Origin of the sequence: Pontibacter toksunensis (genome assembly GCF_042686245.1) — a bacterium.
GTDB lineage: Bacteria > Bacteroidota > Bacteroidia > Cytophagales > Hymenobacteraceae > Pontibacter > Pontibacter toksunensis.
This window is the reverse complement of record NZ_JBHUOX010000011.1, coordinates 115,344-200,968: the sequence shown is the minus strand read 5'-3', so window position 1 is coordinate 200,968 and position 85,625 is coordinate 115,344. Positions and strand designations below refer to the sequence as shown.

Genomic DNA, 85,625 nt, shown 5'->3' with positions numbered 1-85,625 from the left:
TGTCAGCAAGCCTGGACGACAATGCCGAAGCCTGCACCGCCATCGGCGGGGGCAACATCACCATCCACAAGCCCAGCAACAGGAGCTTTGCCAGGAAGGACGCTGTCGCTGCAGGAGCGGCTCCTGAGGGACATGTGCTGGCTGTCTACCCCACCTCCGTCTCTGACAGGGCAACGCTTCGCTTCTCATTGGAAAGCGCAGATGTGTACACCCTGGGTATCTATGACATCAAAGGAGCCCTCGTCAGAAGTATAGCCACTGGGTCTGCAGAGGCAGGCAGGCGCTATGAGCACCACATATCCGCAGAAGGCATGAGCAGGGGCCTTTACCTGGCCCGACTCATCACCGGGGGAAATGTGCAGACCGTCAAGTTTGTCGTGGACAGATGATGTCAAAAGAACACGTCGGAAAGGATTTTGGGAACAGGTACTGGTCAGCTCCTTTTACAAAAACAGTTGCTATTTTTGCAATGTGTAGATGAGTGCTTTGCTTCATACAAATTTAAAAGATGCTTGCAAAATGCCATTGTCTAGAAGTACCCTAGGTTATAGCTATAAACCAAGGTACTTCTAAAAGAAAAAGAAACTGCTGCTTTGACAGAAGGACTTTGAGGTGATTTTAATCGTAGCCCCTTTGGAGACCCCGATCAGGATACTTTCAATACCAGCAGTACATTCCCCTGGAATACTTTTTTCACTTCAATACGCTCAAAGCTATGAAAAGGAAAAGCACGCCTATGGAAGTTGTGAACCCCCACGCCGGCATCGAAGTGGGCAGTCGCTCGCACTTTGTGGCCGTGGGCTAGGTGTAGGCTTAGGGAAACTTTCAGCCTGATGATGATGCAACCGAGACAGAATTAAAACTATGGCAAAGAGTTCATAAAAAGAAAAATTGCGTATTCTCCCGTCAAAATGTACAGGATGACAGAGCAACCTTTATAAGCTCGGACGTAGCAAGCAAAGTAGCTGAAATAAAGAAAGAGGGTGGTAAAGACATTTGGCTTTATGGCGGGGCAAGTCTAATAAATACTTTCATTCAATTAGGTGTGATAGATATATACCGTCTTTCAGTTCATTCAACAGCATTGGGAAGTGGAAAGCCATTGTTTGGAGACTTAAAGAATCAAGTGAATTTACACTTGATTAAAACGAACACATTCAAATCAGGGGTTGTACAATTAATTTATCAACCGAAAAAATAAACAACAAAGTCCCAACAGCGCATATGGCTTAGGCGGATAAAGAAGTAAGTCCATGGTTTTCGGCTCCTGGTCAGGTTTCTCCCAGGCGGACAGGAATGTGCTTCGAGAACTGCCATAAACCCTATGCGGGAACGTTGGCAACAAAGCAAAGAAACCTCTCAGCCCGACATCGTTCATAATTTATTCATAAGAAACCGTCTGCAAATAAAAAATATAAGGTTATGACAATGATAAGCAAGAAGCAGCTGTCAGCAGAACAACGTGAAGAACTATTCAGCGCATTAAAAGGCCGTTTTGAAAAAAACATGGACAGGCATAAGAATCTTGAATGGACAAAAGTACAAGCAAAGCTGGGAGGAAATACCGAAAAGCTCTGGTCGCTCAATGAAATGGAAAGAACGGGTGGGGAGCCGGATGTTGTTGGTTTTGATGAAGAGACGGGGGAGTACATTTTTTATGATTGTTCAGCGGAAAGTCCGAAAGGCCGCAGGAGTGTTTGTTACGATACTAAGGCACTGGAGTCAAGGAAAGAACATAAACCAAAAGACAGTGCTATCGGTATGGCTTCCGAAATGGGCATAGCGGTATTAACAGAACAACAATACACGGAATTGCAAAAGCTTGGAAAGTTCGATTCTAAAACGTCAAGTTGGCTGCATACACCGTCTGACATCAGGGAGCTAGGAGGGGCAATTTTTGGCGACTGGCGTTACGGACATGTGTTTGTTTATCACAATGGGGCGGAATCTTACTATGCAGCCAGGGGTTTTCGCGGTTCACTAAGAGTTTGATTATAAACGGCAAAAGAAAAAAGAGGCAGAAAAGCCTGGATGCTGACAATATAAAATCACCAACACGACCTTGTGGTCTGATGATACACTTGAAATTCTTAATTAGCCTGAAGGGGGAGGAATCCTTTTAGTATACCGTAACTTGTCTACCGGTACCTTCTTTTCCACACCTTAAACCAGTTCCTGTTCCTGGGGTAACGGCGGTGGGAGGTCATGTTGTTGAACACCAGGGCCACCAACAGCAGGATAGCTACACCGGAAAGCACAGGGCTGAGCACGTACAGATAACCAAGGCTGCGGATTTTCTCTGAGCCGATGTTGGCAATCAGGGCCGTGGCCCCACCGGGAGGGTGCATGGTCTTGGTCACCTGCATCAGTACAATGGAGAGGGAAACAGACAGGGCTGCAGCCAACCATAGCTCATGGGGTGCCAGGCGGTGGACGGTAACGCCGACGAGGGCGCAGATGACATGGCCTCCAATCAGGTTCCTGGGCTGGGCTAAAGGGGAGTTGATAAGGCCGTAGATTAACACAGAGGAGGCCCCGAAAGAACCAATTAGGAACAGGGAATCAGCGGCGTCAAAATAGTTGCTGTTCAAAAGGCCTATCAGCCCTATCCCCAGAAAGGAACCGGCAAAAGTCCAGAAATGCTCTTTGTAGTCGATTAATGTCTCCTTATAGAAAACATAGCGCGCCATGCGCATCTGCCTTTTCAATCTTTTCTTCATTTGTTTGCCGTTTGGCGGTACTCATTTAAGTTACTTTAACCGTTCTGCAACAGGCAGGACGTATTGTTAATATGCTGCTGCCGCCACTGGCAATGCACAGCCACGACGACAGAAGCATGGCTGGGTTGTTCTTTGGTTGCAGCCTGCCACCCTTAAAACGGGCATTGTTCACAATCAAATCCATCTCGCCCAGGTCTCCAAGGGAATAGATAATCAGGCCTGCCAGTAAGCCCGCCACTGCCATCAACGGTATCACGTACAGCCCCTTGAACTGGGCCAGGAAATGCAGCAGGCCCTCCAGCACAAACCAGTATAACCCTGCTATCACGCCGCCTACTAGACCAATGGCCCCCACAGCAGAAAGATTTTACTGAACACAAAAGGATTGAACTGCAGGGGATAGTTCAGCTGGTTCCGAAGGGTTAACGCCAGTCTTCTTCTCTTAAAGTCCATCGGGCAAAGGTACTTGAATCAGTAAATAATTCCTCGTACAGGCTGCAGGAGCCACTGCCTGGCCCACTTGCGTGAGGAAAGTACGGGATAGCAAAAGTACCAAAGGACCGTCTTGTCTTCGGAACAAACACATTAATAAATAAGGGCTTATACAGGGTATAATTCAAAACAAAAATTTTATTCATAAGCAGCTTTCACCACAACAGGAGATATTCTTTAAATTTGGGGTTTTCTTGCTATCATATCGACTAAACAGAATCAGCATGCATTCTTTAGCAGGTGACACCATGCACGGGTCCATCTTCGTTTTTCTGAAGCGGTTCGTGGAGTACAGGCACAACTACAATACCTGGGTCAACATCCTGGAGGAGGTAGGGCTGGGCAACCGTGTGCCTTACCAGATGAACGAGGTGTACCCTATTAAGGAGCTGTTCACCATCATGTCAGCCGCTGCCCGTTCTCAGGGCCTGCCTGACGCCGTTTTCCAGGAGAATTTTGGGGAGTTCCTGGTGCCGGACCTGCTGCTGGTGTTCAAGCGCTTCATTGATCCCTCCTGGAAAACGCAGGAGATGCTGCTGCACGTCGGTTCGCACATGCACAGGGGCATAAAGAAGGAGAACGATGCCGCCAATCCGCCTCCGCTGCATGTCTCCAGAGTGGGCAGGAACATGCTCATCCTCGACTATCACTCCAGGCGCAGGATGGCGGGCTTCGCCATCGGCATCATCAAAGGGCTTGCCCAGTATTTTGACGAGAGAGAGAAGGTCAGCGTGCTTCCGGCCACAGAGCCTGATGCTGAGCGGGTGCAGATAAGGGTGCAGTTTCACTAGGGCCTGCCCCGCTGCAGGGCCGTTAGCTCTGGTTCAGCAGCACCGCCTCGCGTATCAGGCCCACGAAGTAACCCTCATCAATGTCCTGCAAAGAGCGCACTTTTATGTGTGGGTGCTTCCCGTTGCGGGTAACAAGACGGCGCTTCGGGTCAGAGAGCTCCTTGCCGCGGAAAAAGCCGAAGTGGATGCCGCCGCGCGAGGGGGCGAAGTAGCAGACGGGGCCACGGAAAAAGTAGCAGGCACTCTCCCAGCGAATGGTTTCCTGCAGGTGCGCGGCAGAGTCGGCCACGATGCGACGCACCTCTCTTGCCAACTCCTGCTTCTCAGGTGCCAGCGATGCTACATATTCATCTACCTGGCGGGAGGAAGTGCTGCGTCTCATGCGGGATTGCTTTTATGCAGTGCAATATTAGCATATGTTAATATTTATTCCAACTCACCCTCGCCATCCGCCTGCCACAGCGGAAGGGCAACGAAACGTTGGTTCTCAGTCAGGCGAAGATGAACATGCCATTCCCGGCGCAGCAGAGTTGCTGCCTCCTGAAACCGGAGAATGCCATAACAGCAGTCTTTTGTTGTACCTATGGCTTCATTAAGAAACAATAGACATATTCTGCCAAAAATTAGAACTTTATGTTGCAACATCAGTATACAGTTGCTGTACCTAAACGACACTGATGAACTACGCCCTGCTATTCTGCCTGCTGCTATCAGCACTGGTGAACTCCATAGAGAATAAGTCTGAGAAAGAAGTTCCGGAGAAAAGAAGCTAACAGACCATGCTGCTCTACATTGCAAAGAAACCGAGGCCAAGAAGGGAGAGAACCCTGCTGAAAGCGGCAGTGGAACTGCACCTCTTTGCCATCCTGCTGTTTTCGATAACCGCTGCCGCCCTTTTTTTCGCAGAGCCTTCGCCACCGGTGGACCTTATGCTCCGCCTGTCACTGGCTGCCTACGCGACAGCCTTCCTTTGCGTGGCAGCCGACAGGGCTACCAGGTAGCGGAGCCTGAGGTGCAGTCGCTTCAGAGGAGGACGTGCTTTGAGTTCAGTTGGGCGGTAAAAGCAGGCCTTTTCTCCCCGGAATAGCGATACAACCGTTGCGGCTGCATGCTGGAAGAACGAAACTAATTTGTAAGTTTACACTTCTTACTAACCAATCATCTCCCTGAGGGGCGGGTTTATCGGATGGCGCAAGGCTTGGATTCAGAACTTATCTTCAAGTGCTTTTTTGAGGGAGTTCTTTTCGCCCAGTTAGCCTACGTTGTTCTCCACCTGTGCGTGTCTAACAAGCGGCGAGACTACCTTTACTATCTCCTGTACGAGCGGCCATGCCTCGCTGCAGCTGTTCGACATGCGGGGCCGGTTGGTACACACTGGCAACGTAGAACTGCAGGCGGGACTGAACGAGCTGGCCCTGCCGCTCAAGTCCGTGAGAAACGGCATGTATATCTTCAAGCTAACCGGAAACGATATCAGCGGAACTGTGAAGGTGCTCAAAAACTAAACTGCTGAAAGGCAGCAAACAAAAAGTGCGAATCAGTTTACAAGCTTCCTTTTTTGCGTACACAGGGTAAGTTGTACACACAGGCGCACGACGGTATAAATTATGCTTCGGCACATCATGCTCCTGGAGTGAGAAGAGAGTTAATTCTCATTATCAAAGGACCTTCCTGCCCTGCATGACACTAAAGGTTTAGCCATTATCCTGGAACGGCTATCATCAAGCAGTTGTAACTGTAGTCATGCTTAACATAAAGCAGCTTACTGATCAAGAACAAGAAAGGTTCCTCGGGATGAGGAGCCTTTCTTGTTCTATAACGCCTGCTATCTTTCATCCTTGCTATTTTTGAACTATTACCCTACCGAATAGTTCATCAGCAACTGCTGTTCCTGAGGGTGAGAATACAGATAACAAAGGGCATCATATTGAACCAAGGCAGAAAAGTAGTTTAGATAATATCCTAAACATAGCGCTCCGCTAAGATGGCTGAGGCCTGAGGAGGCCTGGTCCTCCCGCAAGTCGCAGTGCCGGACAAGCTGCCAGGCAAGCCTTTGCCGTCGTTAAGTTCGGAATATTTTGTCAAACCGATTTTGCTTAAATTAAGTCTTTGGAAGCTTATTTTTAACATGGCCCATGTTTACCGCTGTCCGGCAGTAATGCAAAGTTGTACGTTTTGCTAACATCAAATAATGTATCTTTTGGAAATGATGCATGAAGACCTAACAAAGCTTTATTCTTTAACTAATAGTTTCTTTGCCACTAAAATCCAGTGTTATGAGCAAATCAATCGTTTATCTGGTTGCAATCCTTTTTGCGACAGGCTGCTCCCAAAATCTGAAGCAAGGGAAACTTGTCACCGTAACAGGCGAGATACCTGTTGAAGAAATGGGAATCACCTTGATCCACGAGCATGTACTGGTCGACTTTATTGGAGCTGACAGCACTGGAGCCCATCGTTGGGAAAAATCGGAGGTGATTGAAAAGGCGCTTCCTTTTTTAATGGAAGCCAAACAGAAAGGCGTGAACACATTTTTTGACTGCACCCCTGCCTATTTAGGCCGCGATCCTTTATTGCTTAGACAGCTCTCTGAAAAAACCGGAGTGAATATCGTTACCAACACAGGCTATTATGGTGTAGGAGACAATAAGTATGTTCCTGCACACGCTTTAGGCGAAACTGCTGAAGCTATTGCCAAAGTTTGGATCGGTGAATTCAACAATGGAATTGATGGTTCGGGTGTATACCCGGGCTTTATCAAAATATCAGTTGATTGGAAAGACACCTTGTCGCCGATGCATGTGAAAATTGTCAAGGCAGCAGCAATTACGCACAAGGCAACAGGACTGACCGTTGTTTCACATACTGGCACCGATGGCCCGGCATTTGCGCAATTGGAGATACTGAAAGGGGAGGGGGTTTCTCCTGAAGCCTTCGTGTGGACGCATGCGCAGCACGGTACTTTTGAAGGGTATATCAAAGCCGCAAAACAAGGTGCATGGATTTCGCTGGATAATGTGAATAAAGACAGTTCTGGTAAACCTGGTGGGATTGATTGGTGTGTAGAGCTTTTAACAAAATTGAAAAAGGAAAATGTGCTTCATAAAGCGTTGATATCCCATGATGCGGGGTGGTATGATCCAGAACAGGAAAACGGCGGAAACTATCGCGGTTATACTGATATATTCGAACATCTGATTCCGGCCTTGAAGAAAAGTGGGTTTAGTCAGGAGGATATCGATTTATTGCTCGTTAAAAATCCACAAATGGCCTATGCCGTGAATATCAGGGAAATTAACAAATGAAATCGCTGCGCTACATCGCTTATAAAACGTTTAGGGATTGGCTTGAAGTAAATGCTTCTGTCCCGCATAGGCGTTCGCGCTTTGCCTTGGTGTAGCGCTGTTTTAGGTGCTCCGGGTTTTGTCCAGGTTGTACTCCGGGCCGTATATAATGCGCAGGTAATCGCTGCCGCAGCACTTCAAGACCGGCTGTATCAGCCTGTCCCGGTAGGTTGGCACAAAGCCGAGCCAAGTAGGCACGAGGCAGGCCAACATTTCCTGCCTTAGCGCATTTAAGTATATATGAGCCAATTTTTGAAGCTCCTTCTTCTCGCATACCGGATGAAATTAGAACAGGTTCATGCAATGGTTCAATCATACAGCACTCGGAAGAGGCAATGAGACCAGCAAAGCCCCTGTCAGGTCGGCGGTTGCTCATATAAATTGAAACCCTTCACCTGTTTGAAGACGGCAGTGGCAGAATCGGGAGCGCCATAGCAGAAAAAGCTTTGTCGTAATCCGTAGGCTGAACCTTAAGGGGTAGACTCACAGCCCCATTAGCAACAGTACCTTCCATGCCTGTGCTACCTGATTATCTTCCAGCAGCTTTTTACCCAATACTTCCAGTTCCTTCCGCTGCTTTGCCGGGTCATGCCGGTACTTTGTGAGGATGTATGACACCAGCGGGTCTGACTGGAAAGCTGTTACTTCTTCATCTGTGGGCATTTTCTCTGTGTTGCCCAGGCGGCCTAAGTTGCTGCCGGTCAGGATGCTGCTGTTGCGGATAAAGTCGGGGATTTGGTCAACGCCCATTCCTTTGTTGCGGTTGGGCTTTGGTAGCTTAAAAATAGATTCCGGAATGGCATGAAGGTAATCGTCTCCACCCATGCGGGCCACGGCATTCAGTTTAACAGAATCAATTTTCCCGTTTTCTTCTAAAATGTTTTCGTTCACGTGCATCAGCAGGACCTCACAAAGCACCAGGTTGCCGGCGCCGCCTTCTGCACCAAGTTTTATCACATCGTTCACCCTGCACTCAAAAGCCACCGGCGCCTCCTGTACACGCGGCGGCTTTACCCGTTCGGATGCTGCGGGTGTCAATCCGGATTTAATAAATTCATTCACTCCCAGATCATACTCTGTGCTGGCCAGTGACATTTGCTCCACCAAGTCATAGTTGCCAATATTGATAACAACTTCTTTGGTGGCAAGCACATTCTCCAGGGTATGCTTGCTGCTGTTGTCGCGCATCCGGCTTAAAGGGGAAAAAACCAGAATAGGAGGTTTCGCGCTGAAAAGGTTAAAAAAACTGAAGGGGCTGAGGTTTACATTACCTGCTGTATCGGTGGTGCTGGCAAAGGCAATAGGTCGTGGTGCAACGGCTCCAGACATGAGGGCATAAAGTTCTGAGGCCTGTGCCTGCTGTGGATCAATGGTTTTAACTGACATAGCCCTAATGTACGCAAATTCAAAAATAAAAGAGAGTCTGCTTGTAGATGAGAAGAAGCTGAGGGAAATCCTCATAAAGGTACATCACATTGTTTCCTCCTGATAACCATTATGCCGCAGGTACAGTATTTCAACAGCATCAGTACATTTATTCCATTAGAGAATGCCTTTTACCTTTGCCCATCCTGCTGCTGTCTTACCATTTAAGTATTTACCAAAGAGGTGCACTTCTTTAACGGGATTGGTGATTGGGAGCATGGCACCTGATTTTGAGAAGTTCCTGAGCATGGAAGGCGGAAACAGCTACAGCCATACCTGGGGTGCTATTTTCTGGTTCTGCCTTCCTTTGGGTATTATGCTGTCTTTTGTATTTCACCTGGTCGTGCGGGACCCTTTGATAGATAATCTTCCTGGCTTTATGAGGAGAAGAGTAGCCAGGTTCAAGAAACTGGATTGGAAAGTGCATTTCACGGAGCACTACTTCATCATCATTACTTCTATCATCATCGGAGCTACTACACATATTATCTGGGATGGTTTTACCCATAAAAACGGACCGGGTGAAAACCAGCTTGCGCTGCTGGGAGAACATACCAGCTTGAGTGTCTTTTCGGTACCGCTCTTTTATTTCCTGAATTTGCTGAGCTCAGCGATAGGGGTGGTGGTGGTTTTGTATGCTATTATGAGGTTGCCAGCAGAGCCTGTTGTTGCAGAAAAATCAAAGAGGACAAAAGCATACTGGCCATTAGTAGTTTTCTTGATGCTGGCTATAGTTGGTATCAGGTTTTCTGCCGGCTTAAACCTTGAAGAAGTCATGGGTGTGAAAGGCGACTTCTGGAACCTCATTATAGCGATAGTTGCGGCTAGCCTTATCAGCCTGTTAATAGCGCCAATATTTTTAAAACTGCTTTTCTTTAACAGGGGATCATAAACCAAACCAAAGCAGGCACATTAGCCTTCATCTTACTTTGAAGACGCTCCCTATATTACCTGAGCGAAAAATCACTGTGCCTGCTGCCTGTTTATTACCCCCTGAGCCTATAAAGCTGGCAGTACCTTAGTTCTCACTTCTCCAAAACCTATCCGGATGCCGTTGTGCTCTCCGTATGCGCGCATGATAACAGTGTCATAATCATTGATAAACTGGCGTGTGGAATTGTCTGATAACTGCAGTGGTTGTGTGCCACGCCATGTCAGCTCTAGCATAGAACCATATGAGGACTTGTCGGGGCCGCTGATGGTGCCGGAGGCATACAGGTCGCCCACCTGAATGTTGCAGCCGTTGCTGCTCTGATGCGCCAGTTGCTGGTTTATGTTCCAGTAAAGGTATTTAGAGTTAGAGCGGCTGATGCTGTTCTCTATACCGTTTTCCGGCTGTAGCAGCACCTCCAGTTTTATATCAAAGTTGCGGCTGCCCAGTACCTCCAGGTAGGGCAGTGGCTTTGGGTTTTGCTCCGGTCCCTTCACGCGGAATGGCTCCAGTGCATCCAGCATCACGACCCACGGCGAGACAGAAGAGGCAAAGCTTTTAGCCAGGAAAGGCCCCAGCGGCACATACTCCCACATCTGTATATCCCGTGCCGACCAGTCGTTGAAAAGTACGAGCCCAAAAATATAATCCTCCGCCTCATAGGTAGTGATGGCTTCTCCAAGATGGCTTTCTTTACCTGTAATAAAGGCTACCTCCAGTTCAAAATCCAGCTGTTGGGTGGGACCAAAAGTAGGAGAGGGCGCATCAGGCGCTTTTGTCTGGCCCTTTGGCCTGTAAACATCCGTGCCAGACACCACAATAGAGGAGGCACGGCCATGGTAGCCAACGGGGAGGTGCTTCCAGTTTGGCAGCAGCGCATTCTCCGGGTCCCGGAACATGGAACCCACGTTGGTTGCATGCTCCATACTGCTGTAAAAGTCTGTGTAGTTTTGCACCCTTACCGGCATCAGCAGCTCAGCCTCATCCTGCCTTACCAGGCATTCTCTGATTAAATTGCTGTTGCCGCTGATTTCCGAGTTGTTGTTCTGGAGGAGTTCTGATACACGGTTGCGTACCGCCCGCCAAACAGGCTTCCCTAAGGCGATGAAGTCATTCAGGTAAGGGCGGTGAAATACGTTGGGGTCCATGTCAATCAGAACAAAGAAATCCTGCTGCCCCAGCACGCACAAATCCAGAATATACTCCCCGATGGCCACTCCCACACGCGGGTCCCGATCGGGAGTGGTGAAGATACCAAATGGAAGGTTCTGAATTGGGAAATTACTGTCAGGGGCTATTTCTATCCAGGAGTGTAGGTCCGGATCGTTGGCTTTGATCATCTTGTCCGTGCATCAGGGTTTCTGTAAATATAGCTTTTTTGCCCTGTAAGGAAAAGAGTAAACCGGAGCTGTTTCTATAAAAGCATCTTTATCGCCTCTTTTTAAGGAGCGGGAGTAAGTAGATGGGCGGTAATTTGTGAGCTTGTTAAATAAACTGGTTTCGGAGCTATTCTCCTGTCCTGTGCCGCCGGGTCAACCACCCCTCTGCCTCTCCTTGTCTTAGGAGGGAAGTCTGCAGCAGCCTAAAACTTGCTTCTTTATCGATTCTAATTAGCATCAGCTAAAAAGTACAGGTCCGAAAATAAAAGAGCGGGTGTGGTTTAACCACACCCGCTCTTCATATAAACTTCTAATAAAGTCTTACAATGTAAACTCTTATTAAACTGATAACGGCGTTACATTTACGGCTTCCACGGATTTTATCTCCGGGATAGCCCTCAGTACAGACTGCTCCACACCGGCTTTCAATGTCATGGTAGACATAGGGCAGGTACCGCATGCGCCCAGCAATTCCAGCTTTAATACCATATCCTCGGTTATCTCCAGCACTTTTACATTGCCGCCGTCAGCTTCGAGGTAAGGTCTGATCTGGTCGAGGGCACCCTCTACCCGGAGCATGAAATCTTGATCTACATTTGTGACTGCCATTATCTTAGCTTTTAATTTCTACAGGTTTCGTTTTGCCCAGTGTGGCGTTACGGACAGATACTTGTTGCGCCACAGCCTGTGCTACCTCCCTGAAAACACGGGAAGCCGGAGAATCGTTCTCTAAAACCACAGGAGTTCCGGAATCGCCGCTCTCACGAATGCTTTGCACAATTGGCACCTGGCCTAAGAGTGCCACTTCATATTTTTGAGCAAGGGCTTTGCCACCACCTTCTCCAAAGATATAATATTTATTCTCAGGGAGCTCAGCAGGCGTAAAGTAAGCCATATTCTCCACTACACCAAGCACCGGCACGTTTATCTGGGGCTGCCGGAACATCTGCAGGCCACGCACTGCATCAGCCAGCGCCACTTTTTGCGGCGTCGTTACGATAACAGCACCAGTTACAGGCAGCGCCTGCACCATAGTCAGATGAATATCAGAGGTGCCTGGAGGCAGGTCCAGCAGGAGGTAGTCCAACTCACCCCACTCCACATCAGAAATGAACTGGCGCAGGGCAGAACTGGCCATCGGGCCGCGCCAGACCACAGCACCGTCGGCTGGTGTCAGGAATCCGATGGACATCATCTTAACGCCATACTTCTCCACCGGCATAATATAGTTCTTACCATGGTCGCCCTGTACCATGCTCGGGCGCTGCTGCTCAACCCCAAACATGGTTGGGATAGACGGGCCGGAGATGTCAGCATCAATCAGACCTACCCTTGCGCCGGACTGGGCCAGGGCAAGGGCAAGGTTCGTGGTGACGGTTGATTTACCCACACCGCCTTTACCGGAGGCAATGGCAATAATGTTTTTCACACCTTTTAAAACTTCTGAAGTATCGCCACGGCCGGAGGTAACGCGTGAGGTCATGTTCACGGTTACGTCAGCCTCTTTGTCCACCATGGTATGGATGGCGGTAACGCAGGCATTCCGGATAAGGTCTTTCAGCGGACAGGCGGGAGTTGTCAGTATTACGGTGAAACTTACGCTCTTGCCGTCTACTTGCACGTTCTCTATCATGTTCAGCGTCACGAGGTCTTTGCCTAAATCAGGCTCCTCTACATAGCTGAGTGCTTTTAATATATCTTCTTTTGTAATAGCCATAGTATAAAGCATTGCATTTCGCCCCGCAAAGATACAAACGAAAAACCGCTAATCATAAGCGAAGGCCTTTAGAGTGCAACAAGCCACGCATCGTATTAGTTTTCCTTTGAATTTCAGTAAATTATGTTACCTGCTGATGCAACGGTTGAAGGCAAATTTGAATCTTCTGTTTGAACGCAACCCTTACAACCTTATGTAGCTATGGAAAAAGAAAACACAGAGGGATTTGGCAGCCTTTTCCTGCTATTCCTTGCTATTCTGGCCCTTACCTTCTGCTTAGAATTGGGAGGTGCTGAAAATAAGAAAGCGACCAAACCTGGAGAACAGGAAGAGCTAGTCGACGCACCGACTCTGCCTGCTACGGCTACACCCATCTCTGCTAAAGCTACTGCAAAGCAGCGGCTCATCATTTAGTTCAACTCCTTCTTCAGCTATAGCCTTTCGCCTTTAAGGTTTCTTTGCCGTAGTGGAAAGAAATGCAAAGCTATGGCAGATACTAAAATAGATTTACAACAGGGGGACATTACCAAAGTAGAAACGGACGCTATTGTGAATGCTGCCAACAGCAGCCTTTTAGGCGGTGGCGGTGTAGACGGCGCCATCCACAGAGCAGGCGGACCCGCTATTCTGGAAGAATGTAAGCAGATAAGAGCACGTCAGGGTGGTTGCCCCACCGGCGAAGCTGTTATAACGACAGGCGGGAACTTGCCTGCCAGGTATGTCATTCATACCGTTGGACCGATTTGGCATGGAGGCAGTAAAGATGAGCCGGCACTGCTGGCTAACTGCTACAAGAACAGTCTCCGGCTTGCCACGGAAAAGCAACTGCAAAGCATCGCCTTCCCCAACATCAGCACCGGCGTGTACGGTTACCCCAAAGACAAAGCCGCTCAGGTAGCAGTGCAGACGGTAAAAGATTACCTGCAGCAACACGATACCAGCCTGCAGCGGGTGGTGTTTGTGTGCTTTGATTCCGAAAACAAGAGGCTTTATGAGGAGATGTTGAAAGATTGAATTATGGATGTTTGAATATAGAGTTAAAACCATCAGTTCCTGAAGAAACCTATGGAGAAACAAATCGTCATTGCTGCGTCTTTTGACCAGCAACAGCCTGTTTAATATTTTACACCACTTGTATTTTCTTTACCCATTCAAATCAAGCTCCTTCTAAAGAACCATATCCATTTCTCTGTTTGCATGAAGTGAAAATGTTTCCAGTCTTTGGGTTGAGCGCCTTGTAAATGTTGCGGTGCTGAGCGTCAGCGAGGCAGCCGGAGCAGAGCGGAGGCAGCTTCAGTTACACAGCGCGATGCCCGAAGACGAGGCCTCTAGGCCTAGAGAGCACAGAGTCATTCTATGCAACTGTAGGTTTGATGTCACTGGATATGCTGAACCTACGGGAGTTTAGGCAGACTACCATTTGTTATTCAGAAACAGTTTTCAGAATTAGCGAAACTCTTATCTTTGTCTTCCGCTAATACCTTTGCCCATGTCCCTGATCCCGCAAACAACTGTTGACCAAGTTTTAGCCCAAGCTGATATTACGGAAGTGGTCGGTGACTTTGTGTCGCTGAAAAAGAAGGGGCAGAACATGTGGGCCTGCTGCCCTTTCCACCACGAGAAGTCTCCATCTTTTTCCGTATCTCCGGCGAAGGGCATTTACAAATGCTTCGGTTGTGGCAAGGCAGGCAACTCGGTGCAGTTCATTATGGATGTGGAGGGCACCAGTTTTCCGGAGGCCATTAAATACCTGGCGAAGAAGTACCACATTGAGGTGCCGGAGGACAACCCGAACCCGGAGTATGCGAAGGAGCAGAGCGAAAAAGACAGTCTTTTTATCGTCTCTGATTTCGCGAACAAGCACTTCCAGCAAAATCTTCATTCGCACGAGCAGGGCGGCATTGGTATGTCCTACCTGAAGCAGAGGGGTATGAGTGCTAATACCATCAAAAAGTTTGAACTAGGCTACAGCGTTGATGAGTGGACAGATTTAACGGACGCTGCGCTGAAGGCAGGGTATCAGCAGAAATACCTGGAGGCGACCGGCCTGACTATTGCAAAAGAAGACGGCAAGAAGTATGACCGTTTCCGGGGCCGTGTCATGTTTCCGATTCACAATGTGTCGGGGCGCGTGGTGGGTTTTGGTGCCCGCACGCTGAAGACGAACGACAAGAAAAGCCCGAAGTACCTTAACTCCCCGGAGTCTGATATATACCACAAGAGCAATGTGCTGTATGGCCTTTTCCAGGCGAAGCAGGCTATCCGGATGCAGGATATGTGCTACATGGTGGAGGGTTACCTTGATGTGCTGTCGCTGCACCAGGGTGGCATCGAGAATGTAGTGGCTTCGTCAGGTACCTCCCTCACTGAAGGCCAGATAAAGCTGATTGCCCGCTATACCGAAAACATCACAGTATTATACGATGGCGATGCGGCTGGTATTAAAGCTTCGCTGCGTGGTATTGACCTGATTCTTGAAAGCGGCCTGAACGTGGACGTGGTGACGTTCCCGGAAGGGGAGGACCCGGATTCTTATATCCAGAAAGTGGGCGACACGGCTTTTAAAGCCTATATAAAAGAGCACGCGCAGGATTTTATATCCTTCAAAACCAGCTTATATGCTGCCGAAGCCAAGGGCAGCCCGGTAAAAAAGGCTGAGGCTATACGCGAGATTGTAGCCTCCATCGCCAAGATTCCGGATTCCATTAAGCGTACTGTCTTCTTCCGCAGCTGCAGCCTTATCTTCGATATTGATGAGCAGGTGCTGATCTCGGAGTACAACAAAATGCAGCTGCAGGACCGCCAGCAACCAAAGCAGCAGGGTGGGCCTGAGCATTTTATGGCCCCTCCTGTTGCAGAGCCTGAGCCGGAAAAGCCGGTGTCGGATTTGGACGTGCTAAAGCGGTATGAGCGTGAAATTGTGCGCATGCTGCTTAACTATCCCGACCGCGTGCTGGAGGAAGGCCTGAACACCTGCCAGTATATGCTGGAGCAATTGGAGGATGTGGAGTTCCGGACACCACTTTACGCCCGCCTGATGGAGCTGATCAAAGAGAAGCTCTGCGAAGGGACCATGGCCACAGCAGAAGATTTTATCCATCACCCTGACCAGGAGATACGCACTGAAGCCACTAACCTGCTCTCTGATCCGCACGAGCTGAGCCATAACTGGGAAACGCACCAGATCTTTGTGCCTACTGAATTAGACCTGCTGCCCTATGGTGCCGAGCGCGCCGTGTTGCGCCTGAAGTGGCGCAATGTGGAGCTGATGATAAAAGGTGAAATGGAAAAGCTGCGCCTCGTCACCGACCCACAGGAGCAGATTCAGCAGCTCACTTTTATCCGCAACCTTAAAACCCTGCACTGCCAGTTGGGCGATATGCTGGGGATCGTGGTGAACAGATAACCTCTCCCCAGCCCTCTCCTTAGAACAGGAGAGAAAGCTTTACTTTCAATGGTCGCTCTCAAAAGACCTCGCAGCGTGCGCAGCTCCTGCGAGCGTCTGAACCAGAGGCTTTAGCTTAAAGCATGTTTCAGCAGCATAGATCTGTCTCTTCACTTCCTGAAAGAAAAGACCAAGGGAGGCTAGAGAACTATTACTTGAGCAACAGCTACATCGTACCAGACGCTCGCAGGAGCTGCGCACGCTGCGAGGTCTTCGCCCTTGCCTTTACTTCACAGCAGCTTCAACTAAATCCTTTACAAAACTGTTGTCTAAATAAAAAGGGGAAAGCCGTGTAAACTTTTTAATTTTGCAGGGCTTTAAAGGATTAACAGCCGGGGCTGCTACGCAGGCAGCGCAGGCACAACAGAATGATATGGAATCCAATACGAACAATGATAGCAGGCCATTAGACTCTATTGAGTCTGCTATAGAAGATATAAGGCAGGGCAAAGTGGTGATTGTGGTAGACGACGATGACCGCGAAAACGAAGGCGACTTTGTTTGTGCTGCCGAAAAAATTACGCCGGAGATCGTCAATTTTATGGCGACTCATGGCCGGGGACTTATTTGTGCGCCGCTCACAGAAGAACGTTGCGATGAGCTGGGGCTGGAACTGATGGTGGGCCGTAACACTGCCCTGCACGCCACACCGTTTACCGTGTCAGTGGATTTAATCGGACACGGCTGCACGACAGGTATTTCCGCCTCCGACCGCGCCAAAACCATTCAGGCACTGGTCGACCCGACTACAGATCCGCACTCGCTTGGTAAGCCGGGCCACATTTTTCCGCTAAAAGCGAAAAGAGAAGGTGTGCTGCGCCGTTCCGGCCACACCGAAGCAGCAGTAGACCTGGCACGTCTGGCCGGACTGGCACCGGCTGGCGTTCTGGTGGAAATCATGAACGAGGATGGCACAATGGCCCGTCTGCCTGACCTTTTCCGGGTGGCTGAGCGCTTTCACCTGAAGTTAGTTTCCATCAAAGACCTGATTAAGTACCGGCTGCAGAAAGAAAGCCTGATTGAGCGTGAAATAGCAGTGCAGATGCCCACGGACTATGGTGACTTTGATTTATACGCTTTCACACAACTCAGCACCGGTGCCAAGCACCTGGCGCTGGTCAAAGGCACCTGGGAAGATGGTGAGCCTATTCTGGTGCGGGTGCATTCTTCCTGCGTAACCGGCGATATCTTCGGCTCCTGCCGCTGCGACTGCGGGCCGCAACTGCACGAGGCCATGCGCATGATTGAGAAAGAAGGCAAAGGAGTAGTGGTCTATATGAACCAGGAGGGCCGTGGTATTGGCCTTATCAACAAGCTGAAAGCATATAAACTGCAGGAGCAGGGGCTGGATACGGTTGAGGCAAACCTGGAGCTTGGCTTTGGTATGGATGAGCGCGACTACGGCGTGGGAGCCCAGATTCTGCGTGACCTAGGTGTGACGAAGATGAGGCTAATCTCCAATAATCCGAAAAAGCGTTCTGGCCTGATGGGTTATGGGCTTGAGATTGTAGACCGTGTGCCGATTGAGATTTTCCCAAACGAGCATAACCAGCGCTACCTGACCACAAAAAGAGATAAGCTGGGCCACGAGATTCTAAAGAGCACCACGATAAAGCATCAAACCAATCCGAATCATAAATAGTCTGAATCCTGGGCAGAAAGCAAAAAGCTTCTGCTCAGGGTTTTTTCTTTAAAAGGTCCTGCTGATGGTCTTACTGCTGTCTGGCCATCAGCAGGTCAGCCTTTTGTCTGGGCCAGTTCCAGCAGCACATCGTAGTATGGGCGCCGCAGCATCTTGGATTTTAACCAGGCATAAAAGCTCATGGCTTGAATGTCGGTGTCTTCAAAAGATGAGAATTCCAGTGTGTTCTCCACGCTCTGCACAAACTCAGGGCGGTATACCTCCTCCGGAAAGTCAATCATGTGCTTGATAAGCTGCAGGTAGTGTTTCACATTTCTATAAGCAGGTTCCTGCAGAAGTGTTCTGTAGTTGCGCTCAAACGCCCGAATCCTGTTCAGTACCAAATCCTCGTTGCCTAGTTCATATTGTATAATAAGCTCGCCCAGGTTCTTCTTGAGCGTCCACTCACGTCCCATTTTGCCTTCGCACCACTTATCTGAATGGTTGATGTTCAGGAGCACTTTATTCGCTTTAGAAAAAGCACCCTGTGCAAAATAGTTAAAGCCTAACCCTAACTGGGCCGTTAGCAGGTCCTTTGTGCCGAGAATTGCTGTGTTTTTATAGAGCAGGTTTTCCATTAACTCAATGGCTTCCTGTATCCGGAACAGGAACACCAGGTTGGCAACCATCAGAAAGGTATAACGCGGGTAAAAAAGTGCATGATGGCTTTTTCCTTCCCCGCTGATGCTCTCGTGCAGCAGCCCCAGGTAGTGCATCGATTCACGAAACTTCTTATTACGGTACAGCACATGGGCAATCATGTACAGCAGGCTTGCCTTATAGTACTGGTGTGCCTTTTTGAAGCCACCATATTTCTGTTCGGCCTCGTGGTACTGGGCAATGATGTAGGGTTCAAAAGAAATAAAGTCTTTACGGGCCAATACGGCGCTGCGGGCAATGGAGAGCAGCTTGTAAAGGAGAGAAGGACGCTTGCTTACCGCCTCTGTGAGCCCGTATGCTTTCAGTACCTCCTGTATGATGTTGTTGAAATGGAGGTCGCTGCCCTGGCGGCGCACGGCCTGCAGGCGGTGCTTAATAATACTGCTGGCAATGTTTGCCCGTTCTTCCTCGTCGGCTGCCAGCTTGTTCTGGTTGCGTTTGCAGATTATCTCTTCCACGCTGTCAGCATACTCACTATCTGCTTTCTCAATCTGAAGATTGTACACCATGTTCAGCAAATCGAACTGCTCGTTCGTAATGGCCAGTTTCTCCGCCTTGCGCAGGTAAGTCCAGGATAATTTGTCTGCCCGCATATCGAACAAGTAGTGCGCCAGCGACAGCATTCCCATAATCGGAGAGGCGGCCGTAATATCCTGCTCTACGCGCTTGAGCAGTATAAAATTGGTAATGTGACGCATGAGCCGCTTGCGAAGGGCATAATACGCCACCGGATTCGGATCCTCCGGGTACAGGCGCTGTATTAGCTGCTCCGGCTTATAGTTTTTCTTCTGTTGCAGGAGCTGAAATAACTCTAAATCCTTCCGGTGTTTTTTCTTTTTTTCCCGCTGTATAAACACAGCCAGTTCCCGCTTATCGTCATCCGAGAGTGTGTCGAGGGTAATCTTCAGGTCATCCATATTTTGCGCAGCAGGCTGTTAAGCGTTGGGTACTACTCTTTAAGGTAAACCTTTGCTTTTATAAAGTCTGATTATAGACTTGTAAATAGCTGTAAATCATATAAATGTAATAATATAATATCATATATGAAAGTCTCATATTTCTTAAAACACGCTTTGCCTGCTCCTGGCCCCTATCTACCTTTATCACAAGAAATAACACAAAATCTTAAAACACAAACCTAACGTCCTACAGACATGAAAAAGCTATTACTAACCTTGAGTGCCATGTGTTCCTTTGTCCTCTGCCAGGCGCAGGATGTTCTGGTGAAGCGGAACGGCGACGAACTACAGGTGAAAGTGGAGGAAATTACACCGACACAAATTAAGTACAGGCGCTTCGATAACCTGCAGGGCCCTTTGATCTCTGTATCGAAAGCCGGCGTGTTCATGATTAAGTATGAAAACGGCACAAAAGAAGTGTTCAATGAGGCAGCAAGGTCTGATGCAGGTCTTCCGGCCTATTCGCCGGTGCAGGTGCCACAGGAACAGCAGGTCCTGAAACTGTCGGGGCCACGGCTAGGGTTTACTGTTCTGAGCCAGCGGTATGCCGATAACATCAAAGATGAGTTTCACACAGATGTAAATCCTTTCATGACGCAGTTTGGGTGGCAGTTCGAGACACGGATCTTCACATTAGACAGTGGCGTGTCCGGTCTGTTTGAATTTGTGCCACTCGTGGGAGGGCTGGAGCAGGGAAAATTTTTGCCTAGCCTGAGCGGATTGGTAGGAGTAAGGAGCGCAAAGGGGCTCGAGTTTGGGATTGGCCCGAACGTGTCGCTGAGCGGTGCAGGACTTGTAATGGCAGTTGGCACCAATTTCCAGAGCCAGGGCATAAATTTCCCGGTGAACTTTGCAGTGGCTCCGTCTAAAGACGGCGCCAGGTTCAGCCTGCTGTTCGGGTTTAACTCCCGCAAGTATTAGGTGTCTTATTCCTTCTGAGTTACCTCCCCACTTCCCTTCAAGTGCCGGATTTCACCAGGTTCTGCCGCTTTTTCCAGGCCATACATACCGGGGGGCAGTGACTCAGCATCATCAACAAACCAAACATAAAGCTCAACTATATGAAACGGAATTTAATTTTAATCCTACTCACACTTTTGCTTCAGAATGCCTTTGCACAGGATTATATAGTGAAGGTGAACGGAGAAGAGATACCGGCGCGGGTGCTGGAGATCACCCTTGAAGAGATTCTGTATCACCAGCCGGATTCCTCAGCAGAAGTAGTTCTGAGGCTGCCAAAGACAGAGGTGTTTATGGTACGGTTTGAGAATGGGGCGAAGGAAGTATTCTCTGAAAACCTGCAGGATAATAAAGTAGTGACAGCAGCGGCACTAACACCTGATCAACTTTACCTGTTAGGCAAGCGGGATGCCATACAACTCTACAAAGGAGAAGGCGTATTGTGGGGCTCCGCAGCCAGTGCGCTTATTTTTCCTTATGGCTTAGCAGGTTCTGCCGTTCTCGCTTTCACGCCACCCAACGTTCATCAGAACAGGGTGTCAGACAGGGAACTGCTCTCTTACCCAGACTATGTGAAGGGCTACAAAGACCAGGCAAAGAAGAGAAAAATAGGGAAAGCAGCGGCAGGCGCAGGTATTGGGACTTTGGTTGGCATTGCTGCAACTGTCGCTATAATTTTGAGCACCTGGCAATAAACTGAAGCTTTCTGTACAGCTGCCTGTTGATGATACCAGAACACCCTTGCTTTTTGCCTGAAGGTGGGGGTTTCTGGTATTATGGCTTGTCCCACAAATCCTTTGTTTCGGCACAATAAATACGCAGTTTGTATATTAAAATACTTAAAGAGACTGTGTTAGGTAACCTTTTCCGGGAATGAAGTATACTAAAGAAGGAGCACTTTCAGAATAAATCGCTTTCTGCGGTGTGTAAAACTTAAGAATACGTAGCCACATGAAGGAAAATCTGACCATGCTTGCGCAGGTGGTGTATGTGGTGATTGCTGTAATGGTTTTTTCACCCGATGTATTTGCGCAATACCGTACCGAAATTGATGTGCAGGAGTGGCCCGCCGGAAAGGTGGTGCTCACTTCAGGAGACACTATTTATGGCCCGCTAACCTATCACCGGACACAGGAAGTGGTGTACGTGCACAATGAGGAGGATGGCACAATCAGCGCCTTCTCGCCGGTGAACGTAGAGTACTTTGTTGCACAGGAGCACCCCAGCAACAGGCCTTATACTTTCCGGACACTGATGTGGGACTTAGGCCGCGACTACTCTGATTTTAAAAAACCCACCTTTTTTGAGCAACTGAACCAGGGGCCGCTTACCTTGGTGATGCGGGAAAGGTATGTGCGGCGCGATGTGCACTACGCCAGCAGGCTGGGCTACTACAACAACCCCTACTACTACCCGATGGGGAGCAATTACATAGACCAGATAGAAGAGCTATACTATGTACTGCTGCCGGATGGAGAGGTTGTAACGCTGCGCAACGTGCGAAGGGACCTGCACAAGCTCTTCGGGAAAAAATCAAAACAAGTGAAAAAGTTCGTAAAAAGCCGGAAACTGGATTACGACAAGCCCCACGAGATGGCCGCCATTATCAACTACTTCAATTCCCTGTAACAGTGCCTACAGGTCGCGGAGCCTGAGAATATAGTAGCTGAGCAGCCAGAAAACCGCGATGTAAACAACGGTCACAAGCGCTGCCAAACCCGGGGAGAGCAGTTCCGTGGGAGTGGTCACTTGGTCGAGCACTTCCTGTATGGGCCGTGGCGTCAGGCTTCCCATCACTTTCATTGGCAGGTATTTGTCGATTGCATCCGGTAAGCGTAACTGAATAAGCGGTTCAATGATGATGGAGTAGGCGATAAACCCCACGATGGCCAGGCCACTTTTCCTGATAAGAAAGGCAAACACCATTGCCAGCGACATGTAACCGGCTGTCTGGACAAAATAGTATAGGAGGGCATCCATCTGGCTGAAAACTGCCTCCATAGAAGGGTTGATGCTGTATAGCAGGCCGAAATAGAGCCCCAGAAGCAATAGAAAGAGAGCGCCTGCCGCTGCAAAACCCAGTATAACATACAGCTTGGCCGACACCAGGTCCGCCCGGGAGAGGCCATCAATCACCTGCTGTCGCAGTGTCCGGTAGGCATACTCATCTGTTACCAGCACAATAACAAGAATACTGAAAAGCAGGCTGAAGAAGCTGGCAATGTAGGTGAGGAGCTGCCAGAACGCAGGCAAGCGGTACATACTCTCCCCCAACTGCTGCCCGTTTACGGTAACATGGCTGCTGGCATACAGAAAAAGCGTGAGCAGAATAGCGTACCCAGCCAAAATCACCCACACCGTTCGGTAAGGCAGTATTTTATGCAGCTCTATGCGGAGTAAGTTCATTCGTTTATTTTTTTATGATTTCCAGGAACTGGGCTTCCAGGCTCTTGCGGCGCACCGTTAGCTGTGCCAGCACAATGCCCGCTTCAAACATAGCTTTGTTCAAATCCAAGCTCCCAAACCCGTCCTGCAGTGTCAGGCGCACATGGTCCCGCTCCTGCTGAAAAGATTCAACAAGAGGCAGTTGCCGCAGCACCTCCAGCAGGTGTGCCATGTCCGGCGCATTGATGATAACCTGGTCTTTGGCTGAGAGAATGGTATCGACAGGCCCTTTTGCCCGCAACACGCCGTCCTGCAGCACCGCCACATGGGTACACACCTTCTCCACCTCATCCAGCAGGTGGCTGGCCAGTATAATGGTTTTCCCTTCAGCGGCTATTTGCAGTATCAGCTCCCGAATCTCAGCAATTCCCTCCGGATCAAGGCCATTTGTCGGCTCGTCCAGTACCAGCACCTCGGGGTTGTTGAGAAGCGCCGAGGCAATGGCCAGGCGCTGTTTCATACCCAGGGAGAAACCTTTGAACGTGGTATGCTTCCGCTCTTCCAGCCCCACCAGGTGCAGTACAGGGTTTATTTTATTGTAGCCTACTCCTTTGATGCCGGCAACTATTTCCATGTTTTTCCGGGCGGTGAGGTAGGAGTAAAAGTTTGGCGTTTCGAGCAGGGCCCCCACCCGTTGCTTTGTGCCTCGGTTAATTCCTTGCCCAAACCATGCAAAGGTGCCCGATGTGGGTTGTATCACGTCCAGCACCATACCCAGGGACGTGGTTTTGCCGCTTCCGTTTGGCCCTAAGATGCCATAAATGCTTCCCTGCTCCACCTGGAGGGTGAGCCCCTTCACGGCCTGTATGGAGCCGAAGCGCTTGGAGAGGTTATCAATATCCAGTACAACTGTCACACGTAGTTCTTTATCATCTGTGCCTGTAGGTTTTGTTTGAAGTTAGGGAATGGTAAATGCAAATAAAAGTAAACGGGGAATTAACTAAACAGCCATCTGCTTACGTACTGCCTTAACCATGGCACAACACGACAACTTATACATAGGCACCTCCGGCTGGAGCTATCGCTGGCAAGGCATCCTTTATCCGGAAGATATTAAATCTGCAGAACGACTGGGCTATTATGCCACGCGCTTCAATACCACCGAACTAAACAGCAGCTTCTACCACTTCACCATGGCTAAAACTATCCAGAAGTGGCTAACTGAGACTCCCGCATCTTTTAAATTTGGAGCCAAAATGCACCAGGAGGTAACGCATAACCGCCGACTCATCGATACAGAAGAACCTGTGGAGAAATTCATGTCCCGTTTCCTGGCGATGGGAGAGCGCCTGGGGCCGGTGTTGGTACAACTGCCAGGCAGCCTGCATTTCGACTATGGGGTGGCGGCTGATTTCTTCACCATGCTGCGTGAAAAATATCCCCAGCCTGTGTTTGCACTGGAGGCGCGGCATAAGTCCTGGTTTACGGACGAGGCGCAGGAGCTGCTTCAGGACCATGCTGTTACCTGGGTGATTACGAGTGCCGGCAAGCGATTCCCCGGTTTCGAAGCCACCACCACAGACACTGTATACCTGCGCCTGCACGGTGAGGAGAAACTATACACCTCCGCCTATACCGACGAGCAACTGGAGCGCTATGCGTTCATGGTTCACGACTGGCTGCTGGATGGGAAGCAGGTGTGGGTGTACTTCAACAACACTATCCTGGGCAACGCAGTCTTAAATGCTGATCGGCTGCGGGAGCTAATAGAGAATATGACATAGATTCTTAGTCCCTTTGATTTGGAAACTATTTTATTAAAATATCCTGGCGCGAATCTTCAGATTCGTGACATAGGGTGAATGTTGAGTCTCTGACTCAACTGGGCCGGAGGCGCAGAAATAGAAGCTGTTAAAGAGGACGCTTGCACGCTATATGGCTTCTGAATACAGCTATCTTTATTGGATGGGAGAAATGCCTATAACAACAAAAGCCACCTGCTGTCTTTTAAAATATACGTTTCCTTTGCAGGGAGGTCAAGGAGCAGAAGAACAGGTGACATTGGCTTTCCTAAAATCAGTTGTTGGTAAAATTGCTCCACAACGGTCGGATTGTTTTCAGAACCACAAATTGAATGTATAACTGCGGATAATAACAAGATGAAACAAACTACAGACGGAATAATATTTGATTTGGACGGCACCCTTTGGGACTGCACCCCAGCCATCGCGGAAGCATGGAACGCCGCTATCGACCAGTTTGACTTTGTAGACAAGAAGCTGACAGCCGACGACATACGGAATGTTGCCGGGATGCCGCACGATGCCATCTATGATAAAATCTTTCCAGACCTGAGCGTGGAGCAGCGACGGGAATTGCAGAAGGTGAGTGACAAACTGCAGATGGAAAACCTGAAGGAGAAGGGTGGCGAGTTATACCCACAGTTAGAGGAAACGTTGGAGCAGCTTCAGGAAAAGCACAGGCTCTTTATCGTGAGCAACTGCCAGGTTGGCTATATTGATAATTTCCTGGAGTTTCATAAGTTGCAGCATTTCTTTACCGACCACGCCTGCTTCGGAGATAAAAACCAGCCCAAGGGAGAAAACATTAAAGATGTTATCCGGCGTAATAACTTAAAGTCTGCCGTTTATGTTGGCGACACAAAAGGCGATTACGAGGCAAGCGAGGTAGCGGAGGTGCCTTTTGTATTTGCAAAGTATGGCTTTGGCGAAGTAGCGGCCGATGTACAAACCATAGATACATTTGCAGACCTCAGGAAGCTGTTTTAGTTGAAGCTACGGCAGGCCAAATGATGGTTCACACGGATGATATCACTATGGCAGAGGATTCATATAAAAGAATAGAACTTGCCACTACTGCAACAGATGCCAATGTGCAGGCGCTGGCTTTTGCCTTTCCCGTTATGCTGGTGCTCCTGCTGCCTTATGTGCTGCTGTGGCCGGAGCAGTTTTCTTCTGAAGCTTTAAGAGAAGTTGCGAAAGTATACGGTGGACATATGTTGTTCCTGCCGTTCCTGATGATGCTCGTTTTTATACCCGGGGCGGTGGTGCACGAATTGCTGCATGGCCTTACCTGGGCTGCTTTTTGTAAAAATGGTGTCAGGTCGATTAAGTATGGCATACATTGGAAAGCCCTGTCGCCTTATTGCCACTGCGGGGAGGTGCTGCCCCTGAAGCCTTACATCCTGGGCGGCATGATGCCGGGAATGGTAATGGGAATTCTGCCTGCGTTGATAGGTATCTTTATCGGGAACCCATGGGTGTTCTTTTTTGGACTCTTTTTCACGCTGGCCGCTGCCGGCGACATGCTGGTGCTCTGGATGCTACGCCACTGCCATTCCACTGATTTAGTACAGGACCACCCCGATAAAATTGGCTGCTTTGTACTGCGCAAAGCCTAAGTTCTTTATATTTAGCAATGCAGCCAGCACAACACCACGTCTCCCTTTTTAACACGCTTATTTCCTTCTTAGCGAAAAAGGACATCAGCAGTCTATCGGAATCTGAGCTTGGCAAGGAGTATAATATACCACAGGCAGACCTTCTGATTTTGCTCGGCAACAGTAGTTTGTATGTGGCAGAGCAGGCGGCATTGGCATATCAGCAGGGACTGGCAAAGGAGCTGATGATAGGTGGCGGCATTGGTCATTCTACCGTATTTCTGGAAGAAAACATTAAGCGGCACCCGGAATATAAGGGTATAAGTACTGGAGGCAGGGCAGAGGCCGACATGTTGAAAGACATTTTTGTGAAGCACTGGCAGCTACAGGAAAGCAGTATCATCGTTGAGAACCAGTCCTCCAACTGCGGCAGCAATGCTTCGGAAGCTTACCAAGTGCTGGCGCGTTTACAAAAGCAACCCCAAACTATACTGCTCCTGCAAGACCCGGTGCTGCAGCGCAGAAGCCAGGCCTCTTTTGAGAAAGTATGGAAGGAAAGTAAGGGTGAGGCAGCTCAGTTTATCAGTTTCGCTGCATTTACTCCTACACTAAAAATGAAGGCGGAAAACTTTGCTTACACCAACGAAGCGCACAGCGAGTTCTGTGGGATAGACAGGCTGCTTTCTCTGGTGATGGGAGAAATACCTAGGCTACGCAACGACGAAAACGGTTATGGCCCCAGGGGGAAAGGCTTTATTACAGCAGTTAGGATACCCGCGAATGTAGAAACTGCATATGAGGAACTAGCTGCACACTATCCGGAATATGTTCGTGTATAAAGTAAAGGCACATGAATGGCCAGTCTAAAACGGAAAAGCTGGAAAGCAAAAGCCCGCTTCTGCTTAGCCTACTGATTCTGCCTTTAACGTTCGCATCCTTCTTTTTCCTGCCGCAGGTGCTGGGCAAAACTGCCGGCTATCTTGCCAGTTTCAGCATTTACTGGCTATACTGCCTCCTACATGGTATGCAACTAAAAGGTAATAACCTGGCGAAGCTGTACACATGGCCACCGCTTACCAGGCAGAACGTGCTACTCCTGCTCCTGTGCTTTGTCCCTGTTTTGGGTGCGTTCTCTGGCGCTTTCCTAACCTTTTACCATCATCTCAACCTCACCTTATATTTGATTCTTGCCGCTGCTGCTTTAGTCAATGGATTTGTGGAGGAGTTCTATTGGCGTGGAGCTTTCATCAGCCGTTACAAACAACATATGGGGCTGGCATTTGTATTCCCTGCTACTCTGTTTGGTCTATGGCACATTTCGGTGTATGCCGCGCACGGTGTTTCTTACCAGGGCGGCTTCCTGCCTTTGGTGGGCGGCCTCTGGGGCTATGTTGTCTATAAACAGCAGCGTGTATTGGCTCCGACCATCGCACACATACTCACCAACTTCTTTGCCTTCTCAGGCTTGCTGGTAGAGAACTGGGTCAGGTAAGTTCAAAGGGATTTACTATATTGGTTCATCCTGTCTTCCATTAGCCTTCAGGCGTTACACTTAAAGATGTCTGAAGGAGTTCTCTCTTTTCAGGGTGACAGGAATAAAAAAATGCTAGGCTTCTTAGGAGAAGGAGCGGGAATGTTAAACAGAAAAGCCAAATACGGAGCCAACATATGATAAATAGAAAATCTGTAGCGAAAGGCGTGGCACTGGCGGCCCTACTTTTAGGCTATACCTCTGCGTATACACAGAGTTACAAAAAGGTGCACAAACAGGCCATTGTAGTGGATACGCACAATGATGTGCTGATAAACATGCTGGAGGGATTAGACATTGCAGATAACCTGAAAGGCAAAACGCATTCTGATTTGGCCCGGTTTAAGGAAGGTGGCGTGGACGTCCAGGTTTTTTCAGTATGGAGCGACGAGACCTACGGAAAAGGGAAGGGCTTTGCGTATGCCAACAGGCAGATAGATACCCTGTACGCTGTGGCGGCCCGCAACCCGGACAAGATGATGATGGCCAAAACACCCGCTGATATAATGCAGGCGGTGCAGCAGCAGAAACTGGCGGCCATGATAGGCGTGGAGGGCGGACACATGATAGAAGATAACCTAAACTATCTCGACAGCCTCTACAGCCGCGGTGCCCGCTACATGACCCTTACCTGGAACAACTCTACTTCCTGGGCTACCTCCGCCATGGACGAAAGCAGCGGCAAAGTGCCGAACCACCAAAAAGGCCTGAATGACTTTGGCAGGCAGGTAGTACAGCGCATGAATGAACTAGGTATGTTGGTCGACCTGAGCCATGTGGGGGAACAGACGTTCTGGGATGTTATGGAAATGACCTCCAAACCAGTACTGGTGTCGCATAGCTGTGTGAAAGCTATCAGCCCGCATTTCAGGAATCTTACGGATGAGCAGATAAATGCAGTAGGAAAAAACGGTGGCGTTATAAACATCAACTTCGAAGCGAGCTTTGTAGACCCGGATTTTGCAAAGCGTCGGCAGGCTTTTATCAAGCGGCACCAGGCAGAGGTAGATTCTTTGATGCAGCTGAAGCGCTCCAACTTTGCCATCAACAGCTGGCTTGTAAAAAAATATCCGAAAGAGGCCGCTGCCATGCGCCCATCGTTATCGCTCTTAATCGACCACTTCGACCACATTGTCAAGCTGGTAGGGGTAGACCATGTAGGTCTTGGCTCTGACTTCGACGGCATTTCCTCTACACCGCAGCAGCTCAATGGGGTGCAGGATTTCCCGGTTATTACGAAAGAGCTACTGGCAAGAGGCTACAGCGAAGCCGATGTACAGAAAATATTAGGCGGTAACTTCCTGCGTTTGCTCCAGGCCAATACAGGCGCTTAAACCTGTAGAGCCTTCCTTTATACCTGAAAAACCTTTCTGTTTATCCATTTATACCCAATTGCATTAGATTATACCTTTTTTCTGTCTAAGCTGCCGTAGATTCAGCTTAAACAGCGACTCATAAACAGCCTTTTCCACTTTATCTGTCTTTGCTCTCTGGGCCGAGAGGCCGCGTCTTCGGGCATCGCGCTGGGAGTTTTTCTGCGCCAGGGCGCTGCCGCGGCAGCGGCACCTAAAAATCTCCAAAGGCGCTCAACCCAAAGACTGGAATCAGATTCACTTCGTGCCAACAAAAAAACAAAACTGGCTTTATGGAAGTAGCTTCAGGTGAAGGGGTATAATGTACTTGCTATTGAGTATCAACAGGGACAAGTCGGAAAATGGCGCCTGGTCTTTCAACAGCGATGTATACGTAGCCATCCGGGCTCATTTTTACATCACGCACGCGGCCAATATCTTTCAATAACCGTTCTTCACCTACAATCTGGTTGCCTTCTACTTTAGCTCTGCTCAGGAATTTGAAGCTCATCGAACCAGATAGTAAATCTCCTTCCCAGCCCTTATACCTGTTCCCGGTTACAAAGGCCATGCCCGAGGGGGCAATAGATGGCACCCAGTAATGGATCGGGTCCTTGATACCTTCTTTGCGTTGTTCGTTAGAGATAATGGAGCCGTTATAGTCGATGCCGTACGTTACCACAGGCCAACCATAGTTCGCGCCTTTCTCCAGAATGTTCACTTCGTCGCCGCCCTTTGGTCCGTGTTCGTGTGCCCACATTTCTTTTGTACTCGTGTTCAGCGCAAGGCCCTGCGGGTTTCGATTTCCATAGGTGTAAATAGAAGGAAGCGCTCCCTGTTTGTTTACAAATGGGTTGTCCTGTGGTATGGAGCCGTCTTCCTTGATGCGGTGTGTTTTACCGGCGTGGCGGCTCAGGTCCTGAGGGTTCTCAAAAGTGCCGCCCCTGTCGCCCATGGTAAAGTATAGGTTCCCGTCCGGACCAAACTCGATGCGGGAGCCATAGTGGTGCCGGGTTTTAGTCCAGGGTTGTCCCTCGAAAATTACTTTCTTGTTTTTCAGCGCGTTTCCATCCAGTTGGGCACGCATGATGGCTGTAGTCGATAAAGTTTCTCCGCCTTCTCTCTTAACAGCTGAGTAGGAGAGGAAAATGACGTTGTTGTTCCTGAAATCGGGGTGAAGCTCTACATCCAGTAAACCACCCTGTCCTTCTGCCAGCACCTCTGGTGCGCCCTCTATTTTCTGCAACTGACGGTCATTTGTGAGGCGGTATAGGGTGCCGGAGCGTTCTGTTACCAGCATATCGCCGTTGGGCAGGAACGCCATACCCCAGGGTACCTCAATGCCTGTTACTATTGTGTCGAGGCGGAAGCTGACTTCCTCGGAACGGATGACACCGGCCATGTCGTTGCCAGTGCCTTCGCTTGTATTTTGCGCCTGCTTGTTTACAATGCCCTGACGAATAAAGGTTGCCAGGTTGTTTATCTCCTCATCTGACAGCGTATTGGCGAAGCCAGGCATACCAGTAGTCGGATGTCCTTCTTTTATACTGGTGAACATGGCAGTATGCGCAGTGCCATACTTCCAGTCGCGGTTAATGAATGTCTCCAGTTCACTGCCGTGGCAGCCGGCGCAATAGGTCGTATAGTTTGTCCGGGCATTCGCCAGTGCCTGCTCCGACAATACAACCTCATTTCCGGAGGCTTGCCCTTGTGTATTTGTAGCCACAGCCTCTGTGGTATCAGTAGTGGTGCTGGTACTGGAAGTACTGGTATTGCAACCTGCCAAGCCTAAGAAAAGGAACAGCAGCAGGTAAGGTCGTTTTGGTGCTTTAATTATCATATGTTCTCGTATTTGCTCTTCATAATACTCTAAAACAGGTAGAATGGGTTTAGTGGATTTTATTTCCAGTGCTGCAGCAGCGGGCCATCTTTACCGGCTACAGGGTCTGTTTCCGGTAACGGCACCTGCCTGATATTCTGCTGCTTCTCTTCTACCTCATCGTCTTCCGTGCAAATATCGTAATTTTCCTGCCCTTTCGGGTATGCCCCTACCACACTGAAATCAGGTGAGGCGCTTTTACGGCAGTGGCCGGTACCAGCCGGAAGTACTACCATGTCGCCTGCTTTCACTTCTGCTTCCTCTCCTCCGGGTCCACCAAGTATAAGGGTAGCCGAACCTGCCGCCACGCCCAACACTTCATGCGATTTACTGTGGTAATGGTGATAATTAAATACACCATTGGTCCAGCTGCCTCTCCAGTTGTGCTTTGCAAAAGCCTCTTTAAACTGCTGCTCTAGGTTACTGCTGTCGTAGAACACCTGCCGGTAAAAGAGCAGAGGTAAGTGTGGGTTGTTTGGTATGTTGCCGTGCGGCTCTAAGCTGATAGAAGATACTATGTACTCTTTCATAGGGTTTATGGGTTATGTGAAATAGTACAGGAGCGGGTCCGGATTTGTTTGCCTCCTTGCTACTGCAACAGGTTATTTTTTAAGAGAAGGATAAGCGGGAGCAGTAGTGACTTCGGAATTGTCCGGAAATATTATTTACTTCATGTTTTGAAACAGAAGGGATTGCAGGAGAAAGAAAGAGTCTATACTTTAAAAAAGAAACAGCGCATTGTAATATGAACTATATGAAAAAGCTATCCAGAAGGTCGTTCCTTGGCAACAGCACCTCTTTATCTCTTGCGGGCTTCTTTGGCCTGATGCCGGCCTTAGACAGAAGCAACCAGAAACCGAAAGGCGATTTTGTGCACCATGTTTATTTCTGGATGAAAAATCCTGATTCTGCGGAAGACAAAGCAAAACTGATAGAAGGCCTGAAAACCTTGAAAGGTATCAAGGCAATAAAACTGGCACGTATAGGCGTGCCGGCCAACACCAACCGCGATGTAATCGAAAGAGGCTATGGGGTTTCCTGGTTGTTGTTCTTCGATAACCTCGAAGAGCAGGAAGTGTATCAGAAGCACCCGGTACACCTTAAATTCGTGGAGAACTATTCTCACCTGTGGGAAAAGGTGATTGTGTATGATTCGGTGGATGTGTAATTAAATGCGATAAACAGCAACAGAAAGGCCACCTGCAGGGTGGCTTTTCTGTTGCTGCACGGAAATGAATAGCTGACAGCAATTTCTCAGAACTTTATACTTCCCAAAGCAGGAAGGAATGTCTGTTACTGTAAAGAATTGATGTCAGACAGGATTCTTTTATCCTCCTCCAAAGGGAAATATTCTCTTAACCGTGTACTTATTGCGTAACATAGTAACCAAAAGCAACTAACTTAAAAGATGAGCAAAATAAAAATGTACCAGATAGACGCCTTCACTGATAGGGTGTTCCATGGTAATCCGGCTGCCGTGTGTGTGCTGGACGAATGGCTGGAGGATAAAAAGATGCAGCAGATAGCCGCTGAAAATAATCTGGCAGAAACAGCTTTCTTGGTGCCAAACGGGAGCGACTATGAAATAAGATGGTTCACCCCAACAGTAGAGGTAGACCTGTGTGGACACGCCACCCTGGCATCGGGATTTGTGCTGTTTCACTATTACAACCACCCAACAAACACTGTCAACTTCCAATCCCGAAACAGTGGCCTTCTGACAGTGGACAGAGCAGGAGAGGAGCTAACGCTGAATTTTCCTGCTGATGTTTACCAGCGGGTAGAGGCACCGCAGGCGTTGGTACAAGCTTTGGGAGTTACTCCGGCAGAAGCGTATAAAGGCAAAACCGATTACCTGCTGCTCTTTCAGAATCAGGCGGAAATAAAGGGTTTGGCACCTGATTTCAGGTTAATGGCAACCGTTGAAGCACGTGGTACCATTGTGACTGCTCCCGGCGAAGATGTTGATTTTGTGTCGCGGTTTTTCTGCCCACAGGTTGGTATAGATGAAGACCCGGTAACAGGTTCTGCGCATACCACGCTAACACCATTCTGGAGCCAGAGACTGAATAAAAAAGTGCTGCGTGCCCGGCAAATTTCGGCAAGAGGAGGTGAGCTGACCTGTGAGTTTTTGGGAAACAGGGTGAAAATAACTGGTAAGGCGGTTGCGTATTTAACCGGTGAAATAGAGGTATAGATAATTGTTTATCTGAATGAGCGGGGTTATGAATCCGTCTAAGCTTTCGTAGTGGCGGCTTATCCAGTGCCAATTCACCTATAGTTTCATTTCAATTGTATGTGCTCTCTAGGCCGAGAGGCCTCGTCTTTGGGCATCGCGCTGTGTAACTGAAGCTGCCCTCGCTCCGCTACGGGCTGCCTCACTGCGTGCGGCACCGCAACATTTACAAGGCGCTCAACCCAAAGACTGGAAACACTTCCACTCCGTGCTGGCAGACACATAAGTTAGAATGCTTCTTGTTTCTGTATAGAAAGTTTGATTGCTTCTATGTTCGTTTGAAGGATGATATTTGAAGTGTGATATGTTGAAGGAAGAGCCACTGTTGAGGTGGCTCTTCTGTTCAGCTACAAGGGCAGTTTTATGTTTTGGATTAGTCTTCCGACCGGATACATATTATAGGTGTACTCGTAGTGTGGGGTGTTACGGTAAATGAAATCTAATTGCGCGCGGGCATTTTTTGCAAAATCCGGGTACTGCTTTTTGCGTTCTTCGAGGCGCTGGCGTAATGTTGGGTCTTTCTTCAGGTACTCAGCTGCTAAATCCTCGAAAACATAGGATGAGAAGTACTCTTATGTTGAAGGAAGAGCCACTGTTGAGGTGGCTCTTCTGTTCAGCTACAAGGGCAGTTTTATGTTTTGGATTAGTCTTCCGACCGGATACATATTATAGGTGTACTCGTAGTGTGGGGTGTTACGGTAAATGAAATCTAATTGCGCGCGGGCATTTTTTGCAAAATCCGGGTACTGCTTTTTGCGTTCTTCGAGGCGCTGGCGTAATGTTGGGTCTTTCTTCAGGTACTCAGCTGCTAAATCCTCGAAAACATAGGATGAGAAGTACTCTTTCTGCATGAGAATGGAATCGAAGAAGTTCCAGTTAAAGTATGAATCAACTGCCTGCGGCTCCAGCACTTCTACCACAAAGCGATTGGCAGGCTGGTTAAGGTACACCACATAATCTCCTTTGAAAAACTGGCGCGGCATGCGCTTAGGTTCTACCTGCACATCAGAATGCAGGTAGTGGCCCTCATAAGGGCGCTGACCGGTTTTGTAATCTGTGATGTAGTAAGTGTCGAGGGTGAGGGTGGTATCCTTTTTTAGTTGCTGCAGCTGTACCTTGTCCGTCTTCAGGCGCTCAATTACCTCGCCCCAGGCCTGCGGAATAATGTAAGCAACTGGTTTTTCCACTGTTACAGTGGGCACAAACTCATCATAGTAGTTAATCATTTTGCTATACGGCGACTTGCGGTCGTAGTACAACCGGTCGAGGCCGCTTACCTCGCTTGGCTTATACTTCGCTTCGTAGCCGAGGAAAGGAACCTGGCTTACTTTGGTGGTGTCCAGTTTCCAGTTAAGCGGGAATTTCTGCTGCTGCAGGGTTTCCTGTATTGCATGGGCGCGCAGTTGGCCAATCTCCTTCGCGTCGCGGTGCACCGTCTCGATCATATTCTCCATCAGCTTATAAGTCGCCTTCACACGCTGGTCGAATGGCTTCAACATGTGCGTTTCGGGTACAAAGCCGATGGTGTTGTAGAGGGCAGTATACCCGGTTGCATACCGGGGAGACTCCATAAAGCCAATGATGCCCTCATCCGGGGTTTCGCCGGCGTGGTTCATGTAAGGCACCATCGGGAATTTGTCCTGCTTCATACCGGCATACAGCGAGGGCACCATTTTGCCGGAGAGGTACTTTGCCAGCGTCGGGTTCAGTTTGTTGTGCTGCGTGGCAATGAGCGTCATCACGTGCTGGTAATCGGCCCCGTTAGAAGTGTGGTTGTCCATGAACACATCCGGGTCCCATTCCCTGAAAATTTCATGAAAGGTTCTGGCATTGTCGGAGTCTGTTTTAATGAAGTCGCGGTTCAGGTCCAGGTTACGGGCATTTCCCCGGAAGCCATAGCTCTCTGGCCCGTTCTGGTTGGTGCGGGTGTGGTTGTTGCGGTTAAGGGCGCCACCAATGTTGTAAACCGGTATAATGGCCAACACCACATTGTCGAGTTGCTTACGCAACTTTTTATCCTGCAGGTAGTCGCGCACCAGCAGCATGGTGGCATCAATGCCTTCCGGTTCTCCCGGGTGTATACCGTTTTGGATGAGCATGATACGCTTATTCTTCTGATGTAAAGAAGCCGGATTGAAATCTTTATCTGTAGAAACCACCACCAGGTGCAGCGGGCGGCCTACGTCGGTCGTGCCATAGGGCATCATCTTCACTTCATCGTAAGCAGCATCCAGTATCTGGTACCAGTTGATGGCCTCTTCGTAAGTAGCGGTTTGGTTGCCGTTGCCTCTCTCGTAAGGTGTTTTCAGGTCTGGTTTATTCTGGCCTGGACCTCCAGCAGAAAGCAGGGCAGCTAAAAGTAATGTAATGAGCATGTAGATGCGTTTGCGTGATATGAGTAGGTAAAATTAGGAATTTTTGAGGGAATGTGTTTTGTGACATTCTTCCGCAGGAATGCCAACAAAAAAGCCTCAGCGTTCGGCCAAGGCTTCAGAAGAAGATTTCTTCTATACCGGACTTACTATATCACTATTCTGTTAAACCTGCTCCGGTATTTGTCTGTGGGGAAAAACTTATTGTCGAGGCTGTACCTGCCGGGGCCGGTGAAGATAAGGGAGAAAAACAGGATTGCCGCCTCCAAGGCATGGGAATAGCCGTTAAAGCCGTCTCCGGCTGCTGCGTGGCGGGCAGTGGCAATGATCATCGTAAACAACAGCAGTGAGCAGGTCACCCGCCAGAACAAACCTAAAATCAGTAGCAGACCTCCTGCAGTCTCCGCGAAGCCAGCCATAAAACCCCAGAAAGCCGGGGCAAAAGAAATTCCGATCAGCTCCATGTTCTGGCCGATAGCTGCCCAGCGCTCCGGGCCACCAGCCAGTTTAGGCCAGCCATGCAGGATAAACATCGTGCCGATGCCAATACGCAACAGCAGCAAACCAATATCTTTATATCTGTAGTCGGAGCGAAGTAATGCCATAAAGACAATAATAGGTATTCGTACTTAATATCGCAACAGACTAATATAAAAGGACACGTTTTACGAGGGTGTTGGCGGGAATATTTCCTGGATTATACCTTCCTAAATCTCTGGCATCCTGTGGCAACTGCGTGTCGTCCAGCACGAAGCTCATTCCTGCTTCCTCAGAAACTGCAACAAAATTATCTTCTACCAACGCCACTGTTCCTATAGGGTAAGCCTGTTTTATTTCACCGTATTTAGACCCTACGCCAAGTCCTTCTGCTGTTTTATACTCCTGGCTATCCACGCTAATGCGCCATACCAGACAGTTGGGTTCGCAAACCTGTTCTATCAGCAGTCCTTTTTCCTGCCCTTTTGAGCGCAGCACATAGGCTGTAGACTGCTGCCCTTCCAGCATCAGGGTGGTGTCGTTTATAACCATGCCAGATGGAACCTGCTCCCGCACCTGGTTGATGGGCATGCCTATTTTTAGGTTTCCTACCTGCCCTTTCTCAATTACCAGGCTGGTAGGATCAGGTGCGGTAACCTCCGTTTCTGTGGCATTTATCTGTTGCTGTACGTTGCTTTCTTCAGCAGATTCATTTTCGTTCTGAGAGAGGCAGGCAGCCATACCTACTCCCAGCAGAATAGCATATATTAGGTTTCTTATCATAGTTCTAGTGTCTTTATCTTTATTATTTAAACCTTGTAGCGCAGCAGGAGGTTATAGTATATTAGCACGAGAAACGTATTCTTTCATATTTTCATATATCAAATCAGAATAATAAAATGGCAAAACCACTCATTTTGGTCTCAAACGACGACGGCATTACCGCACCGGGCATACGTACACTTGTAAAAGTTGCTATGAAGGTCGGCAATGTTGTAGTTGTAGCCCCGGATAGCCCGCAGTCGGGAATGGGGCATGCCATCACCATCGGTAATACGCTCCGCTTAGATAAATCCATTGCTTTCGAGGACCTGGATGTGGAGGCCTATGAGTGCTCCGGCACGCCGGCAGACTGTGTGAAACTCGCGAAGCACCATGTGCTGAAAGACAGGAAGCCTGACTTGGTAGTAAGCGGTATAAACCATGGCTCAAACTCAAGCATCAGTGTGCTGTACTCGGGCACGATGTCTGCTGCCATAGAAGCCGCCATTGAGGGTATGCCATCTATTGGTTTCTCCCTGTGTGACTATGGGCATGAAGCTGATTTCTCACATACTGAAGAGTTTGCAGAACGCATCATCCGCCAGGCGCTGGAGCATAAGATTCCGGACAATACGGCCCTCAATGTAAACTTCCCGAAGAAAAGTGAGGAGAAGATCAGGGGTATCAAGGTATGCCGCCAGGCGCATGCCAAGTGGCAGGAAGAGTTTGATGAGCGCCTGGATCCCCGCAACCGCAGGTACTTCTGGATGACGGGCAGCTTCGTGAACTTCGACAAAGGGGAGGACACGGATGAGTGGGCACTGGTGAACAATTACATTTCCATCGTGCCTTGCCAGTTCGATATGACCGCGCACCACGCCATTGGCATGCTGAACGAAGACTGGCAGTTTTAGGTAAGGCTAAGGCCTTAGTATTTTTTAGTAATCTTTACAAGTGTAGAGGGAAGCAAAACAGCCCCGGCTATCTATAGCCGGGGCTGTTTTGCTTTATTGCGTTTTATGATCCTTTCACCTGGAAATAGTGAGTCTGTAATCGTACTTGTCATACTTGATGATTGTTGGTTGAAGTAGAGGGCTCCTACCCCATTGCCTTCAATTTAAAGTTTTTGTGTCATTTCGAATGCAGTGAGAAACCTGAGGTATTGCGTGGTTATGAAAAAATACAGAACTCTCACTGCGTTTGAGATGACATCGAAATGTGTGATAATAAGACCTTTTTACCTCGTCACTACTACATCTGCAGATGTAGTTGGAGCAGGAGATGATATGCTTTTACCTTTTTTTGTCACGAACTCTACCGTAATTTCCTGCATGGCTGTAATCGACTGGGAATTCTTTTTGGCTGGTATCCAGTTGCCTTCCGTGAGTTTGAATACTCTTGTAATCTCGTCCGCAATCTCCTTCTGTTCTTTTGACACACTGGTCATTGGTCCGTTAAGGCTGCCATCCTGCTTCACTAAAAACGCCACTTTCACAGTGCCCTCGAAAGAGGTGTCGGGGTAGCGAAGATGCTTTGCAAGGAATTTTTCCAAATCCCCATCTTTTAGTGCCGGACTAATATCTGCCTCATCTGCTTTATAAGAAGACTTCCGGTCGTAAGCGTCTGGCTGGTAGGACAGCAGCATGGCCTCTGATACGTTATCCGTAGGCTCTCCGGAACTGAAGAACAGCACAGGAAGCGTTACCTCTGCAGCCACAGGTTTTCCTTGCCTGATGCCGGGTTCCCACATACCGCTGGTGGCCTGTATGGCTTCTGCCGCTGCTTTGCTGAGTGCGGCAAGCACAGCCTTGTCCTGCAGTTTAAAGGTTGATGCATCCATATAATCCATGTCGGCGCCGGCACCCACAACCTGTTTTAGTTTTGTGTTTGCAATAGTGATATTCGATACCCTTCCATCTGCCTCCACATTAAAATTCACCTGCACACGGGCATTGATGTTTTCTTTTTGAGCTGCAGCCGGCGTGTTGAGGTTTTTGTAAATGGTTTGGACCATGGCTTCCTGGCCACCTTTGAACTGGGGCATCTGATGCAGTACTGTGGGATTACCGTCAGTATCCAAGGTGAATTTGATGGGGAGGGTCTGCTTTACACGTACAGCTTTTCCTTTATGCCGGCCGATGCTCCATCTTCCATCTGTTAAGCTTATCAAACGGACTGCTTCAGCATCTATGCTTTCAGAAATGCCCTTGATAGTTTTAACATCCGTTACATTGCCGTTGGTCTCTACTATGAACGTTGCCACCACAAACCCTGACAAACCTGCCGCCTTCGCATCCTGCGGATATTGAAGATTGCCGGCGATGAAATTCATCATTTCGGCATCGCCACCCTTAAATGCTGGCATTTCATCCACGTAAGAAAGCACTTTCTCTTCAGAGGCAGGTGCCTGGGCCAGTGCTTCAGTTGGAAGGAAGACTGCAGAACTGAATAGCGTTAGTCCGGAGAGACAATAGAGCTGTAATTTGTTTTTCATGTGCTGGCGGTAAGTGCGGGTTGAAACATTCTGATAATGAATGTAATAACATCCATCCAGTTATCCTAACGTTCACTACCTATACTTCGTTACGACCACATCAGCAGTAGGAGTGTCTTTAGCTGCCGGTTTCTTCTCGCCATCATCAATAACAAAGCTTATGGTTATGGTTCGGCCAACGGAAACGGGGTGGCCATCTATTTTGCCCGGAGACCACCTGCCTTGTGTTGAACCAATTACGTCCCTTATTTGCTCAAACGTGACTTCTTCATCCGGGGTGGTAGCGCGGCGGAGCATGGAAACCATTCTACCGTCGCCTGTCACGAGCAGCGTAAGTTGTACATCGCCTTCAAAGGAGGAGTTGGCGGGATAGCGCAGGTTTTTGGCCAGGAACTTCTCCAGTGACATATCCTTCAGCTCAGGCTTCACATCCACTTCTTTATAATTATAAACATCCTTTTTTGGCTTCAGCTTTTGTAGGGTGGGCACCTCCATTTGCTGATTGCCAGTCTTGTCAGCCTCAGTACTCAGGAACTGCAATGGCAGGACAAGTTCTGCGGCAACAGGCTTACCGTTCTGCATGGCGGGTTCCCACCTCCCTGATGTAGCCCTAACAGCAGTAATGGCGGCTTCAGCAAGCCTGGCAAGAGTTGTTTTGTTTTGTACGTTGAAGGAGGTGGCATCCATGTAGTCAAATTCAGCGCCCGGCCCAACGACTTTTTTCAGCTTCATTTTCTCCACTTTCATGTTAGTTACTGTGCCGTCTACTTCTACTGTAAACTTCACCGTGATGCGCGCATTCAGGTCCTCCTGTTTCGCCTCCTCAGGCAACTGCAGGTAACTGTTCAGGGTCTGTGCCATGGCTTCCTGGCCGCCTTCGAACCGAGGAACTCTGTTGGCAACATCGGCCACGGCAGCCCTGTCTGCCTCAGACAACGCGAACCGGACCGGCAAGGTATACCGCACCGGCACCGGTTTCCCGCCCTGCTTACCTGGCTTCCACCGGCCGTTCATTAGTTTTACCACACGCACGGCTTCCTCATCTGTGCCTTTGCCGAGCTTCTTCAAGGTCTGCACATCTGAAATGCTGCCATCAGTACCCACTATAAATGAAACCACCACCAGGCCTTCTACTCCAGCGGCCCGGGCTTGTTTCGGGTAATTGATATTGGTGCCCATGAACTTGATCATGTCTGCGTCACCGCTTTCGAAGTGTGGCATCTGCTCTACATAAGTGTAAGGCTTTTCAGTGGACTGAGCAAGGGCAGCAGGAGCAGAGAGCGTGGCTATGCTGAAGAGTACAATAGCTGCAAAATAGGTAAACGGTTTGTTGGATTCTTTCATGGTATAAGTTGTTTTTATCTTTTGGTAAAGGCAAAAAAATTTGATTAACCCATAAGTGAGCTGAAGTATAAGTAGTGTCCTAAACAGCGTTAACAGATGAAACAGGATTATACCTTCATTAGCATTTATCCTTGTTACCGCCAGATGCTTCAGGTTTAAGACACAGTTATATCAAAGTTGGAATTCAAATATGTTAGTCCAGCGTGTAACGAACCGGTAGCGTGTACCTGAAGCGTATATCTTTCCCATTATTTTTGCCAGGGATCCAGCTTCCGCTGGTTAATTTTACTGCCCGGACAGCCTCCTGGTCTGTTTCAGGGCTCAGGCTTTTGACGATTTCTATATCCGTAATAGTGCCGTCTGTTTCTACTACAAACGACATCACAGTTATCCCCTCTACGCCTGCCTTTTCTGCTGCCTCCGGATACTTTATGTTACTTCCCAGGAAGGTTAATAATGCTGCCTCGCTGTCTTTATACACTGGTATCTGCTCTGCATAAGTATAAGCTTTTGATGTGTCCGTCTTCTCAACGGAAGCTGTTTCTTTCTCCTGCACTACTATAGTTGGTTCTTCTTCGGTGGAGCATGCTGCTGTGGCAAAAATGCACGCGAATAGAGAAGCAATTAAAGTTGTTCTTGTTAAAATAAGCTTTTTCATATTGTTCTGTTTTTGTTTGAATATTGGATTTTTAAGGGCAATAGTTTTCTGGCACGGCTTAAGACCGTATTAAAAAAGGATGATAGTAAGGACACTGTATGTTATTTTATGGTAAATCTTATTGGAAGCGTATAGCGTACGCGCACAAATTCTCCTTCTTCTAACCCTGGATACCACTTCTTGCTCGTCATTTTTGCCAAGCGCAGCGCTTCTTTGTCTATTTCAGGATGAAGGTTTTTTTCCAATTTCAAATCCGTGATTGAACCGTCTTTTTCAACTCTGAACTTAAGCACGACCATACCTTCTACACCTGCCGCTTTCGCCTCCTCTGGGAAGCGGATGTTCTTGTGTAAAAATCGGAACATCTCCTCTTCACCCCCATAGAAAACCGGTGTCTGCTCTACTTCTCTATAGACTGGGTCCTCTTGCTGATAAGTTTGATTTTCAATTTCTGATGCGACCTCTGCAATGGGCTCCTCATCAGAAGAGCAGGCCAGAAATACTGAAAGCAATAACGGCAGTGGAAGCTTATACAGCTGATGGAGTATGTTGTGCTTTTTCATGATCTGCAGATGTTTTGCTTTAACACAATAGAATTAGTAGGCAAAAGCCTTCCAAGCACGGCTCAAAACCGTGTTAATAAGGGTTTAAAATGTTAATGATTGTTATTTTATAGTGTACCTGACAGGCAAGGTGTAACGGACTGGTACTACTTTTCCATTCTGCTTTCCGGGTAGCCAATTACCACTCATCATTTTTACTACACGCACTGCTTCTTCATCTGTACCCTTACCTAATCTTTTTATAACCTGAATGTCGTCTAGCCTGCCCTCGTGGTCCACTACAAAGCTAAGTACAACGATGCCTTCTAGTCCGGCCTCTTTTGCCTCTTCAGGATAGCGTATATTCTTGCCGAGGAACTTTATCATTTCTGCTTCTCCTCCCTTAAACATAGGCATCTGCTCTACATAAGTGTAGGGGTTTGTAGATCGGAGGTGGAGGTTATGTATATTATCAGTGGGTTTATCTTCTTGAACAGGCATGTCTGCTGGCGTGTCATCCCTTAAAATTGGCATTTTAGCATCAGCCTTTGCCTGAGACTCGGGAAGCTTAGTGCTATCTTTATCAAGATTTATTGATTCAGAGGAAGTCTCATTTGAGGGTGCTGCATGTGCCGGGGAAGTAAGTTGAGTAGCAATATCGGCTGCTACCTGCTGAGAGGAGAGGGAGAGTAGCAGTACCACAAACAGGGGCAGCGTGAGCAGGGGCTTTAGCCATCCGGGTCTCTTACCGTGCCTCTTGAGCATGTGCAGGCGCTGGAGCACCTGCGGTTTCTGGAAATGGCTGCCCACAGGTAAGCCCATGTTGAAAAGTACTTCTTTCGACAAGAGCACCCTGTATTCATTTAGTTGGTGCTGCTCCAGCACACAGGCATCGGCCTGGTACTCATGCAGGTTGCGAAGTTCTTTCTTCAGAAACCAGATAAGAGGGTTAAACCAGAGTGCAATAGACAGCACTTCGTATAGGAGGATGTCATACGTATGGCCCAATTGTACGTGCGCCAGTTCATGGGCCAGTACCTGTTGCCTCTCGCGTGGGTTGAGCTGCTCCTGGCTACTCAGGAATACATAGTTCAGAAAGGCAAAAGAAGAATAATGCTGCCCTAACTGTACTATCTGAACCGCATCCGGTGTCTGTTCAATTGTTATTGCTTTGGATTTCAGCCGCCGGATGTGCCATAGTTGCCTGCACAGTTTAAAGGCAAGAAACAGTGCCACCAGCAGGTATAAACCCAGTACAAGATTGGCAGGAGTTATAAACTGCAGCAGCGCAGCGCCCGTTGCCGGCTGCCCGTAAGCTACCACAGTCACTTCTGATAACTGAATTGCCTGAAGGGTTTGTGCCACGGCAGTATCCGGGGAGAGAAAGGCAGGCCACTTAATGAGAGGTAATGTAAGCGCCACCAGCGGGGCCAGCAGCAGGTACAGCCTGTTAAACCGGAAATTGGTTTCGTTCCGCAGCAGTGCGTAATAGAACAGGTACAGCGTGAGCAGGCCAATGCCTGACTTGAGTATGAAATTAAGTAGTACTTCCATCTTTCGGATCCTCCTTATCCGGGTCTATGTCTTCTTTTACCTGCTTTAGCAGCTCATCAAGTTCCTGCACATTTAGGTTGTTGTCTTTAGCGAAGAACGATACCAGTTTTTCAAAGGAGCCGCCAAAGTAGCCACTCATAAAGTTCTTCAGGAAATAGCTCTTGTACTTGTCCTGCGCCACCAGCGGGTAGTACTGGTGCGATTTGCCAAAAGCCTCATGCCCCACAAAGCCTTTGTTCTCCAGTATGCGCACTATAGTAGATACTGTATTGTAAGCCGGCTTCGGCTCCGGTAGCTCCTCGAGTATGTCGCGGACAAAGGCCTTTTCCAGCTTCCAGAGTACCTGCATGATCTCTTCTTCGGCCTTGGTTAATTCTTTCATCTAAGTGTTGTTCAGGTTCTGTTAATCTAATGTACAACTATATACTTAGTTTTAAAACTAAAAGTTTAGTTTTTGTAAATAAAGATATGGTATCTCTTCAAACAGCATTTGTTTAGCTGTACAGGTTAGGAAAGGTGGGAGGTGCTAGACAAATACTTCGAACAAAGCCACACCCAAGGAGGTTAGTTGGAAGATCTGCAGTGCTTCTTATTGCTGCTTTGCACCGTGTTTGGGTTGCAAAAGCAATTAGGGCAGTTGGATTACAGTATTTGCAATCATCTGTACTTGTAATTTTGAAATTGCACAATAAACAGAGTGTGTTTTAAGCAAATTCTTATCAAGAGCGCTTTGCCATACTATTCTCATTATTTTTTTGACTTCTTTTTTAAATGATTTTCTATTAGCGTATATTTCGAGTTTGTATGGGTATGGAGCTTAAATGATTCAGGTTTAAACATCTTGTTAAGCCTGGTGTGCTTTTAAATTCAGCTCAACAATTCTTCATTTTCTATTTATTTTTTATTCACAACAACCTGACATGAGAAAAATTTTATTGTTGAATTTTGCTTTCATGCTATGCCTGCTACATCAGGTATTGGCACAAGGTGGAACAGTAACCGGTAGGGTAATTGAGCAGGAAACGGGGGAAGGTTTGCCTGGAGTCTCAGTTATCGTTAAAGGAACCTCCACCGGTACAAGCACTGGAGTGGACGGAGGATACTCCCTCACCATTCCAGCTAATCTGAATCCTGCCAATGTAACGCTGGTGTTCAGGCAAATAGGTATGGCTACCCAGGAGATAGCCCTCGGAAACAGAAGTACGGTTAACGTAAGCATGAGTACCGATTTGAAGCAGCTGCAGGAAGTAGTAGTGACAGGATACACCACACAGACACAGCGCGAGGTGGTAGGTTCCGTTTCTACTGTAAAGGCAGAGGAAATAAAGCAGGTGCCGGTAGGGTCTTTTGACCAGGCACTGCAGGGTAGAGCGCCCGGTATACTGGTGCAGGCGAACTCAGGCCAGCCAGGTGCAGCTGCAAACGTGGTAATCCGTGGTAAAGGATCAGTTTTAGGTAGCAATGAGCCTTTGTACGTGATGGATGGTGTGCAGATCTCTGCCAGCGATTTTGCTACGCTGAACCCCTCGGATTTCGAAAGCCTTACAATTCTGAAAGATGCTTCTGCAACATCTATCTATGGATCAAGAGGTGCTAATGGTGTTGTTGTGATCACAACAAAAAGAGGTTTGGCTGGTGCCACCCGCATCACGTACGATGGGCAGTATGGCTTTTCCAGGGCTCCGGAGAACAGGTTGGAGGTCATGACCACAAACCAAAAGCTGGATTATGAGTTGGCCAACGGTAACCCTTTTGAATGGACAGACCAGGACCTGGCCCGCTTAAGGCAGGTGAACACCAACTGGCAGGATGTTTTCTTTAAAACCGGATACACCCAGAACCATACCATCAGTGCCTCTGGTGGCAGCGAGAAAACGACCTTCTTCCTTTCCGGTTCTATCTTCGACCAGACAGGTACAGTGCCGAACACGGGCCTGGAGCGTATCACAGGTAGGGCTAACGTAGAGTCATCTGCCGGTGATTTCACCTTTGGTATCAACTCCACTTTTGGTGTTTCAGACTTCAATAACACTACCGAAGCCAATTCAAGCATCTCAAGTCCGCTGAATGCTATTCGTTGGAGTAACCCTTATGAAACGCCGTTCGATGAAGACGGAAACTATACCCAATTAGCATCCGGGCAGCCGAACGCGCTACAGGAGCTTCTGGAAAACAGAAACGAAAGAAAGCAGTTGAAAGGGGTTGGTAACGTGTATGTGAACTACAAGGCACCTTTCCTGGAAGGTTTAACATTAAGAACTACCTGGGGAGGTGATTTTACCTCCAACGAAACCGTAGAGTATGTTGACCCCACCACAGCCTCAGGACAATTCTCTACAGGTGGTTCCGGTTCCTTTGGGCGCGGCTATAACAGAATATTCCGGTATACCGGAACAACTTCAGCAGCATACGAAACGCAGTTTGGCGAAGATCACAAGCTGACAGTTGCCCTCTTCAATGAAGTTGTAAACTCCATGTATAAAGGATTTGACTTTACGGGCTATGGTTTAGGTGGCGCTTTCCAGAACGAAGCCGGCATTACTCCCGGAAACGCTTCAAACGGTTACATACCTGCTGTTAATGGTAATGGTACTGAGAATGCGCTGTTATCCTACTTTACCAACATCAACTATGGTTTCAAAGACAGGTACTTCCTGACAGTGGGTGCACGCAGAGACGGATCTTCCCGTTTCGGAGCCGACAGACGCTTTGCTAACTTCGGATCGGTTGGTTTTAGCTGGATAGTGAGTGATGAAGCCTTTATGGAAGGTATTTCGGATGTGTTCAATGATGTTAAATTCAAGGCGAGTTATGGCTCGGCAGGTAACCAGGTGCTGTTGGATGAGTTTGGAGATCCCTTGGACTTTGCTTCCCGTGAGCTTTTCAGGCGTAGTGTATATGCCGGCGTAAGCGGACTGGCGCAGGTGCAACTGGCTAACCCTGAGTTGCAGTGGGAAAGAAAAACCACCTTCAACACTGGTTTGGAATTAACTGCATTGAACGGAAGAGTAGGAGCAACGGTAGAATATTATAACTCCGTTACAAGCGACCTTTTCTTGAACAGGCAGCTTTCCAGGACAACTGGTTACGAAGAGTTGCTTTCTAATGTGGGCGAGCTTCAGAACAGAGGTATTGAGTTAGCATTAACAGGGGATATCATTAGTGGCACTGACTTTACCTGGGCTGTGAATGTAAGCTTGACCCATAACCAAAGCAGGGTGAAGTCGCTGTTAGGTGATGAGCAGGAAATCATTGAGGATGTATTCATCAACCGTGTAGGAGAACCGGTGAATTCCTTGTACGTGGTACGTTATGCCGGTGTAAACCCAGACAATGGTAACCCACAGTACCTGACTAAAGAGGGGGATGTGACGGAAGTATATGATCCGAATGACAGAGTTATTGTAGGTACAGCTGAGGCACCTTTCTTTGGTGGCTTTGGAACCTCTTTAAACTTCAAAGGCATTGAGGTTAGTTCTTTCTTCAGCTTTGTGGAAGGCAATGTCCTGTATAACAACGACCGGGCAAATGTGGAGAACCCAGCGTACTTATTTGATAATATTTCCGCTGACCTGGTGAATGAGTGGAGAATTCCTGGTCAGATTACGATGATACCAAGCCCTAATGCGCCCTTCGAACAGAACACGACGCGCTTTGTTGAAGATGGGGATTTCCTGAGGCTACGCAACCTGACCGTTTCCTATGCCTTGCCAAAGCAGTGGATCAACACTATTGGATTAACCAACATCAGACTGTTTGCTCAAGGACAGAACCTGGTGACGTGGACTAAGTTCCGGGGCTTTGACCCAGAGGTAACGGGTGGATCACTAGTTGGTTCGCAGTATCCAGCACTTCGTACTGTTACTTTTGGCGTAAACGTTGCACTTTAATTGTATAAATTTAAAAAGATGAAGATTAGGCAAATATTTTTAGGTGTAGGACTCAGCTTTGCTTTGGTACTCTCTTCCTGCGAGAGCGTGATTGATATAGAACCTGAGTATGCGAAGGAAGGTGCTGAGATTTTTAATAACCTGGACGAGTATGAGTATGCGCTGACAGGAGCCTACGCACAGTTTCGTCAAATAGGTTATTTCGGCAGCGGTGGACAAACAACAGGCACATGGTCTACTTTACCAGACGTGATGTCTGATAACCTGGTACAAACAGGTGAAGATTTGGGGAACTGGGCCAGCCAGGCGAATTGGAATTACACTAGTGATGAGTCAGACATTGCCATTGCATGGATTGCTGCTTACCAGGTTATTACACAGGCTAACTTGGTGTTAGATGGTATTGACAGGTTTGCAGATGAAAATCCTGAACGTGTAAACAGGATCAAAGGCCAGGCCTTGGCTATCAGGGCCGTGGCACACTTTGATCTTCTGAGGTACTGGGGAGAAGCGTTCGACAGAAACTCTGCCTTATTAGGGGTGCCTTATAAAACGACTGTTGACAAGGACGACATGCCTGCCAGGTTAACCGTAAAGGAGACGTATGACAACATCTTGAAGGATCTGAACGATGCTGAAGCACTCTTAGGAGATGTAGATAGCGAACCCAATACAGAATCATCCAGATCGTTTATTGATCTTACTACTACAAGAGCTATCCTGGCACGGGTAAACTTATATGCAGAGGAATATGCAGAAGCCGCACGTTATGCAACTTTAGTTATCGATGAAATACCTTTAGCTTCGAGAGCGGAATTCCCGGCTATCTGGGAAGATGAATCAGTTGCAGAGGTGATATGGGCGGTATCTTTTAATGCAGGTGAGGGTACTCCATCGGGTGGTGTGCACAACGCACCATCAAACCGCAACCGCTTCAGGCCTTCCTTACCATTGATGGAAACATATGCAGAGCAAGCTGATGTACGCTACGACTCCTATTTTGGAACAAGATCCAGAGCCGATGTCGAAAGGCCAATCGTGGCCAAGTTTGTTGGCCGTGGTACAGCTACAGATAACCTGGTGAACTGGAAGGTGTTCAGAACCGGCGAAATGTATTTGATCCGCGCTGAGGCCAGAGCCATGTTAGGAGATATAGTAGGAGCTCTGGCAGATCTGAATGCATTACGAGCTGCAAGAATAGCAGGCTATGTGCCGGTTGTGATAGCAACACAGCAGGCACTGCTGGATGCTATTGCGCTGGAACGACGCAAAGAGTTATTCAGTGAAGGCCACAGATGGTTTGATTTGAAAAGAACCACCCGCATGATTGAGCGCGAAGATTGCGGCACTAATGCTATAAACTGTACGCTAGAGCCAGATGCACGAGAGTGGGCCTGGCCTATACCTCAGGGCGAGCTAGATGCTAACAGCAACATTAGAGGACAGCAAAATCCAGGCTATAGCAGTTAGATAAACTGGCTATGCCGGTTTAAATCAGCATTATCTCAGGAGCCCTTTCCGCCATCGCAGGAAGGGCTCCTTTTTGTTTACGGATTCTACAATACAGCTACTGCTTCTTCTCCATTACATTCAGACTCACAAAGCCGCTTCCGCCTTTTACTGTCTGCTGCCACCCCATTTTCTTTAATTCCCTTAGGATAAAGTTATTCAGCAGGCCGTGTGCCACCAGTACGGTTGTCGCATTTTCATCAGCATCTTCCTCCAGCCGCTCCGCACATTTCCTGGCACGCCATTTCGCCTCTTTAAAAGACTCTATGCCTTTGCTGTTGAGCCCAAAGAACCAGAGCAGGCGTGCGGTAACCAGCCACAACTTAATGGGCAGCCGCAGGAGTGGCAGGGAGAATATTTTCCGCTCAAATTCACGGAAATTACGATCCACCTTCAGTAGTACCTGTTCTCCGAAGATAGCCTTGGCTGTGAGCTGAGACCGGACGAGTGTGCTGCAGTATACTTCTTTTATTTCTTTGTAAGGAATGGCCTCATGCTGCAGCACAAATTTCTCTACCTGTGCGGCATCATAGTCTGAGATATACTGGCTTGCTGCCGCTGCACTGAAGAAGCCTTTGGTAGGCACCTCCGGCCGCGCATGCCGGATCAGAAATATCCTCTTAGTTAACTGTTCTCTGTTGGTTAGTGTTTCCAAAAATTAGGACTGTTTGCGGTTCATTACCAAACAGCTATACGCAAAGAAAACAGCCCTTGCTATTGAATTCCCTGTTTATGCCTGATGAGGCTCCACTAGGTCTTTGAAGACAGAGTTTTTGATTTGCTCCCACTCAGGCCGCAGGATGCTGTAGTAGATGGTGTCGCGGCGGCGGCCATCGTGCATCAGGGTATGGCTGCGCAGAATGCCCTCCTCGGTAGCCCCGATTTTTAGCATGGCTTTGCGGGAGCGCATGTTCACGGCATCTCCCTTTAGCTCTACCCGCTCCATCTGTAGCACCTCAAAGGAATAGCGCAGCAGCAAAAATTTACAGTGCCTGTTCAGGCCGGTGCCCCTGTAGGCCTTGCTCAGCCAGGTCCAGCCAATTTCCAGCCGCTTGTCCGGCACAGAGATGTTGCCATAGCTGGTGCTGCCTGCCAGCTGGCCGGTGGCTTTGTCCACTATCATAAAGGTATAGCGTGTGCCGAGCTGGTAACCAGTGATGGCTGTCTGTATCCAGTCGTTCAGTTCTTCCTCGTTGCTGATACGCGTAATCATGTAGCGCCAGATTTCTTCGTCCAGTGCTATTTCACGGAGTTCCGCTTTGTCTGAATCCAGAAAGGGGCGGAGGAGCACGCGTGTATTCTCCAGCAGAGGTACCTGGTCAAAATTCATAGGACGAATTTAACGTTTGGGAGCCTGCAAGGTAATATAAGCGGGTTATTTATCCTGATTCGGGCTGAATAAATAAATTGGGGTAACGCATTTTTGTAGCAACGCCAATCCCTTAAAAATTGGATAGTTAGCGAAAAATAAGCCTATTTTTATATATGCTTTTAGCAGCATCTACAACCCTATCCCCCTCAACTACGTTCTACCTACCTAACGAAGGATTTAATAATATCTATATAGGGAGCAGAATTATACCAAGAGAGTGCAGGAGTTAAAAGGCAAAAAGGCAGTAGTGAGCGGTGGTGGTTCCGGTATAGGCCGGGCTATAGTGGGCAAGCTGTCTTTAGCGGAAGTAACCACTGCCATTGCCGATCTGCAACCTCCTTCAAACCTCCCAACCAACGTTTACCCTTTTACCTGCGATGTCACAGCGGCCCCAGCTGTGGATGCATTTTTTACCGGAGTACATGAGAAGCTTGGCACACCCGACATGCTTATTTGTAGCGCAGGGCGTGGCATTCATGAAAAGCTGACGGAAGGAGACCCTGAGAAGTGGCGCCAAATCATTGATACCAACCTGATGGGAGCCCTTCGGCTGATACGGGCCTTTGTTCCGGGAATGCTCGAGGCGGACCACGGCGATGTGGTGCTTATCTCTTCGGTCTCGGCTGGACAGGCTTACCCTTATGGCGGTGTTTATGCCGCCACAAAATCTGCTTTAGAAGTAGTGGCTGAAACGCTGCGCCAGGAAGTGCTGCCTACTCTCAGGGTAACAGTTGTGGCCCCGGGCGTAACTGACACTGCTTTTTTCAGGAACACCGTTTCCGGTTTTCATACAGCAGAGGACATTGGGTATGGTACTATTTCAGCAGATGACGTGGCAGATGCTGTGCTTTATGCCTTGAGCCAACCTCCGGGAGTTTCAATCAATAACATTACGATCAGGCCTACGGCACAGCCATTTTAAATCTGGGTAAAAAAAATAATACAGATGAGGTTAAAGAGTTTTTTGCGCCATAAGGAAGTGCAGCAATCATATAAATGCATACAAAGTAAATGTCTCACAAGATTCGGTGTCCCCAGTCCTGATGCCACGGTCTTATTACTTACCAAAACGAATTACAGACTATGAAAAGCAAAGTATTGATAACAGGAGGTGCTGGTTTTATTGGCTCACACTTGGCAGACGAACTGCTAAACCACGGCTACGAAGTAAGAGCACTGGACAACCTGAGCCAGCAGGTACACGGCAAAGACTGCAAAAGGCCTGAGTACCTGCACAAAGACGTAGAGCTGATGGTAGGTGATGTCCGCAACCGCGAAGACGTGGACAAGGCGCTGGAAGGAGTAGACTATGTATTCCATTTCGCCGCTATGGTGGGGGTAGGCCAAAGTATGTATGAGATAAAGGAGTACACCGATGTAAACAACATGGGTACAGCCGTGCTTCTGGAGGCACTCATCAAGAACCCAGTGAAGAAGCTGGTGGTGGCCAGCAGCATGAGCATCTACGGCGAAGGCCTTTGCAAAAATCCGGCGGGTGAGTTGGTAACCGCGCAGGAGCGCCCATTGGAGCAACTGAAAGCAGCCGACTGGGAACTGTATGACAAGGGCCAACCTTTGCAACCGATACCTACACCGGAGACCAAGATTCCATCGCTGTCTTCGGTATATGCCCTCTCTAAATACGACCAGGAGCGCCTTTGCCTGATGGTGGGAAGAGCCTACAATATTCCAACAGTGGCCATGCGCTTTTTCAACGTTTACGGAACGCGACAGGCACTTTCGAACCCATACACCGGGGTGCTGGCCATTTTCGCATCCCGACTTTTAAATAACAATTCTCCCATGATCTTCGAAGACGGATACCAACAGCGTGACTTTGTACATGTGCGCGATGTGGCGTTGGCGTGCCGACTGGCGATGGGGAAAGAAGAAGCCACCGGCAAAGTTTTTAATGTAGGCAGCGGAAACAATTATACCATTCAGGAGATTGCGGAGCGGCTGGCAACCGTCATGGACAAAACGCACCTGAAGCCGGAAGTAACAGGCAAATACAGGGTAGGCGATATCCGCCACTGTTATGCTGACATCACCCTGGCAAACGAAGTATTGGGCTTCTATCCGCAGGTAGACTTCAACAATGGGCTGGAAGAACTGGCCAATTGGCTGGAAGGCCAAATCGCGTATGACAGGGTGAATGAGGCAAGCGCCGAACTGGCAGCACGCGGCCTGACTGTTTAAGTTTAAACGGGAGCACCCATTTTCTGAATTATTAAAAAGTATTCTCATCACTATGAAAATAAAGAACGCTAAAAACGAAAAGTCACTCCCCAGAGTCGGAATTGTAGAGTGGTTCCGTGTAGGAGAGCATGAGCGCGTAAAGCAGGTGCTCGCCGACTTGAAGGAACTGGGTGTAACAGAGCTCAGAACAGGCGTGTCGTGGGCTGATTACTATACTCCGGAGGGAAAAGGGTGGTACGACTGGCTCATACCTACTCTTTCAAAAGAGGTAAATATATTGCCTTGCTTCCTATACACACCGCCTTCGCTGGGTGAGAAAGCCCGCACCTCTTCACCGCCAAGAGACAGGAAGGCCTATGCTGATTTCCTGGATGTATTTATCTCCGATATGGGGGAGCACTTTGAGTGGGTGGAGCTGTGGAACGAGCCAAACAACCAGGTAGAGTATGACTTCACGCTGGACTACGGCTGGAACAAGTTCGCAGAAATGGTGGGAGGCGCCGCCTATTGGTGTAAGCAACTGGGCAAGAAAACTCTGCTGGGTGGCATGAGCCCCATTGACCCGAACTGGCTGCAGGTTATGTTTGACCATGGCGTGATGCAGCACATTGATGCGGTAGGCATACATGGCTTTCCCTTTGCGTTCGACCAGGTGTGGGGTGGCTGGGATGAAAACATCAACGCGGTGCGTGAGGTACTGGATAGGAACAACTGTCAGGCAGAACTATGGATTACAGAGGCAGGCTTCTCTACCTGGCAGCACGATGAACTGAAGCAGGTGGAGGAGTTCAGAGAAGTACTGAAGGCGGATGCCACAAGACTATACTGGTACGGCGCCTACGACCTGAATGCAAAATATCCTACTGTGGGAGGGTTCCATTTAGATGATCGGGAATACCACTTTGGTCTGAAGCGTTCCGATGGCAGTTCTAAGTTGCTGTACCGCCTGTGGGCGAAACACGGCATGGAGCGGTTGGAGAATCTGGATTACATTACGCGCACTATAAAAGAAGACACCGCGCCTTATACCCTGATAACAGGAGGAGCGGGCTTTGTGGGTACAAACCTGGCCAAGCGGCTATTGTCAGAAGGTAAGCGCGTGCTGGTCTTCGATAGTCTGTCCCGTGATGGCGTGGAGCAGAACCTGCAATGGCTGTACGAGACATACCCGGAAAACCTGGAAATATATGTGGGGGACATTCGTAACCTGCAAACCGTGCGATATGTCATGCAACGCGCCGAGGCAGTGTATCACTTTGCCGCCCAGGTAGCCGTGACCACCTCGCTCGACCTGCCCATGAATGACTTTGAAATCAATGCGCGCGGCATCATGAACGTGCTGGAGGCTATACGCGAGCAGGATAATCCGCCACCATTGGTGTTTACCTCCACCAACAAAGTATATGGTGGCCTGGAAGACGTAGATTTTATTTCCAACGGTTCGCGCTATTATCCGGCAGATAAAGACATGAAGGAAAACGGCATCAGCGAAATGCGCTCACTCGACTTCCATAGTCCGTACGGCTGCTCAAAAGGCGCTGCCGACCAGTATGTAATAGACTATGCCCGCACCTATAACCTGCCGATGACAGTATTCCGTATGAGCTGCATCTATGGGCCGCACCAGTATGGCAACGAGGACCAGGGCTGGGTAGCGCACTTTGCCATCAGGGCCATAGAAGGTCAGGCGATAAACATTTACGGCGATGGAAAGCAGGTGCGTGACATACTGTTTGTAGAAGACCTGGTAGATGCCTTTATTTTAGCAAACAAGCATATCAAGCGTATTTCTGGTCAGGCCTTTAACATTGGAGGCGGTACAGAGAACACAGTAAGCCTGCTGGAATTGCTGAAAACCATCAGTAAGTACCGGGGCAAAGAAGTGCAGCTGAAGTTCGGCGACTGGCGCCCAGGCGACCAGCACTACTATGTGTCAGACACGCGTAAGTTCCAGGAGGCTACCGGGTGGTATTCAAAGCACAACGTGCAGGAGGGTATGGCCAAGCTGTACAGGTGGCTCTGCGAGCATCGTGGAATAGAAGTGCCATTAACTTTATCATCGAAAAAAGTAATAGAAGAACCCGCTAAAAAAGTAGCAGTAGCATAACATGCAAGAAACACTGACAACAGAAGACAAAGCTGTAGCCAGCACCCCCGCTACAAGTATGAAAGCCGCTGTGATTACAGCACCAGAAAAAGTTCAAGTTCAGAATACTGACCTGCCGGAGCCGGAAGCAGGGCAGGTGCGGCTGCGCTTAGAAGGCTGTGGCCTTTGCGCGTCCAACATTCCTGTCTGGGAAGGGCGCGAGTGGTTTACGTATCCTGTTGCCGCCGGCAACCCCGGCCATGAAGGCTGGGGAACAGTGGATGCCGTAGGAGCAGGTGTTGAGAATGTACAGATAGGAGACCGTGTGGCGGCTCTTTCTTATAACTCCTATGCCCAATATGATATCGCGGATGCCGATAAGGTAGTGAAGCTGCCGGAGAGCCTGGCTGGAAAACCTTTCCCTGGGGAGCCGCTGGGCTGTGCCATGAACATCTTTAAGCGAAGTGACATTTCTGCAGGCCAGACAGTGGCCATTTTAGGAATCGGTTTTTTGGGAGCACTATTGGTGCAGCTGGCAAAAAATGCCGGAGCAAGAGTTATCGCTGTATCACAGCGGGAGTTCTCGCTGGAGATGGCAAAAGAGTGTGGCGCCGATGAAATCATACCGATGGATGACCACTACAAGATCATCGAGAAAATAAAGGAGCTGACAGGCGAAAAGTTCTGTGAGCGCGTGATAGAGTGCACTGGAAAGGAGTGGCCGCTGAACCTGGCCGGCGAACTGACGGCAGAACGCGGCAAGCTCATCATCGCTGGCTTCCATCAGGACGGCATGCGGCAGGTAAACGTACAGCTCTGGAACTGGCGCGGCATTGATGTCATCAATGCGCACGAGCGCGATCCGCAGGAATACATAAAAGGCATAAAAGCAGCGGTAGAAGCAGTGGCGAACGGAACCCTGAACCCCGACAAGCTGTACACACACACCTATACCTTAGATAACATAGAACAAGCCTTCCATAACCTGAAAAGCCGACCAGACGGTTTTGTAAAAGCCCTTATAACGTACTAAAGCATGCAAGACACGATACAGGATACACAACAGGAAACTACAGCATCTTCTTCTACCTCCTCTAAGCCTCAGCTTGGCTTTTTGGGTGTTGGCTGGATTGGCCGCAACCGCATGGAAATGATTGCCAAACAAGAGGCGGGTGAGGTGGCTTATATTTCAGATACAGCGCCACACAATGCAGAAGAGGCGCTGAAGAGCGCACCAAAAGCAAAGCAGGTTCCTTCGCTGGAGGCTATGCTGCAGGAGCCGGCGGTTAATGGCATTGTCATCGCGACACCAAGCGCTTTCCATGCCGAGCAAAGTGAACTGGCACTGGAAGCAGGCAAGTCTGTTTTCTGCCAGAAGCCTTTAGGGCGCAACGTAGAGGAAACAAAGCGGGTGGTGGAAGCTGCCCGGAGAAACAATAAGCTGTTGGGTGTGGACCTGTCGTACCGTCATACTACTGCCATGCAGGAGGTGTACAAGGTGGTGCAGAGCGGTGAGCTGGGTCATATATATGCCATTGAACTGGTCTTCCACAATGCCTATGGTCCCGACAAAGCCTGGTTCTATGAGCCGAAGCTTTCCGGTGGTGGCTGCGTAATTGACCTTGGAGTGCACCTCGTAGACTTAGCCTTATGGTCGCTCAACTTCCCGAAGGTAAAGCAGGTGCAGAGCCAGCTATTTTCCAAAGGCAAGCCCATTGGTATGTCAGAGGGAAAAGTAGAGGATTACGCATCGGCCAGTATTGAGTTAGCCGGAAACACACACATGCAGCTCAGTTGCTCCTGGAACCTGCCGGCTGGACAGGAAGCCATTATCAGCGCTACCTTTTATGGTACAGAGGGTGGTGTAGCCTTAAAAAATGTGAACGGGTCCTTTTACGACTTTGTGGCAGAGCGCTACTACGGCACCAAAACCGAGACGCTGTGTTCGCCGCCGGATGAGTGGTCGGGCAGGGCAGGTGTGGCCTGGGCTAAACGTTTGGCCAATTGCGAAGGCTTTCATGAGGAGGCAGAGGAGTTTGTGAAGGTAGCAGAAGTATTAGACAGAATTTACGGTAGATAGCACATGGACGCACGTCATCCTTCAAAAATCCTGATGACTACAGACACGGTAGGAGGGGTTTGGAATTATACAATAGAGTTGGTAGGTGCACTGGCGCCATTTGGCACCCAGGTAGCACTCGCTACAATGGGCGGGCCCTTGAGTGCCGATCAGCGAAGGCAGGTAGAGGACCTGAATAACCTGACCGTGCATGAGAGTAACTATAAACTGGAGTGGATGGACGACCCCTGGGAAGACATCGAAAGAGCAGGAGAGTGGCTGATGGCATTAAAAGAGGATGTGCGGCCAGACATTGTGCACCTGAATGGGTTGGCGCACGGCGACCTGAACTGGGGCGTGCCTGTGGTGGAGGTGGTGCACTCCTGTGTGCAGTCGTGGTGGAAAGCCGTGAAGGACGAGGAGGCACCGAAGGAGTGGAGCAGGTATAAGGAACGGGTAACCCGCAGCCTGCAGGCAGCCAACATGGTGATAGCCCCAACGCAGGCCATGCTGAACCAGGCGGAGGCACTATACGGCCCTTTCCAGGCCAGCACGGCTATCTATAACGGGCGGGCTCAGGATGTCTACAAGTTTGGAAAAAAAGAACCATTCATTTTCAGTATGGGCCGTGTTTGGGACGAAGCGAAGAATATCTCGATGCTGGCGCACATTGCCTCCGACTTACAGTGGCCCGTGTACATTGCCGGAGACGACAGGCACCCTGCCACAGGCCATTCAGTAGACCTTGAGAATGTGCACTTCCTGGGGCAGCTATCGGAGAAAGAAGTAATTGACTGGCTTTCCAGGGCCTCTATTTATGCACTGCCAGCCCGGTACGAGCCTTTCGGTCTGACAATTTTAGAAGCCGCTATGTCTGGCTGTGCTTTGGTGGTAGGCAAAACAGACAGCCTGACGGAGATTTGGGGCAACGCCGCGAAGTACGTGGACCCCAGAAACGCCGATGAGCTGCGGGACACTCTCAATGGTTTAATTGAGGATGAATTCGCCCGCAACATCATGGGTTGCCGCGCAGTAAAACGCTCCCACGGTTACACAGCTGACCCAATGGGCCAGGATTATGATCACATATACCGGCAGCTGCTGCGATCATCCGTAACTGCTTAAACAATTTTGTATAACCGAACTTTGAATGGCTGAATAGAAAAGCATTCCAGGCGGTTATTAACTTCATTTTGAATCAATAATATGAAAATAACCCTTTTCTACCATTCTATACTATCTGACTGGAACCATGGAAACGCCCATTTTCTGCGCGGCATCGTGCGGGAGCTGGAGGAGCGGGGCCACCAGGTGGAGGTGTACGAACCTGAGAATGGCTGGAGTCTGCAGAACCTTAAAGAAGGCTACGGAGAAGAGAAACTGGAAGAGCTGCAGCAGTATTATCCGGGCATCAGCACGAACTTCTACACCCTGGAAAGCTTGGACCTTGACGAAGGTTTGAAAGAATCCGACTTAGTGCTGGTGCATGAGTGGAACGAGCATGAGCTGGTGAAGCGCGTTGGAGAGCACCGCGCCAGAACAGGCCACTATAAACTGATCTTCCACGACACCCATCACCGCGCTGTAACTGAGCGTGAAGCGATGAGCAAGTACGACCTGACGTATTACGACGGCGTGCTGGCTTTTGGGCAAGTGATTAGGGATTTATACCTGAAGGAAGGCTGGGCGAGCAAAGCGTGGACCTGGCATGAAGCCGCTGATACCTCTGTCTTCTACCCACAGGAGGCAGAAGAAAAAGAGGGCGATTTAATCTGGATTGGCAACTGGGGCGACGAAGAGCGAACGGCGGAACTGCACGAGTTCCTGATAAACCCGGTGAAAGAACTGGGACTGAAGGCGAAAATTTACGGGGTACGCTATCCTGACCATGCTAAAAAAGCGCTGGCTGATGCCGGTATTGAGTATGGCGGCTGGTTACCTAACTATAAAGCCGCTGAGGAGTTCGCTAAGTATAAAGTAACGGTGCACGTGCCACGCCGACCGTATGTAGAGGCACTGCCGGGTATCCCGACCATCCGGCCTTTTGAAGCCATGGCCTGTGGCATTCCGTTGATTTCCTCTCCCTGGGAGGATGCCGAAAATCTCTTCACGCCCGGTAAAGACTTTCTAGTGGCCCGCAGCGGCGAGGAAATGAAGCAGCAACTGCAAACTACTATCCTGAACAAACCCGAAAAAGCAAAAGAAGTAGCCGACCATGGTCTCCAGACAATACTGAGTCGCCATACCTGTGCCCACCGTGTAAACGAGTTGGAGAAAGTGTGTGAGGAACTGGATATCGACGCTTCTAAAATATATCTCACTCAAACGGAACAAGCCCTGCATGAAAAATAAGAAACTGAAAATAGCCTTCTTCGGCTCCAGCTTAGTGTCCGCGTATTGGAATGGTGCTGCCACCTATTACAGGGGCATTGTGCGGGCACTAAGTGAGCGTGGCCACCAGGTAACCTTCTATGAGCCCGATGCTTACGACCGCCAGAAAAACCGTGACATGGATGATCCGGACTGGGCAAAGGTAGTCGTATATGAAGCCACCGAAGAAGCTGTGGCAGTTTGCCTGAAAGAAGCAGCCAACGCCGGCATGGTGGTGAAAGCCAGTGGCGTAGGTGTGTTTGATGAACTGTTGGAGCGCGAGGTGCTGCAGCTGCAGACAGAAGAGCGCCTGGTGGTATTTTGGGATGTGGATGCGCCTGCTACTCTGGATCGTGTGCACAACAACACCGAGGACCAGTTCCACCAGCTGATTCCGCAGTACGACATGATTCTGACCTATGGTGGTGGCGATCCGGTAGTGAACGCCTATGAAGCCTTAGGTGCTAAGAAATGCGTACCGATTTATAATGCCCTTGACACCGCCACCCATTACCCGGTAGCGCCGGACCCGAAGTTTGCCTGCGACCTTGCCTTTTTAGGTAACCGCTTACCAGACAGAGAGGAACGCGTGGAGGAGTTCTTCTTAAAAACTGCGGCGGCAACACCAGACAAACAGTTTATGATTGGAGGCAGTGGGTGGGGCGATAAGCCCATGTCTGAAAACGTCAGTTATATAGGCCACGTGTATACAAATGACCACAACGCTTTTAACTGCACACCAAAAGCGGTGCTGAACATCAGCCGTGAAAGCATGGCGCGCTATGGTTTTTCGCCTGCCACGCGTGTTTTTGAGGCAGCCGGTGCCGGTGCCTGCATCATCACCGACTATTGGGAGGGCATTGATTTTTTCTTTGAGCCAGGGAAAGAAATACTCGTGGCAAAGAATGGCGCAGAGGTGAGTGAAATTCTTTCAAATTTATCAGAAGAAAATGCAAAGGAAATAGGAGAAGCTGCGTATAGAAAAGTACTGTCGGCACACACCTACAGCCACAGGGCAGCGCAACTTGAAAAGCTGCTGTATACAAAAGTCAAACACACTAATACAGCATGGGCATGAACATAGTCATACTTGGGTTATCTATCACTTCGAGCTGGGGCAATGGCCACGCAACAACTTTCCGTGGGCTGGTGCGTGAGCTGAATAATCAGAACCATAACGTGCTTTTCCTGGAGCGCGATGTGCCTTGGTACGCTGGTCACCGCGACCTGCCTGATCCGGAATACTGCCAGACCGCGCTCTATACCTCATTAAAAGACTTAAAGCAGCGCTTTACCGAGCAGGTGCGCGAGGCTGATATGGTGATGGTGGGTTCTTACGTGCCGGAAGGCGTGCAGGTAGGGGAGTGGGTTGTGAAAACAGCGCAGGGTATCAAGTCCTTCTACGATATTGACACGCCTGTAACACTAGCTAAACTAAAGCGCAAGGATTACGAGTACCTGCACCCTGACCTCATACCAAAATACGATCTATACCTGTCGTTTACCGGGGGGGCTACGTTGGATTTGCTGGAGAACAAGTATGGCTCCCCGATGGCGCGTGCCTTATACTGCTCTGTCGATCCAACCCTGTATTATCCAGAATTCCAAGAAGCAATCTGGGACCTGGGGTACCTCGGCACTTACTCCGACGACCGTCAGCCGCCTTTAGAGAAGCTGATGCTGGATGCAGCGCGTGCCTGGCCAGAAGGTCGGTTTGTAGTGGCCGGCCCGCAATACCCGGAGACTGTGCAGTGGCCGAAAAACACGAAATACATCCATCACCTGCCACCTGCTGAGCACCGCAAATTTTATAACAGCCAGCGCTTTACGCAGAATATCACCCGTGCTGACATGATACAGGCTGGATATGCTCCAAGCGTGCGCCTGTTTGAGGCAGCAGCGTGCGGTACTCCTATTATTTCGGATTACTGGGAAGGACTGGATTCTATCTTCAAAATCGATTCTGAGATTCTGGTGTCCTATTCTGCTAAGGATACACTCCGGTACCTGCGCGAAATCTGCAAGTCGGAGCGCAAGATGATCGGTGAGCGTGCCCGTAAAAACGTACTGTCTCATCACACAGCAGCCCATCGGGCAAAGGAACTTGTTAGCTATGCGGAAGAGCTCATGACGCTGGATGGCGATCATGATTCGTACGACTACGGAGTAGTTATATAGTTTGTAGAACCTTGCTCTAAGAGCAGCATGATGAAAAAAGCCAGCACCCTGTATATCGTCTTTCTTGCGATACTCTGTATTGCATTGTCCTCTTGCGCGCCTACTATCCATTACCTGGGCGAATCGTATGAGCCGAGCAATGACGTAGAGGTTTTTTACGATGCAAAAGATATCAAAAGAGAATACAAAGTCATTGGCAAAATGACAAATGACAAGGTGGTGGACTATGATGTGGAGGTGGTGAAGGCAAAGATGATAGAGAAAGCGAAGCAGGCAGGAGGCGACGGCATTGTCTTTACTGATGTTGGGGTAGAGCACTCAGATACAGAAGGAGACAGGCTGGCTATAAAAGCGAATCTAATCAAGTACCTATAGGGGAAGCCTGTATCAGTCTTTAACCTTATCACAAACTTCTGCGTTTTCGTACTTTTAGCAGGAGTCATTCTTTACACATTCAAAATCAATTATGCAGGAAATAGAACAGTTAGGACCATGGTTTCATAATTTGCACTTGCCGAATGGGGAGCAGACAGCACCGAATCATTTTTTAGGTGACTTCCCTGCTTTCAAATGGCAGGAACTGGAGCCACATATTCCTGCTGATCTGTCTGGCTGGGAAGTGCTGGACATTGGCTGCAACGCAGGCTTCTACTCCATAGAACTGGCCAAGCGAGGAGCGAATGTATTGGGTATCGACGTAGACCCGCACTACCTGCGCCAGGCTGAGTGGGCTGCCAAACAGTTTGGGCTCGATGATAAAATTGAACTGAAGCAGATGCAGGTATACGATGTAGCGCGCCTGGACCGGCAGTTCGATCTCATTTGGTACATGGGTGTACTGTATCACCTGCGCTACCCCTTGCTCTCCCTGGATATCCTCTCCCAGAAAGCACGCCGCATGATGGTGTTCCAGACACTCACCATGCCAGGCGAAGGAATTTCAGAAAAACCGGAGGATTTTGAGATAAACGACCGCCAGCGGATGCTGGAGGAAAGCTGGCCAAAAATGGCATTTATTGAGAAGAAAATGGCTGGAGACATTACAAACTGGTGGGCACCTAACCATGCAGCCATCGAAGCTATGATGCGTTCCTGCGGCCTGAGAGTAACTGAGCGACCCGGCCATGAAATATACATACTGGAGGTGGACGAGGAGTTGCGGAAAAACCAGCAGTGGAACCACTCAGAGCTTCTTTCAGCTACAGGCCAGGACTGGCAGGAGGCTGTAAAGGAGAAAGTAGCAGGGAAGAATGAATACATGGTAGGGCAAAACGGCAGAAAATAAAACTTTTATAATACCTCAATAGATAAAAAATCAGACTTACAGCAACGCCTGCTCCTACAGCAGGCGTTGCTGTTTTCAGGAGACAAGGCTTAATATTTAATTATTTCAAGCCTAATCCATGAGATGTCAATGCTATCTGCTAAAAACCGTCTGCACGAAGTGAAGCTGATTCCAGTCTTTGGGTTGAGCGCCTTGTAAATGTTGCGGTGCTGAACGCAGTGAGGCAGCCCGCAGCGGAGCGAATAGAGGGCCCCTACCCCCGGCAGCTTCTTTACACAGCGCGATGCCAAAAGACGAGGCCTCTCGGCCCAGAGAGCACAGGCAGTAGCTCTAAAAAAGGCTGCCTTATAAGTTGCTTGATAAGCTGTTGCTACGTCAGCTTAGACAAAATTCAATTTGGAAGGAACTTTAGGAGATAAGGCTTAACTTGCGGTAAGCTTCAAGAAAAATGAAAAACAAGGTACATACCCCGGCACCCTGGAAGGTGCTAAAGTCGGAAATGGTAGTGGATGAGAAATGGTACAAGTTGCGCCGCGACCACGTAGCCCTGCCCGGCGGCCTTGAAATGGATGATTATTATGTGAGCGTACGGCCGAATGTAGTGCTCACTTTTCCGCTTACTGAAGACAACCATGTTATTTTTGTACGACAGTACAAGCATGCTGCAAGTGGTATTTTTATAGAGTTACCGGGTGGCGTGGTAGATGAACACGAAACAGAACCCAGGAAGGCTGCAAAGCGGGAGGTGCTGGAGGAGACAGGCTATACATCAGATGAGATTGAACTGCTGCTGGAAGTGACTGACAACCCAACCAAAGACACGAACAGGATGTACTACTTCCTGGCCCGCAATGTGAAAAAAGTAGCCGAGCAGGACCTGGACGAGGCAGAAGCGATTGAAGTGCTGAAGGTACCGCTTCACGAGGTCGCTAATATGATACTGGATGGTAAGATCAATGTATCCGGTTCTGTAGCCCTTTGCCTGCTGGCCCTCCGAAAGCTAGGGGTATAGCACTTTCCTGTTATTCATGCTCCCTCGTGCCACTTTACTCTTTCAGACTTCCTGGTCCGAAAGTTTTCTGTAGGAAATTTCCTAATCCACATATGCAGAAAAACGCTGATTAGGAAATTCGCATCAGGTGTATTTTCAGAAAGATAAATTCAAAAAGCAGTAATGGCATGCCTAAACTTTTAGTTTAACTCTTTTTTGCAAAAGCCTTACCTTGGAATTGCCACTGCCGCACCGAAAATAAACTTCAGGTATGCTCTCTGGCGTAGCTGTTTCTTCTACTCTTCTGAACCTCTCCTCTTCTTTCAAGTACTATTTTCTAGGCTACTAATAAGGAACAATAGAAAGTATATGCGTGTTATGCTTGTAAATTTAATGTATGTACATTGAATTTAAACTGCATATTCCGTATAAGTGAGAAAGGCGCAAACATCTGTGCTTTAGCTGAGCTTGGAATTAAAAGAATGTAAGACTATGATATCGACAGAGAAAAACATTGCTGTACATAACCTGATTGAGGAGCGTTGGAGCCCCCGCGCTTTTGAAGACAAGTCAGTTGACGAGGAGCAACTGCAGACACTTTTTGAGGCAGCCCGATGGGCACCATCTGCCATGAACGAGCAACCATGGCGCTTCATTTATGCTGTCAAAGAAGACAAGGAAAACTTCGACCGCCTGTTCAGTTGCCTGGTAGAAGGAAACAACTGGGCGAAGCACGCTTCAGCCTTGTTCATCAGCGTAGTAAAATTGAACTACGACTATAACGGCAATCCAAATACCGTTGCTTTGCACGACTTAGGCCTTGCCACTGGAAACCTGTTGCTGCAAGCAACTGATTTAGGATTGCACGTACACCTGATGGGTGGCTTTAAAGCAGAAAAAGCCCGTGAGGTGCTGGGAATACCGGAAGGTTACGCACCGGTAGCGATGGGTGCTGTGGGCTTGCCGGAAATCCTGAAAGCCTTCCTGAAACTTTAAAAGCACGTGAATTGGCACCACGCAAGCGCAAACCTCTGAAGGAGATTGTTTTCAAAGGGGTGTGGAAACAGTAATAATTCCGGAATAGACACCTTTAACTTGAAAGGCTTCCTCAGACGCCGAAGTGTTGCTGATGGAGGTACTAATGAAGTATAGAGTGTAGTGAATTAATAGTGTCAGAGCGCTCCGGCAAAAGTCGGGGCGCTTTGTTTTAGCGCAGGTGCCGCATCACTGCAAAGGGCAGTGGTGCCCACAAAGCGGCTTCTACCTCTGCTGCTTTCAGTCCTTGGTTTACCCAATTGTTGCAGTTCTTAAGAATATAAAACTTTCCGTGCGCTTCATAAAAGGTGTCTTGGCCTGTATACCCTGAGCCTGCAATGTGCTTGTACTTCCCGTTCTCCTGCTGAAAAGAGGCATCAATATACGCTACCAGCTGGCGGTAATGCGCTGCGGATAGCAGAACAGGTTGCTGCCTTTTGGTAGGCGTCAAACGGGAGGAAATATATTCCACGTGCATGGCAGTAGGAGTAGGCCAGAGTGAGGCACGCAACGCTACGCCCAGCGTCAGGTCATCCCATTCAGGTGTTTCCATGTAAAATTGTCGGTCGCCCCAGCCAAAGGCTATATACTGATAGCTGCTGTCAGCGTTCTCAAAGTGATCCAGCGGGATCTTACTCCGCCAGTCAATAACAGCGGTAGCAACAGGCACCACAATATCAGTATGCACCCCGTTGGAAGTGACATATATTTCTATAGGATCTGCGGGTGATGCCTGGGCCTGACTGCTTTTTACAGGTATGCTGCTCAGCACGAAGGCGGATAAGATGAAGAGAATAGCCAGTCCAGCTACTGCACTCAATATCCATAGGATGAAAGAAAAATAAATGCTGACTACACGCTGCATATCCTTACATACGGCAGGTAGAGGTGATAATCTACCTGGAAAAAGCCAACAGTGGCTATAATACCTTATTATGATAGCCTAATTTGCCAGACTCATCATTTTTGCGGAAATTGTACTTCATTTCAAAATTAAAATTCATTTATACTTATTAAGACCATGATGAACACCCTAAAGCGAAATCTCGCTTTGTTGCTGGTGCTGCTATGTGTGCAGGTGGCTGTGGCGCAGGAGAGCGTGCAGTCTCCCGAGCAATTTCTGGGCTACCAGCTAGGTAAACAGTTTACAACACAAGACCGCATATTTGATTATGTAAAGTACCTGGCAGCGAAGGCGCCAAACCGGATGAAAGTGCAGCAGTATGGCCAGACCTACGAAGGACGTCCGCTGATGCTGGCCTACGTAGCATCCGACGAAAACCTGCCGCGCCTGGAGCAAATCAGGGAGAACAACCTGCGCCTGGCAGGGCTGGAAAACGGACAGGTGCAGGGAGAGCAGCCGGCCATCGTATGGCTGAGCTATAATATTCACGGAAACGAGTCGGTAAGCTCAGAGGCAGTGATGCAGGTGCTATACGACCTGGTAGACCCGAACAATGCACAGTCAAAGCAGTGGCTGCAGAATACGGTTATCATTCTGGACCCGATGGTAAACCCGGATGGCCGGGAGCGTTACGTACAGTGGTACAAGCAGGCCTCTAACCAAGGCGGAAATGCCTCTCCCTTTGCCTGGGAGCATTATGAGCCTTGGCCAGGCGGCAGACCGAACCATTATTACTTCGACCTGAACCGGGATTGGGCCTGGCAAACACAAATAGAATCGAAGCAGCGCCTGAAGGAGTACAACAACTGGCTGCCACAGGTGCACGCCGACTTCCACGAAATGGGCGCAGAGTCTCCATACTATTTCTCGCCAGCGGCAAAACCTTTCCACGAAAGCATTACACCATGGCAGCGCCAGTTTCAGAATACCATCGGTGACTATAACCGCCAGTACTTCGACAAAAACAACTGGTTATACTTTACCCGCGAAAACTTCGACCTCTTTTACCCAAGCTACGGCGATACCTATCCTACCTATAACGGTGCTATCGGTATGACTTACGAGCAGGGCGGATCAGGCCGCGCCGGACTGGCTTACAAGAAGCAGGATGGCGACACCCTGACCTTGGTAGACCGCATCGCGCACCACGTAGTGGCCAGCAAAGCGACCATTCAGGCTTCCTCTGAAAAGGCAGACCAGTTGAAGCAGGAGTTCCACAAATACTATCAGAACAACATCAACAAGCCTGCAGGGGAGTACAAAGCGTTTGTATTGAAAGCAGACGGCAGAAGTGCGGCCAACCTGAAATCACTGACCGAGTACATGGACCGCCAGGGAATTCAGTACGGCTATGCCAGCAAAAACACCTCCGCACGCGGCTTTAACTACAGCACCGGCAAGGACGAAAAAGTTAGTATTGGTTCAAACGACCTGGTGATCAGCATGTATCAGCCAAAGTCGACGCTCGTGAAAGTACTGTTCGAGCCAAATGCCCGGCTGGAGGATTCCCTCACTTATGACATTACCTCCTGGTCGTTGCCTTACGCTTACAACATGCAGGCATATGCCTTGAAAGACAGGATTAACGTGAACACCAGCAAGCCGGCAGCCCCTGCTCCGGCTGCTATTGCAATTGAGCGTCCGTATGCGTATCTGGCTCGTTGGAACAACCTGCAGGACCTTAAGTTCCTGACTGAACTGATGAAGCAGGACGTAAAGGTGCGCCAAGCCGAGAAAGCATTTGAGACGGAAGGGCAGCGGTACGAGGCAGGCACTCTAATCATTACACGCACCGGCAACGAGCGCATGGGCGATAAGCTGGATGCTACGGTACGGGAACTGGCGAAGCAATATAATGTAGACCTGAGTGCTACTGGAACCGGTTTTGTGAGCAGCGGTGCTGACTTCGGTTCGGGCAACGTACGTTACCTGCAGGCTCCTAAAGTGGCTTTGCTTTCAGGCGAAGGTGTTTCTCCTTACGGCTTTGGTGAAGTATGGCACTACTTTGAGCAGCAGATTGGCTACCCGGTTACGGTGCTCAATACATCCTACTTTAGCAACGTGCCGCTGAACGAGTTTGATGTACTCATCCTGCCAAATGGTAATTACAGCCGCGTACTGAATGAAGAGACACTGGAGAAAGTGAGGGAGTGGGTGAGTGCAGGAGGTAACCTGATAGCCATGGAAAGTGCAGCTGGTTTCTTAGCTGGAAAAAAAGGCTTCAACCTGAAGAAAAAAGGTGCCGAAGAAGAGAGCAAAGACAAGAGCAAGGTAAAAGAAGAAAACCCTTACAAGAACCTGCGCACCTATGCGAACCGTGAGCGTGAAGCCCTAGAGGGAGAAGTGCAGGGTAGCATCTTCCGGGTGGATTTAGATAAGACACACCCGCTGGCCTTTGGCTACGGCGACTCTTATTTTGCATTGATTCGTTCTGCTGACACCTTCAGCTTCCTGGAAAACGGATGGAATGTGGGGGTACTAAAGAAAAACAACTACACCACAGGCTTCGTTGGCTCCAAGAGCAAAGAGAAACTAAAGGATGCCCTTATTCTGGGAACGCAGGAAATGGGCGGCGGCCAGGTTGTATACCTGGCAGATAACCCCTTGTTCCGCGGATTCTGGCAGGGTGGTAAACTCATGTTCGGCAACGCCGTGTTCCTGGTAGGGCAGTAACTTTGAAGGAAGTGTAGAAAATGAAGAGCAACTATACCTGCTCTTCATTCAGATGTCCGACATTTTAGCTATGATAAGCCCCATGTGCCGGTTGCGGTGCAGGGGGCTTTTTATTTGATGGCCGACACTCGCTTACCTATATATTCGTACCTTGCGCAGCATATATTCTCTTATATTTCGAATAATGCAAACGCAACCTATCATCACTTACCCATCTCCGGAAGAGCACAGCGGCTTTCTTAGCAACTATGTACAGCACGCTAAAACCGATGACCTGATTGAAGGGCTGACAGCCAGCTATGTGTTTATTACGGGCATGATACAAGGCCTTACAGAAGAGCAACTGCTGCACCGTTATACTCCGGGCAAATGGAGTATAAAAGAGGTGATGGTGCACATGATGGATACGGAACGTATTTTCTCGTACCGCGCCCTTCGTTTTGCCCGCCAGGATAAAACCGAACTGCCAGGCTTTGACCAGGACAAGTATGTGCTACCTGCCAAAGCTGATTCCCGCGACATCAATTCAATCATTGCAGAATATACTTCATTGCGTACGGCTACCATTGAGCTCTTCAAGAGCTTTGACGAGGAGGCCCTGCAGCAAAAGGGAGTTGCCAGCGGACTGGAAGTAAGCGTGCGGGCGCTGGGTTATGTTATACTGGGCCACGAGGTGCATCACCAGAAGATTATCCGGGAGCGGTATCTGACAGCTTCTTAAGTAACAAGTAAAAACGCACTGCCAGATTTTCAGGCAGGAGCGTGGGGAGAGAGCTTGCACACGAAGATGTAGCTTTCTTCCTCTTATTTTTAATCAAAGTTTTAACATTAAATTTATTTCGTGTTTAAACTATAATTACTAGGTTTAGTCAAAGAGAGATAAACTCGATAAACTGACTGAACCATGGCGCTTATCACACCCAAGACACAGGCCAAAAAACAAGGATTTCCGCTGATAACATGGTTAGGTCTGGCAGGGTTGTTTGTAATTGCAGTTGTTGCTTATATCACCTTTTCTGGTTCTGACTCAGAGAGTTGGGTGACGAATTTCAAAGGCCTCGGTACAGGTTCTTCTCCCCGAATGGCAGATTTAAACGAAGATGGTATACTGGATGTAATTGTAGGGGCAGGAGGCGCAGAAAATAGCCCGAGCGACACAGCCCTTATCGCCATGGATGGGGCTACAGGCAACGTGTTATGGCATATCTCAGGCCGAAACCAGGTAGTGGGTTCGGCCCTTTTTTATGATGTGACAGAAGATAGTATCGCCGATGTATTCATAGGCGGGCGCACGGCCGAACTAATGGCCGTTAACGGAGCAAGCGGTGAGGTGCTATGGCGTTTTTTCCCTTATGATTATGCGGTGAGCCCTGCTGACTCCGGCATCTATAACTTCTATAACCCACAACTTATTCCGGACCAGGATAATGACGGTAAAAAAGACCTGCTAATCTCTAACGGAGGAGACTATACTGTGAAAGCCCATAACTCAAACAGACCTGTAGGAAAGTTGCTGGTGCTTAGCAGCGAAAGTGGTAGGGTTATCACTGAGGCTAGCGTGCCGGATGGTAAGGAAACATACATGTCGGTAGTGATGGAGAGCCTGAAGAACAATGGCACTGTCGATGTTATTTTCGGTACCGGCGGCGAAACAATTGGCGGTAGTCTCTACCGGACGACACTACAGGACATCCTGAAAGGCGATATCTCATCAGCGGTAGCACTGGCCACTGGCAAATACAAAGGATTTATTGCCCCACCTGCTTTGGCAGATCTCACAGGAGATGGTATATTCGACATCATCGTGAATTCAGTTGACGGACGAACCATCGCCATCAGTGGGGCTGATGACTCGGTGCTGTGGAGCCTAAGGGTGCCGGACACGGAAATTTATTCCACCCCCGCTATCGGCTACTTTAACAAGGATGAAGTTCCTGATGTTTTTACGAATTACAGCATTGGGATATGGCCGATGATAAAGCGTTCAACCCAACGGATGATAGACGGCAGGACAGGAGAAGTGCTGGCTACTGATACCGCTGGAATCTTCTCTTATGCCTCCCCGGTTGTAGCAGATTTCAACAACGACGGCTTTGACGACGTGCTGATGAGTGTCAATAACCTGATCCGCCTTAACCTTTACAATCAAAGCAAGAGCCACATCAGCCAGCTAACTGTTTTTGATTTCAATTATGATGTGAAATACCAGGTAGGTGACACCTTACTTGGTAGTGATGTGGCCAGTACACCCTGGATTGGTGATATGGATGGAGACGGCAAATTAGATATCGTGACCACCACCATTGAACTGAACGGGCAAAAAAACGACATCGATAGGCCAACTAACTTGCGGGTGTTCCGGGTTAGTACGCCTTATGCCATCAAAAATGAGCTTAAGTGGGGAGGGTATATGGGCAGCAATTACGATGGAGTTTTCAGAAGAGAACAGCGGGCAGGCAAACAACCTCTTAACTAATGTAAAGCTTATTTGCATTGGCTATGTTAGGGGAGTATTTGGTATGTGTTGAAAGTCAGCGGTTCTGCATCTAGTCCATTAGCACAACTTTGTACTGACACAGGAATAGAGTAGCAAATCCTATAGCTGAAGGGGCAGCTTTATTAGCAGAAGTATTCTTATATTGTCATTTTATGATGATACTGAAAGCAAACCCTTCTGATGCATTTAACCCGTAGAAATGTAGGTTTGATAGTAGCGCCCATACTGGCTTTGGGCGTGTGGTGGCTTACGCCGGGTTTGACATATGAAGCGAGGGCTGTAGCTACTATCATGGCCTTTTGCCTCGCTTTTTGGATGACGGAGGTTATCCCGCTTTCTATGACAGCTTTTCTGGGTGTGCTGATGGCAGTGATGGTGGGAGTGGCAGACATCACGACAGCCTTTCAGAACTTAGGGCACCCTATCATCCTGCTCTTCATCGGCAGCTTTCTGCTGGCCCGCTCCATGACGCGCCACGGCCTTGACAAACGCATTGCCCTGTTCATCCTTTCCCGGCCGTTCTTCCAGAAAAGCCTTTTCCGGCTGTTCCTTGGCTTCTCCTTTATCTCCTTCCTGCTCTCTATGTGGGTGAGCAATTCGGTTACAGTGGCCATGCTTCTGCCGCTCATGCTGGGGGTAACCCAACTGGTATGTCAGCCGGAACAGGGGAAGAGTCCGGCTGCGTTCTTTCTGCTGGGTATTGCCTACAGCGCGTCTATTGGGGGCATCAGCACCATCATTGGTTCTCCGCCCAACCTGATAGGGGTGAATTACCTGGCGCAACAAGGCGTCACCATCGATTTCCTGCAGTGGATGATACTGGCGCTGCCCATTTCCATCAGCATGTACGGATTGATGGTGCTGTACATGCGCTACTTTCTAAGGAAGAGCAATTATAATCCGGTAGTGGTGCAGGCCTATGTGGCGGAGCACCAGCAGCAACACCAAAAGCTAAAGCAAGGCGAGAAAGTAACCATGGGCGTGTTTATTGTGGCTGTTATCCTCTGGCTGGCACCTGGCGTCTTCAATCTCCTGGGACTGGAGGAAGGATATGCCTTTATGAGCAAATACTTCGCCGAGAGCACCGTAGCCGTGTTGGCGGCACTTTTGCTTTTTCTTATACCGCCGGGGCAGGAGAATAATGGAGAAGGTACCCTCACGGCAGAGGATTTGGTGAAGATTGATTGGGATACCATTTTGCTTTTTGGAGGCGGCATGGCACTCGGGCAATTGGTGGTTACTTCGGGACTGGCAGATGTGATTGGCCGCAGCATTACCACAGTCATTGATCCGGAGAACCAGCTGTTGCTGGTGTTTGTGCTGATTACGCTGGTATTGCTACTGACGGAGGTAAGTTCCAACACTGCCATCGCGATTACGTTTGTACCCATCATCATTGGAGTGCTGCAGGGGTTAAATCTGCCGTTGCTCTACCCGGTACTAGGTGTGGTGGTGGCGTGCAGCCTGGCCTTTATGCTGCCTGTAGCCACGCCTCCCAACGCTATAGTGTACGGTAGCAAGCAGGTTTCTATCGGTGAAATGGCCCGTGCAGGCCTGGTGCTAAACTTATTTGGAGCTGTTGTTACTTCGGCATGGGTGCTGCTTTACATGTCATTATAGGCATAGTAAAGGCATTATTGTGCAGATTAACTATCCCTTCCGGATAGTTTCAACGTTTATAGCGTGATGTCCTACATCTAAAAAAAGAATACCTAAACCACTATGCGAAACCGCAGAATCTATCGTATCGTCGTAACCGTTGCCTGCTTCGTGTTTGCAGGTATGAATGCCTATAAAATTATAAGGGGCTACTACACCTGGGTAGATGTCTTTCTGCTGATCGTCTTTCTTGTTTTTGGAGCAATCTATTTGTACATGCTGTTCAAGCAATCGAAAGAAAGTTAAGGGTGATAAAAAGGAAAAACCTGAGAGTCTACACTGTTCCTTCTGAACAATCAGACCCTCAGGTTTTCAACTTTTAGCCAAAGGTATCTCTCTATACGGAAGAGGTTTAGCTGTGGTTTGTAGTTTGTTATAAAATAGTAAAATATATTTTTTTTGGAGTGAAAGTTGGTTGATTCACGCACTCGGAAAAGTAAATGTACCAGCTGTTATACTCCCTGCAGCTGCTCTGTGAAGCTAACATACTAACTCAAGTACTACCTCCTGTTTACATCGGATCTACATCGGCTACCAGCCGGATACCCTTAAAGTCCGGGAGGAGCTTGAGGTTAAAGATAGCTTGTGCCAGCTGGTCTTTCGCAGCCTTCAGGTTCGTGTTCGCGCGCGGCAGTTTGATGTGTATCTCGTTAAGGAAAAGGTTTCGGATTTTGAAGATGTAGGGAACCTCAGGCCCCAGCACCTGCTGTTTTCCCAGGCGGTCTACCAGGTCTTTGGCCAGTACAATAGCAGCATTTTCAGAAGTCTGTTCGTCCGGGTGCTTTACAGTAATCCGGATCATACGCACAAACGGCGGATAGCCGAACCGCAGGCGCTCCTCAATTTCATGCTCGTAAAGGCTCTCGTAATCATTGTTGCGGACTTTCCTGAAAATAGGCTGCAGCGGGTCGCGGGTCTGGATGAGTACAGTTCCGGGCTTGCCTTTTCTGCCGGCACGCCCACTCACCTGCACAAATAGCTGGTATGCCCGCTCGTGTGCCCTATAATCCGGGAAGTTGATAACCGTGTCTGCATTCAGTATTCCCACCAGACTCACGTTTTCAAAGTCGAGGCCTTTGGTTACCATCTGCGTACCCACCAGCACATTCGTTACCCCGTTTTCGAAATCGGCAATAATCTGCTGATAACTGTTTTTTGTTTTAGTGGTATCCAGGTCCATGCGCTGCACCTCGGCTTTAGGCAACAGCAGCTTCAGTTCGTCTTCTACCTTTTCTGTACCAAAGCCCATGCTTTTGAGTGTGGTAGCACCGCAGGCGGGGCAGTCGTGGGGCATGCGCTCGTGGTAGCCGCAGTAGTGGCACCGCAATTCGCTGTTATATTTGTGGTAGGAGAGACTCACGGCGCAGAACTTACACTTGGGTATCCAGGAGCACTCGTCGCAGGAGATGAATGGGGCATATCCACGGCGGTTCTGGAAAAGGATGACCTGCTCCTCGCGCTGCAGGCGCTCTTCAATAGCCGTCAGCAATTGGCTCGAAAAGTGGCTGTTCATGGCTTTCCGTCGCTGTGCATCGCGCGTATCTATCAGTTCTATGTCTGGTAGCTGCGCCTGCCCGAAGCGTTTGCTCATAGTAACCAAACCCCAGCGGCCGGTTTTGCAGTTGTAGTAGCTTTCGATGGAGGGCGTTGCCGAGCCAAGTAATGTCTTTGCACCTTGCAGGCTCGCCATCACCAGCGCTGTTTCGCGGGCGTTGTAACGTGGTGCCGGATCATATTGTTTATAGCTGGCCTCATGTTCCTCATCCACAATTATCAGCGACAGGCTATGGAAGGGCAAAAAGATAGACGAACGCACCCCCACCACCACCTGAAAGCGGCCGGACAGAATTCCCTGCCATACCTCAGCCCGTTCGTTATCAGAGAACTTAGAGTGGTACACACCCAGTTTCTCGCCAAACACCTTCAGCAGGCGGGTTACAATCTGGGCGGTAAGCGCAATCTCCGGCAGCAGGTACAGCACCTGGCCGCCTGCCTCCAGCGCGTGCTTTATCAGGTCGATGTATACTTCGGTTTTACCGCTGCCCGTTACCCCATGCAGCAGCACCGTATCCTTTTCCTTAAATAATCCCAAAATTTCATCTTTCGCCTGCAACTGGTGCTCCGACAGCGCCATCGGCAGCTGTTGCTGCAAATTGTCCATCGGGAAGCGCGACACAATCTGGTCAAACTGCTCCAGCACGCCTTTTTTTATCAGTGTGTTAATGGAAGAGGCAGAGAGGTGCGGGTTTTTAGAGAGCTCGTTCTTTTCAAGGCCTTTGTAGTTCAGGTTGATGTCTTGGTGCACCGGCACTTTCTGGAGGTAGTTCAGGAGAATGTCCAGCTGCTTGGGCTGCGGGGTAAGCTGGTTAAACAGCTCCTCCAGCATGCCCTCTTCCTGCACAAAGTGCTCTGTCAGGCGCACCTTCTTCACCACCTTCGGCGAGAATTTATCGCTTACCTGCTCATAAATAATAATCGCCTCTTTCTGAATCAGTGATTTGATGAACTTGTGGTAGTTCTTTAGTTGCAGCAGGTTGCCAACTTCCGTGAATGTCAGCGCCTGGTTCTGCTGCAGGGCAAAGATGATTTTCTCCTCCTGCGGGGCAAAAATAATATCGTCCTCCTCCGGGTTATACTGCGGGTGCAACTGTATCCGCGACTCGCTGCTCAGTTTCAGGGCAGATGGCAATCCGGCATTTATCACCTCGCCGAGGGTACACATGTAGTAGTCCGCTATCCACTTGAAGAGCTTAAGCTGCGGCCCTGTTACTATCGGGGTATCATCCAGCACATCCAGTACATACTTCGCCTGGTAATCGGCGGGGGCATTTTCATGTATATCCGCTACAATGCAGCTCAGCACCCTTTTCCCTCCGAACTGCACAATTACCCGCGCACCCACCATCACGTTGTCGTTCATCTCAAACGGAATGCGGTAGGTATATAACTTGGGCAAGGGCAGTGGCAGGATCACATCGGCAAATAAGGTGACGCGATCCGTAGCCGGCTCTGGTGGGAAATTAAAATTTAAAAGCTCTGACAAGGGTGGTTTCTACTTTAGCTAAAGGCAAAGGTCGTAAATTTTTGATGATTATGAAGCATCTGCGCCTGCACATGTAACCTTCACCTGGCTGTGTTTACTGCTACAAGCCAGTGAGGCACAGGTTAAACTTAACAGCGACATGAGCAGAAAATTAGTATATTTATTCCGATACTAGGGAGCAGCGGGTTTTTTTATTGCTCTGGAAAGAAAAACTAAATTCAGGTTATGTTAGGAAAGACTTTACTCATCTTGAGCCTATTGACGCTATGCTGTAGCATCAGTGCGGTGGCGCAGTCCAACACCATGCGTGTGGCCACTTACAACATCCGGTATGACAACGTGAATGACACGCTGAATGCCTGGGCAAAACGCCTCCCGGTAATGGCGGACCAGATAAAGTTTCACGACTTCGATATTTTTGGGACGCAGGAGGTGCTGGCACACCAGTTGAAGGGCTTGGCAGAAGCGCTGCCAGCTTATGGGTATATAGGAGTGGGCAGAGATGATGGCAAAGAGAAAGGAGAATATGCTGCTGTATTCTATGACAAAAACAAATATGCGCTGCAGAAGCAGGGACATTTCTGGCTTTCCGAAACTCCTGAAAAGCCCAGCAAGGGATGGGATGCCGCCATTCCGCGTGTCTGCACCTGGGGTCAGTTCCGCGACAAAGAAACCGGTTATTCCTTTTACTTCTTCAACGTGCATTTCGACCACATCGGAGAACAGGCACGGAAGGAGAGTGTGACGCTGGTGCTACAGAGAATAAAGCAGATAGCCGGAAATGCGCCCGTTGTCCTTGCCGGTGATTTCAACTTCAGCCAGAAAGATGAGAAGTATACCACCCTCAGTACCTCTGGCACGCTAAAAGACGCTTATCAACTGGCAGCAGTGCGCTATGCACCCAGAGGCACTTTCAACGGTTTTGAAGCTGACAGAAAAACTGATGAACGCATAGACCACATCTGGCTCAGCCCTGACTTCAAAGTAATCCGCTACGGCATTTTGACGGATACCTATGGCGACGGAAAATTCCCCTCTGATCATTTTCCGGTGGTGGCAGACGTAACGTATACTGTCAAGAGGTAGGGAAAGTGCCTTGGTTGAGGATGGGGTATACGAGGCTGGGTTTTCAACCTGGTACTTTAGCCTGTACTATAAATACGACACGTTTTCCGGAGAAAGGGAAATATAAACTGTGTCGCCTTTTGCGATGTTGCCTTTTACTGTTTTTACTGTAACTGTCGCATTTCCGGGGAGGGAAACCTTAAGTTCGTAATAGCTGCCATAGAAGGTTACTTTACTCACTTTTCCTGTGAGCGCCTCTTGACCTTCTTCTACAATTCTTAAATTTTCGGGACGAATAAGCATCCGCTTCCCATTCGGTTTTATGCCCGGCAGCTTAGAGAAAGCGGTTGCTTGTGCAGGAGGTAGCAGGTTATAGCTCCCGAATAGCCCAGCCACATACTCGTTAACAGGTTGCCTGTACATTTGCTCGGGTGTTCCCTGCTGCAGTACCCGGCCAGCCTTCATCACCAGTACTTCATCAGCCCACGAAAGAGTGTCCAGCGGATCATGCGAAGTCAGGACACAGGTAATTTTTAATCTTTCGCCGATGTCGCGGATAACAGACTTTAGAACATTCTTGTGCACTGCATCCAGGTTGGAGTAGGGTTCATCAAGCAGCAGTAGCTTAGGAGAGGAAATAAGCAATTTGGCCAGGGCAATGCGTTGTTTCTCACCTCCTGACAGGTGGTCTGTCCGCCGTGGCAACAGGTGATCGATGCGGCAAACTCCGTACAACAATTCAGCTTCTTCACCTGGCAGTGTGTTGGCGTACTTCAGCACTTGTTCCACTCTTAAAGACTTAGGAAGTTCAAAGTGCTGCGAAAGATAGGAGATACCCGGATGCCCTGGTATCAATTTATCTAACGGGCCAATCACCTTCCTGTCTTCAAAAAACACTTCGCCCGCATCCGGCTGCACCAGCCCGGCTATAATTTTCAATAGGGTACTTTTGCCAGCGCCGGTTTCTCCTGCAATAGCTATTTTCTGAAACTCCTCTTGAGTAAAGCTGATGTCGTGTAAGGTAAAATCCCCCTTTTCCTGTATTGATATTCCGGAAACGCTTAATAAACTCATTTTAGGGGATGGATTTGTCTATGGGATGAGCCTTTTTACTAGCTCTTAAAATATTGATACCGTTAAGCTTATTGCTTTCATTGAGTTGTTTTTTACTCCTTTACAACAAATGTTTCCCATCCGTCATAATCTCCATTATAACTCTTTGCTAACTTTTTCAAGCTAGAGGTAATCGGGTAAATCGTGTTTATATCTACTTTGTCTTCTCTCCATATTTGAAGTAAGAATGGCGTAGTATCATTATCTGTTTTTTCTATTTTCTCGCTTGCAAAACCTTGTTTTATTGCTTCGGCTTTAAAAAAGGTTAGCTCTTTTTCATTCTTAAAATATATCCAATGGTCAATTCTTCTTGGCTTTTCTAATTTATCTCCGGCATCCACAAGACTTCTAATCACACTTTCGTCAGCCATATAATTGCGAGTTTCTTCATTTGGATAGAGAAACTCCCTGTAGTAGCTCCAATTTTTATCTTCTTTGATGTTGATATAGGGTTTTAGTTTCGGAAACTTTAAGTCATAAAACTTTTTAAGATTCTTTTCTAAATCCTTATCTGACTTAACATAAAAATATTCAAGCCTTTCATGATTGTGCATGAAAGTGCCTACCAAAACATTTTCGACGTTTTTATTGAGAAATTCACCTAATTCTTCACTTACCTTATAAAGTAACCCGAAGGTTTCGCTATCTGGAAATCCATCCTCACGATTGCTTTCATAGGTAACGCCTGTAACCAAAACTATGGGATAATCTGTGTTAGGAGCACGTTCAATCAAGTCCATTCGCAAAGTTGTTGACCCGGGCTTACCTTCGTCATAAATTGCTATATATGTGTCCCACTTCTCTGATTGATTTTGAGCTTCAGAACTTTTTGTCATCAGTCCTAACAGAATCAATATTAAAGAAACAGTTCTTATTGTTTTCATCAGCCTTAATTGGCTTAGGTAGTTAATCATGGTTTATCCGAACTGTTATATTTATTATATTAACATACTTTATCTAACGCACCTGCGACTTATCTACGCGCGTTGGGGTATCCTCGCCGCTCACCACGCCTGCTGAGCCCAGCGCAATCGCTTTGATCATATTGGTCAGGTGTTCCATGTCCAGTTGCTCCAGTTCGTCGTTTACCGTGTGGTAGGTTTTATCCTGGTCAATCTGGACAGAAGAAATGGTATGCGCCGGCACACCTAAGCGGGCAAGGGTGGCATTGTCGGAGCGGTAGAAAAGGTTCTGCTCCGGGTAAGGGTCCGGGTGAATACTGTAGTTGGTGCCCTGTAGCCGCTGCTGCATCAGGGTGCCCAGGTCGGAGCGCTCAAAGCCGGTGAGGTAGGCGCTGTTGGGGCCGAACTTAGAAGGCTTGCCTACCATCTCAATGTTGAACATCGCCACAATCTGGTCCGGGTTCAGTTGCTCGGAGAAATGCTTGGAGCCAAATCCGCCGATTTCTTCTGCTGTAAAGGCCACAAACAGCAGGGAGCGCTCCGGCTGGGGTTGCTGCTTATAGTAGTCGGCCAGCATGATCATGGCTGTTGTACCTGCGGCATCATCGTCGGCACCGTTGGCAATGCTGTCGCCGGCCACAGGTGCCTCTATTCCGATGTGGTCGTAGTGGCCGGAGAACACCACGTACTCATCTTTTCGCTTGCCCTCTATCATGCCGCCAACGTTGGTGAGTTGCAGTTGCTCAATCTTGTTTTCCACCTCAACCTTGTACTTGGGTGCTTTAGCCTGGTCTGTTAAAACAAGCACCTTGCTGCTGCCCTGCGTGAGTTGTTTCTTTACACTGCCGCTGCTAAGGTAGTGCTGATACCGGCTAAAGAGGTCTTCATGCTTCGGGTGTACCAGCACCAGCACATCTTGCTGTTCATTATTCAGCTCTCCCAAAACAGTACGGAAGTTATCCTTTTCGCCAACAGTCACCACCTTCTGCTTCCCTTTGTTGGTCCACTTCAGCTCCTTTTTATCGGTAATGGCGAACACCTTTTCCGGCTTTATCTCCTTTCCGTTGAGCTTTACTTCCTGCTCCTTTGGCGAGACACGGTACATGCTGAAGGTCTGCTTGAAGTCATCCTCGCCAGGCAAAGGTTTTAAGCCAATGCGTTGAAACTCGTTTTGTATAAAATCGGCTGCTTTCTCAATTCCGGGGGTAAAAGTAGCGCGGCCTTCCATATTATCGGCGCTCAGGGTGCTGACAATGCGGGTAGTTTCGGCCTGGGTGATGGACGCTACATCCTGCGCCGAAACTGCAGCCGTAAAACCGCAGGCGAGCAAAAGCAGGGTGAATTTTATGTTTTTCATCTCAGGGGATTCTAAGGTTGATAATTGAAGTATAGAGGCAAGCTCCATTGTAGGACAAATATACCTCATTCAGGAGATTAGGCATACATGTTTTCGTGCCGCTCCACTGGAGCTTAGCGTTTTATACAAATAAACAGACTACTGACAGGTCGTCCCGCTGGGACTGGAGGGGAGAAAGCAAGCTTAATTCAATTTAGCCACAATCTGATGAGCCCAGCCAGATGTTAATTTTGTTGCTCCCACTCACGCAGCAGCAAACTATATATCTCCAGGTCATGAAAGTGACCGTTCAGGTACTCTCCATCCCGCTGCACTCCCTCTGATTTAAAGCCTAATGCCTGCGGAATTCTGCTGCTTTTAGTGTTTCCTATACCAACCTTTATTTGCACACGATTCATGCCCATTTCCTCGAATGCGTATTGCAGCATTGCTTTGCAGGAGCGGCGCATTATGCCCTGTCCCTGCAGCGTTGCAGAAAGCCAGTAGCCAATTTCAGTCTTGCGGTTGACATGGTCAATCCCTTTGAAGCCGATAATACCCGCTATACTTTTCTGATTAAGAATTACATAAACCTCCTCCGCAATGTTCTTGCTGTCTGTTACAGATCTAAGATAAGCTTTTGTGTCCAGCACCGACATGCTGTAATCTATAAAGGGAAGCCACTCGCGCAGGTAATCCCGGTGTGTGTTGATGAGGTGGTATAAAAAAGGGGCATCATCAACGGTGGCCAGGCGCAGGTAGAGGTCGGTGTCCACCGGAATATGTATGGTATGTGGGCTTATTTTCATACGTCAGGCAGTATATCTGCCTCTAATTAACAGGCTAAGCAGCTTTAATGCAACTCAATAAGCTATATAAGGGTAAAATGATGCTAATACCTGTCTAAGATTATGTTTTATCTGGCATAAACTACAGGGTGCAGCTGTTTTCTAGTGCTGCAACTACCAGCAGTTTAGGAAATGTGCTGTGTCCTGCTTTATCAACAGGAGGTAATGCATGCTTAAACAAACGAGAACATTACCAGGAAAGAAAGTTTATGACACCGACCATACTGATAGTACCCGGCCTGGGGAGTTCCGGGCCACAGCATTGGCAAACACTGTGGGGACGGCAGCACCCGGAATTTTTTCGGGTAGAGCAGCACGATTGGGAAACCCCGCACTGTAGCGACTGGATGACCATGCTGGATAAAACTGTTATGCAACATGACCCAGCAGAGGTGATTGTTGTAGCCCACAGCCTCGCCTGCATCGCTGTAGCCATCTGGGCCAGAGAATATAAGCGTTCCATCAAGGCAGCACTGCTGGTCGCTCCCGCTGATACGGAGGCTGCAGGTTTTCCGGAAGGAACCACTGGTTTTACGCCTATACCGTTAGAGACGCTCCCGTTTCAGAGCCTGCTGGTAGCCAGCACCAACGACCCCTATGTAACCGAAACGCGTGCCAGGCAACTGGCGCTGGCCTGGGGCAGTGATTTTATAGGTATCGGAGAGGCAGGGCATATTAATGCTGATGCCGGTTTTGGTGCGTGGGACCAAGGACTTGCCCTGCTGAAGCGGCTGTACTAGGTAGTCGTTGCTGCCCTCTTTGTCTTTCAGGCCAGCGGGAGAGACCTAGGCTAGTAGGAGAGTATGCAATCATTTCCCGCTGGTCAGGATGTCAGGAGCGAGTTCTTAGTTGATCTGCTTCCTGAAGCCGCTTTGGCCACCTTTTTTCCCTTTGCCACCTGCAGGGCCTCTGCCTCTGGTGCCACCACTGCTGCTATTGGTCTTTGGGCTGCCCTGGCTGGCAGCCGCTTTAAGTTCTTTTACTTCCTCCTGCGTGAGTTCCCGGTACTCGCCAGGCTGCAGTTCTCCCAAACTCAGCGGCCCGATGGCGGTGCGGATGAGGCGCAGCGTAGGATAGTCTACGGCGGCTGTCATGCGGCGCACCTGCCGGTTCATGCCCTGCGAAATCTTTATTTCAAGCCAGGAGGTGGGTACGTTTTTCCGGAAACGAACGGGTTTGGGACGTTCCCACACCTGTGGCTCTTCCTCCAGAAGCCGCACTTTGGCAGGAGAAGTTTTGGTCTCCTTTATGCGCACACCCAGCCGCAGTTTGGTCAGAGCTTCCTGAGGCGGTATGCGTTCTACCTGCACCAGGTAAGTCTTCTCTACTTTAAACTGCGGGTCGGAGAGGCGGTGCTGCAGGGTCTTGTCATCAGTGAGCAAAACAAGGCCTTCACTGTCGTAGTCCAGGCGCCCTACAGGGTATATGCCAGCTACTTTTACATAGTCGTTCAGAGTTGTGCGACCTGCTTCGTCTGTGAACTGCGTCAGTACTTCAAACGGCTTATTTAGAATGAGGTATTTCAAATTTAGATGTTATTTCGTTTATGAAGGAGCCTGTGTGCCCTGGACCTCCTGCTGCACCCAACATGGCTTAAGCTTTTCGAATTCCGGGAGCAGCAGGGAGAATAAAACCGAGTCTTCTAACCCGCCATTCACCATATAATGGCTTCTTAAATAGCCTTCCTTTTGAAAGCCATAGCGATTCAGGAGCTGCAGCGAGGGTGTGTTCTGTGGTGATGCCAGGGCTTCTATCCTGTAAAGGTCCATCTTTTCGAAGCCAAAAGAAAGCACAGCTCTTAATGCTTCTGTCATCAGGCCCTTGTTTTTGTGTGCTTCACTTGTCATGGTGTAGCCTACCTCTGCTCTTCTGTGGGCTTTCACCCAGGTATGGAAATCGCATCGGCCAATTAGATCACCTTCTTGTTTATGAAGCAGTTGAAAGTGCTTGAAGGAAACAAAATAGGTGGTGGTTCCCTGCTCATGCCTTCTTCTTGCTTCTCTGAATTCTGCATCTGAGTTCAGGCCAAGATAAGCTTTGATTTCCCGCTCGCTACACGATTGGAAAAGGGTGTCATACATCTCCGGGGTCAGTTCCCGCAGGTGAAGTCGCTCTGTTGCCAGTATAGTTGGGGAGAAGTCGGTGGTTAGCATCAAAAAAGTTTTGCAAGTACTGCAGCTTCTTACTGCTGAGGGTCCTTGTAGAGAATACTTCTACACTTCATAGAAAAGCCATAAAAAAGGTTGTTTTATGGTTCTTCTCGGCTTTTCGCCTCGCCGGCTGGGCCCTTCTTTTCTCCTTGATGGCGGTAGGGGGCCTCTTAGAGAAAAGTAGGCAAAAGAATCAAGAGCCTCCAAATGGAGGCCCCCTACCCCCACTCGCTGAACGCTCGAACAGTGGAGTGTCACAAAGTGCACTTGGCAAACTACTACGCTGTGTAGCTCTTAAGGAAATAGTCTTCTCTCAAAGAAGCTATGTATCATTTATTTGACAATAAAACGTAAACTCTGGAAGTAAAACAACCAGCAATTCAACAAGAACACATCAGTAACTGCCGTTGAACTTCCGCATGAACCATTCGATGCATACTAGGCCCAGCAGCAGGAAGAACAGCCACTTCAGGTCAACCAGGTCGTTGAGTTCTTCTGAGCTGTAGATAACATCTTTGTGGTTGGAGTTGAGTATGTCCTGCTCCAGTTGCTGCAGCTGGCTTGGGTAATATAGCCTGGAGTTGGTGTTGCTGGCTAGCTGGTACAGCAGGTTGTGGTCGGCCACCGCATTCAGCGCCTCCAGTTGCAGTTCTTCCACTACAAACTCACCTTTGTCCTGCTGTTGCTGGCCGTTTATACTTGCCGAGGCAGTATAGGTATAGCGGCCGCCCGGCAGCGAACCAATGTTTACACCAGACTGATTCTCTCCGTTCGCAAAGTTAAAGCTCTTGGTTTCCTCGTCTTCATTCGTAATGCGGAGCGTGATATTCTGACCGTAGATGGGTTCCAGTGCCTCGTTGTAAGCCTCTGCATTGAAGCGAACCTCATCCGAGCTGGTGTATTCTTCCTGCGTCGGGTACACGTTCAGGCGTTTTTTGTTGCGCGGCGCGCTCAGGAGCTGTATCAGGTTTGTGATAAGCTTGTCGTATACCTCCGGCTGCGCGTTGTTGGCTGATTCCATGATACGCCATTGCCAGGTGCCGGAAGCAAGGAGGGTGGCGTTACGTCTGTCTCCTGCCGTTTGCACTGCCAGCAGCGGCTTGTCTGTGCGTACGCGGCCTACCTGCTGGTACAGCACCACTTCGGTATTGGGGGCCAGCCGTACATCTCCAAATGGGACACGGGCAGGAGGGTATTGCTGCAGCCGCTCGCCGGCAGCCTCCGGTAGTTTAAACGTGGTGAAATTACCGGAGGCTACTGCTGTCACTTCATCTGTTTGCCCGCTGGTGCTGATATTAACTCCGGCGTTTAGGCGGTTGTAGTCGTTCAGGTCGCTCTGCGGACCAAGTATGTAGAGTGCAGGTATCTTCTTCTGGCGCACAAGATTGAGAGCGGCCTCACCACCTGGCACTCTTCCAGGCAACTGGTGCAGCACCACTACATCATAATCCTGCTGTTTCAGTGGTGAGAGGCCAGGTATAAAAAGCTCCGTCTCGTAGTTCTGGTTCGTTTCAATGGCAGCCCGTATGGCTTTGATATCCGGATGCGGGGCGGCAGCGGCCACAAGTACTTTTATCTTCCCCTTTACCACATCAATATAAGCATGCTTGGTATTGTTGAGAGTGGTAAACTCGCCTTGTAGCGGCTGTACCTGCACCTCGTAATGCCTTTTACCCAAGCCTCCGGCCAATACCTGGAACGGAACCTGCTGTATCGGCTGCTCGGGCTTCAGGGTAACTGTTTTGCGTTCGATGGTTTTGCCGTTCTCGGTTAAAGTTACCGTAGCCGCCGTGCCACCAAAACCTTCCTGTTGCAACTCCACCTCCAGCGGGAAGCGGTTGCCGCTGTAGTTTACTTTGTTGTAACGAAGCGAGGCAATGAGCACGTCCTTCTTCGGGATGGTGTCGCCTACAGCCATCGGGTATAAAGTGAAGTTATAGTTAGAGTAGGTAGGAGAGATGCCCTGGTTCACGATGCCATCAGACAACAGCACCACACCTGCCAGGTTCTGCCCGGCATACTCTTCCTGCACCCCCGACAGCAATTGGCTCAGGTTCGTTGTTTCTGCTCCGTATTTTACCTCTGCAATATTCTGTGCGTTCTGATCTGCCGCCGCTAAGGTACGCACTTGCGTCTGGTAGCCTTCATTCTCCAGTTTCTCGCGCATGGCCTGCAGTCCTTGTGTTGCCTGATGCAACTGCACAGAGTCGGAGAACAGCGACACAGATTGTGAGTTGTCTACCGCAAAAACGATAGTCGGCTCTACCGTCGTGTTGGCTACATAGCGTACCAGTGGCCCCAGAAGCAGGAAGCACAGAAAACTCACCACCGCAAAACGCATGGCAGCCAGCAAATAGTTGATAGACTTCGGCCACGGCGTTCGCTTACTGTAAAGTAACCAGGCGTACAGCAGTCCTACAGCCAGGCAGGCAAGTATCAACCAGGGCGAATAAGAGGTAATTAGCTTGAATGAATTCAACTTTTATTTTTTACGAATGACTAATTACAAAATTATGAATGGGTGTTGCTTGTGCCTCCGTCCTCACACAGGAGCAACTGCAGGGCTATACTTCTGCCATTATGGTGCTTTCTCACAGGTAATCCGATGCTTAAAAGTAATATAGCAAAGCAGATGCAGGTAATCCTGATACTAAAGATAAAAGAAAAAGACCAATGCTACTAACGCAAAAGTTGCAGCATTGGTCTTTCTGATAAGTATAAATTACGAATAATTGATTATGAATTACACAAAACGCCTCATTCGTAATCCATGATTTGAAATTGATTAGGTCAGCATGCCGCCATCTACCTGCAGCACCTGTCCGCTGATATAAGAAGACTGGTCAGAGGCTAAGAATACTGCCGCGTTGGCGACGTCCTCCGGTGAACCGCCACGCTTCAGCGGAATTGCCTTGCGCCACTCGTCCACTACTTTCTGGTCCAGTTCGCCGGTCATCTCTGTTTCAATAAA

The 85,625-nt window shown here is 48.9% G+C and carries 80 protein-coding genes (1 of these 80 only partly in view); 46 read left to right on the top strand and 34 right to left on the bottom strand.

Annotated features, from left to right (window positions below):
- The 3 genes from ACFS7Z_RS15730 to ACFS7Z_RS15720 form a co-directional block, all read left to right on the top strand.
- Positions 1-389, top strand: a 389-nt coding sequence (locus ACFS7Z_RS15730; RefSeq protein ID WP_377486388.1) for a T9SS type A sorting domain-containing protein, incomplete at its 5' end; no start/stop codon positions are given.
- 548 nt (positions 390-937) lie between these two features.
- Positions 938-1,201 carry a dihydrofolate reductase family protein gene (locus ACFS7Z_RS15725; RefSeq protein WP_377486399.1) on the top strand — a complete coding sequence of 88 codons (264 nt, stop codon included), beginning with the start codon at positions 938-940 and terminating at the stop codon, positions 1,199-1,201.
- Positions 1,202-1,422: 221 nt separating this feature from the next.
- On the top strand, positions 1,423-1,992 hold the full coding sequence (locus tag ACFS7Z_RS15720; protein ID WP_377486385.1) for a DUF4256 domain-containing protein: 570 nt from the start codon (positions 1,423-1,425) through the stop codon (positions 1,990-1,992).
- Positions 1,993-2,138: 146 nt separating this feature from the next.
- Here the strand turns inward: ACFS7Z_RS15720 and ACFS7Z_RS15715 are convergent, their stop codons facing one another.
- On the bottom strand, positions 2,139-2,720 hold the full coding sequence (locus tag ACFS7Z_RS15715; protein WP_377486382.1) for an HPP family protein: 582 nt from the start codon (positions 2,718-2,720) through the stop codon (positions 2,139-2,141).
- A 25-nt stretch (positions 2,721-2,745) separates the two neighbouring features.
- On the bottom strand, positions 2,746-3,075 hold the full coding sequence (locus ACFS7Z_RS15710; protein ID WP_377486379.1) for a hypothetical protein: 330 nt from the start codon (positions 3,073-3,075) through the stop codon (positions 2,746-2,748).
- Positions 3,076-3,436: 361 nt separating this feature from the next.
- On the opposite strand from ACFS7Z_RS15710, the gene ACFS7Z_RS15705 reads away from it, so the two are divergent.
- Positions 3,437-4,003 (top strand): heme NO-binding domain-containing protein, encoded by a 567-nt coding sequence (locus tag ACFS7Z_RS15705; RefSeq protein WP_377486376.1) that lies wholly within the window; start codon positions 3,437-3,439, stop codon positions 4,001-4,003.
- A 22-nt stretch (positions 4,004-4,025) separates the two neighbouring features.
- Here the strand turns inward: ACFS7Z_RS15705 and ACFS7Z_RS15700 are convergent, their stop codons facing one another.
- The gene (locus tag ACFS7Z_RS15700) at positions 4,026-4,385 is read right to left on the bottom strand and encodes a DUF1801 domain-containing protein (RefSeq protein WP_377486373.1); all 360 of its coding nucleotides are present in this window, start codon (positions 4,383-4,385) and stop codon (positions 4,026-4,028) included.
- A gap of 397 nt (positions 4,386-4,782) precedes the next feature.
- Here ACFS7Z_RS15700 and ACFS7Z_RS15695 point away from each other — a divergent pair, with 397 nt between their 5' ends.
- From ACFS7Z_RS15695 to ACFS7Z_RS15685, 3 genes are all read left to right on the top strand, one after another.
- Positions 4,783-5,004, top strand: a complete 222-nt coding sequence (locus tag ACFS7Z_RS15695; RefSeq protein WP_377486370.1) for a hypothetical protein — start codon at positions 4,783-4,785, stop codon at positions 5,002-5,004.
- Positions 5,005-5,265: 261 nt separating this feature from the next.
- Positions 5,266-5,508, top strand: a complete 243-nt coding sequence (locus tag ACFS7Z_RS15690; RefSeq protein ID WP_377486367.1) for a T9SS type A sorting domain-containing protein — start codon at positions 5,266-5,268, stop codon at positions 5,506-5,508.
- Positions 5,509-6,279: 771 nt separating this feature from the next.
- Complete coding sequence (locus ACFS7Z_RS15685; RefSeq protein WP_377486364.1) at positions 6,280-7,308, top strand: phosphotriesterase family protein; 1,029 nt, start codon at positions 6,280-6,282, stop codon at positions 7,306-7,308.
- Between the two features lie 102 nt (positions 7,309-7,410).
- Here the strand turns inward: ACFS7Z_RS15685 and ACFS7Z_RS15680 are convergent, their stop codons facing one another.
- Together ACFS7Z_RS15680 and ACFS7Z_RS15675 are read right to left on the bottom strand one after the other, a co-directional pair.
- Complete coding sequence (locus ACFS7Z_RS15680; protein ID WP_377486361.1) at positions 7,411-7,596, bottom strand: hypothetical protein; 186 nt, start codon at positions 7,594-7,596, stop codon at positions 7,411-7,413.
- A 234-nt stretch (positions 7,597-7,830) separates the two neighbouring features.
- Positions 7,831-8,733: a flavin reductase family protein gene (locus ACFS7Z_RS15675; RefSeq protein ID WP_377486358.1), complete on the bottom strand. Its 903-nt coding sequence runs from the start codon at positions 8,731-8,733 to the stop codon at positions 7,831-7,833.
- Positions 8,734-8,896: 163 nt separating this feature from the next.
- Between ACFS7Z_RS15675 and ACFS7Z_RS15670 the strand changes: the two genes are divergently transcribed.
- Positions 8,897-9,664: a DUF4184 family protein gene (locus ACFS7Z_RS15670; RefSeq protein WP_377486355.1), complete on the top strand. Its 768-nt coding sequence runs from the start codon at positions 8,897-8,899 to the stop codon at positions 9,662-9,664.
- A gap of 107 nt (positions 9,665-9,771) precedes the next feature.
- On the opposite strand, the gene fahA is transcribed toward ACFS7Z_RS15670, so the two are convergent.
- The 3 genes from fahA to ACFS7Z_RS15655 form a co-directional block, all read right to left on the bottom strand.
- The gene (gene fahA, locus ACFS7Z_RS15665; protein ID WP_377486351.1) at positions 9,772-11,043 is read right to left on the bottom strand and encodes a fumarylacetoacetase; all 1,272 of its coding nucleotides are present in this window, start codon (positions 11,041-11,043) and stop codon (positions 9,772-9,774) included.
- Positions 11,044-11,421: 378 nt separating this feature from the next.
- A complete protein-coding gene (locus ACFS7Z_RS15660; protein WP_377486348.1) occupies positions 11,422-11,691 on the bottom strand; it encodes a NifU family protein in 270 nt (89 codons plus the stop codon).
- A 4-nt stretch (positions 11,692-11,695) separates the two neighbouring features.
- Positions 11,696-12,799 (bottom strand): Mrp/NBP35 family ATP-binding protein, encoded by a 1,104-nt coding sequence (locus ACFS7Z_RS15655; protein ID WP_377486346.1) that lies wholly within the window; start codon positions 12,797-12,799, stop codon positions 11,696-11,698.
- A 201-nt stretch (positions 12,800-13,000) separates the two neighbouring features.
- Between ACFS7Z_RS15655 and ACFS7Z_RS15650 the strand changes: the two genes are divergently transcribed.
- The 4 genes from ACFS7Z_RS15650 (at position 13,001) to ACFS7Z_RS15635 (ending at position 17,886) form a co-directional block, all read left to right on the top strand.
- On the top strand, positions 13,001-13,213 hold the full coding sequence (locus ACFS7Z_RS15650; RefSeq protein ID WP_377486343.1) for a hypothetical protein: 213 nt from the start codon (positions 13,001-13,003) through the stop codon (positions 13,211-13,213).
- Between the two features lie 72 nt (positions 13,214-13,285).
- Positions 13,286-13,813, top strand: a complete 528-nt coding sequence (locus ACFS7Z_RS15645) for an O-acetyl-ADP-ribose deacetylase (protein WP_377486340.1) — start codon at positions 13,286-13,288, stop codon at positions 13,811-13,813.
- Between the two features lie 475 nt (positions 13,814-14,288).
- A complete protein-coding gene (gene dnaG, locus ACFS7Z_RS15640; RefSeq protein WP_377486337.1) occupies positions 14,289-16,205 on the top strand; it encodes a DNA primase in 1,917 nt (638 codons plus the stop codon).
- A gap of 412 nt (positions 16,206-16,617) precedes the next feature.
- Complete coding sequence (locus ACFS7Z_RS15635; protein ID WP_377486396.1) at positions 16,618-17,886, top strand: bifunctional 3,4-dihydroxy-2-butanone-4-phosphate synthase/GTP cyclohydrolase II; 1,269 nt, start codon at positions 16,618-16,620, stop codon at positions 17,884-17,886.
- 95 nt (positions 17,887-17,981) lie between these two features.
- On the opposite strand, the gene ACFS7Z_RS15630 is transcribed toward ACFS7Z_RS15635, so the two are convergent.
- Positions 17,982-19,502 (bottom strand): hypothetical protein, encoded by a 1,521-nt coding sequence (locus tag ACFS7Z_RS15630; protein ID WP_377486334.1) that lies wholly within the window; start codon positions 19,500-19,502, stop codon positions 17,982-17,984.
- A gap of 237 nt (positions 19,503-19,739) precedes the next feature.
- Here ACFS7Z_RS15630 and ACFS7Z_RS15625 point away from each other — a divergent pair, with 237 nt between their 5' ends.
- The 3 genes from ACFS7Z_RS15625 (at position 19,740) to ACFS7Z_RS15615 (ending at position 22,133) form a co-directional block, all read left to right on the top strand.
- Entirely contained in the window at positions 19,740-20,465 is a 726-nt protein-coding gene (locus ACFS7Z_RS15625; RefSeq protein WP_377486331.1) for a hypothetical protein, read from the top strand.
- Positions 20,466-20,605: 140 nt separating this feature from the next.
- The gene (locus tag ACFS7Z_RS15620; protein ID WP_377486328.1) at positions 20,606-21,199 is read left to right on the top strand and encodes a hypothetical protein; all 594 of its coding nucleotides are present in this window, start codon (positions 20,606-20,608) and stop codon (positions 21,197-21,199) included.
- Between the two features lie 256 nt (positions 21,200-21,455).
- Positions 21,456-22,133 carry a hypothetical protein gene (locus tag ACFS7Z_RS15615; RefSeq protein ID WP_377486325.1) on the top strand — a complete coding sequence of 226 codons (678 nt, stop codon included), beginning with the start codon at positions 21,456-21,458 and terminating at the stop codon, positions 22,131-22,133.
- Between the two features lie 6 nt (positions 22,134-22,139).
- Here ACFS7Z_RS15615 and ACFS7Z_RS15610 read toward each other — a convergent pair whose 3' ends face one another.
- Both ACFS7Z_RS15610 and ACFS7Z_RS15605 read right to left on the bottom strand, forming a co-directional pair.
- Entirely contained in the window at positions 22,140-22,910 is a 771-nt protein-coding gene (locus ACFS7Z_RS15610; RefSeq protein ID WP_377486322.1) for an ABC transporter permease subunit, read from the bottom strand.
- 4 nt (positions 22,911-22,914) lie between these two features.
- Complete coding sequence (locus tag ACFS7Z_RS15605; RefSeq protein ID WP_377486319.1) at positions 22,915-23,805, bottom strand: ABC transporter ATP-binding protein; 891 nt, start codon at positions 23,803-23,805, stop codon at positions 22,915-22,917.
- A 118-nt stretch (positions 23,806-23,923) separates the two neighbouring features.
- Here ACFS7Z_RS15605 and ACFS7Z_RS15600 point away from each other — a divergent pair, with 118 nt between their 5' ends.
- The 6 genes from ACFS7Z_RS15600 (at position 23,924) to ACFS7Z_RS15575 (ending at position 29,154) form a co-directional block, all read left to right on the top strand.
- A complete protein-coding gene (locus ACFS7Z_RS15600; protein WP_377486316.1) occupies positions 23,924-24,673 on the top strand; it encodes a DUF72 domain-containing protein in 750 nt (249 codons plus the stop codon).
- A 375-nt stretch (positions 24,674-25,048) separates the two neighbouring features.
- Positions 25,049-25,678, top strand: coding sequence for an HAD family hydrolase (locus tag ACFS7Z_RS15595; protein ID WP_377486314.1), 630 nt, complete (start codon positions 25,049-25,051; stop codon positions 25,676-25,678).
- 47 nt (positions 25,679-25,725) lie between these two features.
- Positions 25,726-26,310, top strand: coding sequence for a DUF3267 domain-containing protein (locus ACFS7Z_RS15590; RefSeq protein ID WP_377486311.1), 585 nt, complete (start codon positions 25,726-25,728; stop codon positions 26,308-26,310).
- A 17-nt stretch (positions 26,311-26,327) separates the two neighbouring features.
- Positions 26,328-27,128 carry a YdcF family protein gene (locus tag ACFS7Z_RS15585; RefSeq protein WP_377486308.1) on the top strand — a complete coding sequence of 267 codons (801 nt, stop codon included), beginning with the start codon at positions 26,328-26,330 and terminating at the stop codon, positions 27,126-27,128.
- A gap of 11 nt (positions 27,129-27,139) precedes the next feature.
- Entirely contained in the window at positions 27,140-27,781 is a 642-nt protein-coding gene (locus ACFS7Z_RS15580; RefSeq protein WP_377486305.1) for a CPBP family intramembrane glutamic endopeptidase, read from the top strand.
- A 176-nt stretch (positions 27,782-27,957) separates the two neighbouring features.
- Positions 27,958-29,154 (top strand): dipeptidase, encoded by a 1,197-nt coding sequence (locus ACFS7Z_RS15575; RefSeq protein ID WP_377486302.1) that lies wholly within the window; start codon positions 27,958-27,960, stop codon positions 29,152-29,154.
- 349 nt (positions 29,155-29,503) lie between these two features.
- Here ACFS7Z_RS15575 and ACFS7Z_RS15570 read toward each other — a convergent pair whose 3' ends face one another.
- On the bottom strand, positions 29,504-31,012 hold the full coding sequence (locus tag ACFS7Z_RS15570) for a PQQ-dependent sugar dehydrogenase (RefSeq protein WP_377486299.1): 1,509 nt from the start codon (positions 31,010-31,012) through the stop codon (positions 29,504-29,506).
- 59 nt (positions 31,013-31,071) lie between these two features.
- Positions 31,072-31,581, bottom strand: a complete 510-nt coding sequence (locus ACFS7Z_RS15565; RefSeq protein ID WP_377486296.1) for a cupin domain-containing protein — start codon at positions 31,579-31,581, stop codon at positions 31,072-31,074.
- Positions 31,582-31,805: 224 nt separating this feature from the next.
- Between ACFS7Z_RS15565 and ACFS7Z_RS15560 the strand changes: the two genes are divergently transcribed.
- Positions 31,806-32,219 carry a Dabb family protein gene (locus tag ACFS7Z_RS15560; protein ID WP_377486293.1) on the top strand — a complete coding sequence of 138 codons (414 nt, stop codon included), beginning with the start codon at positions 31,806-31,808 and terminating at the stop codon, positions 32,217-32,219.
- Positions 32,220-32,459: 240 nt separating this feature from the next.
- Positions 32,460-33,248, top strand: a complete 789-nt coding sequence (locus ACFS7Z_RS15555; RefSeq protein WP_377486290.1) for a PhzF family phenazine biosynthesis protein — start codon at positions 32,460-32,462, stop codon at positions 33,246-33,248.
- A 656-nt stretch (positions 33,249-33,904) separates the two neighbouring features.
- Here the strand turns inward: ACFS7Z_RS15555 and ACFS7Z_RS15550 are convergent.
- The 3 genes from ACFS7Z_RS15550 to ACFS7Z_RS15540 all read right to left on the bottom strand — a co-directional run bounded on the left by ACFS7Z_RS15550 (position 33,905) and on the right by ACFS7Z_RS15540 (position 36,919).
- On the bottom strand, positions 33,905-35,662 hold the full coding sequence (locus tag ACFS7Z_RS15550) for a M14 family zinc carboxypeptidase (protein WP_377486287.1): 1,758 nt from the start codon (positions 35,660-35,662) through the stop codon (positions 33,905-33,907).
- Positions 35,663-35,808: 146 nt separating this feature from the next.
- Positions 35,809-36,264 carry a DoxX family protein gene (locus ACFS7Z_RS15545; RefSeq protein WP_377486284.1) on the bottom strand — a complete coding sequence of 152 codons (456 nt, stop codon included), beginning with the start codon at positions 36,262-36,264 and terminating at the stop codon, positions 35,809-35,811.
- A 40-nt stretch (positions 36,265-36,304) separates the two neighbouring features.
- Positions 36,305-36,919, bottom strand: a complete 615-nt coding sequence (locus ACFS7Z_RS15540; RefSeq protein ID WP_377486281.1) for a mechanosensitive ion channel protein MscS — start codon at positions 36,917-36,919, stop codon at positions 36,305-36,307.
- Positions 36,920-37,035: 116 nt separating this feature from the next.
- On the opposite strand from ACFS7Z_RS15540, the gene surE reads away from it, so the two are divergent.
- Positions 37,036-37,812 (top strand): 5'/3'-nucleotidase SurE, encoded by a 777-nt coding sequence (surE, locus tag ACFS7Z_RS15535; protein ID WP_377486278.1) that lies wholly within the window; start codon positions 37,036-37,038, stop codon positions 37,810-37,812.
- A 323-nt stretch (positions 37,813-38,135) separates the two neighbouring features.
- On the opposite strand, the gene ACFS7Z_RS15530 is transcribed toward surE, so the two are convergent.
- The 6 genes from ACFS7Z_RS15530 to ACFS7Z_RS15505 form a co-directional block, all read right to left on the bottom strand.
- Positions 38,136-39,392: a TonB family protein gene (locus tag ACFS7Z_RS15530; protein ID WP_377486275.1), complete on the bottom strand. Its 1,257-nt coding sequence runs from the start codon at positions 39,390-39,392 to the stop codon at positions 38,136-38,138.
- A 75-nt stretch (positions 39,393-39,467) separates the two neighbouring features.
- Positions 39,468-40,736: a TonB family protein gene (locus ACFS7Z_RS15525; protein ID WP_377486272.1), complete on the bottom strand. Its 1,269-nt coding sequence runs from the start codon at positions 40,734-40,736 to the stop codon at positions 39,468-39,470.
- Between the two features lie 193 nt (positions 40,737-40,929).
- Positions 40,930-41,394 (bottom strand): energy transducer TonB, encoded by a 465-nt coding sequence (locus tag ACFS7Z_RS15520; RefSeq protein ID WP_377486269.1) that lies wholly within the window; start codon positions 41,392-41,394, stop codon positions 40,930-40,932.
- A gap of 101 nt (positions 41,395-41,495) precedes the next feature.
- Positions 41,496-41,957, bottom strand: coding sequence for an energy transducer TonB (locus tag ACFS7Z_RS15515; RefSeq protein ID WP_377486266.1), 462 nt, complete (start codon positions 41,955-41,957; stop codon positions 41,496-41,498).
- Positions 41,958-42,059: 102 nt separating this feature from the next.
- Positions 42,060-43,490 carry a TonB family protein gene (locus tag ACFS7Z_RS15510; protein WP_377486263.1) on the bottom strand — a complete coding sequence of 477 codons (1,431 nt, stop codon included), beginning with the start codon at positions 43,488-43,490 and terminating at the stop codon, positions 42,060-42,062.
- Complete coding sequence (locus tag ACFS7Z_RS15505; RefSeq protein WP_377486260.1) at positions 43,474-43,872, bottom strand: BlaI/MecI/CopY family transcriptional regulator; 399 nt, start codon at positions 43,870-43,872, stop codon at positions 43,474-43,476. The genes ACFS7Z_RS15510 and ACFS7Z_RS15505 overlap by 17 nt, the downstream gene beginning before the upstream one ends.
- 538 nt (positions 43,873-44,410) lie before the next feature.
- On the opposite strand from ACFS7Z_RS15505, the gene ACFS7Z_RS15500 reads away from it, so the two are divergent.
- Together ACFS7Z_RS15500 and ACFS7Z_RS15495 are read left to right on the top strand one after the other, a co-directional pair.
- A complete protein-coding gene (locus ACFS7Z_RS15500) occupies positions 44,411-47,380 on the top strand; it encodes a SusC/RagA family TonB-linked outer membrane protein (RefSeq protein ID WP_377486257.1) in 2,970 nt (989 codons plus the stop codon).
- Positions 47,381-47,398: 18 nt separating this feature from the next.
- Positions 47,399-48,850 (top strand): RagB/SusD family nutrient uptake outer membrane protein, encoded by a 1,452-nt coding sequence (locus ACFS7Z_RS15495; RefSeq protein WP_377486254.1) that lies wholly within the window; start codon positions 47,399-47,401, stop codon positions 48,848-48,850.
- 97 nt (positions 48,851-48,947) lie between these two features.
- On the opposite strand, the gene ACFS7Z_RS15490 is transcribed toward ACFS7Z_RS15495, so the two are convergent.
- Both ACFS7Z_RS15490 and ACFS7Z_RS15485 read right to left on the bottom strand, forming a co-directional pair.
- On the bottom strand, positions 48,948-49,544 hold the full coding sequence (locus tag ACFS7Z_RS15490) for a histidine phosphatase family protein (RefSeq protein ID WP_377486252.1): 597 nt from the start codon (positions 49,542-49,544) through the stop codon (positions 48,948-48,950).
- Between the two features lie 75 nt (positions 49,545-49,619).
- Entirely contained in the window at positions 49,620-50,219 is a 600-nt protein-coding gene (locus ACFS7Z_RS15485; protein WP_377486249.1) for a GNAT family N-acetyltransferase, read from the bottom strand.
- Between the two features lie 259 nt (positions 50,220-50,478).
- Between ACFS7Z_RS15485 and ACFS7Z_RS15480 the strand changes: the two genes are divergently transcribed.
- From ACFS7Z_RS15480 to ACFS7Z_RS15420, 13 genes are all read left to right on the top strand, one after another.
- Positions 50,479-51,183, top strand: a complete 705-nt coding sequence (locus ACFS7Z_RS15480) for an SDR family oxidoreductase (protein WP_377486246.1) — start codon at positions 50,479-50,481, stop codon at positions 51,181-51,183.
- A 161-nt stretch (positions 51,184-51,344) separates the two neighbouring features.
- Complete coding sequence (locus ACFS7Z_RS15475) at positions 51,345-52,460, top strand: NAD-dependent epimerase/dehydratase family protein (RefSeq protein ID WP_377486243.1); 1,116 nt, start codon at positions 51,345-51,347, stop codon at positions 52,458-52,460.
- Between the two features lie 52 nt (positions 52,461-52,512).
- Positions 52,513-54,567: a GDP-mannose 4,6-dehydratase gene (locus tag ACFS7Z_RS15470; RefSeq protein WP_377486240.1), complete on the top strand. Its 2,055-nt coding sequence runs from the start codon at positions 52,513-52,515 to the stop codon at positions 54,565-54,567.
- Position 54,568: 1 nt separating this feature from the next.
- Complete coding sequence (locus ACFS7Z_RS15465) at positions 54,569-55,579, top strand: MDR/zinc-dependent alcohol dehydrogenase-like family protein (protein WP_377486237.1); 1,011 nt, start codon at positions 54,569-54,571, stop codon at positions 55,577-55,579.
- A gap of 3 nt (positions 55,580-55,582) precedes the next feature.
- Positions 55,583-56,626: a Gfo/Idh/MocA family protein gene (locus ACFS7Z_RS15460; protein ID WP_377486234.1), complete on the top strand. Its 1,044-nt coding sequence runs from the start codon at positions 55,583-55,585 to the stop codon at positions 56,624-56,626.
- A gap of 3 nt (positions 56,627-56,629) precedes the next feature.
- Positions 56,630-57,730 (top strand): glycosyltransferase family 4 protein, encoded by a 1,101-nt coding sequence (locus ACFS7Z_RS15455; protein WP_377486231.1) that lies wholly within the window; start codon positions 56,630-56,632, stop codon positions 57,728-57,730.
- Between the two features lie 81 nt (positions 57,731-57,811).
- Entirely contained in the window at positions 57,812-58,957 is a 1,146-nt protein-coding gene (locus tag ACFS7Z_RS15450; protein ID WP_377486228.1) for a CgeB family protein, read from the top strand.
- Positions 58,947-60,053, top strand: a complete 1,107-nt coding sequence (locus ACFS7Z_RS15445; RefSeq protein ID WP_377486225.1) for a CgeB family protein — start codon at positions 58,947-58,949, stop codon at positions 60,051-60,053. The genes ACFS7Z_RS15450 and ACFS7Z_RS15445 overlap by 11 nt, the downstream gene beginning before the upstream one ends.
- Positions 60,050-61,153, top strand: coding sequence for a CgeB family protein (locus ACFS7Z_RS15440; RefSeq protein WP_377486222.1), 1,104 nt, complete (start codon positions 60,050-60,052; stop codon positions 61,151-61,153). The genes ACFS7Z_RS15445 and ACFS7Z_RS15440 overlap by 4 nt, the downstream gene beginning before the upstream one ends.
- Before the next feature lie 27 nt (positions 61,154-61,180).
- Positions 61,181-61,528: a hypothetical protein gene (locus ACFS7Z_RS15435; protein WP_377486219.1), complete on the top strand. Its 348-nt coding sequence runs from the start codon at positions 61,181-61,183 to the stop codon at positions 61,526-61,528.
- 91 nt (positions 61,529-61,619) lie between these two features.
- Positions 61,620-62,438, top strand: a complete 819-nt coding sequence (locus tag ACFS7Z_RS15430; protein ID WP_377486216.1) for a TIGR04290 family methyltransferase — start codon at positions 61,620-61,622, stop codon at positions 62,436-62,438.
- Positions 62,439-62,886: 448 nt separating this feature from the next.
- The gene (locus tag ACFS7Z_RS15425) at positions 62,887-63,450 is read left to right on the top strand and encodes an NUDIX hydrolase (RefSeq protein WP_377486213.1); all 564 of its coding nucleotides are present in this window, start codon (positions 62,887-62,889) and stop codon (positions 63,448-63,450) included.
- 471 nt (positions 63,451-63,921) lie between these two features.
- Entirely contained in the window at positions 63,922-64,425 is a 504-nt protein-coding gene (locus tag ACFS7Z_RS15420) for a nitroreductase family protein (RefSeq protein ID WP_377486210.1), read from the top strand.
- Between the two features lie 211 nt (positions 64,426-64,636).
- On the opposite strand, the gene ACFS7Z_RS15415 is transcribed toward ACFS7Z_RS15420, so the two are convergent.
- Positions 64,637-65,329 carry a TIGR02117 family protein gene (locus ACFS7Z_RS15415; protein ID WP_377486207.1) on the bottom strand — a complete coding sequence of 231 codons (693 nt, stop codon included), beginning with the start codon at positions 65,327-65,329 and terminating at the stop codon, positions 64,637-64,639.
- Between the two features lie 156 nt (positions 65,330-65,485).
- On the opposite strand from ACFS7Z_RS15415, the gene ACFS7Z_RS15410 reads away from it, so the two are divergent.
- From ACFS7Z_RS15410 to ACFS7Z_RS15390, 5 genes are all read left to right on the top strand, one after another.
- Complete coding sequence (locus tag ACFS7Z_RS15410) at positions 65,486-68,041, top strand: M14 family metallopeptidase (RefSeq protein WP_377486204.1); 2,556 nt, start codon at positions 65,486-65,488, stop codon at positions 68,039-68,041.
- A 184-nt stretch (positions 68,042-68,225) separates the two neighbouring features.
- Positions 68,226-68,762, top strand: a complete 537-nt coding sequence (locus ACFS7Z_RS15405; protein ID WP_377486201.1) for a DinB family protein — start codon at positions 68,226-68,228, stop codon at positions 68,760-68,762.
- Positions 68,763-68,945: 183 nt separating this feature from the next.
- Positions 68,946-70,517: an FG-GAP repeat domain-containing protein gene (locus ACFS7Z_RS15400; RefSeq protein WP_377486197.1), complete on the top strand. Its 1,572-nt coding sequence runs from the start codon at positions 68,946-68,948 to the stop codon at positions 70,515-70,517.
- Positions 70,518-70,718: 201 nt separating this feature from the next.
- Positions 70,719-72,158 carry an SLC13 family permease gene (locus tag ACFS7Z_RS15395; protein ID WP_377486194.1) on the top strand — a complete coding sequence of 480 codons (1,440 nt, stop codon included), beginning with the start codon at positions 70,719-70,721 and terminating at the stop codon, positions 72,156-72,158.
- Between the two features lie 102 nt (positions 72,159-72,260).
- Positions 72,261-72,443 carry a hypothetical protein gene (locus ACFS7Z_RS15390; RefSeq protein ID WP_377486191.1) on the top strand — a complete coding sequence of 61 codons (183 nt, stop codon included), beginning with the start codon at positions 72,261-72,263 and terminating at the stop codon, positions 72,441-72,443.
- 265 nt (positions 72,444-72,708) lie between these two features.
- Here ACFS7Z_RS15390 and priA read toward each other — a convergent pair whose 3' ends face one another.
- Positions 72,709-75,240, bottom strand: a complete 2,532-nt coding sequence (priA, locus tag ACFS7Z_RS15385; RefSeq protein ID WP_377486188.1) for a replication restart helicase PriA — start codon at positions 75,238-75,240, stop codon at positions 72,709-72,711.
- A 225-nt stretch (positions 75,241-75,465) separates the two neighbouring features.
- Here priA and ACFS7Z_RS15380 point away from each other — a divergent pair, with 225 nt between their 5' ends.
- Positions 75,466-76,326: an endonuclease/exonuclease/phosphatase family protein gene (locus ACFS7Z_RS15380; protein ID WP_377486185.1), complete on the top strand. Its 861-nt coding sequence runs from the start codon at positions 75,466-75,468 to the stop codon at positions 76,324-76,326.
- A 66-nt stretch (positions 76,327-76,392) separates the two neighbouring features.
- Here ACFS7Z_RS15380 and ACFS7Z_RS15375 read toward each other — a convergent pair whose 3' ends face one another.
- From ACFS7Z_RS15375 to ACFS7Z_RS15360, 4 genes are all read right to left on the bottom strand, one after another.
- Positions 76,393-77,379, bottom strand: a complete 987-nt coding sequence (locus ACFS7Z_RS15375) for an ABC transporter ATP-binding protein (protein WP_377486182.1) — start codon at positions 77,377-77,379, stop codon at positions 76,393-76,395.
- Between the two features lie 92 nt (positions 77,380-77,471).
- A complete protein-coding gene (locus tag ACFS7Z_RS15370) occupies positions 77,472-78,332 on the bottom strand; it encodes a DUF695 domain-containing protein (protein WP_377486178.1) in 861 nt (286 codons plus the stop codon).
- A gap of 43 nt (positions 78,333-78,375) precedes the next feature.
- Positions 78,376-79,677, bottom strand: a complete 1,302-nt coding sequence (locus tag ACFS7Z_RS15365; protein WP_377486175.1) for a M20/M25/M40 family metallo-hydrolase — start codon at positions 79,675-79,677, stop codon at positions 78,376-78,378.
- Positions 79,678-79,901: 224 nt separating this feature from the next.
- On the bottom strand, positions 79,902-80,465 hold the full coding sequence (locus tag ACFS7Z_RS15360) for a GNAT family N-acetyltransferase (RefSeq protein WP_377486172.1): 564 nt from the start codon (positions 80,463-80,465) through the stop codon (positions 79,902-79,904).
- Positions 80,466-80,713: 248 nt separating this feature from the next.
- Between ACFS7Z_RS15360 and ACFS7Z_RS15355 the strand changes: the two genes are divergently transcribed.
- Positions 80,714-81,244, top strand: coding sequence for an RBBP9/YdeN family alpha/beta hydrolase (locus ACFS7Z_RS15355; RefSeq protein ID WP_377486169.1), 531 nt, complete (start codon positions 80,714-80,716; stop codon positions 81,242-81,244).
- Positions 81,245-81,349: 105 nt separating this feature from the next.
- Here ACFS7Z_RS15355 and ACFS7Z_RS15350 read toward each other — a convergent pair whose 3' ends face one another.
- The 4 genes from ACFS7Z_RS15350 to fabG form a co-directional block, all read right to left on the bottom strand.
- Positions 81,350-82,030 carry a pseudouridine synthase gene (locus ACFS7Z_RS15350; RefSeq protein WP_377486166.1) on the bottom strand — a complete coding sequence of 227 codons (681 nt, stop codon included), beginning with the start codon at positions 82,028-82,030 and terminating at the stop codon, positions 81,350-81,352.
- An 18-nt stretch (positions 82,031-82,048) separates the two neighbouring features.
- Complete coding sequence (locus tag ACFS7Z_RS15345) at positions 82,049-82,657, bottom strand: GNAT family N-acetyltransferase (protein ID WP_377486163.1); 609 nt, start codon at positions 82,655-82,657, stop codon at positions 82,049-82,051.
- A 391-nt stretch (positions 82,658-83,048) separates the two neighbouring features.
- Positions 83,049-85,133, bottom strand: coding sequence for a VWA domain-containing protein (locus tag ACFS7Z_RS15340; RefSeq protein ID WP_377486160.1), 2,085 nt, complete (start codon positions 85,131-85,133; stop codon positions 83,049-83,051).
- Between the two features lie 306 nt (positions 85,134-85,439).
- Positions 85,440-85,625, bottom strand: partial view of a 3-oxoacyl-[acyl-carrier-protein] reductase gene (fabG, locus tag ACFS7Z_RS15335; protein ID WP_377486157.1) — the end only. The gene runs 561 nt beyond the window's last position; only the last 186 of its 747 coding nucleotides appear in the window; its start codon lies beyond the right edge, outside the window; its stop codon occupies positions 85,440-85,442.

What these genes read in the sequence shown, in the direction of transcription:
- ACFS7Z_RS15720 (WP_377486385.1), top strand. Translation starts at nt 1,423, where the DNA reads ATGACAATGATAAGCAAGAAGCAGCTGTCAGCAGAACAACGTGAAGAA.
- ACFS7Z_RS15715 (WP_377486382.1), bottom strand. Translation starts at nt 2,720, where the DNA reads ATGAAGAAAAGATTGAAAAGGCAGATGCGCATGGCGCGCTATGTTTTC.
- ACFS7Z_RS15705 (WP_377486376.1), top strand. Translation starts at nt 3,437, where the DNA reads ATGCATTCTTTAGCAGGTGACACCATGCACGGGTCCATCTTCGTTTTT.
- ACFS7Z_RS15700 (WP_377486373.1), bottom strand. Translation starts at nt 4,385, where the DNA reads ATGAGACGCAGCACTTCCTCCCGCCAGGTAGATGAATATGTAGCATCG.
- ACFS7Z_RS15695 (WP_377486370.1), top strand. Translation starts at nt 4,783, where the DNA reads ATGCTGCTCTACATTGCAAAGAAACCGAGGCCAAGAAGGGAGAGAACC.
- ACFS7Z_RS15685 (WP_377486364.1), top strand. Translation starts at nt 6,280, where the DNA reads ATGAGCAAATCAATCGTTTATCTGGTTGCAATCCTTTTTGCGACAGGC.
- ACFS7Z_RS15675 (WP_377486358.1), bottom strand. Translation starts at nt 8,733, where the DNA reads ATGTCAGTTAAAACCATTGATCCACAGCAGGCACAGGCCTCAGAACTT.
- ACFS7Z_RS15670 (WP_377486355.1), top strand. Translation starts at nt 8,897, where the DNA reads ATGCCTTTTACCTTTGCCCATCCTGCTGCTGTCTTACCATTTAAGTAT.
- fahA (WP_377486351.1), bottom strand. Translation starts at nt 11,043, where the DNA reads ATGATCAAAGCCAACGATCCGGACCTACACTCCTGGATAGAAATAGCC.
- ACFS7Z_RS15660 (WP_377486348.1), bottom strand. Translation starts at nt 11,691, where the DNA reads ATGGCAGTCACAAATGTAGATCAAGATTTCATGCTCCGGGTAGAGGGT.
- ACFS7Z_RS15655 (WP_377486346.1), bottom strand. Translation starts at nt 12,799, where the DNA reads ATGGCTATTACAAAAGAAGATATATTAAAAGCACTCAGCTATGTAGAG.
- ACFS7Z_RS15650 (WP_377486343.1), top strand. Translation starts at nt 13,001, where the DNA reads ATGGAAAAAGAAAACACAGAGGGATTTGGCAGCCTTTTCCTGCTATTC.
- ACFS7Z_RS15645 (WP_377486340.1), top strand. Translation starts at nt 13,286, where the DNA reads ATGGCAGATACTAAAATAGATTTACAACAGGGGGACATTACCAAAGTA.
- dnaG (WP_377486337.1), top strand. Translation starts at nt 14,289, where the DNA reads ATGTCCCTGATCCCGCAAACAACTGTTGACCAAGTTTTAGCCCAAGCT.
- ACFS7Z_RS15635 (WP_377486396.1), top strand. Translation starts at nt 16,618, where the DNA reads ATGGAATCCAATACGAACAATGATAGCAGGCCATTAGACTCTATTGAG.
- ACFS7Z_RS15630 (WP_377486334.1), bottom strand. Translation starts at nt 19,502, where the DNA reads ATGGATGACCTGAAGATTACCCTCGACACACTCTCGGATGACGATAAG.
- ACFS7Z_RS15625 (WP_377486331.1), top strand. Translation starts at nt 19,740, where the DNA reads ATGAAAAAGCTATTACTAACCTTGAGTGCCATGTGTTCCTTTGTCCTC.
- ACFS7Z_RS15620 (WP_377486328.1), top strand. Translation starts at nt 20,606, where the DNA reads ATGAAACGGAATTTAATTTTAATCCTACTCACACTTTTGCTTCAGAAT.
- ACFS7Z_RS15615 (WP_377486325.1), top strand. Translation starts at nt 21,456, where the DNA reads ATGAAGGAAAATCTGACCATGCTTGCGCAGGTGGTGTATGTGGTGATT.
- ACFS7Z_RS15610 (WP_377486322.1), bottom strand. Translation starts at nt 22,910, where the DNA reads ATGAACTTACTCCGCATAGAGCTGCATAAAATACTGCCTTACCGAACG.
- ACFS7Z_RS15600 (WP_377486316.1), top strand. Translation starts at nt 23,924, where the DNA reads ATGGCACAACACGACAACTTATACATAGGCACCTCCGGCTGGAGCTAT.
- ACFS7Z_RS15595 (WP_377486314.1), top strand. Translation starts at nt 25,049, where the DNA reads ATGAAACAAACTACAGACGGAATAATATTTGATTTGGACGGCACCCTT.
- ACFS7Z_RS15590 (WP_377486311.1), top strand. Translation starts at nt 25,726, where the DNA reads ATGGCAGAGGATTCATATAAAAGAATAGAACTTGCCACTACTGCAACA.
- ACFS7Z_RS15585 (WP_377486308.1), top strand. Translation starts at nt 26,328, where the DNA reads ATGCAGCCAGCACAACACCACGTCTCCCTTTTTAACACGCTTATTTCC.
- ACFS7Z_RS15580 (WP_377486305.1), top strand. Translation starts at nt 27,140, where the DNA reads ATGAATGGCCAGTCTAAAACGGAAAAGCTGGAAAGCAAAAGCCCGCTT.
- ACFS7Z_RS15575 (WP_377486302.1), top strand. Translation starts at nt 27,958, where the DNA reads ATGATAAATAGAAAATCTGTAGCGAAAGGCGTGGCACTGGCGGCCCTA.
- ACFS7Z_RS15570 (WP_377486299.1), bottom strand. Translation starts at nt 31,012, where the DNA reads ATGATAATTAAAGCACCAAAACGACCTTACCTGCTGCTGTTCCTTTTC.
- ACFS7Z_RS15565 (WP_377486296.1), bottom strand. Translation starts at nt 31,581, where the DNA reads ATGAAAGAGTACATAGTATCTTCTATCAGCTTAGAGCCGCACGGCAAC.
- ACFS7Z_RS15560 (WP_377486293.1), top strand. Translation starts at nt 31,806, where the DNA reads ATGAAAAAGCTATCCAGAAGGTCGTTCCTTGGCAACAGCACCTCTTTA.
- ACFS7Z_RS15555 (WP_377486290.1), top strand. Translation starts at nt 32,460, where the DNA reads ATGAGCAAAATAAAAATGTACCAGATAGACGCCTTCACTGATAGGGTG.
- ACFS7Z_RS15550 (WP_377486287.1), bottom strand. Translation starts at nt 35,662, where the DNA reads ATGCTCATTACATTACTTTTAGCTGCCCTGCTTTCTGCTGGAGGTCCA.
- ACFS7Z_RS15545 (WP_377486284.1), bottom strand. Translation starts at nt 36,264, where the DNA reads ATGGCATTACTTCGCTCCGACTACAGATATAAAGATATTGGTTTGCTG.
- ACFS7Z_RS15540 (WP_377486281.1), bottom strand. Translation starts at nt 36,919, where the DNA reads ATGATAAGAAACCTAATATATGCTATTCTGCTGGGAGTAGGTATGGCT.
- surE (WP_377486278.1), top strand. Translation starts at nt 37,036, where the DNA reads ATGGCAAAACCACTCATTTTGGTCTCAAACGACGACGGCATTACCGCA.
- ACFS7Z_RS15530 (WP_377486275.1), bottom strand. Translation starts at nt 39,392, where the DNA reads ATGAAAAACAAATTACAGCTCTATTGTCTCTCCGGACTAACGCTATTC.
- ACFS7Z_RS15525 (WP_377486272.1), bottom strand. Translation starts at nt 40,736, where the DNA reads ATGAAAGAATCCAACAAACCGTTTACCTATTTTGCAGCTATTGTACTC.
- ACFS7Z_RS15520 (WP_377486269.1), bottom strand. Translation starts at nt 41,394, where the DNA reads ATGAAAAAGCTTATTTTAACAAGAACAACTTTAATTGCTTCTCTATTC.
- ACFS7Z_RS15515 (WP_377486266.1), bottom strand. Translation starts at nt 41,957, where the DNA reads ATGAAAAAGCACAACATACTCCATCAGCTGTATAAGCTTCCACTGCCG.
- ACFS7Z_RS15510 (WP_377486263.1), bottom strand. Translation starts at nt 43,490, where the DNA reads ATGGAAGTACTACTTAATTTCATACTCAAGTCAGGCATTGGCCTGCTC.
- ACFS7Z_RS15505 (WP_377486260.1), bottom strand. Translation starts at nt 43,872, where the DNA reads ATGAAAGAATTAACCAAGGCCGAAGAAGAGATCATGCAGGTACTCTGG.
- ACFS7Z_RS15500 (WP_377486257.1), top strand. Translation starts at nt 44,411, where the DNA reads ATGAGAAAAATTTTATTGTTGAATTTTGCTTTCATGCTATGCCTGCTA.
- ACFS7Z_RS15495 (WP_377486254.1), top strand. Translation starts at nt 47,399, where the DNA reads ATGAAGATTAGGCAAATATTTTTAGGTGTAGGACTCAGCTTTGCTTTG.
- ACFS7Z_RS15485 (WP_377486249.1), bottom strand. Translation starts at nt 50,219, where the DNA reads ATGAATTTTGACCAGGTACCTCTGCTGGAGAATACACGCGTGCTCCTC.
- ACFS7Z_RS15475 (WP_377486243.1), top strand. Translation starts at nt 51,345, where the DNA reads ATGAAAAGCAAAGTATTGATAACAGGAGGTGCTGGTTTTATTGGCTCA.
- ACFS7Z_RS15470 (WP_377486240.1), top strand. Translation starts at nt 52,513, where the DNA reads ATGAAAATAAAGAACGCTAAAAACGAAAAGTCACTCCCCAGAGTCGGA.
- ACFS7Z_RS15465 (WP_377486237.1), top strand. Translation starts at nt 54,569, where the DNA reads ATGCAAGAAACACTGACAACAGAAGACAAAGCTGTAGCCAGCACCCCC.
- ACFS7Z_RS15460 (WP_377486234.1), top strand. Translation starts at nt 55,583, where the DNA reads ATGCAAGACACGATACAGGATACACAACAGGAAACTACAGCATCTTCT.
- ACFS7Z_RS15455 (WP_377486231.1), top strand. Translation starts at nt 56,630, where the DNA reads ATGGACGCACGTCATCCTTCAAAAATCCTGATGACTACAGACACGGTA.
- ACFS7Z_RS15450 (WP_377486228.1), top strand. Translation starts at nt 57,812, where the DNA reads ATGAAAATAACCCTTTTCTACCATTCTATACTATCTGACTGGAACCAT.
- ACFS7Z_RS15445 (WP_377486225.1), top strand. Translation starts at nt 58,947, where the DNA reads ATGAAAAATAAGAAACTGAAAATAGCCTTCTTCGGCTCCAGCTTAGTG.
- ACFS7Z_RS15440 (WP_377486222.1), top strand. Translation starts at nt 60,050, where the DNA reads ATGAACATAGTCATACTTGGGTTATCTATCACTTCGAGCTGGGGCAAT.
- ACFS7Z_RS15435 (WP_377486219.1), top strand. Translation starts at nt 61,181, where the DNA reads ATGATGAAAAAAGCCAGCACCCTGTATATCGTCTTTCTTGCGATACTC.
- ACFS7Z_RS15430 (WP_377486216.1), top strand. Translation starts at nt 61,620, where the DNA reads ATGCAGGAAATAGAACAGTTAGGACCATGGTTTCATAATTTGCACTTG.
- ACFS7Z_RS15425 (WP_377486213.1), top strand. Translation starts at nt 62,887, where the DNA reads ATGAAAAACAAGGTACATACCCCGGCACCCTGGAAGGTGCTAAAGTCG.
- ACFS7Z_RS15420 (WP_377486210.1), top strand. Translation starts at nt 63,922, where the DNA reads ATGATATCGACAGAGAAAAACATTGCTGTACATAACCTGATTGAGGAG.
- ACFS7Z_RS15415 (WP_377486207.1), bottom strand. Translation starts at nt 65,329, where the DNA reads ATGCAGCGTGTAGTCAGCATTTATTTTTCTTTCATCCTATGGATATTG.
- ACFS7Z_RS15410 (WP_377486204.1), top strand. Translation starts at nt 65,486, where the DNA reads ATGATGAACACCCTAAAGCGAAATCTCGCTTTGTTGCTGGTGCTGCTA.
- ACFS7Z_RS15405 (WP_377486201.1), top strand. Translation starts at nt 68,226, where the DNA reads ATGCAAACGCAACCTATCATCACTTACCCATCTCCGGAAGAGCACAGC.
- ACFS7Z_RS15400 (WP_377486197.1), top strand. Translation starts at nt 68,946, where the DNA reads ATGGCGCTTATCACACCCAAGACACAGGCCAAAAAACAAGGATTTCCG.
- ACFS7Z_RS15395 (WP_377486194.1), top strand. Translation starts at nt 70,719, where the DNA reads ATGCATTTAACCCGTAGAAATGTAGGTTTGATAGTAGCGCCCATACTG.
- ACFS7Z_RS15390 (WP_377486191.1), top strand. Translation starts at nt 72,261, where the DNA reads ATGCGAAACCGCAGAATCTATCGTATCGTCGTAACCGTTGCCTGCTTC.
- ACFS7Z_RS15380 (WP_377486185.1), top strand. Translation starts at nt 75,466, where the DNA reads ATGTTAGGAAAGACTTTACTCATCTTGAGCCTATTGACGCTATGCTGT.
- ACFS7Z_RS15375 (WP_377486182.1), bottom strand. Translation starts at nt 77,379, where the DNA reads ATGAGTTTATTAAGCGTTTCCGGAATATCAATACAGGAAAAGGGGGAT.
- ACFS7Z_RS15370 (WP_377486178.1), bottom strand. Translation starts at nt 78,332, where the DNA reads ATGATTAACTACCTAAGCCAATTAAGGCTGATGAAAACAATAAGAACT.
- ACFS7Z_RS15365 (WP_377486175.1), bottom strand. Translation starts at nt 79,677, where the DNA reads ATGAAAAACATAAAATTCACCCTGCTTTTGCTCGCCTGCGGTTTTACG.
- ACFS7Z_RS15360 (WP_377486172.1), bottom strand. Translation starts at nt 80,465, where the DNA reads ATGAAAATAAGCCCACATACCATACATATTCCGGTGGACACCGACCTC.
- ACFS7Z_RS15355 (WP_377486169.1), top strand. Translation starts at nt 80,714, where the DNA reads ATGACACCGACCATACTGATAGTACCCGGCCTGGGGAGTTCCGGGCCA.
- ACFS7Z_RS15345 (WP_377486163.1), bottom strand. Translation starts at nt 82,657, where the DNA reads ATGCTAACCACCGACTTCTCCCCAACTATACTGGCAACAGAGCGACTT.